Source organism: Mangrovimonas futianensis, from assembly GCF_021245805.1.
In the GTDB taxonomy this organism is placed as follows: Bacteria; Bacteroidota; Bacteroidia; order Flavobacteriales; family Flavobacteriaceae; genus Mangrovimonas; species Mangrovimonas futianensis.
Genome location: NZ_JAJJNF010000004.1, coordinates 1 through 115343 on the forward strand (window position 1 = coordinate 1; position 115343 = coordinate 115343).

General features: G+C 36.5%; 104 protein-coding genes, 2 tRNA genes and 1 CRISPR repeat array (1 of these 107 running past the window's edge). Of the genes, 66 read left to right on the forward strand and 40 right to left on the reverse strand.

What is annotated here, in order from left to right; genetic code table 11:
• Window positions 1–146 precede the first annotated feature (146 nt).
• From LOK78_RS07285 to LOK78_RS07315, 7 genes are all read left to right on the forward strand, one after another.
• Window positions 147–695, forward strand: a complete 549-nt coding sequence (locus tag LOK78_RS07285) for a hypothetical protein (RefSeq protein WP_232634480.1) — start codon at window positions 147–149, stop codon at window positions 693–695.
• Window positions 696–858: 163 nt separating this feature from the next.
• Window positions 859–1623, forward strand: coding sequence for a DUF6090 family protein (locus tag LOK78_RS07290; RefSeq protein ID WP_232634481.1), 765 nt, complete (start codon window positions 859–861; stop codon window positions 1621–1623).
• Between the two features lie 153 nt (window positions 1624–1776).
• The gene (locus LOK78_RS07295) at window positions 1777–2340 is read left to right on the forward strand and encodes a hypothetical protein (protein ID WP_232634482.1); all 564 of its coding nucleotides are present in this window, start codon (window positions 1777–1779) and stop codon (window positions 2338–2340) included.
• A 20-nt stretch (window positions 2341–2360) separates the two neighbouring features.
• Window positions 2361–2573 carry a PLDc N-terminal domain-containing protein gene (locus LOK78_RS07300; protein ID WP_232634649.1) on the forward strand — a complete coding sequence of 71 codons (213 nt, stop codon included), beginning with the start codon at window positions 2361–2363 and terminating at the stop codon, window positions 2571–2573.
• Between the two features lie 114 nt (window positions 2574–2687).
• Window positions 2688–3287 (forward strand): hypothetical protein, encoded by a 600-nt coding sequence (locus LOK78_RS07305; protein WP_232634483.1) that lies wholly within the window; start codon window positions 2688–2690, stop codon window positions 3285–3287.
• Window positions 3288–3375: 88 nt separating this feature from the next.
• Window positions 3376–4206, forward strand: coding sequence for an alpha/beta hydrolase (locus LOK78_RS07310; RefSeq protein ID WP_232634484.1), 831 nt, complete (start codon window positions 3376–3378; stop codon window positions 4204–4206).
• A 47-nt stretch (window positions 4207–4253) separates the two neighbouring features.
• Complete coding sequence (locus tag LOK78_RS07315) at window positions 4254–5246, forward strand: TolB-like translocation protein (protein WP_232634485.1); 993 nt, start codon at window positions 4254–4256, stop codon at window positions 5244–5246.
• 29 nt (window positions 5247–5275) lie between these two features.
• Here LOK78_RS07315 and LOK78_RS07320 read toward each other — a convergent pair whose 3' ends face one another.
• Entirely contained in the window at window positions 5276–6439 is a 1164-nt protein-coding gene (locus LOK78_RS07320) for a sialidase family protein (RefSeq protein ID WP_232634486.1), read from the reverse strand.
• A 240-nt stretch (window positions 6440–6679) separates the two neighbouring features.
• Here LOK78_RS07320 and LOK78_RS07325 point away from each other — a divergent pair, with 240 nt between their 5' ends.
• Together LOK78_RS07325 and LOK78_RS07330 are read left to right on the forward strand one after the other, a co-directional pair.
• The gene (locus LOK78_RS07325) at window positions 6680–7303 is read left to right on the forward strand and encodes a hypothetical protein (RefSeq protein WP_232634487.1); all 624 of its coding nucleotides are present in this window, start codon (window positions 6680–6682) and stop codon (window positions 7301–7303) included.
• Between the two features lie 206 nt (window positions 7304–7509).
• Window positions 7510–8892, forward strand: a complete 1383-nt coding sequence (locus LOK78_RS07330; protein WP_232634488.1) for a high affinity choline transporter 1 — start codon at window positions 7510–7512, stop codon at window positions 8890–8892.
• A gap of 134 nt (window positions 8893–9026) precedes the next feature.
• Here LOK78_RS07330 and LOK78_RS07335 read toward each other — a convergent pair whose 3' ends face one another.
• Window positions 9027–10394: a glycoside hydrolase 5 family protein gene (locus LOK78_RS07335; protein WP_232634489.1), complete on the reverse strand. Its 1368-nt coding sequence runs from the start codon at window positions 10392–10394 to the stop codon at window positions 9027–9029.
• 245 nt (window positions 10395–10639) lie between these two features.
• Here LOK78_RS07335 and LOK78_RS07340 point away from each other — a divergent pair, with 245 nt between their 5' ends.
• The 10 genes from LOK78_RS07340 (at window position 10640) to LOK78_RS07385 (ending at window position 16490) form a co-directional block, all read left to right on the forward strand.
• The gene (locus LOK78_RS07340) at window positions 10640–11032 is read left to right on the forward strand and encodes a DUF1801 domain-containing protein (protein WP_232634490.1); all 393 of its coding nucleotides are present in this window, start codon (window positions 10640–10642) and stop codon (window positions 11030–11032) included.
• A gap of 5 nt (window positions 11033–11037) precedes the next feature.
• Window positions 11038–11454 (forward strand): SRPBCC domain-containing protein, encoded by a 417-nt coding sequence (locus tag LOK78_RS07345; RefSeq protein WP_232634491.1) that lies wholly within the window; start codon window positions 11038–11040, stop codon window positions 11452–11454.
• 72 nt (window positions 11455–11526) lie between these two features.
• Window positions 11527–11952, forward strand: a complete 426-nt coding sequence (locus LOK78_RS07350; RefSeq protein ID WP_166962314.1) for a hypothetical protein — start codon at window positions 11527–11529, stop codon at window positions 11950–11952.
• A 3-nt stretch (window positions 11953–11955) separates the two neighbouring features.
• Window positions 11956–12312, forward strand: a complete 357-nt coding sequence (locus tag LOK78_RS07355; RefSeq protein WP_232395782.1) for a bleomycin resistance protein — start codon at window positions 11956–11958, stop codon at window positions 12310–12312.
• Between the two features lie 69 nt (window positions 12313–12381).
• Window positions 12382–12711 carry an ArsR/SmtB family transcription factor gene (locus LOK78_RS07360; protein ID WP_232395781.1) on the forward strand — a complete coding sequence of 110 codons (330 nt, stop codon included), beginning with the start codon at window positions 12382–12384 and terminating at the stop codon, window positions 12709–12711.
• 48 nt (window positions 12712–12759) lie between these two features.
• Window positions 12760–13233: a DUF6428 family protein gene (locus LOK78_RS07365; RefSeq protein WP_232395780.1), complete on the forward strand. Its 474-nt coding sequence runs from the start codon at window positions 12760–12762 to the stop codon at window positions 13231–13233.
• A 9-nt stretch (window positions 13234–13242) separates the two neighbouring features.
• Complete coding sequence (locus LOK78_RS07370) at window positions 13243–13731, forward strand: GNAT family N-acetyltransferase (RefSeq protein ID WP_232634492.1); 489 nt, start codon at window positions 13243–13245, stop codon at window positions 13729–13731.
• A gap of 10 nt (window positions 13732–13741) precedes the next feature.
• A complete protein-coding gene (locus LOK78_RS07375) occupies window positions 13742–14356 on the forward strand; it encodes an arsenate-mycothiol transferase ArsC (RefSeq protein WP_232395778.1) in 615 nt (204 codons plus the stop codon).
• A complete protein-coding gene (gene arsB / locus LOK78_RS07380; protein WP_232395777.1) occupies window positions 14356–15390 on the forward strand; it encodes an ACR3 family arsenite efflux transporter in 1035 nt (344 codons plus the stop codon). Before LOK78_RS07375 ends, arsB begins: the two co-directional genes overlap by 1 nt.
• 125 nt (window positions 15391–15515) lie before the next feature.
• Window positions 15516–16490 carry a DUF4421 family protein gene (locus LOK78_RS07385; RefSeq protein ID WP_232634493.1) on the forward strand — a complete coding sequence of 325 codons (975 nt, stop codon included), beginning with the start codon at window positions 15516–15518 and terminating at the stop codon, window positions 16488–16490.
• Here LOK78_RS07385 and LOK78_RS07390 read toward each other — a convergent pair.
• Entirely contained in the window at window positions 16487–17344 is an 858-nt protein-coding gene (locus LOK78_RS07390; RefSeq protein ID WP_232395776.1) for an EcsC family protein, read from the reverse strand. The two genes, LOK78_RS07385 and LOK78_RS07390, sit on opposite strands and share 4 nt — an antisense overlap.
• A 230-nt stretch (window positions 17345–17574) precedes the next feature.
• Between LOK78_RS07390 and LOK78_RS07395 the strand changes: the two genes are divergently transcribed.
• The 4 genes from LOK78_RS07395 (at window position 17575) to LOK78_RS07410 (ending at window position 20506) form a co-directional block, all read left to right on the forward strand.
• Entirely contained in the window at window positions 17575–18402 is an 828-nt protein-coding gene (locus LOK78_RS07395) for a PAS domain-containing protein (protein ID WP_232395775.1), read from the forward strand.
• Window positions 18403–18514: 112 nt separating this feature from the next.
• Complete coding sequence (locus LOK78_RS07400) at window positions 18515–18898, forward strand: hypothetical protein (protein ID WP_232395774.1); 384 nt, start codon at window positions 18515–18517, stop codon at window positions 18896–18898.
• A gap of 162 nt (window positions 18899–19060) precedes the next feature.
• Window positions 19061–19477 carry a DsrE family protein gene (locus tag LOK78_RS07405; RefSeq protein ID WP_232395773.1) on the forward strand — a complete coding sequence of 139 codons (417 nt, stop codon included), beginning with the start codon at window positions 19061–19063 and terminating at the stop codon, window positions 19475–19477.
• A gap of 9 nt (window positions 19478–19486) precedes the next feature.
• A complete protein-coding gene (locus LOK78_RS07410) occupies window positions 19487–20506 on the forward strand; it encodes a TQO small subunit DoxD (protein ID WP_232395772.1) in 1020 nt (339 codons plus the stop codon).
• Between the two features lie 72 nt (window positions 20507–20578).
• On the opposite strand, the gene LOK78_RS07415 is transcribed toward LOK78_RS07410, so the two are convergent.
• Together LOK78_RS07415 and LOK78_RS07420 are read right to left on the reverse strand one after the other, a co-directional pair.
• The gene (locus LOK78_RS07415) at window positions 20579–20764 is read right to left on the reverse strand and encodes a CsbD family protein (protein ID WP_232395771.1); all 186 of its coding nucleotides are present in this window, start codon (window positions 20762–20764) and stop codon (window positions 20579–20581) included.
• A gap of 199 nt (window positions 20765–20963) precedes the next feature.
• Window positions 20964–21422, reverse strand: coding sequence for a cupin domain-containing protein (locus tag LOK78_RS07420; protein ID WP_232395770.1), 459 nt, complete (start codon window positions 21420–21422; stop codon window positions 20964–20966).
• A gap of 208 nt (window positions 21423–21630) precedes the next feature.
• Here LOK78_RS07420 and LOK78_RS07425 point away from each other — a divergent pair, with 208 nt between their 5' ends.
• The gene (locus LOK78_RS07425) at window positions 21631–22797 is read left to right on the forward strand and encodes a BamA/TamA family outer membrane protein (RefSeq protein WP_232395769.1); all 1167 of its coding nucleotides are present in this window, start codon (window positions 21631–21633) and stop codon (window positions 22795–22797) included.
• A gap of 92 nt (window positions 22798–22889) precedes the next feature.
• Here the strand turns inward: LOK78_RS07425 and LOK78_RS07430 are convergent, their stop codons facing one another.
• Window positions 22890–24392 carry an aminotransferase class V-fold PLP-dependent enzyme gene (locus LOK78_RS07430; protein WP_232634494.1) on the reverse strand — a complete coding sequence of 501 codons (1503 nt, stop codon included), beginning with the start codon at window positions 24390–24392 and terminating at the stop codon, window positions 22890–22892.
• 345 nt (window positions 24393–24737) lie between these two features.
• Between LOK78_RS07430 and LOK78_RS07435 the strand changes: the two genes are divergently transcribed.
• The 13 genes from LOK78_RS07435 (at window position 24738) to LOK78_RS07495 (ending at window position 34446) form a co-directional block, all read left to right on the forward strand.
• Entirely contained in the window at window positions 24738–25205 is a 468-nt protein-coding gene (locus LOK78_RS07435) for a GNAT family N-acetyltransferase (protein ID WP_232634495.1), read from the forward strand.
• Between the two features lie 189 nt (window positions 25206–25394).
• Window positions 25395–25823 (forward strand): MarR family winged helix-turn-helix transcriptional regulator, encoded by a 429-nt coding sequence (locus LOK78_RS07440; RefSeq protein ID WP_232395766.1) that lies wholly within the window; start codon window positions 25395–25397, stop codon window positions 25821–25823.
• A 2-nt stretch (window positions 25824–25825) separates the two neighbouring features.
• The gene (locus LOK78_RS07445; RefSeq protein ID WP_232634496.1) at window positions 25826–26248 is read left to right on the forward strand and encodes an organic hydroperoxide resistance protein; all 423 of its coding nucleotides are present in this window, start codon (window positions 25826–25828) and stop codon (window positions 26246–26248) included.
• An 11-nt stretch (window positions 26249–26259) separates the two neighbouring features.
• Entirely contained in the window at window positions 26260–26898 is a 639-nt protein-coding gene (locus tag LOK78_RS07450) for a nitroreductase family protein (protein WP_166962269.1), read from the forward strand.
• A gap of 411 nt (window positions 26899–27309) precedes the next feature.
• Window positions 27310–28044, forward strand: a complete 735-nt coding sequence (locus tag LOK78_RS07455) for an ankyrin repeat domain-containing protein (protein ID WP_232634497.1) — start codon at window positions 27310–27312, stop codon at window positions 28042–28044.
• Window positions 28045–28099: 55 nt separating this feature from the next.
• Window positions 28100–28609, forward strand: coding sequence for a hypothetical protein (locus LOK78_RS07460; RefSeq protein ID WP_232634498.1), 510 nt, complete (start codon window positions 28100–28102; stop codon window positions 28607–28609).
• A gap of 99 nt (window positions 28610–28708) precedes the next feature.
• Window positions 28709–29179, forward strand: a complete 471-nt coding sequence (locus tag LOK78_RS07465; RefSeq protein ID WP_232634499.1) for a hypothetical protein — start codon at window positions 28709–28711, stop codon at window positions 29177–29179.
• 50 nt (window positions 29180–29229) lie between these two features.
• Window positions 29230–30066, forward strand: a complete 837-nt coding sequence (locus LOK78_RS07470; protein ID WP_232634500.1) for a hypothetical protein — start codon at window positions 29230–29232, stop codon at window positions 30064–30066.
• 55 nt (window positions 30067–30121) lie between these two features.
• A complete protein-coding gene (locus LOK78_RS07475; RefSeq protein ID WP_232634501.1) occupies window positions 30122–31144 on the forward strand; it encodes a tetratricopeptide repeat protein in 1023 nt (340 codons plus the stop codon).
• Window positions 31145–31264: 120 nt separating this feature from the next.
• Window positions 31265–31705: a VOC family protein gene (locus LOK78_RS07480; protein ID WP_053969765.1), complete on the forward strand. Its 441-nt coding sequence runs from the start codon at window positions 31265–31267 to the stop codon at window positions 31703–31705.
• Window positions 31706–31756: 51 nt separating this feature from the next.
• Window positions 31757–32932, forward strand: a complete 1176-nt coding sequence (locus tag LOK78_RS07485; protein ID WP_232634502.1) for a DmpA family aminopeptidase — start codon at window positions 31757–31759, stop codon at window positions 32930–32932.
• A gap of 117 nt (window positions 32933–33049) precedes the next feature.
• Window positions 33050–33907 (forward strand): alpha/beta hydrolase, encoded by an 858-nt coding sequence (locus tag LOK78_RS07490; RefSeq protein WP_232634503.1) that lies wholly within the window; start codon window positions 33050–33052, stop codon window positions 33905–33907.
• A 161-nt stretch (window positions 33908–34068) separates the two neighbouring features.
• Window positions 34069–34446 (forward strand): hypothetical protein, encoded by a 378-nt coding sequence (locus LOK78_RS07495; protein ID WP_232634504.1) that lies wholly within the window; start codon window positions 34069–34071, stop codon window positions 34444–34446.
• A gap of 120 nt (window positions 34447–34566) precedes the next feature.
• On the opposite strand, the gene LOK78_RS07500 is transcribed toward LOK78_RS07495, so the two are convergent.
• Window positions 34567–36033, reverse strand: a complete 1467-nt coding sequence (locus LOK78_RS07500) for a glutamate synthase subunit beta (RefSeq protein ID WP_232634505.1) — start codon at window positions 36031–36033, stop codon at window positions 34567–34569.
• A gap of 7 nt (window positions 36034–36040) precedes the next feature.
• Window positions 36041–40546 (reverse strand): glutamate synthase large subunit, encoded by a 4506-nt coding sequence (gltB, locus tag LOK78_RS07505; RefSeq protein WP_232634650.1) that lies wholly within the window; start codon window positions 40544–40546, stop codon window positions 36041–36043.
• Between the two features lie 423 nt (window positions 40547–40969).
• Between gltB and LOK78_RS07510 the strand changes: the two genes are divergently transcribed.
• The 3 genes from LOK78_RS07510 to metK all read left to right on the forward strand — a co-directional run bounded on the left by LOK78_RS07510 (window position 40970) and on the right by metK (window position 44039).
• Window positions 40970–41308, forward strand: coding sequence for a P-II family nitrogen regulator (locus tag LOK78_RS07510; RefSeq protein WP_053969768.1), 339 nt, complete (start codon window positions 40970–40972; stop codon window positions 41306–41308).
• 9 nt (window positions 41309–41317) lie between these two features.
• Window positions 41318–42556, forward strand: a complete 1239-nt coding sequence (locus tag LOK78_RS07515) for an ammonium transporter (protein WP_053969769.1) — start codon at window positions 41318–41320, stop codon at window positions 42554–42556.
• A gap of 229 nt (window positions 42557–42785) precedes the next feature.
• Window positions 42786–44039, forward strand: coding sequence for a methionine adenosyltransferase (gene metK, locus LOK78_RS07520; RefSeq protein WP_232634506.1), 1254 nt, complete (start codon window positions 42786–42788; stop codon window positions 44037–44039).
• Window positions 44040–44094: 55 nt separating this feature from the next.
• Here metK and LOK78_RS07525 read toward each other — a convergent pair whose 3' ends face one another.
• From LOK78_RS07525 to LOK78_RS07535, 3 genes are all read right to left on the reverse strand, one after another.
• Window positions 44095–46824, reverse strand: coding sequence for a carboxypeptidase regulatory-like domain-containing protein (locus tag LOK78_RS07525; RefSeq protein ID WP_232395758.1), 2730 nt, complete (start codon window positions 46822–46824; stop codon window positions 44095–44097).
• 32 nt (window positions 46825–46856) lie between these two features.
• Window positions 46857–47732: a GLPGLI family protein gene (locus tag LOK78_RS07530; RefSeq protein WP_232634507.1), complete on the reverse strand. Its 876-nt coding sequence runs from the start codon at window positions 47730–47732 to the stop codon at window positions 46857–46859.
• Window positions 47733–47823: 91 nt separating this feature from the next.
• On the reverse strand, window positions 47824–48666 hold the full coding sequence (locus tag LOK78_RS07535) for a GLPGLI family protein (RefSeq protein WP_232405915.1): 843 nt from the start codon (window positions 48664–48666) through the stop codon (window positions 47824–47826).
• A 127-nt stretch (window positions 48667–48793) separates the two neighbouring features.
• Here LOK78_RS07535 and LOK78_RS07540 point away from each other — a divergent pair, with 127 nt between their 5' ends.
• Genes LOK78_RS07540 through LOK78_RS07555 form a run of 4 tightly spaced genes read left to right on the forward strand, consistent with a single transcriptional unit; the run spans window position 48794 to window position 52387 of the window.
• Complete coding sequence (locus LOK78_RS07540; RefSeq protein ID WP_232634508.1) at window positions 48794–50281, forward strand: sensor histidine kinase; 1488 nt, start codon at window positions 48794–48796, stop codon at window positions 50279–50281.
• On the forward strand, window positions 50274–50957 hold the full coding sequence (locus LOK78_RS07545) for a response regulator transcription factor (RefSeq protein ID WP_232395754.1): 684 nt from the start codon (window positions 50274–50276) through the stop codon (window positions 50955–50957). Before LOK78_RS07540 ends, LOK78_RS07545 begins: the two co-directional genes overlap by 8 nt.
• Before the next feature lie 33 nt (window positions 50958–50990).
• Window positions 50991–51770, forward strand: a complete 780-nt coding sequence (locus LOK78_RS07550) for a hypothetical protein (protein WP_232395753.1) — start codon at window positions 50991–50993, stop codon at window positions 51768–51770.
• A gap of 2 nt (window positions 51771–51772) precedes the next feature.
• A complete protein-coding gene (locus LOK78_RS07555; RefSeq protein WP_053969777.1) occupies window positions 51773–52387 on the forward strand; it encodes a deoxynucleoside kinase in 615 nt (204 codons plus the stop codon).
• Here the strand turns inward: LOK78_RS07555 and LOK78_RS07560 are convergent, their stop codons facing one another.
• From LOK78_RS07560 to LOK78_RS07570, 3 genes are all read right to left on the reverse strand, one after another.
• Window positions 52388–53392: an App1 family protein phosphatidate phosphatase gene (locus tag LOK78_RS07560; protein WP_232634509.1), complete on the reverse strand. Its 1005-nt coding sequence runs from the start codon at window positions 53390–53392 to the stop codon at window positions 52388–52390.
• A gap of 63 nt (window positions 53393–53455) precedes the next feature.
• Window positions 53456–55849, reverse strand: a complete 2394-nt coding sequence (locus LOK78_RS07565; protein ID WP_166962234.1) for a sodium-translocating pyrophosphatase — start codon at window positions 55847–55849, stop codon at window positions 53456–53458.
• Between the two features lie 120 nt (window positions 55850–55969).
• Entirely contained in the window at window positions 55970–56497 is a 528-nt protein-coding gene (locus tag LOK78_RS07570) for an inorganic diphosphatase (protein ID WP_053969780.1), read from the reverse strand.
• A gap of 219 nt (window positions 56498–56716) precedes the next feature.
• Here LOK78_RS07570 and LOK78_RS07575 point away from each other — a divergent pair, with 219 nt between their 5' ends.
• On the forward strand, window positions 56717–58939 hold the full coding sequence (locus LOK78_RS07575; RefSeq protein ID WP_232395750.1) for a M1 family metallopeptidase: 2223 nt from the start codon (window positions 56717–56719) through the stop codon (window positions 58937–58939).
• Window positions 58940–58978: 39 nt separating this feature from the next.
• Here LOK78_RS07575 and LOK78_RS07580 read toward each other — a convergent pair whose 3' ends face one another.
• From LOK78_RS07580 to LOK78_RS07605, 6 genes are all read right to left on the reverse strand, one after another.
• Window positions 58979–59575 carry a DUF6705 family protein gene (locus LOK78_RS07580; protein ID WP_336245962.1) on the reverse strand — a complete coding sequence of 199 codons (597 nt, stop codon included), beginning with the start codon at window positions 59573–59575 and terminating at the stop codon, window positions 58979–58981.
• Between the two features lie 40 nt (window positions 59576–59615).
• Window positions 59616–60224, reverse strand: coding sequence for a DUF6705 family protein (locus LOK78_RS07585; protein WP_232395748.1), 609 nt, complete (start codon window positions 60222–60224; stop codon window positions 59616–59618).
• A gap of 38 nt (window positions 60225–60262) precedes the next feature.
• Entirely contained in the window at window positions 60263–60856 is a 594-nt protein-coding gene (locus LOK78_RS07590) for a DUF6705 family protein (protein WP_232395747.1), read from the reverse strand.
• A 38-nt stretch (window positions 60857–60894) separates the two neighbouring features.
• Window positions 60895–61491 carry a DUF6705 family protein gene (locus LOK78_RS07595; protein WP_232395746.1) on the reverse strand — a complete coding sequence of 199 codons (597 nt, stop codon included), beginning with the start codon at window positions 61489–61491 and terminating at the stop codon, window positions 60895–60897.
• Window positions 61492–61710: 219 nt separating this feature from the next.
• Window positions 61711–64212 (reverse strand): DUF5686 and carboxypeptidase-like regulatory domain-containing protein, encoded by a 2502-nt coding sequence (locus LOK78_RS07600; RefSeq protein WP_166962220.1) that lies wholly within the window; start codon window positions 64210–64212, stop codon window positions 61711–61713.
• Window positions 64213–64283: 71 nt separating this feature from the next.
• Window positions 64284–65291, reverse strand: a complete 1008-nt coding sequence (locus tag LOK78_RS07605) for a pyruvate dehydrogenase complex E1 component subunit beta (protein WP_255349982.1) — start codon at window positions 65289–65291, stop codon at window positions 64284–64286.
• 262 nt (window positions 65292–65553) lie between these two features.
• On the opposite strand from LOK78_RS07605, the gene LOK78_RS07610 reads away from it, so the two are divergent.
• The 5 genes from LOK78_RS07610 to LOK78_RS07630 all read left to right on the forward strand — a co-directional run bounded on the left by LOK78_RS07610 (window position 65554) and on the right by LOK78_RS07630 (window position 70375).
• Window positions 65554–66300 carry an electron transfer flavoprotein subunit beta/FixA family protein gene (locus LOK78_RS07610; protein WP_053969787.1) on the forward strand — a complete coding sequence of 249 codons (747 nt, stop codon included), beginning with the start codon at window positions 65554–65556 and terminating at the stop codon, window positions 66298–66300.
• Window positions 66301–66325: 25 nt separating this feature from the next.
• Window positions 66326–67285, forward strand: coding sequence for an electron transfer flavoprotein subunit alpha/FixB family protein (locus LOK78_RS07615; RefSeq protein ID WP_232395745.1), 960 nt, complete (start codon window positions 66326–66328; stop codon window positions 67283–67285).
• Window positions 67286–67406: 121 nt separating this feature from the next.
• On the forward strand, window positions 67407–68018 hold the full coding sequence (locus LOK78_RS07620) for a bifunctional nuclease family protein (RefSeq protein WP_053969789.1): 612 nt from the start codon (window positions 67407–67409) through the stop codon (window positions 68016–68018).
• Between the two features lie 12 nt (window positions 68019–68030).
• A complete protein-coding gene (locus tag LOK78_RS07625) occupies window positions 68031–69458 on the forward strand; it encodes a NupC/NupG family nucleoside CNT transporter (RefSeq protein ID WP_053969790.1) in 1428 nt (475 codons plus the stop codon).
• 92 nt (window positions 69459–69550) lie between these two features.
• On the forward strand, window positions 69551–70375 hold the full coding sequence (locus LOK78_RS07630) for a thymidylate synthase (protein ID WP_166962211.1): 825 nt from the start codon (window positions 69551–69553) through the stop codon (window positions 70373–70375).
• Between the two features lie 100 nt (window positions 70376–70475).
• Here the strand turns inward: LOK78_RS07630 and LOK78_RS07635 are convergent, their stop codons facing one another.
• A complete protein-coding gene (locus LOK78_RS07635) occupies window positions 70476–70778 on the reverse strand; it encodes an isoamylase early set domain-containing protein (protein WP_166962204.1) in 303 nt (100 codons plus the stop codon).
• A gap of 288 nt (window positions 70779–71066) precedes the next feature.
• Here LOK78_RS07635 and LOK78_RS07640 point away from each other — a divergent pair, with 288 nt between their 5' ends.
• The 4 genes from LOK78_RS07640 to lspA all read left to right on the forward strand — a co-directional run bounded on the left by LOK78_RS07640 (window position 71067) and on the right by lspA (window position 74350).
• Window positions 71067–71990 carry a dihydrofolate reductase gene (locus tag LOK78_RS07640; RefSeq protein WP_232395744.1) on the forward strand — a complete coding sequence of 308 codons (924 nt, stop codon included), beginning with the start codon at window positions 71067–71069 and terminating at the stop codon, window positions 71988–71990.
• Window positions 71991–71994: 4 nt separating this feature from the next.
• Window positions 71995–72897: an alpha/beta fold hydrolase gene (locus LOK78_RS07645; protein ID WP_232395743.1), complete on the forward strand. Its 903-nt coding sequence runs from the start codon at window positions 71995–71997 to the stop codon at window positions 72895–72897.
• A 68-nt stretch (window positions 72898–72965) separates the two neighbouring features.
• Window positions 72966–73859 (forward strand): ACP S-malonyltransferase, encoded by an 894-nt coding sequence (fabD, locus tag LOK78_RS07650; protein WP_232395742.1) that lies wholly within the window; start codon window positions 72966–72968, stop codon window positions 73857–73859.
• Entirely contained in the window at window positions 73859–74350 is a 492-nt protein-coding gene (gene lspA, locus LOK78_RS07655) for a signal peptidase II (protein WP_232395741.1), read from the forward strand. The genes fabD and lspA overlap by 1 nt, the downstream gene beginning before the upstream one ends.
• 34 nt (window positions 74351–74384) lie before the next feature.
• Here the strand turns inward: lspA and LOK78_RS07660 are convergent, their stop codons facing one another.
• From LOK78_RS07660 to LOK78_RS07670, 3 genes are all read right to left on the reverse strand, one after another.
• Window positions 74385–74576, reverse strand: a complete 192-nt coding sequence (locus LOK78_RS07660) for a hypothetical protein (RefSeq protein ID WP_166962192.1) — start codon at window positions 74574–74576, stop codon at window positions 74385–74387.
• Between the two features lie 174 nt (window positions 74577–74750).
• Window positions 74751–75773 carry a UDP-glucose 4-epimerase GalE gene (gene galE, locus LOK78_RS07665; RefSeq protein ID WP_166962189.1) on the reverse strand — a complete coding sequence of 341 codons (1023 nt, stop codon included), beginning with the start codon at window positions 75771–75773 and terminating at the stop codon, window positions 74751–74753.
• A complete protein-coding gene (locus tag LOK78_RS07670; protein WP_232395740.1) occupies window positions 75766–76923 on the reverse strand; it encodes a DegT/DnrJ/EryC1/StrS family aminotransferase in 1158 nt (385 codons plus the stop codon). The genes galE and LOK78_RS07670 overlap by 8 nt, the downstream gene beginning before the upstream one ends.
• Window positions 76924–77012: 89 nt before the next feature.
• Between LOK78_RS07670 and LOK78_RS07675 the strand changes: the two genes are divergently transcribed.
• Both LOK78_RS07675 and LOK78_RS07680 read left to right on the forward strand, forming a co-directional pair.
• Window positions 77013–78245 carry a 3-deoxy-D-manno-octulosonic acid transferase gene (locus tag LOK78_RS07675; protein WP_336246332.1) on the forward strand — a complete coding sequence of 411 codons (1233 nt, stop codon included), beginning with the start codon at window positions 77013–77015 and terminating at the stop codon, window positions 78243–78245.
• Between the two features lie 398 nt (window positions 78246–78643).
• Window positions 78644–78943 carry a hypothetical protein gene (locus tag LOK78_RS07680; RefSeq protein ID WP_232395738.1) on the forward strand — a complete coding sequence of 100 codons (300 nt, stop codon included), beginning with the start codon at window positions 78644–78646 and terminating at the stop codon, window positions 78941–78943.
• Between the two features lie 74 nt (window positions 78944–79017).
• Here LOK78_RS07680 and LOK78_RS07685 read toward each other — a convergent pair whose 3' ends face one another.
• The 9 genes from LOK78_RS07685 to mgrA form a co-directional block, all read right to left on the reverse strand.
• The gene (locus LOK78_RS07685) at window positions 79018–80031 is read right to left on the reverse strand and encodes a LacI family DNA-binding transcriptional regulator (RefSeq protein WP_166962178.1); all 1014 of its coding nucleotides are present in this window, start codon (window positions 80029–80031) and stop codon (window positions 79018–79020) included.
• Window positions 80032–80304: 273 nt separating this feature from the next.
• On the reverse strand, window positions 80305–82626 hold the full coding sequence (gene bglX / locus LOK78_RS07690) for a beta-glucosidase BglX (RefSeq protein ID WP_370465559.1): 2322 nt from the start codon (window positions 82624–82626) through the stop codon (window positions 80305–80307).
• Window positions 82627–82632: 6 nt separating this feature from the next.
• A complete protein-coding gene (locus LOK78_RS07695) occupies window positions 82633–83751 on the reverse strand; it encodes a family 16 glycosylhydrolase (RefSeq protein WP_232634511.1) in 1119 nt (372 codons plus the stop codon).
• Between the two features lie 56 nt (window positions 83752–83807).
• Window positions 83808–84692 (reverse strand): glucan endo-1,3-beta-D-glucosidase, encoded by an 885-nt coding sequence (locus tag LOK78_RS07700; protein ID WP_232395735.1) that lies wholly within the window; start codon window positions 84690–84692, stop codon window positions 83808–83810.
• 11 nt (window positions 84693–84703) lie between these two features.
• A complete protein-coding gene (locus tag LOK78_RS07705; protein ID WP_232634512.1) occupies window positions 84704–86779 on the reverse strand; it encodes a PKD domain-containing protein in 2076 nt (691 codons plus the stop codon).
• 11 nt (window positions 86780–86790) lie between these two features.
• Window positions 86791–88251 (reverse strand): RagB/SusD family nutrient uptake outer membrane protein, encoded by a 1461-nt coding sequence (locus LOK78_RS07710; protein ID WP_053969868.1) that lies wholly within the window; start codon window positions 88249–88251, stop codon window positions 86791–86793.
• A gap of 14 nt (window positions 88252–88265) precedes the next feature.
• Window positions 88266–91343, reverse strand: coding sequence for a SusC/RagA family TonB-linked outer membrane protein (locus tag LOK78_RS07715; RefSeq protein ID WP_232634513.1), 3078 nt, complete (start codon window positions 91341–91343; stop codon window positions 88266–88268).
• 243 nt (window positions 91344–91586) lie between these two features.
• Window positions 91587–94400 carry a helix-turn-helix and ligand-binding sensor domain-containing protein gene (locus tag LOK78_RS07720; protein ID WP_232634514.1) on the reverse strand — a complete coding sequence of 938 codons (2814 nt, stop codon included), beginning with the start codon at window positions 94398–94400 and terminating at the stop codon, window positions 91587–91589.
• A 57-nt stretch (window positions 94401–94457) separates the two neighbouring features.
• Window positions 94458–95456: an L-glyceraldehyde 3-phosphate reductase gene (gene mgrA, locus LOK78_RS07725; protein WP_232634515.1), complete on the reverse strand. Its 999-nt coding sequence runs from the start codon at window positions 95454–95456 to the stop codon at window positions 94458–94460.
• A 240-nt stretch (window positions 95457–95696) separates the two neighbouring features.
• On the opposite strand from mgrA, the gene LOK78_RS07730 reads away from it, so the two are divergent.
• On the forward strand, window positions 95697–96950 hold the full coding sequence (locus LOK78_RS07730; protein ID WP_232395728.1) for a tyrosine-type recombinase/integrase: 1254 nt from the start codon (window positions 95697–95699) through the stop codon (window positions 96948–96950).
• A gap of 74 nt (window positions 96951–97024) precedes the next feature.
• Here the strand turns inward: LOK78_RS07730 and LOK78_RS07735 are convergent, their stop codons facing one another.
• Both LOK78_RS07735 and LOK78_RS07740 read right to left on the reverse strand, forming a co-directional pair.
• Complete coding sequence (locus LOK78_RS07735) at window positions 97025–97807, reverse strand: PoNe immunity protein domain-containing protein (RefSeq protein ID WP_053969819.1); 783 nt, start codon at window positions 97805–97807, stop codon at window positions 97025–97027.
• Window positions 97804–99900 (reverse strand): hypothetical protein, encoded by a 2097-nt coding sequence (locus tag LOK78_RS07740; protein ID WP_232395727.1) that lies wholly within the window; start codon window positions 99898–99900, stop codon window positions 97804–97806. Before LOK78_RS07740 ends, LOK78_RS07735 begins: the two co-directional genes overlap by 4 nt.
• Window positions 99901–100053: 153 nt before the next feature.
• On the opposite strand from LOK78_RS07740, the gene LOK78_RS07745 reads away from it, so the two are divergent.
• From LOK78_RS07745 to LOK78_RS07770, 6 genes are all read left to right on the forward strand, one after another.
• Complete coding sequence (locus LOK78_RS07745; RefSeq protein WP_232395726.1) at window positions 100054–100734, forward strand: hypothetical protein; 681 nt, start codon at window positions 100054–100056, stop codon at window positions 100732–100734.
• A gap of 128 nt (window positions 100735–100862) precedes the next feature.
• Complete coding sequence (locus LOK78_RS07750; protein ID WP_232395725.1) at window positions 100863–101162, forward strand: helix-turn-helix domain-containing protein; 300 nt, start codon at window positions 100863–100865, stop codon at window positions 101160–101162.
• Window positions 101152–101478, forward strand: a complete 327-nt coding sequence (locus tag LOK78_RS07755) for a hypothetical protein (protein WP_232395724.1) — start codon at window positions 101152–101154, stop codon at window positions 101476–101478. Before LOK78_RS07750 ends, LOK78_RS07755 begins: the two co-directional genes overlap by 11 nt.
• A 7-nt stretch (window positions 101479–101485) precedes the next feature.
• Complete coding sequence (locus LOK78_RS07760; protein ID WP_232395723.1) at window positions 101486–102679, forward strand: primase-helicase family protein; 1194 nt, start codon at window positions 101486–101488, stop codon at window positions 102677–102679.
• A 1362-nt stretch (window positions 102680–104041) separates the two neighbouring features.
• Window positions 104042–107404: a type II CRISPR RNA-guided endonuclease Cas9 gene (gene cas9 / locus LOK78_RS07765; protein WP_232395722.1), complete on the forward strand. Its 3363-nt coding sequence runs from the start codon at window positions 104042–104044 to the stop codon at window positions 107402–107404.
• 45 nt (window positions 107405–107449) lie between these two features.
• On the forward strand, window positions 107450–107698 hold the full coding sequence (locus tag LOK78_RS07770) for a GIY-YIG nuclease family protein (protein WP_336245961.1): 249 nt from the start codon (window positions 107450–107452) through the stop codon (window positions 107696–107698).
• Window positions 107699–108149: 451 nt separating this feature from the next.
• A CRISPR array of direct repeats spans window positions 108150–109370; the repeat unit is 36 nt; unit sequence GTTGTGGTTTGATTAGAGATTAGAGAACACGATATT.
• 185 nt (window positions 109371–109555) lie between these two features.
• On the opposite strand, the gene cas2 is transcribed toward LOK78_RS07770, so the two are convergent.
• From cas2 to mutS, 5 genes are all read right to left on the reverse strand, one after another.
• Complete coding sequence (gene cas2 / locus LOK78_RS07775; protein ID WP_232395721.1) at window positions 109556–109861, reverse strand: CRISPR-associated endonuclease Cas2; 306 nt, start codon at window positions 109859–109861, stop codon at window positions 109556–109558.
• A 14-nt stretch (window positions 109862–109875) separates the two neighbouring features.
• Window positions 109876–110760, reverse strand: a complete 885-nt coding sequence (gene cas1, locus LOK78_RS07780; protein ID WP_232395720.1) for a type II CRISPR-associated endonuclease Cas1 — start codon at window positions 110758–110760, stop codon at window positions 109876–109878.
• A 114-nt stretch (window positions 110761–110874) separates the two neighbouring features.
• Window positions 110875–110958: transfer RNA gene (locus tag LOK78_RS07785), tRNA-Leu, on the reverse strand.
• A 23-nt stretch (window positions 110959–110981) separates the two neighbouring features.
• Window positions 110982–111053 (reverse strand) — tRNA-Gly (locus LOK78_RS07790).
• 95 nt (window positions 111054–111148) lie between these two features.
• Window positions 111149–113758: a DNA mismatch repair protein MutS gene (gene mutS, locus LOK78_RS07795; protein WP_232634516.1), complete on the reverse strand. Its 2610-nt coding sequence runs from the start codon at window positions 113756–113758 to the stop codon at window positions 111149–111151.
• 120 nt (window positions 113759–113878) lie between these two features.
• Here mutS and LOK78_RS07800 point away from each other — a divergent pair, with 120 nt between their 5' ends.
• The 3 genes in view from LOK78_RS07800 to LOK78_RS07810 are tightly spaced (at most 38 nt apart) and all read left to right on the forward strand, a layout consistent with a single transcriptional unit that may run on beyond the window.
• Window positions 113879–114409, forward strand: coding sequence for an RNA methyltransferase (locus LOK78_RS07800; RefSeq protein WP_232634517.1), 531 nt, complete (start codon window positions 113879–113881; stop codon window positions 114407–114409).
• Entirely contained in the window at window positions 114409–115062 is a 654-nt protein-coding gene (locus tag LOK78_RS07805) for a class I SAM-dependent methyltransferase (protein ID WP_232634518.1), read from the forward strand. Before LOK78_RS07800 ends, LOK78_RS07805 begins: the two co-directional genes overlap by 1 nt.
• A 38-nt stretch (window positions 115063–115100) precedes the next feature.
• Window positions 115101–115343, forward strand: partial view of a hypothetical protein gene (locus LOK78_RS07810; protein WP_232634519.1) — the 5' end (the start) only. Its footprint extends 417 nt past the window's final position; the window shows 243 of its 660 coding nt (coding positions 1–243); it begins with the start codon at window positions 115101–115103; its stop codon lies off the right edge, out of view.

Consider the following 115343-nt stretch of genomic DNA (forward strand, 5'->3'; position numbering starts at 1 on the left):
TATCAACAATGTATCTAGCCAAAACCCCTCTGTCCCTTCTATTGTTGCCTGTCTGTTATTTAGTAAGAAATTTACTATTTTAACTCTTTAATTAAATAGATTTGTAAACATACGAGCCTAACCGTTGGCTGTAATTAAAAAACTGAATGCAGGAAAAAATTATAGACTTTTTCGAGAATCAAAAATTCGCTCGAATTACACGAAAAATTGTGAAAGGATGGAAGCAAATAAGCCGAGGTTACATCGTTGACTTTTCACATGATTTTGTTGTCATCCAAGAATGTGATGATTTTAGACTTCTAGGTTTTAACATTCTACCAATTAAAGACTTTAAAAAAATCCGGTATAACAACAATGACAAATATTATGACAAAATAATGTTGTTAGAAAACGAAAAGAAAAATATCGGACTTAAAACCAAAGTGGATTTAAAAGATTGGAAAACAATATTCGAATCGTTGTTGGCTAATGAAAAAAATGTAGTAGTTGAGTGTGAAAATCCTAAAATCGGAAGTTTTACAATTGGACCAATTAAAAAAGTTACGAACAAAAGTGTGTTCATTCAATATTTCAATGCTACTGGACTATTAGACGAAAAGCCTACTAAAATTAAATTTAAAAATATAACAAAGGTCATGTTTGACGACAGATATATTGACATTTTTAGCAAGTACATTAGAGAACGTAAAAAATAAAAACTACAGCCAACACAGTGTATAATTCATTGCTTCTGATTTTCCTCACGGAAAATCCTCGCAACTTTATTATCTTAGTTTCTTAACACGAAAATCCTACGGATTTTCACGCAACGAAACTATACACAAACCGTTGTGCTTCATTATCAGAAACCACTAAACAATGATAAAATTCTTTAGAAAAATTAGGCAAAATTTACTGTTAGAAGGCAAAACAGGGAAATACCTAAAATATGCTATTGGAGAAATAGTACTTGTGGTTATTGGGATTTTGATTGCCCTACAAATTAATGATTGGAATGAAAATAGAATTAATCGTAGCAAAGAACAACAAATACTGCTACAACTTAAAAATGAATATAAAGAAAACTTAACGGAAATCGATAATAAAATCCTGATGCGAAATAACATGATTAACGCATCACATCGGATACTTTCCATCAAAGAAGAACTGATTGAAAACATCCCTGCTGACACTATAGCATTAGATTTATTAACTCTTAACAGTACTCCTACTTTTGACCCTGTAACAGGAACAACAAATGAAGTGTTATCATCTGGAAAATTATACATTTTAACCAACGACACTTTGAAAACTATGCTGACCAATTGGTCTGGTCAAGTAAACAGACTAACGGAATATGAACAAGATTTGCGCAATTATAGTATTAATCATTTTTTTCCCTACATAACCAACAATCATAATGTTAAACTATTATTTAACGGATTATGGCAATCAGATAAATTCAATTTTAAACATAAAGACAAGAGTATTGTAGTTAAGGAAATAATTGATGACGATGATATTGACGATTATTTTTTGACTATATCTGAACAATGTGTGATTACTAATGATGAAGCATCAATTGTTAGAAGGAATATAGAATCTATTTTGAACTTGATTGATGCCGAGCTTGATGAAAAATAACGAAAGCACAACAATGTATAACCGCAATTACGGCGGATTCGACTACCCTTCGTCTACGCTCAGGGCAAGCTAGAATCCATTTGGAATTAATAATGAAAGTGCCAAACCTAAAAACAAAGTAAAACAAACCGATAACTGATGGTTATATAAACTGTGGAAGAACTAATAAAATATAAAACAGAATTTCCTAAAAAATGGACTTTCCTTTGGTCTCCAGAAGAAGCAGAACAAATTCCAAATGAGCATAAGGACCAAATTCACTTTCTCAATGAAGAAGGAACTGAATTTGTGAAAAAATATTTGAACTGTTCTAAAATGTTAGGTCCGAATAATGACCCTAAATGGAATCCATTTTATAAAAACTATTTTAAATACATTAAATCAATTCCAATTGGAGGTGACTCAAATAAAGTAATAAAAAAATGGCTGTATGAATTGGAGATACCATTTAAAAAATATGTAATAGTTGACTTAGACAGAAGTGGACACGCAATTTTAATGACTTGGAAAATGGTAATTAAATATTGGGAAGGTCTTTTCTTTGTAGATGATATTGCAGTTTTTGACCAAAGCCTAAACTGGTGTTTGTATTTTTTTCACGAAGATTATCTCTACTTTGGAAAGGACAATACATTCGACAAAGAAGCTGAGTACGAAAAAACACTTTGGATTAATGAATTAAGAAATAAAAAAACGACATCAAAACAACGTAAATAAAATTTCACAATATGGATATAATGATCAATGATTTCTCGATAGGCCTATTTATATGGCAAGCTTTACTTCTATTATCAATAGGACTTTGGATTTATTGTTTGATTGATATTTTAAAAAATAAATTTGCTCAAAATGACAAATTAATTTGGGTTTTAGTAGTCATATTCATTCCATTATTAGGTTCGCTATTGTACCTATTTATTGGAAAAAACAAGAAAATTAAATTGAACTAATAAGAACCGCATTAAGCCAATACCCTTTAAAAATAATTACATGGTTCTAGCCTACTCAGAAAACATCCTGGATTTCAAAAAATAAAACCATAAACGAATCGTTGCCAGAAATAAATGAAAAAATATATCTGCCTTATTTTTTTACTTTTCGTAACGCCATTGTTCCATGGCCAAAACATTCCTGAAAATTTCACTTTTGTCGGCAACGTCCTGGGAGATACGACAGACTTAGGCAATGCCATATTTAAAGGAATATTGCCTCCAATACAAAACTCTAAAAATACCATCGAAATTAGATTTCTCATTGCCCCAGATATGAAAACGGATACACTCATCTCTCTTTATTATGATGAGAAATGGAATACAAAAAAATACATTCTTGATACCAATGAGGCATTAATGATGAAACATAACGATAGTAAGCAAGAGCTTTCTGAAATCTTTAGACAGTTAGTTGAGAATGACATTTTTAATCTACCGGATAACAGTTCTATCAATATTGCTCCCACCTATATAGATCTTGAAACAGGGGAAGTTCAGCAAAGTTTCACAACAGTTCTACACGCGACCACTTATATTGTACAATTTAAGGTGGGTGATAAGTATAGAACCTATGGTTTTAACAGTCCTGAAATTTATGCTAAATCACATCCAGAGATTATAGAATTTAAGAAGTATTTGAATATCTTGAAAATCATTCAAACTATTGAATAAAAACACTTCGATAACACTTGGATTATTCCATCGCTCACTCAAGCGCCGTTAAAAATAATTACCTTTATACTTACTTAAAAATTTAGACATGAACCATACCTTTTTAAGTATGACATTCATACTCTTAACCCATCTCCTTTTTGGGCAAGAGTTACCAGAAAAACTAAGCGAAACAGATTTTTCAATTGGTAAAACCATTACCATCAAATCAAACATATTAGAGGAGACCAGAGCATTAAATATATACTTGCCTTCAAGTTATTCAACAGAAAGTTTAAAAACATATCCCGTAATTTATTTGCTGGACGGCTCAAGAAATGAAGACTTTATACATGTTTCTGGAATTGTTCAATTTGGTTCTTTTTCCTGGATTAATATGGTCCCAGAATCCATTGTTGTTGGTATAGGAAATATAGATAGACAACGGGATTTCACATATCCATCTAAAAATAAACTAGACCAAAAGGAGTTTCCCTCCTCTGGACAATCGGAAAAATTTATAAGCTTTTTGGAACAAGAACTACAGCCCTATATTGATGCTACCTATCGAACTACTACCATGAAAACGATTATTGGTCAGTCATTAGGGGGCTTATTAGCAACCGAAATTCTATTTAAAAAACCATATCTTTTCGACAACTTTATTATTGTTAGCCCCAGTTTATGGTGGGACGACGAGAAGTTATTAGATAGACAACCCAAACCTTTTGATTCCAAAAAATCAATTTTTATTGCAGTAGGAAGAGAAGGAGAAATCATGGAGCGGACAGCAAAAGAACTGTTTGATCTACTTGAGAAGAATAGAAAACAACACACCTCTTTATTCTTTGATTTTTTGGACGACAAAACACATGGAGACGCTTTACATTTAGGAGTCTATCATGCATTTGAAAAAATATTTAAATCTCATAAGGAATAATAAAAGACTACTTTGCAAGTAATTACTGCTTGCTTGCTTAAAAAAATATGAAAACCATCGGCTGCAAAAAAACGACGTATAAAACCTTTATTTTTCTTTGGCTTCTGTTTTTACTAAGCTGTCAATCTCATATTACTACCCAAGAGCCAACTTCTACAATAGATATTCAAAGTGTTTCGGACACTTTGACACTTTTTGGACAAGGTATCATTTCAACTTCCCTTTATGAAAGGGACCTAGCCATAAATCAGCAAGGTGATGAAATTATTTATACCCTAGGCGATTATAAACAAACCAAAAGATGCTTGGTGCTTTTAAAGAAAGAAAATGGAAAGTGGCTGGAACCAAAAATGATGTCTATATCAGGAAAGTACCAAGATATTGAACCTTTTTACACCAATAACGGGAATACCTTGTACTTTGCTTCCAATAGACCCATTTACAATGATAGCACAAGGCATGATTACAACATTTGGTACAGTGATAAAATTGAAGGTTTATGGTCTGAACCGAAAGCCTTGGATTCCATAATCAACACCAGAGGAGATGAATTTTTTCCTTCCTTAAGTGATAAAGGAAATTTATTCTTTACTGCCACTAGAGAAGAAGGTGTAGGTCGTGAAGATATTTTTATGTCAGAATATGAGGCGGGAAATTTCAAAGCTCCCAAACCATTACCACTTGAAATAAACTCAGGCGCTTATGAATTCAATGCCTATATAAGTCCTAAGGAAGATCTTATTATATTTAGCTCCTATGGCAGAGACGATGACTTGGGTGGTGGTGATTTGTATATGAGTCGAAAAAATGAAGGTGGTATTTGGAGTCCATCAGAAAACATGGGGGAACTGATAAACTCTAACAAACTAGATTATTGCCCTTTTATTGATTGGGAAAACGGTAATTTCTATTTTACCAGTGAACGAATGGAAATTAATAACGAGGATCTAAAAAATGTCAAGGCAATAAAAGAACTTTCCCATAGTACCTTAAATGGTTTTGGTAACATTTATAAAATTGGGCTTGACAAAATAGATTAATATTTTTCAGATTCCTTTATCTATTCCAATCAATCTACTATTTCTTTACTAGGTATCAAAGGTATTTTATCATAAGGCCATTCCCCATCCACTATAGGAACCGTAACCAACTCCTCTGGATTAATGACGACATGTTTTATACGCATACGATGCCAAGTATAAACGATATGCACCAATCCATCAGACGTTTGTATCACCGCCGGATAAGCAAAATGTCTCTGTGGTGCATCCAAATAATCTAAAACCAAGGCGGCCTCCCAATGTTGTCCGTCCCTGGTAACAGCCAAGTTCATCACGCCCCGTCCCTTATGTCCCATTTTCTCTTGGTTTTTGGTGCTGTGGTTATAAACAAGTAACTGTCGCCCATCTTGAAGGGACACAGCATCAATACCCGAGTTATTATTGGGTAAACTTGTAGCTCGCATCTCAGACCAGCTAAGACCACCATCGTCACTCCAACTTTCTGCTATCACCGCATCATCCGTTGCGGTGCGTGCCAAAAGTTGAATACGTCCGTTTGGGTAGGTGAGCAAGGTGGGTTGGATTGCTTTGAGGTGTTCCGGATTATTGAGAGGACCTACAAAGTTCCATGTTTGACCGCCATCTAAACTGCGTTCAATATGCACTTGCCATCCCTCCTTTTCATGACTAGAACCTGAAAGAATGGTGCTATCTGCTAATTGTATGGGTTTGTTTTTGACCGGGCCTAATAGGGGCATTTTCAATTTAGTAGCCAAGGACCATGTTTTGCCAGAATCTTTAGATGTTTTGAATTCGCCCCACCATTCTGAAGGAGTTGGGCCTACCTTATAAAAAAGCATCAAAGGTCCGCCTTGAGGCTGAAATAATACAGGATACCAAGTTGGGTAGCGCGTTCCATCAGGTTGCACACCATCGGCCACACTAATTGGTAAGGACCATTCGCCACCTTTCGGTTTTCTAATGATGTAAATCTCAACATCAGAATGCCTTTCATGGGTGCCTCCAAAAAAAGTGGATAACAATGAGCCATCTTGTAATTCCACTAAACTTGCAGAATGACACTGAGGAAATGGAGCCTTCTCATACAAGAACTCCTCTAAAACAACTCCTGGCTTTGAAGCATAACTTTTAGAATCTTGAGCGCTAAGTGCATTGACGCCTATCAAAAATAGAACCAGGAAGACTTTTGGTTTGAATTGCTTCAAATACATGAATGATTATTTGACGGTTAATCCCTTTCGAGAACTTAAATGTACAAAAATAACAGACAGTGACTCTAGGTAGTATATTGTTGAGATGATGCCATCAAGAAACACGGATAAGTAGGGCATTGGTTTATGTGGGAATTATATGTAAATTGGAAGGAAAGAAACCCCTTCAAAAAACAAGCTAACCTAGTACATAACGATTTAATAAATATGAAGCACGTATCAATAGTCATAATACTCACAATGATATCTCATACTTCTTTTGGACAAAATATAAATGGGAAATGGATTTTGAAAGAGATGCACTCTGGCAATGGTCAAAAAGGCAACCCCGGTTTTCAGCTTTTGGACATCAACAATAACAGGGTGGACGTTTACACCGATTTTTCACTTCAGGCAAAAGCTACGACATTGAAAATGGATCAAGGCAATTTGTTGAACCAAGACAATGACAAAACCTCAACATATGAAATCGTCAGTGACAATCATTTAAAATGGTTCGTCCCCGGCAAAGTAAATGGAACCGAGGCTGTTTTTGAATGTGACTTTTACAGACTTGAACCGACCGTCACTACCTTGAAAAAGGAGGAAATAGAGAAACTGACTTTTGTCTTAATGGAAAACGGACGAGCATCAGAATTTATTTTTAATAAAGAACTTTGGGACCAAGAAAGATTGGAACGTTTTGAGAGAACAGAAGGCGAAAAGAAAATGATTGAACAAATAGACTCGACCTTTTTTGTATCCATGTATTATAATGGAAAAAGAAGTGGCTCAATTCCAATTAAAGAGGTTAATACCGAATATTTAAAACTCTATGCCATTCCCACTGGCCCAATGGAATTGACCGCATATCGAAAGGAATAAAATACTTTTCCAAACCCCTTACACTTGAACCTCTCCAGAAATCAACCATAAAACACTCTTTTACAGTATATTCCCAGTTTTATTTATTAAATTAGAAAACCAATCTATATAACCTTCCATATCCTAACCCTTTAAGGTGCTTTTTCTTATCAACACTAACTAATGCTATATTAACAATGGTAAGTTTCTTTATAATATGTTACCTGTTGGCGACACTTGGAATTGGGTTTTGGGCTTCCAGAAAAATAAAAACTTCTGGTGATTTTGCTCTTGCGGGGAAAAGTTTATCAACTTCGCTGGTAGGTGTCACCTTGTTCGCCACCTGGTTTGGAAGTAGTCAAATCATGGGAAATCCCGGTTATTTTATTGTAGATGGCTTTTCATCCTACATCACCCTGACCCTAACTGGAGGTATTTGCCTTTTCTTAGTAGGTACGTTTTATGCCAGGAAGTTGTACCGAATGCAAATTGTAACGATTAACGATTTTTTTAAGGTTAGGTATTCTAAAAATCTTGAAACGGCTTCTTCTCTGATAATGGTTTTTTCTTATCCACATTGGATTGCAGCCCAATTTGTAGCCCTGGCCTATTTGTTTCATGCCGTTATGGACATCCCTTTTAGTTATGGTATTTTATTAGGTGCTTCAATAGTGGTTTTTTATACTTACATAGGAGGTATGTGGGCAGTCGCCTATACCGATATGGTACAAAGCGTCATGATTTTGTTGGGATTGTTTATACTCCTCTTTGAAGTATTGCACAAAACAGAAGGTATCACACCTATTTTTGCAAACCAACCTAGTGCGTTTTTTGATTTATGTCCTCAAAAAGATTTAGATGCTTGGTCTGAATACATTGCTCTGATCCTTGCTTTTACGGCTGGTGCGATTCCCGTTCAAGAAATCTACCAACGTGTCTTTTCGGCTAAAAATGAAAAAGCGGCCCGCAACGGACTCTACCTAGGAGCGCTTCTAATGGTTATCATCCCCAGTATTCCCTTAATCATAGGGCTCGGAGGTGTTTACTTGTATCCTGAATTATCTACTAGCGGAAACAGTCAGGATATCATACCTTCCATGGTAAAACTAATGACAAGTATTCCCGTGCAAATTCTATTTTATGGCGCCATGATATCAGCGATTCTAAGTACCTCTAGCGGAGCCATGTTGGCACCGGCAACCGTAATCGCAGAAAACCTAATCAAACCTTATAAAAAGAACATTGCAGATAAAAAGCTACTACTTTACACCAGACTGAGTGTGATTTTGGTAGCGGCTATTTCCTGTTATTTTGCCTTTGACGATTCTGATATTGTAGGACTTGTGGCTGCTTCTCTCAGTCTTATTTTAGTGTGTCTTTTTGCTCCGCTTACTTTTGGCTTGTTTTGGAAAAAAGCCTCAACCATAGGAGCTTGGGCAGCCATCATCATTGGCGGTCTTACCTGGCTGTTTTGTTTCATTTATGAGACAAGAATAGATGCCACTATTTATGGAACCATATCAAGTTGTGTTAGCATGGTTGTAGTCAGTTTCATCTATCCTGACCAGACAAAATCACCAAAACAGAAAACTAATCAAGAACCTATATAAATGTTCCTATTTTTTAGCTTTTTAAATACTGAGCACTTTAAATTTATAACATTGTAAAGCGGCCCCATTACCAAATAAAAAAACCTTGATAGCCCAAGGTTTTTCTTTATTATTTTATCTCTTCTAAACCATCATTATTTTGGCTGTCTCAATAATTTATTGACGTCCTTAATCATTTTGATGGTAGAATGATCTGTAGCAAACACCGAATTTAATCCTTGAGGCTCTTGTGGTGGATCGGCTAGGAAATCGTCGCCCTTTAACCACTTGCCATTGGGGTTCCCATTGGCTTCGCCATAACCTGCAAATCCCCAAAAATTCAAGCCTGCCAAATGGCCATCTAAGGCTCTATTTTTAACTACTTGCTCTATCATGACTTGGTAATAAACATTCCTGTTGTCAATATTTGCCTCCTTAGAAGTGCTTTCCCCCTCTCTTGGAAAACCAAATTCTGATAGCACTATCGGCTTGTTTAACTTTTGGGCTACAAACATATGCTCATCTATATAATCCAAGGATTGTTTGATGGACTCTTGAGTACTTTCCTTTTCATTACTAACGTCATACCACTCCCAGTTTTTAGGCCACATGTGCATGGTTAAATAATCAATATCCTTGTTTTTGTGAACTCTTGTGTACATATCTATATCTTGCAAATAGCTCGCCTTTCCTTCTGCTCCAGTGGAAATCAAATGAACACTATCCAAAGATTCCATGAGTTCTACAGTAGTATTCACCCAATCTGTATAAGCGTTTTCATACCTTGCACTAACCATCACTCTTGGCTCATTAGCCAATTGCCAGGACATGATGGTATTATCATTGGTATATTTTAAACCAGTATAACTATTGGTTCTCGTCATGATAAACTCTACATGTTTGTAGTAAGCTTGCTTGCAAGGGTCACACTCGTGAAATTTCATGGTATAGGCCATATAATCTTGCCAAGTGTCTCTTGGATTGACTCTGGGATTGGGTATATCTCCATAACCATTCCATTGCAGGTACTCACTCATTCCGCCAGACCATATCCAATTGTTGGTTAGATACAAGACCGCATACATTTCACGCTTTTTCATTTCAGCTAATAAAAAATCTAGGCCATCCAACAGGTCTTCATTATACTTTCCTTGTTCTGGTTGTAAAGAAGGATCTACCCTAAAGTTTGAGCCCACACCTTCGGCTCCAGCCAATATCCTAAGATTATCAATCCCCGCCGATTTCATAAAATCCAATTCTTTAATGAGACGTTCCCTATCACCTGAATGGGCTGCTCCCAACAAAGGCCCATACCAATAATTGGTCCCTAAGAAATAATAGGGATGATCGCCTTTAAAAAAGCGTCCGTCTTTAACAGAAATCAAGGGTACATCTTCTGCTTTTTCAGGTTGTTTATCAGCTTCCTTTTTACAGGAAAATAGCATAAGAGTAAGTGCAGTCGTAGCAAATAATGAATACTTAAAAAATGATTTCAAACCGGTGGTTGTTTTTTTGTTAGTCATGAGGTAAATGTAATTATTTTTACAAAAAGCCAAATGAAGAGAGAATATAAAAAAAGCCTCCATTTGAGGAGACCTACGATATTTCAAATAAAACACATCTGAGTATCAGACGGAAGACATAGTCCTTAATAGACATGGCATTAAATTTAAAACTCAAACTTGTAGAATTTTATTAATCATTGTTTAAATTATGATTCTTTTAAAAATCCTATCTTTCTAGAATAGGACAACTAATTTTTAATAAGATGCATCCAGATATTCATTCTTATAATCAATCCAAATCCAGTCCAGAAAAAGAAATCTGTCAATTGTTAGCTGAAAGGATAGATACTTCTTTAACAGAAGCTAAAAGTAAAATTTGGCATGCACACCCTGTCTGGTTTATCGATGGCAATCCTATTGTAGGTTATAGCCAGTTAAAGGCGGGCATCCGATTGATGTTTTGGAGCGGCGCTAGTTTTGCGGAACCAAGTCTGCCTGACAAAGGCAAAAAATTTAAAGATGCTTCCATCACCTATTCACTGCCTCAGGACATTGTTTGGGAAGATTTCGATCATTGGATTGAGCAATCCAAAATCATTCAGTGGGATTATAAAAACATTGTAAAACGCAAAGGTAAACTTGAACGCCTAAAATAATTCATATGGAAAAAATAACCATTCAAACCGCCATCCCTTCCGATTTAAAAACGGTTTGGGAAGCATATACAAGTCCTGAGCATATTGTCAACTGGAATTTTGCCTCAGATGATTGGTGCTGTCCGGAAGCTAAAAATGACCTAAAAATAGGTGGCACTTATTTCGCAAGAATGGAAGCAAAAGATGGTAGTTTTGGCTTTGACTTTAAGGCCATTTATTCCCATGTCGATCTGCAGTCATCTCTAACTTATAAATTGGAAGATGGTCGTGACGTAAAAACATCGTTTGAAAGAGATTCTCAAGGTGTCATTGTCACCACTGTTTTTGATCCGGAAAGCCAAAATCCTATCGATATGCAACGAGATGGTTGGGAAGCCATTTTAAATCAATTTAAATCTTATGTCTCCAGTTTGAAAGGGTAGCCTGATCAATAATGAACTCAACATTTCATTAAAAACCCTATCTTGCCTTATAGAATAACTAACTAAAAAAAGATGAATCCGAAACTTAGAAATGTATTAGCCGTCATAGCCGGATGGTTTGTAGGAAGCATTGTCAACATGGGACTAGTAAGCACAGGCCACGGTGTTTACCCCATTCCAGGAATTGATCCCAATGATATGGAAGCCTTGGCAGAGATAATGCCTACCCTGGAGTCTAAATATTTTCTATTCCCATTTTTAGCCCATGCTATTGGGACTTTGGTTGGAGCCTTTGTTACTGCCCTAATTGCTCAAGGAAACAAGTTGAGATTGGCCATGATAGTTGGAGCCTTGTTTTTTATTGGTGGTATTCTTGTCAATTTTATGATAATGGGACCTATGTGGTTTACGGCAACCGATTTATTATTAGCTTATTTCCCTATGGCTTGGTTGGGTGGAAAAATAGGTATCGCCATTTCAAGAAAAAAGATCGCTTAAGTTTTGTTAACGCATATTCACCCCAAACTTCCTATGAGGTCTAAGGAAAAAACCAAAACTTTCTATGTGGAAGGTCTAGGTTTTAAACCCATAGGAAAATACGATTATCCAGGTTACTTAATGCTTGAAAAGAATCTCATTGAAATTCATTTCTTTGAATTCGCAACATTGAATCCCAAGGAAAATTATGGACAAGTCTATATTCGCGTTAAAGATATTGATATCTTTTATAATGATCTACTTCAGAAGAATATAAACATTCACCCAAATGGAAACCTGGAAATCAAACCATGGGGGCAAAAGGAGTTTTCCTTATTGGATCCAGATTCCAATTTATTAACCTTCGGAGAAGCCATTTAAATGATTTTTTTTCAAAACTATTTGCCCGTTATTTCATTTAATCGTAATATTGCAATAAAGCAATAACTAATGGGTATTACCAAAACAGAAATATTTACCGAAGAACAAAACACCTTAGCTCAGTTTGCCAAAGCAATTGGGCATCCTGCCCGCGTAGCCATTCTTCAATACCTTTTCAAACTCAACGCTTGTGTTTGTGGCGATTTGGTTGAGGAAATTGGATTGGCTCAACCTACTATTTCCCAACATTTAAAAGAATTGAAAAATGTAGGCCTTATCAAAGGTAATGTAGAAGGCACCAGCGTTTGCTATTGCATAGACATGGATCAATGGCAAAAAATGGCTCATATAATGACACATTTTTTAAACCAAGAGCTACCCAAAACAAATTGTTGCTAAAAAAATTTAATCCCTTTCATCGTATTATTGCAATTAATCTTAAAACAGATGACATTAAATCAAGTAAAAACAGCTTTAGAACATTTAGAAACCCTTGCCTTCCAATTACCAAATGGAGAATTGGTTCCTAGTCATTTTCACGTAACTGAAATAGGAAAAATCGCCAAACACTTTATTGATTGTGGCGGAACCGTGAGAAATGAAACCGTAGTGAATTTCCAACTTTGGAATGCGAACGATTATGATCACCGACTACACCCTGAAAAACTGGTACACATCATTCAATTATCAGAAAAAGCCTTGGGCATAGAGGATTGGGAAGTTGAAGTCGAATATCAAGGAGAAACCATCCAAAAATTCGGATTGGACTTTGATGGGACGCGCTTTTTGTTAACTACCAAGCAAACAGATTGTTTGGCCAAGGACAAATGTGGCATTCCTGCTCCGGCTTCCAAACCCAAAATCAAACTTTCAGAATTACAAAGTAGCTCTTGTTGCGAACCCGGTTCTGGCTGTTGTTAAACCATATTCATGAATTTTCGTTCCATTGACAAGCATAATTATCCGCAGGTAGCAGACATTTACCAAATGGGCATCCTAACAGGAATAGCTACTTTTGAAACAGAAGTTCCATCCTATGAACTTTGGGATAGCAAACACTTGCCATTTTGCAGGCTCACCTTAAATCAAGGAGATCAAGTTATTGGGTGGGCCGCATTATCAGCAGTTTCCTCCCGAGAAGTTTATCGTGGTGTAGCTGAAGTGAGTATTTACGTGCATCCTGATTTCCAAGGAAATCATGCGGGAACCCAATTACTAAACCATATCATTTCTGAAAGCGAAACGCACCATATTTGGACCCTACAATGCGGAATTATGGAAGAGAACAAAGCTAGCATAGCATTGCATAAAAAATGTGGTTTCCGGGAAATAGGTTTCAGAGAGCGCATAGGCTGCCTTCATGGCCAATGGAAAAACAATATCATTTTTGAAAGACGAAGTCCTAAAACAGGCATTTAATTTACCAACAATGAATTTAAAACTCAACCAATACATTGAATCCATAGGTAACCAAGAAATTTTGGAAAACCGTAAACAAATTCTTCAACCTTTAATTGATTACATTCAAGAAAAACTGAACAAGAAGCAACCTGTAAGGCTGAACTTGATTTGCACACACAATTCTAGAAGAAGTCATTTATCACAAGTTTGGGCCCAGACTATGGCTCATTACTTCCAAATTCCAAATGTTTCCTGTTATTCTGGTGGAACAGAGGCTACGGCACTTTTTTCCATGATTGCAAAAACACTTGAAAATACGGGATTTGACATCTTAAAATTATCTGAGGAACCCAATCCTGTTTACAGTATTAAGTTTGATAAAAACGAACCTGCTATTATTGGGTTTTCTAAAAAAATGGACGATCCTTTTAATCCATCTTCCATGTTTGCAGCCATTATGACCTGCTCCCAAGCAGATGAAGGCTGTCCTTTTGTTCCTGGTGCCGAAGCACGAATTCCAGTAACGTTTGAAGATCCCAAGGCATTTGACAACACACCACAACAGGCCGAAAAGTATCAAGAAAGATGCGATCAAATTGCTTCTGAATTTTATTTTGTATTCTCCCAAATAACTAAGAACTAATGGCAATCAAAAAACTTAATTTTCTAGATAAGAATCTGACACTTTGGATCTTTTTAGCCATGGCTGTTGGGGTTGGTTTGGGATATCTCCTACCTTCCATTCCAGATACCATTCAATCCTTCAGTAGTGGGACCACCAATATTCCAATTGCCATCGGACTCATTTTAATGATGTATCCACCTTTGGCTAAGGTTAACTACGCCTTGTTACCTAAGGTTTTTAAAAATGTAAAAATTTTGTCCATATCCCTTATTCTGAATTGGATTATTGGCCCGGTGTTGATGTTTGTTTTGGCTCTTATTTTTTTACAAGACGAACCAGAATATATGGTCGGCCTTATTTTAATCGGTTTAGCTAGGTGTATTGCCATGGTTTTGGTGTGGAATGATTTAGCCGAAGGAAGTAGTGAGTATGGCGCAGGTTTGGTGGCTTTAAACAGCATCTTTCAGGTGTTTGCCTATAGTTTTTATGCTTGGATCTTCATTACCGTTCTCCCACCATACTTTGGATTTGAGGGTGCCATCGTAGACATTTCAATTGGAACTATCGCTGAAAGTGTTGCTATTTATTTGGGTATTCCTTTTGTCATGGGCTTCTTAAGCAGAATCGTCTTGGTAAACATGAAGGGTGAGGATTGGTATCAAAACACCTTTATCCCTACCATTTCGCCAATAACCTTAATTGCGCTTCTATTTACCATCGTGGTTATGTTCTCACTTAAAGGGGAGTTGATTGTTGAAATTCCGTTGGATGTGGTTAAAATTGCCATTCCTCTATTAATCTATTTTGCCATCATGTTTATCATTGGCTTCTTTTTTACTAAAGCGATGGGAGGCACTTATGATAAGACCGCATCAGTAGCCTTTACGGCAGCTGGAAACAATTTTGAATTGGCCATTGCAGTGGCTATTGCCGTTTTCGGACTCAATTCTGGGCAAGCTTTTGCCGGAGTCATCGGCCCCCTAGTTGAAGTTCCAGCTCTCATCTTATTGGTGAAGGTTTCCTTCTGGCTTAAAAGAAAATATTTCGCCTAAGACCTTTACTATTTTTTAAGTATTTCCCTTATCATTAATTAATTTTAATCTGATAAGGGGAATATTTGGCAATCCATAAACGAAATAATACATTTGGGAATCATTATGAAATAAAATTGACCCCTTTGAGACCTTTTTGGATTCTACTTTGCTTTTTAGTATTTCCTACTGTCCTTTTTTCCCAATCAAATGGAAAGAAACGGTACATGAGTCCATGGGAAGTTATTGATTCCTTATTTATAGACCATGATTTGGAGAATTATTCCCTTCGGTTATTTTCAGATTATAAGGTAAAATCCTTTAAACTGACTCATGATGATTTCAAAACCCGCTATGTTCCTAAAAACCGATTCAATTTAGGATTGGGAATTGCAAATAGCAAAGCCATGTTGGATGTTGGTTTTAATATCAGGAACGGAAACAGGGAGGTCACCAAACGCTTTGACCTGCAAGGGTCCTTTATCATCAGAAAACGGCATTACATAAATGGCTACTTTCAAATTTACAATGGCTATAACAACAAAAATGATTTGGGAGAAATCCCCCGTTTTAGAAGAGATGTAAAATCGAGAACTATTGGATTTAATTATCTCTACACATTTTCTGATATTGAATTTTCATATACTCTGTTGAAAGCAGGATTACCAAAGTTCCATAAAAACGTCTATGTTACAGGAGGTGTGGGTACTTTTGCTGTATTTGATTACTTTTCTGCTGATGGGAATATCCTACCTCCAGAAGTCACCAATGAACTTAATGAAGAACTGAAAATAAAAAGATATAATGGTCGTGCGGCAGGATTAATGGTAGGTCTCTTATCTGCTTTTGTTTTGCCAGAAAACATCATTGTGACCTTTACTGCAATGCCCGGAATTGCTCTAATGAATAAAAAAGTAACCTTAGAAGACGACAGCTATCGGCCTAAGGATCCTTGGCTCTACAAACTGGACGCTTCATTAGCCGCTTCTTACAGTTTTAAAAGATACTACGCCACTTTATCTTATGAAACAGGGGTATATTCTACTGATTTTTCAGATTATAGATATACTTTTAACTTATCCACAGCGAAATTAACCTTGGGTTATAAGTTGAAATACTAAAGTTTTTCAAAGGCTTCTTTAACAACCTCTTGACCATATTCACGTTCCAACCTTCTGATGGCAAAATGGGCTTTAGCCATTTTTTGAAAATGATCGATGTAAACATAATTCAAACCACTACCTCCAGCCGCACCAATAACAGGAACAGCTTGTGTGAGGAATTTTTCAGAAAACAATGCGCTCAATCGGCCAGCGATGTTGGATACAAATTTGGAAAGCATATCTGATCCCAAATTTCCCGTGTATGCGATAGCGGTTGCTAAAGTTTTATTAAGTCCAGAATGAGTCAATTGATTGACAGCTGTAGACAACATATACCTAGTGGTATAGTAACTTGCCTCCATATCATCATCCCACTTTTTTTGTCCACCCAAAGCAAAGACCTCCATACATGCCAGTTGACCTTCTAGGGAATAAATATCCTCCCCTTCACTCCTAGCAATATCCATTATGGAACGCATAATAAATTTGGTAGACACTCCTAACTCAGCAAAAAACAAAGCCGTTCCTACTCCTGTAGCAGACCCAAAAAAGCCACTAGCGCCACCAGTCAATGTGACAACTCCCTTATATAAACCTTTTTTGGGCTTCTGAAATTCTTTATCCTTTTGAATAGTTAAGAGATTCGCCTTAATAGTTGTCATCAATATCTTCTCAATACTATTCTGCAATTTAATTTGCACTTTGTTAGGTAGTTTCCTAACCGTAGATTCCAATCCATCCCCCACCATATTCAAAGACTTCATCAACCAAGTAGGGTGTTCCATAGCATGTTTGGCCTCTGCCAGAATTTTGAGATCTGTCTGCTTTAAAGGGGTATCTATGTCATACTCAGTAGGAATATTTTCTTCCATGGTTTGCCTGATTTGGTTAGGTTTTGCATAAAGTTAGCCATTATTTCCAATAACAAATAAAATATCTTCAAATAGCCAATCATATAAAAAGTGTCTAAAAACACTCATTCCCAACTAACTTAAAATCAATCAATTCAAAAACTTATTGTAATTTAGAGATATTCCCATACGCCATTTCAGTTTTGAAGCCTACACTTTTTTCGGATTAACCAACTTAAAAAAAATACATCATGTTAGAAGGCTTTTTAAATATTGTTTACGGCTTAATTGCTTCACTCCTATTGATGAGTGTCGGATTTCTTTATGGACGTTACAAGGAACGGAAGAGGCAAAAAGGGAGTCCGTTGGAGAACTACCCTTTTTATCCATTTAGTCTAGACGATAAAAACATGTTACAATTTGATTTGAAATTGTTTAATCAAGCGGTATCAGAATTAAAGAAACATAAAAATTACCAGGCTGGCGAGCAATTAATTTTAATTGGAGAACAAAATAATGTTAGGCAAATTTTAAAGCATGACGAACTCCATGCTTACAATAAGTTATATAAAATATATGATGGGGATAAGGTGCTAGATGATTCGGTTCATTTTTTAGAAAACTACAAACGAATTGTGCGTCTTATAGGGGACAGCTTTCCAGATTGTGGCATAGAAATTCTGCTTCATAATTTAAGCAATCCATACAAAGCATTGTACTGTATAAAAAATAACGTAACAGGTCGAAATATTGAGGCTCCGGCAACCAACCTCGTAATGGATTTAAAACGTAGAAACTCCATAAATGAGGACAAATTGAATTATGAATTGAATATTGGGTCTCGAAAATTTAAGTGCACCACCATTCCAATTTTCAAAGAAAAAACTGGTCTAGTTGGCGCTATTTGTATCAATGTGGACTATAATTATCTACAAAAAAAGGTTAAAAAAAATCCAGAATTGATCGATCAATTTCTGGACACCATCTGTAAAGTGAATATGGTATTGGATGAGAATATTTTGAGCAAGCATGAATATGAATTGGCTCTAAATGGTAAAAGCCACTTTAGGGATTTTTAAACTGAATCTATGCCTTTCTTCTGCCAATACCCGTCATAAATAGCTCTATTCTTCTTTGATTTTTTAAGAAAATATTAAAACCATCCTCCTATATTTTTTATAGGTTTACAACATGATGAAGCCAAAACAAATAACTCCTTTCCAATATGTATTTTCTATTTGGGGGTTGGTATTGTTACTCATCGTTTCACCTTGTAAAGTCAGAAACTTTATTCAAGAAGAGCTGGGATTTCCTAAAACGGAGGTTTCCAGCAAAAGCCAAACGACTTTAAAAAATGTAAGTTGTCATTCCTTTGACAACCAAACCTTAGACTTTAAATCAAAGAAGTCTGAGTCTACTAAGAAATTGTCCTTTAGCAATTTCGCATACCCGGTGGTTTGGGACATTCAAAAAGCCACAGGGCCACTTTCAAAGATAAAGGAGATAGACTATCAAATCACCCCTCCTAAGCCTTATTACATTTTGTATCAAAACTTCAAGGACTATTTAATTTAGGCACCTTATAAGGGCACCTTATCAGTTTCTATAAAACTGATTCCACTTTAAAATCTATAACAAATAAAACTCAAGGTTAACAGCATAAATGTTGCTACACCTTATTCTTTGCTTAGCTCTTTTCTTAGAGTTAAGCTGTTCAATACTTAAACAAATTTAACAATGAATCGTATTTCATATTACATAATCACTATGGTTTTCATACACTTTGGAAATACCCATATTAAAGCGCAAAACCCTGACAAGCAAAACTATGTAGTTATCTCAAAAAACATCAAACAATTAAATCCCATTTTATTAACTGCAAAGGAACTTCAAACTGAAGATGGGAAAACATTTGGAGATTTCATTGTCATCTTCTGCGGAAAAACAGTCTCAGAAATGGTAAACGACCCAGATTTGAACAAGCTACTAGAACAAGCCAAAGAGCAACATATTCAAATCTTGGCTTGTGGTTTATCCTTGAAAAAATTCCATATAAATCCTGAGGAATTACCAAATTCAATAAAAATTACTAAAAACGGTATTTTAAAAAGTTTTCAATTAATCAAAAAAGGATACTTCACACTAACCATTTAATAAAACAACATGAAACAAATTCATTATAAACAAAACGCTGGATTTCTCACTCTAGCTCTAAGATTGGTGATAGGTTGGACTTATTTTTCAGCTCTTTGGAGACGAACTGTATTAACTGATAAACTGAATCCAGATTTGCCAGGATACATTGGAGAAAAATTCAACCATTTTTTACCTCATGCCTTAGGAATAAAACCCATCATTCAATATTTAGTAGAACACCCCGATGCCTTGTGGATAAACATGTTAATTTTCACGATAATAGAAGGTCTTGTTGGCCTATTTATAATACTAGGATTGGGGACTCGTTTGATGAGTTTTGGAGTCTTTTTCTTGGCTATGGGTATTTTATTAGGTTCAGGCTGGATAGGCACTACCTGTTTGGACGAATGGCAAATAGGCATATTGGGTATAGCCACAGGATTCACTCTTTTCTTAACTGGAAGCAGCCATTACTCCATAGATTTCTGGTTGCTTAAAAAACATCCCTTTTTAAAGACCAAAAAGTGGTTTTCATGGTTGGGGTCTGGAGCATTACCCATTAAAGAAAATCCTTTTAAAAATGTCGTTTTAATAGGCTCTTTCAGTATACTAGCAATCACTTTATTGACCAATCAAGTTTTTCATGGCGGTCTTTGGGGAACACTGCACAATAAATCTGTTAAACCAAATTTTGAACTTACCGAAGGCTCTTTTTCAAATGACGAATTGTCTTTTAACATTTATAGAACTGAGGGTGTGGACGTATATGGTGCTTGGGTTATTGAAGTTTCAGTTTTTGATGCGCATCAAGATCAAGTCATTCAATTTGATTCAAAAGATCTGGCTGCCCTCCTACCAAAGCAAATTGACAATTATTATGTAGCTAAGGCAACCCCATCTCAGCATAGTTTAAAAGTACCTTTAGGTTCGAAAGCCAAAATTCATTTGAACCATCCTGATTTTAAAAACCTTCCTAAAGGAGTTTACACCATAACCATGACAGATATAAGTGGTGCCCAATGGCATCTAGAAATTCCTAAAGACTAGGATACTTTTCAATACATCCTTTTGAGAATAAAAAAATCCGCCCTAAAGCGGATTTTTTTATTTTATAACTACTTACCATTTGGCAATTTCTTCTCTCAATTCTTCCTTGGTCTTTCCAGTTTTTTCTTGGATTCTTCCAAGCATTTCATCAAACTTACCTTCTGTAAAAGTAAGGTCATCATCAGTCAAATCGCCATAGCTTTGTTTAACTTTTCCTTTTATTTGATTCCAGTTTCCTTTTATTTCTTCATTTGTCATAATAAATTGATTTTAAGGTTCATGTATAAAATTAAGGTTTTGATGATCAAATTATCCTAATTAAAACTTAGGATTGTCTTAAAGGAATGTTATTTATTAAAGCAGAGTTCTTTCTTTCCATTTCATTTTTCATTTTGAAAAGAGAAAAGGCAGCCCAATTGGCCACCTTTTCCGATCTTAATTCATTTTCATCCTTTTACTATTTCTGAATAGGTACCGCATCAAACGGATCTACCATGGCGATAAATAACACACAAGGATCACCTTTCAGGCATTTTGCAGTATGGGGTTTTTTAGCTGGTCCGTAGGCATACGAACCTGCTTTGAGCACTTGTGTTTTCTCACCTTCATAAGTAACCTCCATGGTACCAGAAATCAATATCATTCGTTCAGGTGAGGTGTGCGTATGTTTCATAATGAACGTATCAGGCTCAACCTTGAAGAGAAAATCTAAATTTGGCTTTTCTATATCCCCATGTAAAATGGTAAATGTACACCCTGGAAAAAAATCTGGGGCAGGATTCCATTTTAGGGTTGGACTATCAGCTGAAACGGCATAAGACATTTCTGCTGTTTGGGCATATAATTGAATTCCCAAAAGGAACAAAACCACGAACATCATGGTTTTTAAATTGAATTTAAAAACTGCTTTTTTCATATCGGAAGGTTTTAGTTATCTCTATAAGATACGACATTTATCTAATTACCTCACCTTAAATCATTTAAAACTCCCTTGAACAAAATCAAAATTCATAAGAGCAATAAAAATGATGTTACAAATCAAAAATAATTTCTAGGCAAATAATCAACTTTTAATTTTATATTTGATATAAAAACCTGCTTTTCAAGTAATTAAAAGGCTATTCATGACCAACAAAAAAAACAGACAGAATAAATGGTATCACATCACTCTATGTTATGTCATATTATTTTTGGTTCCCTTCACAATAATAGGTCAACAAACAACTGACTCCACATCGATTGAAAAGCCTTCAAAATTTGACAAATTCAACAAAAAAGCTGAATATTTATTCACCTATATACCTGTCCCCATTTATTCCTATTCATCGGAAGCCGGTCACACCTATGGTCTTGCCAAATTCAATGTGTTTAACCTTTATAAAAATGATACACTTACCAAACCATCGCGACTGTCAGAAGTGGTCACTTTCTCCTCGGAAGGAAGAATAAATGCATCTGTTTCGACCGATTTAATGTTTAAAAACAATGACTATTTAATTATTAGCTACATCAACTATAAAAAAACGCCGGAGTACTTTTTAGGTATTGGTAATGATGTCTCCATTGATGATATCGAACAGATTTCAACCAATCGATTTAAATTTGAAGCCTGGGGCCTCAAAAAAATGAAAGTCAAGAACCTCTATGCGGGGATTGGTTTGGACCTCACAGATTATTTCGATATTGAAGCAAATCCCGATAGTTATCTCTACTCTAACAATGTCATTGGTAATGAAGGTGGCTTTGCTTTTGGTCTAAAAGCGATTGCGGCAATTGAGGGTAGAGAAAACCGATACAATGCCCAAGGAGGCCATTTTGCTCAAATATCCTACACTCTTTACCCCTCGTTTCTAGGTAGTGAATTTAAATTCTCGAGTTGGGAGATTGACCTCAGAAAATACTTAAACCCATGGAGCAATCACATCATTGCTTTTCAAGCCACGACCTTTGGAACTAGTGGTGACGTACCTTTCTATGCACTTGCACAATTAGGTGGAGATAAACAAATGAGAGGGTATTATAAAGGTGCTATACGAGATAAAATCTTGGTTGATTCTCAATTAGAATATCGTTTACCCATATGGAACATCTTTGGAATGGTAGGTTGGGTAGGCACCGGTAGAGTAGCATCCAAATATCGCGATTTAAAACTGGATGGATTTTGGCTTAATTATGGCGCGGGGTTGCGAATTATGGTTGACAGCAAGCACCAAACCAATCTAAGATTTGATTGGGGATTTGGCCCAAATGGCATCCATGGTTTCAATATTAGTTTTGCAGAAGCATTTTAACATCCAAAATTTTCAACCATAGAACAATGGTGATTAAAAATAGAAAGGATACTCTAACCCTTGCCCGCAACTTGAAAAATTCAAAATGAATTTTATGTTGTTTTTAAATCAAACCAGTCCTCGGTAATAAGCTGCTCGGTATGGATGTTATCTATATGAGTAAATTCATTCTTGGAGGCGTTGTATGTATAATCCTTGCCCCACTCAGAAAAAGATTTGGATACTGCTTCAATGGCATCACATATGCTTTCTAATTCTTCATTGGTCATAGTTGGATGAATGGACATCCTTACCCAACCTGGACGCTCCATAAGGCAACCCTCTAATATCTTTTGTTCTATGGCTTTTGAAGTCAACTGATCTACATGCAACAGGTAATGTCCATAGGTACCTGCACAAGAACACCCGCCACGGGTTTGAATACCAAAGCGATCATTAAGTAACTTGACAACCAAATTGTAGTGGGCATTTTCAATATAAAAAGAAAATACACCCAATCTGTCGGTGTGCTCTTCTGCTAAGATTGTTAGATTGTCAATTTTTGAAAGTCTATCAAAAACAATTTTATTGAGTTCGTGCTCTCTTTTCAAAATGTTTTCAACACCCATTTCTTCTTTTAACTGAATGGACAATGCGATTCTTATAGCCTGTAAAAAGCCTGGAGTACCCCCGTCTTCACGGGTTTCTATGTCATCAATATAATCATGATCTCCCCATGGGTTTGTATAGGAAACGGTTCCCCCTCCCGGATTATCGGGCACTAGATTTTTATAAAGTTTTTTATTAAAAATCAATACGCCTGAAGACCCAGGTCCACCCAGAAATTTATGTGGTGAAAATGTAATGGCATCCAAATATTGCTCCTCATCCTCAGGATGCATATCAATAGCAACATAAGGTGCTGAACAGGCGAAATCAACAAAGCATAGCCCATTATTCTGATGCATCAATTTGGCAATATCATGATAATTGGTTCTAATACCGGTCACATTAGAACAACCTGTTATAGCAGCTATTTTTAATGGAACCGATTGATGCTTTTTCAACAGTTCATTCAAGTTCTCCAAACAAGGCAACCCTCTTTCATCCGAAGGAATAACTTCTACCTTGGCAATGGTTTCCAGCCAAGAAGTCTGGTTGGAATGATGTTCCATGTGAGAAACAAAAATAACTGGTCTTTTATCTGTTGGAACATTTGTGTGATCTTTCAGGTTCTCATTGAGCTTTATTCCCAAAATACGCTGAAATTTATTGATAGCTCCAGTCATGCCCGTTCCTGTAGTTATCAAAACGTCATCTGCAGAGGCATTGACATGCTTTTTGATAATCGTCCTGGCCTGATGGTAGGCCAAAGTCATGGCCGAACCTGTGATGGATGTCTCGGTATGTGTATTAGCCACAAATGGACCAATGTTATTGAGCAGTTTATCCTCTATAGGTCGATATAAGCGGCCACTGGCTGTCCAATCGGCATACAAGATTTTTTTCTTGCCATAAGGTGATTCAAATTCCTGATCATTGCCTACAATATGTTCCCTAAACTTTGAAAAATAAGCTTCAAGCTCCGTTATTTGTTTAACATCCGAATCCATCATTTTCACTAAGCTAATTAAATTTGTCTGTATTTCTTGTCCTTAAAACCATTCACAAAAGAGCTGCACAACAAGGTTGCCGCCTCATAAATCATCATAATTTCTTAATGGTTTCTATGACTTTGCAAAGGTAGTGAAGAAATTGAATTGAGAATCCAATTTCTTAAATTCCTGCCTTTAAAATTAGCCATATCCTCAACCAAGTAGTAATCTTGAACATCAAACTTTTAGATAATATTCTACAACTTTTGAATTTAATATGTAGCTTTAACTTAATCCTTAAAACATTACATCGCAATGATTTGTTGGACCATACATTTGTTAAGTAACGACCAAAAATAATTTAAAGTGAGATTAAGAGCTCTAGGATTAAAGGAGGACAAATTAAACCCCATTTTTGATTCTCCGGAAAGCCAGCAATTGTTGGGCATTTATGAAAGTTACTATCCAAAAATAGGATTTATCCCTCCTTGGATTGCCTACCTGATCCTAAAGGACGACAAGGTAGTAGGAACTTGCAGTTTCACTGGAAGTCCAAAGGATGGAGCTGTTGAAATTGCCTATTGGACTTTCAAAAAATTTGAAGGACAAGGCGTGGCATCCTTTGCTTGTGCAGCTCTGATATCTATTGTAGAAAAAGAGAACCCTGATTTAAAGGTCATTGCCAAAACTGCTCCAGAACATAATGCTTCCACCAAAATATTGGAAAAAAATGGTTTTATGTTTTCCAAAATTGTTCAAGATGATGATATAGGAGATGCTTGGTTATGGATTCGAAACGCTTCAATAGATAGCCAAAATCATATGAAAACTTAAGAATTATATTTTTTAAAAAGCCAACATATAAGGAGATTTCATAGTTTAAGGAAACAATAGTCCTTTCATTTTTACACTACACTTAAGTTAATTTCATGAAAGTAGTCAGGCCATTTTCACAAATATTTAGCACAATTAAATTGTGCACAATTTAATTGTGCGTTACTTTTGTATTCTATTTTAAAAGTCATGTCAGAAAATTTAAAATTAAGCAATCAAGTGTGCTTTCCTGTTTATACGTTAGCCAAAGAAGTGATTAATCTCTATAGACCTATATTAAAGGATTTAGACCTAACCTACCCTCAATATTTGGTCATGCTTGTTCTGTGGGAAAGTGGTGAGCAGCATGTTTCTGAAATAGGCTGCAAGTTGCATTTAGACAGTGGTACACTAACCCCATTGCTGAAAAGGCTAGAACAAAAAAAGCTAATAGAAAGGAATAGAAACAAGAATGATGAACGCATTGTTCAAATTAGTTTGACGCCTTCGGGTAAAAAAATGTATGAAAAGGCCGAATGTATTCCTGATCAAATGGCGTCATCATTTAATATTCCAATCAATCAATTGCAGGAACTAAAAGAAATCATTGAACAAATTTTAATCCAGATTAATAAATAAGAATGAAAACAATCTATACAACAGCTGCCAAAGTAACTGGTGGAAGAAATGGACATGTAAAAAGCGACAACGGTATACTAGATCTAGAAGTTCGCCTTCCAAAAGCCATGGGAGGAGAATCGGATAATTACCCAAATCCCGAGATGTTATTTGCAGCAGGTTATGCTGCTTGTTTTGACAGTGCCTTAAATCTTATCATAAGCAAAAAGGGAGTCGATGTTGGTACGACCACTGTAAATGCACATGTCAGCATTGGCATGGTAACTAATGGCGGATATGCGCTAGCCGTAACACTCGATATAAACATCCCTGGCGTTTCCATAGAAGAAGCTAAATCTCTATCTGAAAAGGCACATGAGATCTGTCCTTATTCCAATGCCACCAGAAACAACATTGAAGTTACATTAAACACAACAAATCAATAAAATAATAAGAAATGTCATTAATAGAGAATCTTGAATGGAGACATGCGGTAAAGGCATTTGACCCAAACAAAAAAGTAAGTAAAGCCGATATTGAAAAAATAATTGAAGCCGCCAGACTAGCTCCAACTTCTTCTGGTCTGCAACAATTCAGACTTATTTTAGTATCAGATCAAGAAATTAAAGAAAAGTTAGTACCAGGAGCTTTAAATCCAGATTCTATGAGAGATTGTTCCCATATCTTGGTTTTTGCAGCATGGGACAATTACACGGCTGAAAGAATTGATAAAGTTTATGACTACACCACTGATGAACGTGAATTACCTCGTGGAAGATTTAGTAGTTACACTGACAAATTGAAAGAAATCTATTTAGATCTTCCGGCTGAAGTTAATTTTGCCCACACTTCTAGACAGACCTACATTGCATTAGGTCTAGCCCTAGCGCAAGCTGCCGAATTAAAAATTGACACCTGTCCAGCTGAAGGTTTTGACAACCAAGTTGTGGATGAAGTACTTGGATTGCAAGAGATGGGACTTAAAAGTGTATCATTAATCTACATTGGGTATTCTGATGAAGAAAAAGATTGGGTGAAACCTTTGAAAAAAGTAAGAATCCCGAGAGAAGAGTTTGTGATAGATATGCATTCATAACCTCCTATTTCCTTTTAGGAAGTAAAAAGTATTGAAAGACCAGATATTTAAGAGCGATAAGGAGCTTGAAAATGTCTGGTTTTTTTATTTCTTACACAAAAAAATTTTCATTAAGATCTTTACATCGGATAGATTTTCATCATTTCATTTAATGTCTTAGAATCTTAATCGCCATAAAAAACTGGTTTACAAGGCCCTACTATCACTCTTGCTTTTTCATTTTATTCTAAAGAATTTTCTTTCAGAATTTAAAATAATTTTCTAGATTTAGAATCTCTCCTAAGGCCTAAATAATAGCTTGTATTAAAGAAGCTATTTAATAGAATTAACTAAAAATAGCAATAAACATTATTAGCTAGATGCACATGTATTTGGCCAACTTTTATACCCCTTTAAAAACCTAACTTAACCATGAAAAAAACAGTTTTCACGCTACTCCTTGTTAGCTTAACCTCTATTGCCTATACTCAAAAACTTTACAAGGCCATTGAAAAAGGAGATTTCTCCAAGACAGAAACCCTCATTAAGAAAGGAGAAGATGTCAATGAATATAATAAAAATGGTTTATTTCCTTTATGGAGAGCTGCTGCTGATAATAATTATAAAATATCAGAACTTCTCATCAAAAATGGAGCCGATGTAAACCAGATTAGCAAATTGAATTCTGCCAACTCTTCATCAATTGAATATCCTTGTCAAGAAGGCTACTTTGAAATTGTAAAACTACTCGTTGACAATGGTGCCAATGTGAATTTTAGAGGTTATCTTGATTTTACCCCAATAAGAGTAGCAGCAAGAAACGGACACCTAGAAATTGTAAAATATCTTAGTGAAAATGGAGCAGAAATTGACTTTAAAGCGAAAGATCAAGCCACACCTCTAGAGCATGCCGCATCCAAAGGTCATTATGAAATATCTAAATATCTTATTGAAAAAGGAGCCGATGTAAATAACCAAGATAAAGATGGAGATTTCCCATTAGGTGAAGCTGCCAAAAGTGGTTATTTAGAACTTATCCAGCTTTTAATTGATCATGGAGCTGATTTGACATTGAAAAATAAGGATAATAAAAATGCTTATGATTTAGCAAAGGAGAGAGGTCAAAAGAAAGCAGCAGACCTAATAAAAAAGTATATGACGAAATAATTTTATTCAATAATTTGAATGCTACCATAAACAAATAATTAGATTTTAAAACCTTATGGAAAACCCAACCTGCCCTTGTTGTAAAATAGCTATTTTAGAAAGTACGCCTATCTGCAGTAATTGCCAATTCCCCTTTAACGGCACCGAAAAAGAAAAAGCTATTCACATTGGAAGATTTATAAGTAGTAAAGGAGTCCTTACAGATTCTGATGACTCAATTTCAAAAAGCCAAAAGATACTCTCTGTCATAACAGCTCTTAACACCATTTTTTTAATAATTGGTATTACCAAAGGCAATTATATGATTTTAGACATTATTCTAAATGGCTTTATCACTTTGATTTTCCTCTTATGTGCCATCTTCATTAAAAAGATGCCTCTTGTCTTGACTTGCATTCCCTTGTTTCTAGTCATTGGTATTAATATTTTAAATTATTTTATTGACCCAATCTCTATCCTTTCTGGTATTGCAATGAAGCTTGTAATCATCATAAGTCTGGGATACAGTGTCTATCTCATTGTTCAAGCAAAAAAATTCCAAAAACAATTTAAAATAGTCCCATAATAACTTAATCGCATCATCGCGTACTGAAATTACAATTTTCAAATTCTTAACTGACCATTCACTAAGCACCCATTTAAATACTATGTAAACTATTCAATTATGAAAAAATCAATATTAATTACACTTTTTATTCTAGCAGTTAGCTATTCAAATGCTCAAAATTTTGTTGAATTAGCTAACTACGAATTCAAAACTCCTGAAAGTTATCAAACTGAAAAGAGCAAAGTGCTCATGTGTGCAAATTACCTTTTCGACAACCCAGCGAACAAATCAGAATTAAATAGACTTTCAGCCATTCAATATATTATGAAGTGGATGACAGGAACTCCAGATTACTCCTTTGAAATAGGCGAGAAATCAATGGATCTAACTAAAGGAAACTCCGATCTTTTGGGTCTTTATATGGCGGCAATGTCAAAAGTTGTTTTAGAGAATGAAGGCACAATTTTATCCAATGATGAAATTTACAAACAATCTGAAGCGCTTCTCGTAACTTATTGTGCCAATTCTGAAAACCATATGAAACCATCAAAAAAAATCAGAAAAATACTTAAAAATCAAAATGGCTAAAGCATTTGTTTTACAAATAATTTTAACCCTTAACTCCTGAACCATTCCATATGATTCCTAAGCTTCTTTTGTATTTTATATTTATAACAGGTGTATGGGTAAATGCCCAAAACCAAAATCCAGATAATATCTTAAAAGAAGGAAAACTGCTCTATAGACTAGAAAAAGGTTCTTGGTATGGCACTGATCATATGTTAGAAAATTTCCCTAATAAAAATGACTCTATTGGAGGGTACCTATCTTATGAAACACCACAAAATAAAATCAATACTATTTTCTTTAGCCGATTTGATTCGAATAAAATACTTATCCGCTATGAGTTTGACAGTATTCCTAAACCAGAGCCTTCAAAAATTGACAGCTTGAATCGAAATGCAACTCTTTTGGAAAAAAATTTAATTCTAATGAGAAAAGATGCTAGCAGTAGAGTTTATTCAAACAAAGATCAATTTTTTACATTTTATGAAAATACTGCCCTAAACTTTATTCCTGTAATAAGTAAGAAGGAAAGGGCCGTATTTATCATAACAGGGCCTCAAGTCTCTGGTGTGGTTTTGATAGGTAATGATTACAAACTTAATTATGACAATAATAATAAGTTCGTAAATAAGAAAAAGATCCATAATTCTATTTTACAATTCCCTTACCGGTCTGAAAATGATAAAAGCCCAATAACTACAACTTTTCATTCTCATTTGATTACAGAATTTATTTCATCTACTGACATTTGTACATTATTGCTTTACAAGGACTTCTTAGAATGGGAAAAACACTATGTGATTCACAAAAAAGAGGTATCCATTTTTGATTTAAAAAAAGAAACCCTTTTCACAATGAAAAAAAAGGCTTGGGATAAGATTAATAATCACGAAGAAAATAAAAAGTAAACTTTGTATAACGCTCCAACAAATTCTACAACAATAAACCCATAAAGCATTCAAAATGAAATCAAAACACCTCTTTTTAAGCTTTCTTTTTTTACTCTTTTGGTCATTTACCATGAGCGCTCAAGACCAAATTGAAGATCTCGTAGAAGAGGGAATTGCCTACCATGATAAAGGAGAGTTTGCTCAAGCCATAGAAACTTATAAAAAAGCCTTAAGTATTGATCCAAATTCCACCTTGGTGAATTATGAAATAGCTTTTAGTCATTTCTGCAAAGGAGATTATGAAGAGGCTATCAAATATTCGGATAATGTGCTTATTCAGGAAAAAGGAAACATGTTAGAAGCCTATACAACAAAAGGATCAGCTCTTGATATGCTTGGAAAGACAAAAGAATCCATAGAGTTGTTTGAAAAAGCTATTAAAAAGATGAATGGCCACTATTTACTTTTTTACAATTTAGGATTGAATTACTATAAAACAAACGATTTGGACAAGGCCGAAGTGAATGTGATAAACGCCATTGAACATAACCCTAACCACTCCAGTAGCCATCTCATGTTAGCAAATATCCAAAATCAAAAAGGGAATGCTGTACCAACCTTATTAGCTACCCATTATTTCCTTTTCTTGGAACCAGATTCGAAAAGGTCCATTCAAGCTTTAGATATGCTTTACAAGAATTTTTGGGGAAATGTAACCAAAGATCCCAACAAACCAAATACTATTAATATTTTGGTTTCCAATAACGACAACAGTCCTTTTAGCACAGCAGAGCTCATGATTTCCATGCTGGAGGCATCTAAGTCTCTCGAAGAAAATAAAGAAAAAACTGAAGACGAAATGTTTGTGGAAAATACCGAATCTTTCTTTAAGGTTTTAGGCGAAATGAAAAAGAAAAGAAACAAGGAAATTTGGTGGACCTTCTACGTAACCTTCTTTTATGATTTAGCCAAAAGTGACCACATAGAGACATACTGTAAGTACATTACACAAAGTAACAATAAGGACTCACAGAAATGGTTGACGGATCATGAAAGTAAACTTATTGAGTTTGATAGTTGGTTAAAAAGTAATTAATCATCAAAACCATATAGAATTTAGATGAACCACACCTTCTTTGGTGTAACCAAAAAGTATTTTTTGCCATATCAAAAAAAATCAAGACCTTAAACTCTTGAAAACCAACAACAAAAAGATATGGCTCAAATAAATCCTTACATCCATTTTAATGGTAACGCTGAAGAAGCATTTACCTTTTACAAATCTGTTTTTGGTGGTGACTTTGCCATGGTCATCCGTTTTAAAGACCTTCCAAATTCTGAACACCCCATTCCTGAAAGCGAAGCTGAAAAAATCATGCATATTGCTTTACCTATAGGCGAAACAGATTTATTAATGGCCAGTGACACACCTGAATTTATGGGGAAGCATAATGAAAATGAAACGCGAAGTAAAATCTCCATTAGTGCCGATTCCAAAGAGGAAGCAGACCAGTTATTTAATGGTCTTTCAGCTGGAGGCACTATAGAAGTGCCCATTTCAGATAGCCCTTGGGGCTCTTATTTTGGAATGCTTCGGGACAAATATGGTATTGAATGGATGGTGGATTATGATTCAAAATACAGTGGTAATTCTTGATAATCCTTATTTATTAGAAAAAACCAATCATTAATAACTGAATCCATTCCTATGAAAAGAATTTCGATATTCATAATAACCTTATTGCTATGTTTTTATTCCCATGCCCAAAAACCAAGAGCTAGGGATTTAGGAGTTCCTTTTGTTGGAGTGCCAGGATTGAACAATGCCATTACTGACGTTAAAGGTGTTGAAGTAGGTTACAGCACCATCATTTCTGGCGAAGGTGAGAATGTTATTGGCAAAAGACCTATTCGAACTGGTGTCACCGCCATTTTTCCTCGTGGAAAAGCTAAAAAATTCAGTCCAGTTTACGCCAATTGGTATAGTCTAAATGGGAATGGAGAAATGACGGGAACAACTTGGGTAACCGAATCTGGATTTCTAGAAACCCCTATCATGATTACCAATACCAACAGCGTTGGAGAGGTGAGGCAAGCCGTATTGAAATGGTTTGTTGACACCGATTGGTACCGTGGAGAGAATTGGTGGTATACTTACCCCGTTGTAGCCGAAACCTATGATGGTTTTTTAAATGATATTTACGGTTTTCACGTTAAAGAAAATCATGTTTTGGAAGCTATTAAAAATGCTAGTAGCGGCAAAATAGCTGAAGGTAATGTTGGTGGCGGTACTGGCATGATGTGTTTGGGTTTTAAAGGTGGCACTGGTACTTCTTCTAGGGTCTTTGAGATTAATGACACTCAATATACAGTTGGGGCTTTGGTACAATCTAATTTTGGAGCTAAAAGAAATCTTTCTATTGCAGGTGTTCCAGTGGGAATAGAACTAAAAGACACCCTAAATTATGAATATAAGGCACCTCCCAAATCGAGTAGACAAGAAGGTGACGGATCAATCATTGTCATAGTAGCCACAGATGTCCCTCTTCTGCCTCATCAGTTAAAAAGAATTGCACAAAGAATACCATTAGGGGTTGGTATCGTAGGAGGCCGTGGAAGCAACGGTTCGGGCGATATCTTTTTAGCATTTTCAACCGCTAATGAGAAAGCCTTTAATCGAGGAGAAATGACCACGGTTCAAACTATGTCTAATGATCTTCTCATGCCTGTTTTTGAGGCTACCGTTCAAGTTGTTGAAGAAGCTATAATCAATGCCATGGTAGCTGCAGAAACCATGGAGGGTATCAATGGCAATAAAGCACACGCCATTCCACACGATTTACTTATTGAGACCTTGAAAAAATACAACAGAATAGAAGACTAAACAAGTTAGAATTAAATTAAAACAGGATCAATACAATAGGGCAAAAAATCAAATGCAACTCTTAGATTTCTTAAGAAAAGTGCTTACAAGCACCTACCTGTTCCTATCTTTACATACATGAATAAACAAATCCCTCGCCTCCTTCAAATGAATTATTTAAAAATGTTATTCCTATTCGTTTTTTTAGGATGGACACAAATTACCGAGAGCCAAAATATAGAAGGGAGAACAATGACCAACCAATTGGTCATACAGTCCAATATTCTAAATGAAAAAAGGACATGTCTTATTAGTCTTCCCGATTCCTATGAAGAAACATCTTTATTAGACCAAAAATACCCTGTCATTATACTATTAGATGGATACACCTTCTTTAAAACCACTATTGGAGTAGTTCATTTTATGAGTTCAGCAAGAAACCGTAATCATTTGATGCCAGAAAGTATCATTGTGGCCATTGAAAATGTTGACCGCGAACGAGATTTTACAAACACTAAAATCAAAACCAAACGACCAAATACAATGGGAGGAGGCCTAAAGTTTTTAAACTTTATTGAAAAAGAATTAGTGCCATTTCTTGATAAAACCTACCGGACAGAACAAACCAGAACACTTATAGGGCATTCTTTAGGAGGACTTCTAGTTTTAAATTCTTATTTGGATGAAAACAGATTATTTGATAGCTACATCGCCATAGACCCAAGCATATGGTGGGATGAGGAAATAATGAAAAACAGAATTGACTCCACCTCTCTTTCAGGCCTGAATAAAAAACTTTACATCGCATCTGCGAACCAAGGAGAAGCTAATTTTGAAAGAAACAAAAAAAGACATGACGCTTTTTATAGTTTAATAAGTGATAGGTTCGGGCCAGATTTAAAAATTAAAGTTGCGTATTTTGATAAGGAAGACCATAGATCTGTTCCTTTAATAGCTCTATATGAAGGGCTTAAATATTTGAATCAGGAAGATTGAATTATCTCATTAAAAGGCCAGTTAAGGGCTTTTGATTTTATCTACCTGATTTGTCTTCTTAAAAACCTCACAATTTTACTACCTTGTATTAAAAGAAAGTTTCAGTTTGAAACAACCAGTAGGCAAATATTCTAAGCAACCTTACAAATACCGAATAGCGTATGTATAGAATTAGTAAAGGACTTGAAAAACCATTACGCAAAATATTGACATGGCTTCCTTCATTAATCATAACCCTGTTCTACATTCCAAACGCTTTAGATAAACTATTGAACTCCTATCAAACTGATAAAATTGTAGCCAATAGCAATATCATGATTGCTACTGGTGTTTTTCTTTTAATTTCCACCGCCTTATTTCTGTACCGTAAAACTATGCTCATCGGGACCTTTCTTTTGGCTCTTTATATGACCTTTATTGTATTTATTCATATGTACAAAGGAAAGCCTTATGAGGTGACCATTTTGATTGTCATTGCAACCATAATGGCCACCTACATAAGAAATCCGCAATCCTTTCATCACAAAACCTCATTATAAACTAATAACAGCTTGCTTGATAGTATAAAGTTTTTGAAAACATAAAATAACTATAAATAGAAAAAGGACGAATTACAAATCCGTCCTTCCCATTTATATTTAGATACAAAAAAGAAACTTTTACACCCTAGGCAAATCCCCGTCACCCTTTAAAGGCAAATAGGATGTTCCCATTAAAAAGGCATCTACATGGTGAGCAGCTTGTCGGCCTTCGGAAATAGCCCACACAATTAAGGACTGTCCCCTTCTCATATCACCAGCTGCAAACACTTTGGCTACATTGGTTTGGTAGTTGTTTTCACCTGCCTTCACGTTGGTTCTCATATCGGTTTCCAAACCAAACTTATCCACCAAAGTATCTTCTGATCCCACAAACCCTAGTGCCAAAAGCACCATATCACATTCCCATTCCTTTTCGGTATTCGGCACTTCCTGTAATACAGGTCTTTGTCCTGGTTTATTTATCCATTCCACCTCACAGGTAACCAAGCCTGTCAAATTTCCTTTTTTATCCTTTTTGAATCGTTTGGTAGAAATACTAAAAACACGCTCCACCCCCTCTTTATGAGACGAACTGGTTCTTAACCTCATGGGCCAATAAGGCCACGGTTGATCTACCGGTCTCTCAATTGTAGGTTTGTGCATGATTTCAAAATTTGTTACCGATTTTGCTCCATGACGGTTACTCGTTCCGATGCAATCGGATCCTGTATCACCTCCCCCAATCACAATCACTTTTTTACCTTTGGCTAAAAGTGCTTCCTCCTCAAACACTTCTCCTGAAACCCGCTGATTATTTTGTTTTAAGAAATCCATGGCCTGATATATACCCTTAGCATCGGACCCTTCAATTGGAAGCCCGCGACGTTTGGTAGCGCCTCCACACAATACAATGGCATCATACTCTTTCTTCAAATCTTTCACCAGGATGTTTTCGCCCACATGGCTATTGGTTTGAAACTGGATTCCCTCGGCCTCCATCACCTCTACTCTTCTGTCAATGATATGCTTTTCCAATTTAAAATCTGGAATACCATAACGCAAAAGGCCTCCCACTTTTTGATCCCGTTCATACACAGTCACGTGATGACCTGCTCTATTTAATTGTTGTGCGGCTGCCAAACCAGCTGGCCCCGAACCAATAACAGCTACTTTTTTACCCGTTCTTACCTTAGGTGGCCTGGGTTTTACCCAACCATTTTTAAAGGCTTCTTCTACTATATTTTTTTCGATATTTTCAATGGTCACTGGGTCTTCATTAATCCCCAGCACACAAGCCTCTTCGCAAGGAGCCGGACATAATCGTCCCGTAAATTCAGGAAAATTATTGGTAGCATGCAGAATTTCTGCCGCTTCTTTCCACTTTCCTTTATAAACCTTATCATTGAAATCTGGAATAAGGTTTCCTAAGGGACAACCGCTATGACAAAAAGGAATACCACAGTCCATACATCTGGCTCCTTGATGCTTTAAATTTTCTTCTGGTAGTTTTTCTGTAAACTCTTTATAATTCTTGAGACGCTCCTTAACTGGTTGGTAAGGCTCCACTTCTCTTTGATATTCTAAAAATCCTGTTATCTTTCCCATAATGCGTTTATTGCGTTACCATTTTTTCTTCCTCTTCCAACTTAATTAATGCCTGACGGTATTCTTCAGGTAATACCTTAATAAATTGAGGCAAATACGTTTCCCACTCTTCCAATACTTTTTGAGCTAAAGGGCTCAATGTCGCATTGTAATGATTTTCTACCAACTCCTTCAGAAGTAAGACCTCCTGTTCCTCCTCAACGGGCAATAGATTCAAGTGTTCTGAATTGCAATGCGCCTTAAAGGTTTTGGAATCATCTAAAACAAAGGCAATACCGCCACTCATACCAGCACCAAAATTCCTACCTACTTTTCCAAGAATGACAGCTACACCACCTGTCATGTATTCGCAACCATGGTCGCCAATTCCTTCTACAACGGCCTTGGCACCCGAATTTCTAACACAGAAACGCTCTCCAGCTTTTCCATTGATATAAACTTCACCAGAGGTTGCTCCGTAAAGAGTCACATTGCCAGTAATGACATTATCTTGCGGAATAATATCCGATTCTTCGGGAACTTTTATTATTAGTTTAGCTCCTGAAAGACCTTTCCCCAAATAGTCGTTGGTATTTCCGTTAACAATCATGGTAAGTCCTTTGGTTCCAAAAGCACCAAAACTTTGACCTGCCGAACCTGTAAAATTCAAATTCAAGGTGTTTTCGGGTAAACCTTGGGCCCCATATATTTTTGAAATTTCATTGCTTAAAATAGCCCCTACCGCGCGGTCAATATTGGTAATTTTGAAATCGAGATAGGTTTTTTCCTTCCTAAAAATGGCAGGATGAGCCATTTCTAAAATTTTAAAATCAAGGTGCGTTTCTAAATGATGTTCTTGATTCTCAGCATGGTGAATTTTGACATGCTTCGGTGTACGAATTACATGCAGAATGGGTGACAAATCAATTCCTGAAGACTTGAAGTGCTCAATAGCTCGATTGCGATCCAATTTTTGAACTTGCCCGACCATTTCATCAACCGTCTTAAATCCTAACTGGGCCATAATCTCTCGCAATTCCTGAGCCACGAAATACATGTAATTAACAACATGCTCTGGTTTTCCTTCAAACTTTTTACGTAACTCCGGATTTTGGGTTGCGATACCTACAGGACAGGTATTTAAATGACATACCCGCATCATGATACATCCAGATGCCACCAATGGTGCCGTGGCGAATCCGAATTCTTCAGCTCCTAACAAGCAGGCAACCGCTACATCTCTTCCAGTTTTTAATTGTCCGTCACACTCTAAAACCACGCGACTTCTTAAATCATTCATCACCAACGTTTGTTGTGCCTCAGCAACACCCAATTCCCATGGCAACCCGGCATGTTTTAAGGAAGTAAGCGGTGAAGCCCCTGTACCGCCATCATGACCAGAGATTAAAATCACATCTGCCTTGGCTTTGGCCACACCAGCAGCAACCGTACCCACTCCCACCTCGGAGACCAATTTCACATTGATACGGGCCTCTCTATTGGCTGATTTTAAATCGTAAATCAACTGGGATAAATCCTCAATGGAGTAAATATCGTGATGGGGAGGTGGCGAAATCAATCCCACATAAGGGGTCGAGTTTCTCGTTTTGGCAATAAATTTGTTCACTTTAGGACCTGGCAATTGGCCACCCTCTCCCGGTTTGGCTCCTTGAGCCATTTTAATTTGAATTTCTTGAGCGCTAGTCAGGTAATTTGAAGTCACCCCAAAACGACCCGAAGCCACCTGCTTGATAGCACTGTTTCGCCAATCACCATCCGGACTCTTATAAAACCGCTCTTGATCTTCTCCTCCTTCTCCCGAATTGCTTTTTCCTCCAATACGGTTCATGGCAATGGCCAAATTCTCATGCGCCTCTTTACTTATGGAACCATAAGACATGGCGCCCGTTTTAAAGCGTTTAACAATATCTGTCCAAGGTTCTACCTCATCAATAGGGATCGGGTCAAAATTTGTAAACTCAAACATACCTCTGAGTGTCATCAATGCCTTTGACTGGTCATTGACCAACTGCGAATATTCCTTATAGGTTTTCGGGTTGTTTTGACGAACCGCTTCTTGCAATTTGGCAACAGACAAAGGATTGAACATATGTTTTTCTCCATTTCTCCTCCATCTGTATTGTCCCCCAATTTCCAAATCCAAATTAGCCTCAATATCCTTGGCCTTGTAGGCCGCTTTATGTCTTTTCCTTATTTCCTTTTCAATTTCATGCAAACCAATACCTTGAATCCTTGTCACCGTATTTGGAAAATACTTTTCCACTGTTTTGGTGTTGATCCCGATACACTCAAACAACTGGGCACCCCTATAGGAGTTAAGGGTTGAAATCCCAATCTTGTTCATAACCTTTAAAATCCCTTTACCGACTGCCTTGTTGTAATTCTGAATGGCTGTTATAAAATCAACATCTACAATTTCCTTTTCTTTTAATTGCTCTTTGATAATCTCATTAACCATATACGGATTAATGGCACTAGCGCCATAACCAAACAATAGGGCAAAATGATGAACTTCCCTTGGTTCTGCAGATTCTATGATAATACTTATTTTGGAGCGTTTCCCTAAAGCATAAAGTCCGTTGTTCACATAAGAACAAGCCAATAAAGCAGGAATAGGTGCTTTCTTATCATTGACGCCACGATCACTTAAAATAATAATATTTGTACCCGTATCGATAGCCTCCGAAGCTGTTTTAACCAAAGCTTCGAGCCGTTCTTCCAAACCATTAACACCCTTGCCCACTTCATACAACATGGAAATGGATGTTACTTGGTAATTAGGGCTTTTATCATAGTGTTTGATCTTATCTAAATCCTGTTTGGAAATTACTGGATTTTGAATTTTCAGCTTCCTACAATGCTTCTCGTTTATCTTAAAAATATTGGTATCACTACCTAAGGTCAAACTGATATCTGTAATCAACTCCTCCCTAATACCATCCAATGGCGGATTGGTTACTTGAGCAAACAGTTGTTTAAAATAATTGTATAAGAGTTGTGGCCTTTCAGACAATACCGCTATAGGGGTATCACTCCCCATAGAACCGATCGGTTCTTTGCCTCCTTGAGCCATTGGTTTAATAATGGTATTCAAATCTTCCTGGGTATAACCGAAAACAGTTTGTCTTTTATGAAGACCTTCTTCCAGATGAATGATGGGTCCGTCACCATAAGGAATATCCCTAAGATGTATTAAATTATTCTTCAACCATTGCTGATAAGGATGCTTGGAGGCGACTAATTCCTTAATTTCCTCATCGTTCACAATTCGTCCTTCATCCATGTTCACCAAGAACATTTTACCCGGTTCCAATCGGCCATGGAATTTGACATTTTTTGGATCGATTTCTAAAACACCCGTTTCTGAAGACATGATGACATAGTCATCCTTGGTAACCGTATACCTTGATGGTCTCAAGCCATTCCTATCCAATAGCGCACCAATGTATGTACCATCAGTAAAAGGAATAGAGGCCGGACCATCCCATGGCTCCATTAAACAGGAGTTAAATTCATAAAATGCCTTTTTGGTTTCAGACATTTCTGGGTTTTTCTCCCAAGCCTCAGGAACCAACATCATCATGACTTCTGGCAAACTTCTGCCAGTCATCAACAACATTTCAACCACCATATCCATTTGGGCTGAATCTGATTTTCCTTTAAGAACAGTAGGAAGCACCCGCTTCAAATTCTTTCCGAATAAGTCACTTTTCATTAGCTCTTCACGGGAAAACATTCGAGACACATTTCCTCTTAAAGTATTTATCTCTCCATTATGACACATGTATCTAAAGGGCTGAGCCAAATCCCAAGTTGGGAAGGTATTGGTAGAAAATCGTTGATGTACCAAGGCTAATTTGGCATCCAATAAAGGATCTTGTAGATCCTTGTAATAGACACTAATATCCTCTGGCATCAAAAGTCCTTTATATATAATGGTCTTGGTTGACAAACTGGGTAAATAGAAAAAACTGGCCTCAGAAACCCTAGAATTATAAATGGTATGTTCTGCTATTTTTCTAGCTGTGTATAACTTTACTGTAAAGTCAAAATCGGTTTGCTCATCATTTTCTTTACCTATAAAAACTTGTCTTATAGTAGGTTCTGAAACCTTAGCTATTCTACCAATATTTGAGTTGTCAACGGGCACATTTCTCCACCCCAGAAGCTTGAGACCTTGCTCCTTAATGGCCTCTTCAAAAACAGTGACACAATAATCTGTTTGATTAATTTTCTTGGGAAGAAACACATTACTCACAGCATATTGTCCGCGTTCGGGCAATTCAAAGCCACAATTCTTCACAAAAAAGTCATGTGGAATATCAATCAAAATACCAGCACCATCACCAGTTCTTCCATCAGCACTTACGGCTCCTCTATGCTCAAGTTTTACCAAAATTTCGAGCGCCTTGTGAATGATATCATTGGAACGTTTTCCTGTGAGACTACAAATAAAACCGGCACCACAATTATCATGTTCAAATTCGGGTAAATACAATCCTTGTTTCTTCATCATTGTTCTTTCGTTTTTAACTATTAAAATTGGGGGAAAAGGATTTCTAAGTTACGGAATAAAGAAGCCCTATCCTTAAAATCCAATCATTATTACGAATTCCTTAAAATACCCTTATCATTTTTTTAATAAAAAAAATAATCAACCTAATTATTATCGACTTTAAAATAAAAAACAGAAGTTTTACGATGTTAATTTGTTAAAATCATCAACTTTTATCAATTTTAATCAGGAATAAAAGCCCGCAAACCGGCTATAGGCCTACGATTACAGAATTTAAATATATTTTAAGTTCAACCCTATTTTTAAAAGGGGTTGAATGCTATTTTTTATCAATTACTAAGTTTTAACCATCATTTTTTTAGGGTATAATGTCTTTTTTTATAGATTTACACCCGAAAAATTTGTTCTAATTTTTTTGAAATGAAAAAAATCGAAGCCATCATCAGAAAATCAAAATTCAGCGAAGTCAAAGAAGCCTTACACGAGGTTGGGGTCATGTTCTTTTCCTATTGGGATGTCACCGGAGTAGGCAATGAAAAAGAGGGCCATGTTTATCGTGGTGTATCCTATAGTACCAGCGATATTCAAAGACGCCATTTATCTATTGTAGTCAATGATGATTTTGAGGAAATCACCATAAAGACCATTTTAAAATCGGCTGCTACGGGTGACGTTGGTGATGGGAAAATTTTTGTAAGCGATATCAATGAAGTTTACAGAATACGAACAGGAGAAAAAGGAGGAGATACTTTAAAATAATTAATAGCTATGGAATTAACTATCAACAATGTTTGGATGATGATTTGTACCGCCTTGGTTTTTTTTATGCACCTAGGCTTTGGTTTTTTGGAGATCGGTTTAACCAGACAGAAAAACACCATCAACATCCTATTTAAAAATATGTTCATCATCACTTCTGGACTGCTTCTTTACTACATTATTGGTTTCAACCTGATGTATCCTGGAAGTTTTTGTCTTGGAGGTGTTTTACCAGATTACTTCATTGACCTTTTTGGACTCTCCCTTCCTGAAAATGGTTTGACAGCTGAATATGCAGATGGCGGTTACACTTATTGGACCGACTTCCTGTTTCAAGGTATGTTTGCAGCCACAGCAGCAACTATCGTTTCTGGTGCCGTTGCCGAACGTATAAAAATAGGCCCGTTTATGATTTTCACCATCATCTACGTAGGCTTGGTTTATCCTATTGCGGGCTCTTGGAAATGGGGAACGGGGTTTTTGGATCAAATGGATACTCCCTTTTATGATTTTGCAGGATCTACCCTTGTACACTCCGTTGGGGGTTGGGCAGCTTTGGTTGCTGTTTGCCTATTGGGCCCCAGAATTGGGAAATTCAAAAATGGCAAACCACAAGCCATTCCAGGTCATAACATTCCTCTAGCTACAGCTGGGGTCCTAATCTTATGGTTAGGTTGGTTTGGATTCAATGGTGGATCAGTATTATCAGCCGACCCAAGCGCCACTTCAATTACTTTAGTTACCACATGTTTGGCCGCAGCTGCGGGAGGTATGTCTGCCTCTATATTTTCAACTTTGATGTATAAAAACATGGATTTAACCATGTTGCTGAATGGTATTTTAGGCGGTTTAGTTGGTATAACAGCAGGAGCTGACCAAATGAGTCCATCTGACGCCATATTTATTGGGGTTGTTGCCGGAATTATAATCGTTTTAGGTGTTGCTTTGATTGATAAATTAAAACTCGATGACCCTGTGGGTGCTATTGCAGTACATTTAATATGTGGAATCTGGGGAACGCTTGCCGTTGGAATCTTTGGAAACTTGGCAGGAATGGATCAATTCTTAAGTCAGTTAATCGGGATTGCATGCTATGGTATTTTTTGCTCCACCTGTGCTTTTCTCATCATTTTCACCCTCAAAAAAACCATGGGTATTCGCGTATCAGAAAGGGAGGAATTGGAAGGATTGGATGCTCACGAACATGGCATGGATGCCTATCCTGACTTTCGTTTGAACGAACATTAGAAAGCATTTAATATCAGATATTTTAAGGGTCATTTTTTTCAAATGGCCCTTTTTCATTTTAACTTACTTTAGTTTTTCAATACAGATTAAATTCGTAGTTTTGCCCACGATATTAATAACGAGGAAAGATTTGAACTGATTGCAACCTCTATAAAACAATGCTAAAGCAGTACTTGCTACAAGTATTCTCTTGCAATCCCTCTCCTTTTCTCGGAAAAATTAAAGTAATATGTCATATTTATTTACTTCGGAAAGTGTTTCTGAAGGACATCCAGATAAAATTGCAGATCAGATAAGCGATGCATTAATTGATAACTTTTTGGCCTTTGACAAGGATTCCAAAGTTGCCTGCGAAACGCTAGTAACTACAGGACAGGTTATTTTGGCTGGCGAGGTTAAATCACATACTTATTTAGACGTTCAAAAAATTGCCAGGGACGTTATCAATAAAATCGGTTACACCAAAGGCGAGTATATGTTTGACGGAAATTCCTGCGGGGTACTTTCTGCCATCCACGAGCAATCTGACGATATCAATCGTGGAGTTGATAGAGCTAGCAAGGAAGAGCAAGGTGCCGGTGACCAGGGAATGATGTTCGGATACGCCACCAAAGAGACCAATAATTATATGCCTTTAGCATTAGACCTTTCTCATGTTATTTTGAAGGAACTGGCTGTTTTAAGAAGAGAAAATAAAGACATTACCTATTTACGCCCCGATTCAAAAGCACAGGTAACTATTGAATATAGCGACGACAATATTCCACAACGGATTGAAGCAATTGTGGTATCTACGCAACATGATGAGTTTGACGAGGACGAGGCCATGTTAGAAAAAATAAGAACCGACATTAAGAACATCTTGATTCCAAGAGTGGTGGCTCAATTACCTAAACGCAACCAAGAACTTTTTAATGACGATATCAAATACCACATCAATCCTACTGGCAAGTTTGTCATTGGAGGACCTCATGGGGATACTGGTTTAACTGGTAGAAAAATAATCGTGGATACTTACGGGGGTAAAGGTGCACACGGTGGTGGAGCGTTTTCAGGTAAGGACCCAAGTAAGGTTGACCGAAGTGCTGCTTACGCCACAAGACACATTGCTAAAAACTTAGTAGCAGCTGGTGTATGTGACGAGGTATTGGTACAGGTAAGCTATGCTATTGGAGTCGTGGAACCAATGGGAATTTTTGTAGATACCTACGGTACTAAAAATTTGGCCCTGTCTGATGGTGAGATTGCAAAAAAGGTTTCTGAAATTTTTGACATGAGACCAGCAGCTATTGAAGAGCGCCTAAAACTAAGACAACCCATCTATAGTGAAACTGCTGCCTATGGCCATATGGGAAGAGATAACGAAATCGTAACCAAAACCTTTTCACAACCTAACGGGGAAACCGTTACCCTAGATGTGGAATTGTTTACTTGGGAAAAATTGGATTATATAGATCAAGTAAAAGAAGCGTTTGGTTTATAAGCTGAATACCTTTAAGTATAAAAAAAAGCCTTCCAACTTGGAAGGCTTTTTTGTTTTATAAATTATAAACCGCTCTTAACGTAATAAATCGTGGCTGTATGTAGTAATCGTTGATACTTATAGAAAAGTCTGACACATTGGTTTGTGACTGCGACTGGGTATTTAACAAGTTGGTTGCCTTCAACTCAAACTCCCACTTAGCATCTTGATCCTTACGGTAATTTAAACTGGCATCCCAAAAATCAAACACCTGCGCCTCTCGATCTTGAGGACTAACACGCGTATAAGCATACTCTGTCCTAAAGGTAAATCGCTTCCAAATTAAAGCATCAAACTCGACACTTGGCGCATTGGTAAAGGTCTTGTTATAGGTAGTTCCTAAATCGGAATCCTGTATCCCAAAACGGTATCCCACTTCAAAATTAGGAGCCTCCCTAAAATTGGACCCCAATTGCATTCTGTAGTTTTGATTGTAATTCTCATTGATAGAACGAAGTCCATTAATGAACTGGTTAAACTTGGTATAACTAAAATTGGCACTTGCCGTGGCTCTCAACTTTTTAAAAGTACGCTGAAAACGACCATTGGCACTTAAACTTTCATCAGAAAAATTAGAATTAAAAGGGGATGACAAACGAATCACGCTACCATCTTCAAAAATGGATTGATTACGTATTTGATCAATGTTTTTGTTATAATTGATGTTGGCAAACACATTGGTATAGTTGAACATATTAAAGCTGAAATAAGTCAAACTCACATTATGTGACAACGAATTTTCCAAAGCATAATTACCCGTAAAAAAGGAATTGTAATTGTTCATGACTATTCCTTCTGCCAACTGATTGACATCGGTAAATTGTGTTTGCATGCGGTAGTTTATGTTGATATGCTCACTTTTTTTCAATTGGATACGCGTGTCAAAATCGGGTAAAAACTGGAAGAAGTTATTGGTATAATCAATGTTGAATTGTTCATTTTTTGAACTATAGGAATGCACCGAAAAACCAGGGGTAAACGTAAATATACCAGCCTTTAGTTGGTAGTGTAACCCCATATATAAATCAGAAAATGTGTAATTGATATCATTTCCTATGAGTCCGTCGTTTATTGAGGGAGCAGGATCTAATGTTTCATTACTATCCAACAATTGAAATATATTGGAGTTGAATTTTTGATTGCTATAAATGGTTCCTAAGGTCAAGTTCAAATTGCTTTTTTGATTCAAGACATACCAATAGTCCAATTTAGCATCCAACTGATTGGTCTTAACACGTTTTTCTTGATTGATATTATAAACTGATTGATTTAAATCCAGCCCCAAACCATTTGCGGTTGAATAATAGTTATCTGCATCATCAGGTCCATCCATATTCTCCAAGACTGCATTGTAGAAGGGATCCTCATCCTGCAACAAATGCTGTACCTCTAAGGCAAATATATTTTTATCGTTTAGGGTATAGTAATAGTTCAAATTCTGATTGATACTATATGGATCTGAGTTTTCCGATTGATCGGTATTCCCCAAAACAGAGGACACCACATATTGATCCTGAGACTCCTTTGAGGTTCTTGCTAAAATATCGTAATCCAATTGGTTGCTGGAATTCGGTTTGTATTTAGCACTTAACTTGACCATTCCCAAATCACTTTTTTGGTTGGTATTGGTCTGGGTATCTTCATCTGGAATACCCAGATTGCTATTCGTATACTGTATGGAATTGTTTTCCTGCATCCTAGTACGGTTGCTGGTAAAAATGGCAAAACCACTTAAGTCTAACGTCTTTTTAGGAGAATAACTAAAATTAAGAGCTGCGAACTTTGAATTAATCTCCTTGGCTCGGTTATTTTGCATAGTTAAAAAACCAAGATTATTATTCCCTAAGCTTATGTTGGTCCCACTTTGACGACTAGGCATCCGGAATCCTCCAGAAAAATTAAAATAGTCTCTACGCGTAAAAGCGACCTCGCCGATATTATTTAAGTCACCAATGAAGTTAATACTGTATTTCGGGTTATAATAAAATAGCTTAGGCTGAACCAAATACAAACCATCTTCACTAGCCAAACCAGCACCAGCCGTTACTGTTCCAAACCAAAAGTTATCCTTTCCTTCTTTCAGCTTGATGTTGATGGCGATGTTATCCTGATTGTTTTGAACGCCGCTAAGCTGTCCTACCTCAGCAAAGTTTTTTAAAACCTGAACCTTGTCTACAGCATCTGAAGGAATATTTTTGGTTGCCAATTTGGAATCCCCATCAAAAAAATCCTTACCCTCGACCATGACTTTAGAAACCGTCTTTCCTTCCACCTTTATTTGACCATCATCATCAATTTCCACTCCTGGCAACTTTTTGAGAACATCCTCAAGCTTACGTTCGGTACCTGATTTAAAGGAATCGGCATTATAAACAAGCGTATCCCCTTTAACCGTTACTGGCATCTCATAAACCAATTCAACCTCATCCAAAGTATTATCTGATGATAAAGTAAAATCCTTGATGACATTAGACTCTCCCGTGGTCACCTCTTCGTTATAGGTTTTCATTCCTACATAACTCACTTGAATAGAATACATGGAATTGGTTTCCAAATCCAATTTGAATTTTCCTTTGTCATTTGTAATCCCATAAGACTCCAAGGCATTGGTTACTTTGTTTATGGCGATGACATTAGCCAATTCCAACGGGTTTCCAACACTATCCTTTACAACACCCTGAAGGGTAATTTGTGAAAAAGCTTGCCCGCTAATAATAAGGCATAGCACAATTATTATTTGTTTCATTTGATTTTTTTGATTGGTAAGTAATATTAAAATTAGCGTCGATGACCACCTCCGCCACGTCTTCCACCATACATTTCGCGCATTTCTTCCATTTTATCTTTCATGATTTGGTTATACTCTTTGCGAGTCACCTCTTGGCCTTTTGTAGGTTTTTTGATTTCTTCTTTTTCTTCTGGATTTAAAACTATTTTGGAGCAAAGAATGGTAGTTCTATCTGCATTAACCTCTAAAATTAAACCTGGTAGCCCCCAATATTCACCAGGTCCTTGGTTTACTGGTATTTGAGGTGTGTACCAAGCTACTACTTCTATTTCCTTAGGCACTTCAATCTCATCCATAGGATCTTTTACTTTCGTTGAGTCCGATTCCTTTTCTGCCTCTTTCTTTTCATCATTATCACGACGGCGTCTCATACTTCTAAAATCCATTTCATCCACAGGTTTTATGGCAGTAGCCTTAAAACATGTGTATTGACCAATCTGCTTGGTTTCTGAACCCATAGTCCATTTAAGTTGTGGTAAGGAATCGTTGATTAAAAATTTCTTTCCAAAAAACTCCTGTTCTTGCAACAATTGTTGATCTTTTACATTCTTGTATTGCGGGCCGGCAGTAAAACTCCCCATCATTCTGAATCCACCTCCTTGACCAGGTGCATCCAATTTTTCCTGCTCTTTGTAAATGGACTCAAATCTATTAAAGCTTAGTTCATAGGTCTTTTCAAGAAAACTTTTCATGCGCTCTTGCATCATCTTCTTCTGTGCTTCAGACATCTCTCTACCTCCAAAATTACCCATATCCATGGTTGTTTTGGATTCATAAAATGCCTTTCCTTGAAAGTCTTGAGCTTGGATAAAAGTTGAAAAAAATAATAGAATGACCAGAAGTCTCTGAGTAGTACTAGAATTCATCGATGATTGTTTTTAATTAACTTAAGTTAGCTATAGGACTCATTTAAACCCAAATAGTTAAATCCTCAAATGTTAAAAAAAACTTAAAAAATCATCCCCCAATTCTAATTTCTATGTTGTTCCCATCCTTTTTACGATTATAACTATTGCGCTCTTGAAACTCTTTTAATTTCTCTTCAGCGATAGTTTCAAATTCCTTTTGTGTTACTTCTTTCCCGCTTGTGGGCTCAACAATTTGATCTGCCTTTTTACTATTTAATACAATCTTGGAGCATATTGTGGTTTCCTCCCCATCATTCACTTCCAAGATCAAACCTGGCAATCCAAAGTACAATGCAGGACCACTATTTACCGGGATTTGTAGCGTGTACCAAGCTGTAACAGTAATCGTTTCGGTTTCATGATTCTTGATTTCAAAATCAGGATCTTCATTTACCTTCATAGTGTCTTCCCTTTTTTCACGCTCGATTGTTTTGGTAGCCTTAAAACAGGTATAGTCCCCAATATTCTTGGTTTCTTTCTCCAACTTCCAATCGTGAGGTTCTAGGGCATCCTTAATTAAAAATATTTTCCCCATGAGTTCCGATTGATTCACATAACGGCCTTCTTTTGTATTCTTATAAAGCTCACCATCACCTCCATCGGCTCGAACCATCATAACTTGAGCTCCAGTTGGGTTTGGCAATCCCAAACTTTCTTCCTCTTTATAGATAGAAGCCTCTTGATTGAAAGTCAATTTGTAAGTTTTCTCAAATTGTTTTTTGAGCATTTCCATAAGTTGCGTTCTCATTTCCCCATTCACTTTGGTGCTATCCAACTGAATGTTCAGTTTCCTCTTGGTTTTATAGGTAGCCTCTCCAACAAAATTTTGGGCGGATACCCAGGACCCCATTAACAGGAGTCCAAAGACTAAAATTTTACTTATTGATTTCATACTGTTGTTTTTTGATTTGTTATTTGACCATACAAAAATGGGAAAAGCTTAATTTTTAAAAGGTTAACCTGTGTTAACGTGTGTTAACCGATTAGTTTAGTTTCTCATTTCCATCTACTTTTGATTTATGAATCATTCCAAATATCAAATCATTCTTTACGTCATTGTCTTGGTTATAATTAGCACCATAGGCATCCAAGGGTATTGGAATTACAAAAACTACCAAAGCCACAGACGCCAATTGGTAAATGATGTGCAAACGAGTCTAGACAAAGCCGTTGACGATTACTACACCCAACTGGCAGAGAAAACAACTTTTGCTTTCTCCTTTGTAAATGATACCATAAGCTCCGCAGATCATGAACATTCTAAAATTTCCTCAGTTTTAAAACATTTCGATTCCACTAAATCGTTACTGAATTTTTCAAAAGATTCTATCAAGGGAGTGAAAATTTACACGGGGTATAGTGCCGATTCCATTATGGAACTTGCCCAAAGCGATTTGGAAAGAAAAAAGGACTCTTTAATTCAATCTAACATCAAAAACAATGTTCAGTATTTAGACATTAAAAAATTGACTTCCAAGGTGATGATTTCTATCAATTCAGATTCCATTTCGTTAGATAATCTTTCTCATTTGGTAAATAAGGAATTGAACCGAAAGCAATTGGACATCACCTACCAGCTAAGTTTCAAACCAAAGAATCAAGAAACCAAAAAAGCCCATGTTTGGAATCCCAACACCTTAGAACCGCCTTATCTTGAAACTCAATCAAAATCAAATTTTCTGCCCAAGGGCAGCCAATTGACCATTCAATTTTCCAACATTTCCAGCATTTTGCTGAAAAGAATGGTCTTAGGTATCTTGATATCCCTGACCTTGATTTTAGGCGTTATTGCCTGTCTTTTTTATCTATTGAAAGTCATTCGCAACCAAAAGCAATTGGCCGAGGTCAAAAATGACTTGATTAGTAACATGACCCATGAATTCAAAACGCCTATCGCCACAATTGGGGTTGCCTTGGAAAGTTTAAAAGATTTCAATGCACTCAACGACCAAAAACGAACCGAATCGTACCTCAACATTTCCAACCAGCAATTAACTAAATTACATATGATGGTGGAAAAATTGCTGGAAACCGCCACTTTGGACAGTCATGATTTGGAACTCAACCTAGAATCCACCAATATCAATGACCTCCTGTTGCAATTAAAGCAGAAACATCAATTACAAACGAACAAAACCATTCATTTTTCACACCCCGATGAACACATTTTCGCTCTTTTGGATGCTTTCCATTTTGAAAATGCCATAAATAATGTTCTTGATAATGCTATAAAATATGGCGGTGACATCATCAAGATGACCCTCAGTAAAGAAAATAAACGGGTTTTAATTTCCATTTCTGATGATGGCAAAGGCATTTCCAAATTGCATAAAGAACATATTTTTGATAAATTTTACCGAGTTCCACAAGGAAACACCCACGATGTTAAAGGCTTTGGAATTGGTCTCTTTTACACCAAAACCATCATTGAAAAACACCATGGAAGCATCTCTTTAGATTCTAACACCAAACAAACCACTTTTACAATAAGCATTCCCCATGGATAAAGATATTCATATACTTTTGGCCGAAGATGAACCCGCTTTAGGGATGATCATCAAGGAGAGCTTGGAAACCAGAAATTTTAAGGTAACCCACTGCCTTGATGGACAGGCTGCCTGGGAAAACTTTCAAAAACAGGAACCCCATTTATTGGTTTTGGACGTCATGATGCCAAAAAAAGATGGCTTTTCGTTGGCTAAGGATATCAGGACAATGAATGACTCTATCCCCATAATCTTTTTAACCGCCAAATCCCAAACACAAGATGTGGTGGAAGGCTTTACCATAGGAGGTAACGACTATCTCAAGAAACCCTTCAGCATGGAGGAACTCATCGTTAGAATAAATAATCTTTTGAATAGAGTTAACCTGCAAAAAAACTCGGAGGTTTTGAAAATAGGCCACTACAAGTTTGATTTCCCCAAACAGACCTTAACATTCCAACATGAAGAACCTCAGCAATTGACGCATCGCGAATCACATTTATTGTTCCATCTTGTAAAAAATAAAAATCAGGTATTAGATCGCTCTTTAATTCTGAACAAACTTTGGGGCAATGATGATTTTTTCAATGCCCGAAGCATGGATGTGTTTATCACCAAATTGAGAAAAAAATTGATTCAGGATAGTAACATTCAAATTATCAATGTTAGAGGATATGGTTACAAATTAGTTTGCTGATTTCTGCTTCAATTTTTGTAATTTCAATCCCGTATGAAATGGATTCAATTTGCCCTCCTACTTTTTCCCTTGTTCCTGATAGGACAAACTTCCATCCGTGGAGAATTGGTTCAAAAAGTGCCATTGGATGTAGATCGCTTAGAAGGTGTTGATAATTTTGGGACCTTATATTACACCAAGAATAATATATTTTATAAAAAATCGAATACTTCGGAAATTAATTACAGCAACGTTCAATTGGGTAATATGACATCTACCAATACCTTCAACCCATTGAAAATGCTTTTATTCTATAAAGATTTCAATACGGTAATTATATTGGATAATCGTTTGGCAGAAATTTTTAAAATTGATTTTAACACCACCAATCCTTATAAAAATGTGAGTCATATTTCCACTGGAAATGACAATACCCTATGGCTTTTTAATATGGACAACCAAAAATTGGAGCTCTATGATTACAAAACCAAAAAAGTGCGAGCCACAACGGTACCAGTAAGCTCCCAAGTATTGGATATAACAAGTAACTATAATTTTTGTTGGCTCTTGACTCAAAACTTCTTGTACAAATACAACTATTTTGGAAGTATGGTTCAAAAAATACCAAATGACGGTTATTCAAAAATTTCCATGTTCAATGAAACCACCTACCTTCTTAAGGACCAAGCACTGGTTCAATTGGATAAAAATTTTGAAACCTTCACCCCTCTTGTATTGGGCGATTTGTTAATAAATCAGTTTTTTGTAACCAACGAAACCTTGTATATTTACGATTCCAAATTTCTTAACCAAATCCACTTAAAATCTAACTAGAGATGCATATTGCTGTTGCAGGAAACATAGGCGCCGGAAAAACTACCTTAACCAAATTATTAGCCAAACATTTTAAATGGGAAGCCCAACTGGAAGATGTGGTAGACAACCCTTACCTGGATGATTTTTACAATCAAATGGAGCGTTGGAGCTTCAATTTGCAAGTTTACTTTTTGAACAGTCGCTTTAGGCAAGTACTCCAAATTAGAGAAAGTGGTAAAAGCATCATTCAAGACAGAACCATCTATGAGGATGCCTATATTTTTGCGCCCAACCTTCATGCCATGGGATTGATGACCAATAGAGATTTTGAAAACTACCATTCCCTATTTGATTTGATGGAAACGATGGTTCAAGGTCCCGATTTGCTGATCTATTTGAGAAGCACTATCCCCAATTTGGTGGCTCAAATTCATAAACGCGGTAGAGATTATGAAAATTCTATCAGCATTGATTATTTAAGTAGGCTCAATGAGCGTTATGAAGCCTGGATTCATAATTACAACAAGGGTAATCTACTGATTATTGATGTAGACAAGCTAGACTTTGTAGACAACCCAGAAGACTTAGGTAGCATCATCAATAGAATTGACGCCGAAATCAACGGATTATTCTAATCATTTCACAAACCCATTCTCCCTTGCGTGAAAAATAGCTTGTTCACTGTCCTTAACCAGCAGAACGGGCGTTTTGACATAATCCTTTATTAAGCTTTTTACGCGCTGTAATTTCTTTTCGTGTATTACAGATCGCAAATAAATGGCTAGGATTCTGTCTGGATGTGATTCAGCTATTTCAATATAAATATCGGGATCATGTTCGCCGCTATCCCCTATTAAGATAAATTTCAGATCGGGATAGGCTTTTAGAATATTGACAATCTCCTTCTGTTTGTGTGGTTTTTCATCCCGTTTTTTAAATCGGAACAATCTAGGGAATGTCCGCAAAACAATGGGGCCTTTTGGAAAATTGTTCTTCTTTAGAAAATACTCCAAATACCTGTATAAATTCCACGGACTGTGGCTTACATAAAAGATGGGATTACTTTTTTTTCCTGTAGTGCCGCGATGCAATAAATGATAAAACTCGGGAGCCCCCTTTAAAGGAATCCGATTCCCAGCATGCTTTAAAAATGTATTGTATAAAACACGCCACTTGAGTTTAGACGCCACTCCCGTATGAATGATGGTATCATCAATATCTGAAACAATCCCAAAATCGGAATCTAGATCCGGCACCAACAACTCACCTGGAAATCTGTTCTCAGATTGTATGGGATGCTTATGCTGAAAATCGCCGTAAGACACTTCAAATTTCAACCAACATTCCTCATTAGTATAGGCGGTTAAGCCATGAACCCTTTCGTCCAATAGAAAATAACCACCGTCATCTGTTAATACTTCATATACTTTCCCATTTGGCAAACGTATTTTTAACGGTGCTCTTTTAAGCTCATCTGTTTCAAAGCGCTTCCAAGAGTTGACCAACAACGTGAAAAAACTTTGATCTTCCAAGTCAATGGATTCGTCCTCAAGCGCCCTTCCCCGAGCATAAAAATGGGAATCTGTTCCATACGTTTGGAAAACAATAATCTGAAGGGGATCTTTTTTGAACCAAGTCATAATATAAAGTAATAAAAAAACCACATCAAATCAGATGTGGTTCTTATATATTTTAAACTAGGTTTAGTTCACTTCAGTTTCAATTTCAATATTGGAAGCTCCATCCTTCAAGGATTCCAACTTAGCTTGAACTTCTTCTTTTGTACCACTAATAACACGTTCGTCTACCACAACTTGCCCATTTTCAACGGTGGTAGTCTCAACAATAGCCCTGGCCAAATTATCATCCAAAACAGACATTTCAACTTTCACTTCTTTGGTTATTTGTGGCTTATCCATTTGGGCAACACCTTCTTCAGAATGTCCACCCAATATTGGAGCTATCACCAAACCTACCAAGCAAGTCAATTTAATCAAAATATTCATGGAAGGTCCAGAAGTATCTTTAAATGGGTCTCCCACAGTATCACCTGTTACAGCTGCTTTATGAGCATCACTTCCTTTGTATGTCATTTTCCCATCAATTTCTACCCCGGCCTCAAAGGATTTTTTAGCATTATCCCATGCACCTCCTGCATTATTTTGAAAGATGGCCCACATTACACCACTCACACAAACTCCTGCCATGTAACCTCCCAATGGTTCTGCACCAAAGACAAAGCCAACAATAATAGGTGTAATAATGGTAATTAACCCAGGTAAAATCATTTGTCTTAAAGCCGCTTTGGTTGAGATATCCACACATTTGGCATATTCTGGTTTTCCAGTCCCTTCCATAATCCCTGGAATCTCACGAAACTGTCTTCTCACCTCTTTTACCATTTCCATGGCCGCTTTCCCAACGGATTCCATAGCCAAAGCTGAAAATATAACGGGTATCATACCACCTACAAATAACATGGCCAATACATCCGCTTTAAAAATATTGATTCCTTCAATTCCAGTAAAGGTCACATAAGCCGCAAACAATGCCAAAGCCGTCAAAGCCGCTGAAGCGATAGCAAATCCTTTTCCAATGGCAGCTGTAGTATTTCCGACAGAATCCAAAATATCAGTACGTTCTCTTACTTCAGGATCCAACTCACTCATTTCTGCTACTCCACCGGCATTATCAGCGATAGGTCCAAAAGCGTCAATAGCCAATTGCATCGCTGTAGTAGCCATCATGGCTGAAGCTGCAATGGCAACTCCATAAAAACCAGCCAATTCATAAGAACCAAAAATTGCTGCAGCAAATAATATCACCGAAAAGAAAGTAGATTTCATCCCTATGGCAAGTCCGGCAATAATATTGGTTGCCGATCCTGTTGAACTATTCTGTACAATACTAAATACGGGTTTTTTACCCAGAGCGGTATAGTGTTCTGTAACTGTTGCTATCAAAGCACCCACACAAAGTCCGATTAGGGTCGCCCAAAACACATTCATAGAAGAAATTTGAACCGGATTGGCTTCCCCAAAGAACTTCATATCGATTACAGATGGCAGCATCCATTTAATCAGAAAATAACTAGAAATCAAGGTTAAAATAATTGCTGTCCAGTTCCCAACGTCCAATGCACGTTGTACTTGAGGCTCTTTAGCATCATTACTGGAAACTTTTACCAATAGGGTTCCTATAATAGAAGCAACGATTCCAACTCCAGCAATTACGATAGGCAACAAAATAGGCCCCATATTGCTAAAGTTATCTGCAAAAGGAACTCCTGAGATATCAGCAATATCCCGAATCATATAGTTTCCTAACACCATGGATGCTAAAACTGTTGCCACATAGGAACCAAACAAATCAGCACCCATACCAGCAACATCTCCCACATTATCACCCACATTATCTGCAATGGTTGCCGGGTTTCTTGGATCATCTTCCGGGATTCCAGCCTCTACTTTACCAACCAAATCCGCGCCAACATCAGCCGCTTTGGTATATATACCACCTCCAACACGGGCAAATAAGGCAATAGACTCAGCTCCAAGAGAGAAACCAGCCAAAGCTTCCAATGCAACGGTCATTTCTTCATAGAAAACACCTTCACCCGTTATAAACATTTTGACAAAAAGGAAAAAGAACAAGCTAAGACCTAATACAGCCAATCCAGCTACTCCCAATCCCATGACGGTTCCACCTCCAAAAGACACTTTTAATGCCTGTGGTAGACTCGTCTTAGCGGCTTCTGCTGTTCTAGCATTGGCCTCGGTAGCGACACGCATACCTATATTACCTGCCAAAGCAGAAAAAATAGCTCCAAAAATAAAAGCTACAATAATAATCCAGTGGGTTGTTGGAACAAAATACGAAATGGCAAACAAGGCAACCGAAGCAATCAACACAAAGACTGCCAATAATTTATATTCGGCATTTAAAAAGGCGAGAGCACCTTCCTTTATTGAAGTTGAAATCTCCTGCATCCTCTCATTTCCCGGCGCTTGCTTTTTCACCCATGCCATTTTTACAAACATGAAAAGCAGACCAAGAATTGCCAATGCCATTGGCACAAAAATCATATTCTTTTCCATAAAATTGAATTAAAATTAGTAATTGAAATATTGTTGGTTTAAATGTAGGAAAAACAATGATAATAAAAAACCCCTTAATAATATTAAGAGGTTTTTGAGAATTCGTTAATTTAAAATCTTTTAGATTGTGAAATCACCTGTTTCTTTATGGTCACTGTTCTCGTATCTTTCAGAACAATCGTGGTAAATATCCAAAGCTTCTTGGGCATTTCCCCATCCACCAACATCAACTTTCTTTTCTTCCAAATCTTTATAAACTTCAAAGAAGTGTTCGATTTCTTTCAAACGGTGTTGGTTCAATTCACTGATATCACTCTTGCTACTCCAGATAGGGTCTGAAACAGGAACACAAATCAATTTCTCATCTGGCCCTTTTTCATCTGTCATATGGAAAACTCCAATTGGTTTTACCTCCATCACGCACATTGGGAATGTTGGCTGATGCCCCATGATCAATACGTCTAATGGGTCTCCATCTAACGCTAACGTTTCAGGAATGAACCCATAATCTCCTGGGTACATCATTGAAGAAAACAACATACGATCAAATCTAATTTTCTTTAAATCAAAATCGTACTCGTATTTATTTCTACTACCTTTTGGAATTTCTATTAACACATCAAAGGTTAAATCTTTTTTAGCTGTCATTATTTTACTAATTATTGAATGTCGAATTTATAATAATACTGGGCATGCAAAGATATGGAAGCCAAACACTTTGAACAACAAAAAATCAAATACAGTTTGTTAATTAAATATAGTTTTCTTAATAAATCTTAAAATACTCCTAATTAATATTCCAATTCCATACGCTTATTGTACGAAGGAAATTTAGTACCTTAATTGCATCTTTAATTTTTCATCCTCATGAAACGTATCTTTCTTGTACTAAACTTATTAATCCTTCCATTTCTTATTAATGCACAAAAGCAACCATGGCAAGGAAAGTTTGAACCCATTGACAACCTTATCACACCTCCTAGCACCTACAGAACCGCTAGCGGTGCTCCCGGCAGAGATTACTGGCAACAACGCGCCGATTACAACATTAAAGCATCTCTTGACGAAAAAACGAAAGTCTTGTCCGGTGAAGAAACTATTACTTACTACAACAATTCCCCAGACGAATTGACCTATGTATGGATGCAACTTGAGCAGAATGTCAATAAAAAAGAAGGTGAAAGTTTTGGCGATGCTTTTGGTGGTGTTAGGGACTCCATTAGCAGTTTGAACATGCAATACTTAACCCGTGCCATTGAGTTCCCTGCGGGTCACACCATCAAATATGTAAAAAATGCCTCTGGCAAAGACCTTAAAACTTTAGTCAACCAGACTATGATGAAAGTGTTTTTGGATACACCTTTAAAATCTGGGGAAACCACCCAATTCCAAATATCTTGGTCCTACCCGATTACAGACCGAAGCATGTTTATGCTTTCCCGCGAAGGTTACGAATATTTCCCAAAAGATAACAACGCTGTATTTCTAATTGCCCACTGGTTTCCTAGGATGTGCGTATATAATGATACCGAAGGTTGGCAAAATAAACAATTTAGAAGACTGGGTGAATTTGCGCTAGAGTTTGGAAATTACAACGTTGAAATCACGGTTCCCGAAGATCATGTGGTCGCCTCGACCGGTTCCCTTCAAAATGAGGATCAAGTGCTTTCCAAGCAACAACGCAAACGTTTAGACGAGGCGAAAAAGTCTTTTGACGCGCCAGTCTTGATTATTACTCCAGAAGAGGCCTTAAAAAATGAACAGAGCAAATCCAGTAAGATGAAAACCTGGAAATTTAAGGCTGAAAATGTTCGGGATTTTGCTTGGGCCACCTCCAGAAAATTTATTTGGGATGCACAAGCGCATCAGTTTTCAGACCACGTCACCATGGCTATGTCTTTTTATCCCAATGAGGGACTTCCGGTATGGGAAGAAGAATCAACCAAAGCCGTAGTTGCTGCCTTGGAAGTGTATTCGGAAGCCACTTTTGAATACCCTTATCCAGTTGCCATTTCGGTAAACACTTCCAATATTGGTATGGAATTCCCCATGATTAGTTTTAATGGTGGCCGTCCAAAAAATGGAAAAATAAGCGATATGGCCAAAGCTGGAATGATTGGAACTATCATTCATGAAGTGGGTCACAATTGGTTCCCCATGATTGTAAGTTCAGATGAGCGCCAATGGATGTGGATGGATGAAGGTCTTAACACCTTTTTACACCAAAGAACAGTTGCTGAGAAATACCCGCAATTTAGCCATACCACTCCCAAATCCATCGTTCCCTTTATGAATGGGAACCAAGATATCATGAGACCCATCATGACCTCCTCAGACAATGAATTGCTGACACAGTTTGGAGCCAATTTTTATCAAAAACCAACAGTTGGATTGCAAATTTTAAGAAACTCAGTCATCGGAAAAGAACTCTTTGACCAAGCTTTTAAGGAGTATGCCAACCGATGGAAATACAAACATCCCAACCCAGCTGATTTGTTTAGAACCCTAGAAGATGCTACTGCCACCGATTTGGATTGGTTTTGGCGCGGATGGTTTTTTACTACCGACAAAACCGACATGGAATTAAGTCAGGTAAAATGGTTTAGAGTGGAAGAAAAAGACCAAAACATTGAAGACCAACAAAAAAAGACCAAGATACAGGTGGAAGGACAGGATACCAAAACGGTTGCTACCGATTTCTCTGGCGGACCTGAAATGATTACCATGACCGAAACACCAGATAACAATTACGGTGGTTTTTTATCCCGATTAGATGAAACTCAAATACGCAACAACCTATCTGGAAAAAACATTTATGAAGTAACCATTAAAAATGTGGGCGGACTCGTTATGCCAGTAACCATAGAATGGCAATATACTGATGGAAGCAGCGAAACAGACCGTTTGCCTGCTGAAGTATGGCGCTATAATGAATATGAGATTACCAAAACCTTTGTCAAAGATAAGGAAGTAAAACAGGTGATCTTGGATCCTAATTTTGAATTTGCCGATGTGGAAACGGCTAACAACAGCTTCCCTAAAACGGAAGAAGCTTCACAGTTTGACAAGTTTAAGGAGAAAAAGAATTAAAATTAAAGGCAAGGGCAAAAGCTCTTGCCTTTTTTGATTTTACTGTTTAATCAAATAATAATATCCTCCAGGAATGATTCCTTCTAGTGACCCAGGATCTTCTCCCATTTTGGTAATTGTCCCTCCTCTTTTAAAAATTTGAATTGCTTCTTGACCATTTACCTCAGCAGTCCTTAAGTAAAGATTGCTCGATGCTCCATTAGGTTCACTCATGATTAAACTCAGTCTAAAGATATCTGTAGTGAATGCTTCAAATGGACTATGTTGAGTAAAAGGTATGTGATTGCCCTCAATGCTATGTTTATAGGTGTCTGGCAACAGGCTAGTTAATTTATAAAGCGTATTTGCTAATTCTATACCATTCTCCTTATATGCAAATTCACCAATTAAAAGGTCTTCATAGTAATTACCATTATAAATCATCTCTTTTTTTTCAAATACTATTTTTAAATATTGAGAGCCATTATCTAACACCCATGTTCCTACAAATGGATTAAGCAGTTGGCTACCGTCTTTATAGTAGGCATTGTCTATACTTTCTTGCCAATCTTCTAGATTGATGATTGGGTTTTGCGACATACATTGAGTTCCCAATATTACTACACTAAATATTATAATTTGTTTTATGGCTTTCATAAGTTGTAAAAACGAGACTTTTTAGTATGTCCCTTTTGTTTTACTGTTTAATCATCTCATATTCACCGTAAGGCACCCTATGTTCATCTGGAGCACCTTCATAAGGTAGCATCGAGCTACTACTCTCAAAAATAGTAACCTTCATTTTCTCAGGATTAAAGGAGTTTGCATCATAACGTAACACCATTTTAGTTGCTAAATATTCCCTTTCGGGGTCATTAAAATAAAGCATCACCCTACGCTCATTAGACGAGCAATTATTACACTCCGGATAATTTTCATTAGTAAGAATATGGCCACCTCCTATATTTCTTATATCAAAATTATTTGGTGATTGGCTTAAACTGGGTAGTGTATTAATAATTTCAGTTCCATTTTGTGAATAATTATATTCTCCAAAAAGTTCATCAAAATAATATTCCGATCCATCATAAACCATTTCCTTCTTAAGCAACTTTATGGTAAAAGTTGTTCCTCCATTAATATAAACCCAGATGCCAACAAATTTATCAAATTCGTTATTTAGGTCTTTAAAATAAGTACCTTCACTTTTTCCTTGAATTTGAGAATCCCTTGAAACTATGGGAGTTTGCGCACTACATGAAGTTAAACCTATTATGCAGGTTATTAAGCATAGAATATTTTTCATCTTTTTAGAAACCAGACTTTTTAGTCTGGCCTTTGGTTTTACAGTTTTATAAAGACATAATTCCCATCTGGAATATCCAGTCTAACAGAGCCATCACCTAAAATGCTATAATCATAAATACAGGCTTCCAGTTTTTCTACGCCATTATTATTTAGGTAACGTAAAATCAATCGACCTTGGGCATATTCATCTGTTGGATGGTGTATTATTAATTCTATTTTAACCTCAGAGGGGTCACTGTTGTCCAGGCAATAATTGGGTAGTTGATGTACATAAATCCCACCACTAATTTTATGAGTATATCCGGAAATACCTAAATCGTCTAAATCTATTAAGGTATTTACTTTTTCTACTCCATTTTCAACATATTGGTACTCACCCACCAATAAATCTTCATAATTACTACCGCTATTTAATTGATAATGTATTTCCTTTTTTAACTTTAAAACTATAGAAGTATTACCACTTTGATGTTGCCAGGTTCCTTCAAAGTTATCAAATTCATTATCAACATCTTTCAAATAATAGGTTGGACTGTTTTCAAAATGTTCAACATTATCCAATGGAATTATTTGCGCACTACATGAAGTTAAACCTATTATGCATGTTATTAAGCATAGAATATTTTTCATCTTTTTAGAAACCAGACTTTTTAGTCTGGCCTTTGGTTTTACAGTTTTATAAAGACATAATTCCCATCTAGAATATCCAGTCTAACCGAGCCATCACCTAAAATGCTATAATCATAAATACAGGCTTCCAGTTTTTCTACACCATTATCATTTAGGTAACGTAAAATCAACCTACCTTGAGCATATTCATCTGTTGGATGGTGTATTATTAATTCTATTTTAACCTCAGAGGGGTCACTGTTGTCCAGGCAATAATTGGGTAGTTGATGTACAAATACACGACCATTTATTGAATGCTTATAACCCATTATTGCTGGGTCATCAAAATCTAAAAGTGTATTAACTTTTTCCTCACCATTTTCAACATATTGGTACTCACCAACTAAAAGGTCTACATACTTTTTATTATTTGAAATTTGATAATGTTCATTCTCTTTTAGCTTGAAGGTTATGTAAGAATTACCATTTTGGTATTGCCAGGTTCCTACAAATTTTTCAAATTCATTATTTACGTCCTTAATATAATAATCTTGATTATCCTCAAAATCAGCTCCACTACCAATGGGCACAATAATGGTTTGTGCTTTACATGATAAACAGATTAAGATTCCTAAGAACAGAAGCAATACTTTCATAAATAGATTATTCCTCCATTAAATTAAACATCTTTAGTGCTATTAAAAACAGTTCTTGAGGGAATGTGTTCTCTTAACTCGTAAACCATCTAGTTTAGCAAGTGAAAACTATTAGGGAACTTGGCTTTTGATCCAAATGTAAGAAAAACAACATGGAAGAAGTTACGGTTTTACCGTAATTATTTAGAAATAAAATACTTACTATTAAAGTAGCACCCCTTAAAAATTAAACCCAAAAGTACCGGTCACCCCAAAATCTCGAGCGTTGGGCGCATCTTTGTAATTTCCTCTAAAGTTAAAGTCGATACGAAATACCCTAAAAATGTTACCAACCCCAAAACTGTATTCATAATAAATCTTATCGGTTGGCGCTATCAACGGAATGCCGTTGGGCTCATTCAAGTAAATATTGGCATCTGATATGTCTCCCCAAGCGGCTCTAAACCCAACTATTTCACGTAGATTCAATTTTCTCAAAAACGGAATTCTGGAAAAAATGCGTCCATTAAAGTTGTGCTCAGCATGTAAAGACGCATAAGTATCCGTTACAAATTCGTAAAAGTCTAATTGGGAAAACGTATTATAGATAGAAAAATAGGATTGGTTTCCAGGAATAACACTCAACAATCCTAGAGGTACATCGCCAAACGTTTTTCCTGCTTCTAAAGTCGTATTTAACACACCTAGGCCACCAATTCGCCATGGTTGCATATAGGAAAATTGCAGCTTGGTATAGTCAAAATCACTATTGAGCAAACCTTTATCTCCTCTTGCCACCTGCACAAACAAGCGGGCGAAATAATCATTTACCACATAGCGTTCCACGCCGTAACCCGTCATTCGTCGGTTGGGGTAGTAAGACAAAGACACTGTACTTTCATATTGCTTGACCACATCATTCACCCCATTGGGTGCTTCTGGATCACGATAGGCCAAACTAAAGGTAGGTGAAGCCGATTCTAAAACCCGGTAGTTCCCCGTAATTCTGAATTCTAAGTTTTTTATAGGCTCAAAATCTACAGCCAATCCACCCAATTCTATTTTGGTCAATTTATCATTGGGACTGGTGGTTACCAAAGAGGAAGAAGCCAAACTTCGGCCCAATACGTCCTGTGAAGACGTAAGATTCACCCCTATTTGTTCGACATCCTTTCGGTACCCTCCTGAAATAATCAACCGGTTTTTTTTCTCAATCATGGCTTTGAGAGAAATCCCATATTTGAATTTTTGGTCCTTAAAGCCATAGGCCGCAAAACCTTCAATACGCCACGGATCATGAGGTGTGAAATAAGTTCTTCCCCCCGTACGTATTCTCATGCCTTCTACTTCATTAAACCCGAACGTTGAAAAAATTGGTCCGTAATCCATATTGATTTCATCCAATTCAATGTAGCCGGACGCCAATATTTCACCAATGCTGTAAAGCCGTTTAAACTTCTTGACAGTCCGCAAGGTATCCAACATGGTATAGATCCCTTTTTCATCCTTGTTCAATTCCTCTAAACGGTGCTTTTGCCAGAAGGTAGAATCTCTCTCAAAGGCTTGGTCATTGGGGTTATAAACTTCTTCTTTGTAAAAGGATTCGGGCCTTTTAAAATTAAACACATAGTTATCATACAAGGTGGTTCTTTTACCGTAAACCCCTCGTGCCTTTTCCTTTTTCTGAAACGAAAAATCAGACATGAAATAATCGCGCTTAATCAAAAACACCGAATCATTCAATACCTCAAAATCCTGCTCAATATAAATATCCTTGACCCAATTGATATTGGCACTTTTTGAGGCGTGCATGTTGATATTCTTAATGGCAAACGTGGTATCGTTTACCCAAAAATCTCCTTTAAAAGTCAGCTCATTCTTCCGTCTTGGATAATACACGATGTTATAGCACCATTTATTATCTACAAAAGCACTATCAATCAACACATAATTGTAGGTGTTGATTCCTGTCCTAGAAATAGGACTTACAAAACTCTTGTCAAAGAATTTAAGGTAATTGTCGTAAATGTTGTAATCGGAATACAGGTCATCTATAAAATCAATAACAATCTGGTTGTTATCAAATCCAGAGTTTTTATTCCCTTTAAGTTGTTCCTTTACCTTATTGGTAGTGTTATCTCCGTAAACCTTGCTAACAGCCTCGTTTATAAACATAGGGAGATAGGTCTTCCCAGTCACCGAAGATGTGTCTGTTTGTTCAAAAACAAATTCCATGCCTTTGAAAAGTTTACTTTTCATCAAGGCACTATCAATGGTGTTTAGGTCAAATTCAATCTTTTCATACTTATCGTATTCATATTGCTTGAATTGTTTGAGTCCATTGAAACGCTTTCTAGCCCAAATTTTCTTCAATATGGCAATGGCAGGATTCTCTTCTTCCTTTTTGGATTGCTTCCCTGTATATATGACGACCTCGTTAAGAGCTGCCGCCTCCTCAATTAAGGTAAACTTCAGATTGTAGTTGACTTTTTTTTCTAAAGGTAATTCGATGGTTTCATAGCCCACAAAGCTAACTACCAATGTTTCCCAGGTGTTATCGGATTGCAGATAAAACTTCCCATTCTCGTCGGTTATGGTTCCTTCTGATGACGATTTAAAGAACACATTGGCATAAGCAATGGGCTCATCTTTTTCATCCATAACATAACCGCTAACTTTAGATTGGGCAAATCCAAAAGTTATTCCAAGTAGGCATAAAAAAGCAAGTAGATTGTATTTCATGTATTTACAAAAAAAACTTCATCAACAAAAAATGCTAATGAAGTTTAAATAACGTAAAAAATATTGATATGTTACTTATACATCACCTTCTTTACGGCCTTAACCACATCGTTGCTGTTTGGCAACCATGCTTCCAATAGTACTGGCGAGTAAGGAGCTGGTGTATCTGCTGTGTTTAATTTAACGATTGGTGCATCCAAATAATCAAAGGCTTGTGATTGCACTTGATAGGTAATCTCTGTAGCTACGTTACCAAATGGCCAGGCCTCTTCCAAAATAACCAAACGGTTGGTTTTCTTAACAGAATTCAAAATGGTCTCATGGTCCATAGGGCGAACGGTTCTCAAGTCGATAATCTCACAAGAAATCCCTTCTTTTTCTAATTCTTCAGCTGCCTTGAAAGCCTCTTTGATAATCTTACCAAAAGATACGATGGTGACATCGGTTCCTTCACGCTTAATATCGGCAACACCAATTGGAATTAGGTATTCCCCTTCTGGCACTTCCCCTTTATCTCCATACATTTGCTCACTTTCCATAAAGATTACTGGATCATCATCACGAATGGCAGATTTCAATAATCCTTTAGCATCATATGGATTGGAAGGTACAATTACTTTTAATCCTGGCGTGTTCGCATACCAGCTTTCAAACGCTTGGGAGTGAGTTGCTGCTAATTGACCTGCAGAAGCCGTTGGACCACGGAATACAATTGGACATTTAAATTGGCCACCAGACATTTGACGGATTTTAGCCGCGTTGTTTATAATTTGATCAATTCCAACTAAAGAGAAGTTAAAGGTCATAAATTCGATTATCGGCCTACAACCAGTCATAGTCGACCCCACACCTACTCCAGCAAAACCTAACTCGGCAATTGGGGTATCAATAACACGCTTGGGACCAAATTCATCCAACATACCTTTGGAGGCCTTATAGGCTCCGTTATATTCTGCTACTTCCTCACCCATTAGGTAAATGCTTTCGTCACGACGCATTTCCTCGCTCATGGCTTCGCAGACAGCTTCTCTAAATTGAATTGTTTTCATTGATATCTTAACTTTAAAATCGGATAGCAAAAATAATAATAAATCAGAAAATAATAGGCTTAAAAAGGTGATTTGTTCCCTTATCAAGGCAATTCCGATCCTGAAAAATTAAAATGCACCAATACTTAGATTATTCCTAAAAAAACCCTTTTTCAATTCAGTATTCTGTTAAAAAAGGAAGGTTTTTTCTTAAAATCTCAAATTTTGCTATGCATGCATAGCAAATATTCAAATGAAATTATTTAACTTCGTGGCCACTTTAAAGTACAATCAAAACAATTAAACTGAAGATATGAAAATATTAGTATGTATTAGTCACGTTCCTGATACGACCTCTAAAATTAATTTTACGGATGGTGACACCAAGTTTGACACCAATGGGGTTCAATTTGTCATCAATCCAAATGATGAATTTGGTTTAACCAGAGCCATGTGGTTTAAAGAAAAACAAGGTGCTTCTGTTGACGTTGTTAATGTAGGAGGACCAGAAACCGAACCAACTTTAAGAAAAGCTTTGGCTATTGGTGCAGATACGGCTATTAGAGTTAACACAGAAGCTAAAGATGGCTTTCAAGTAGCCAAAAACCTAGCTCAAGTAGTTTCTAATGGCGGATATGATTTAGTCATTGCTGGCCGTGAATCCATTGATTACAATGGAGGGATGGTTCCAGGTATGTTAGCTGCGCTTTTAGATGCCAATTTTGTAAACAATTGTATCAGTTTAGAGATAGATGGAAATGCGGTTAAAGCCGTAAGAGAAATTGACGGTGGAAAAGAATCTGTTAGTACCACTTTACCTTTGGTTATTGGAGGCCAAAAAGGATTGGTAGAAGAAAGTGATTTAAGAATTCCTAATATGAGAGGAATCATGACAGCACGTTCCAAACCATTGAGCGTAGTTGATGCCGTAGATGCTTCAGCTGAAACTGCTTCAGTTTCATTTGAAAAACCAGCTCCTAAAGGACAAGTGAAACTTGTTTCTGCAGATAATGTAGGGGAATTGGTTGAATTACTTCACAACGACGCTAAAGTTATTTAATAACCCAAAAAGAAAAATTCAAAACATGTCAGTTTTAGTATATACCGAATCAGATAAAGGAACCTTTAAGAAAACAGCATTGGAAGTTGCTTCTTATGCCAAAACAGTTGCAGACCAGTTAGGCACTACCGTAACTGCTGTTACCATCAATGCAGATGACACCACTGTTTTAGGAAACTATGGTGTGGATAAGGTTTTACAAGTAACAAATAATTCCCTTGATACATTTAATGCCAAAGCTTATGCTAGTGTCATTGCCCAGGCTGCTGAAAATGAAAACGCCAAAGTAGTGATTGTAAGTTCAAGTGCCGATAGTAAATATTTGGCTCCCATTTTATCCATCAACTTGAATGCGGGTTATGTGCCAAATGTTGTAGCTGCCCCTTCAAGCACAGAACCCTTTACCGTTAAAAGAAACACCTTTACAAACAAAGCATTTGCTAATACGGCTATTGAAACGGAAGTCAAATTGATAGGACTTTCAAAAAATGCCTTTGGTTTAAAAGAAAATTCAGCCAGCGCTACAACCGAAGCGTTTTCTCCGTCTATTCCTGAATTAGGAATCACCGTAGAATCTGTTGATAAAGTAACTGGCAAAGTAACGATTGCCGATGCTGAAATCGTTGTCTCTGGTGGGCGCGGTCTTAAAGGACCTGAGAACTGGGGTATGATTGAAGAACTAGCCGATGTTTTAGGTGCGGCAACTGCCTGTTCCAAGCCCGTTAGTGATTTAGGATGGAGACCACATAGCGAACACGTTGGACAAACCGGAAAACCCGTTGCTGCCAATCTTTACATTGCCGTTGGTATTTCAGGAGCTATTCAGCACTTAGCAGGAATTAATGCCTCTAAAGTGAAGGTGGTTATCAATACAGATCCAGAAGCTCCTTTCTTTAAAGCAGCAGACTATGGGATTGTAGGGGATGCCTTTGAAGTGGTTCCTCAATTAATAGAGAAATTAAAGGAGTTTAAAGCTCAGCAATAAAATATTTTTATTAAATTGTAAAGTCTAAAAGGACTGTTTGAATTTGGTCTAAAATCGAAATCTATTCTTTTGGTTTGGTAAAGTCCTAATTTAAACAGTTCTTTGTGTTTTTGAATGATTTATGAGTTTAGTTAGACTTAACATTAAAGGAATTTCTTACAGCCAGACTCAAAATGGCGCTTACGCACTGATATTAAACGAAGTAGACGGCGATAGAAAGTTACCCATAGTAATTGGGGCTTTTGAGGCTCAATCCATTGCCATTGCCCTAGAAAAAGAAATTCGTCCGCCTAGACCTTTAACTCATGATCTTTTTAAGAATTTTGCTGACCGATTTGATGTGGTAGTCAAACAGGTAATCATTCACAAATTGGTTGATGGTGTTTTCTATTCCAGTCTTATTTGTGAGCGTGATGGCATTGAAGAAATCATCGATGCCAGAACTAGTGATGCTATTGCTTTAGCCTTAAGGTTTGATGCCCCAATCTTCACGTACAAAAATATTTTGGACAAAGCAGGGATCTATCTAAAAATCAATCCAGACTCTCCAGATGAATCTGAAGACAGCGTATTGGTAGACGACATGATTGCCGAAGAAATTGAATCAGATTCACAAACCAACTACAAAAACAAATCCCTAACAGAACTCCACACCTTGTTGGACGAGGCTGTAGCCAATGAAGATTATGAAAAGGCAGCCAAAATAAGGGATGAAATTTCCAAAAGAAACTAAACCACACTACATATGAAGAAACTTTTTGTTCTGTTATTGGTTCTTTTTACAACCGTTGCGTTTTCACAAGATTCTACCACGACCATTGAAAGTATCACCCAGCAGACAACTAGTAACCCCATCATAAGTAGTGCGGGATTTTCCATAAACAGTCTTTTAAGAGGCGCCTTAGGAATGGTGGTTCTTCTAGCCATTGCCTTTCTATTAAGTAAAAACAGAAAAGCTATCAATTGGCGAACTGTAGGCTTTGGACTTTTGGCGCAATTGCTGTTAGCCATTGGCGTTTTAAAAATACCCTTTGTACAATCTGTTTTTGAATGGGTTGGTGGTCTTTTTGTTGCTATTTTAGATTTCACGCTCGCAGGAACTGAATTCCTGTTCAAATCATTTATCACCAATAAAATTGAAGATTCCTTAACCACCTTTGCCGTTTCTATATTACCTACAATTATCTTTTTCTCGGCCCTAACCTCGGTGTTGTTTTATTTGGGCATCATTCAAAAGGTTGTGAAAGGTTTGGCTTGGTTACTCACCAAGGTACTACAAATATCAGGAGCTGAAAGTTTAAGTGTCGCCGGAAATATTTTCTTGGGACAAACAGAATCGCCACTGATGATCAAGGCTTATTTGGAGAAAATGACACGTTCTGAAATATTATTGGTTATGATAGGTGGGATGGCTACCGTAGCCGGTGGTGTTTTAGCTGCCTACATTAGATTCCTTGGAGCTGGTGACCCTGCTATGGAGCTGTTTTATGCGAAACATTTATTAGCCGCGTCCGTCATGGCTGCACCAGGAGCTGTAGTCATTTCAAAAATACTATATCCACAAACCGAAGCTATTGATTCAGAAATCAATGTGACTCACGATCAAATAGGCTCCAATATTTTAGATGCCATTGCCAATGGTACTTCCGAAGGACTCAAATTGGCAGTTAATGTTGGGGCGATGTTATTGGTTTTCTTAGCCTTTATAGCCATGATCAATGGTATTTTAGGTTGGTTTGGAGATGTCACTACCTTAAATACCTTGGTAGCTGATAATACCATCTATGAAAAATTATCCCTTGAATTCCTTCTCGGTTACCTATTGGCGCCCATTATGTGGTTGATTGGGGTAGCACAAGAAGATATGGCTCTTATGGGACAACTTCTGGGGATTAAATTGGTTGCCAGCGAATTTGTTGGCTATATCCAACTGGCAGAATTGAAGGACATCGGGAATTTGCTTCATTTAAAATATGAGAAATCGGTCATCATGGCCACCTACATGCTTTGTGGCTTTGCCAATTTTGCATCCATCGGAATCCAAATTGGGGGTATTGGATCTTTAGCTCCAGGGAAAAGGAAAACCTTATCTGAATTCGGAATTAAAGCCCTAATTGGAGGAACAGTAGCCTCACTCCTTTCAGCTACTATTGCTGGAATGATTATCGGATAATTTCGTTAATAACTTTTCATATCTAATTAGAAATATGCGATGTTTCTACTTGGTCTTTTTTCTATTTTTATCCAGATAGAATTGAGAGACTTATGAAGCAATATTTAGACCTCGTCAAACATGTTTTAGAAAACGGGAACGAAAAGGGAGACCGCACAGGTACTGGCACCAAAAGTGTTTTTGGATATCAAATGCGGTTTGATTTGAATGAAGGGTTCCCCATGGTGACCACCAAAAAACTGCATTTAAAATCCATCATATATGAATTGTTATGGTTTTTAAAAGGCGACACAAATATTCAATACCTTACAGAAAATGGTGTACGAATTTGGAACGAATGGGCTGATGACAATGGTGATTTGGGTCCCGTTTACGGACATCAATGGCGTAATTGGAACAGTGATGAAATTGACCAAATCAAAGAAGTCATCGAGACTCTAAAGACTAATCCAAACAGTCGACGTATGTTGGTTTCGGCATGGAATCCTTCTGTACTGCCAGACACCTCTAAAAGTTTCGCTGAAAATGTGGCTAACGGAAAGGCAGCCTTACCTCCGTGTCATGCCTTTTTTCAATTCTATGTAGCAGACGGCAAATTATCTTGTCAGTTATACCAACGAAGTGCAGACATCTTTCTAGGAGTTCCTTTTAATATAGCATCTTATGCCTTGTTTACATTGATGATGGCACAAGTTTGCGGATACCAACCAGGAGAATTCATTCATACCTTTGGTGATGCTCATATTTATAGCAATCATTACGAACAATTGGAGCTTCAATTATCAAGAGACCCTAGACCATTGCCAAAAATGATTTTAAACCCAGAAATCACAGATATTTTTGATTTCACTTTTGAAGACTTTACCCTAGTGGATTATGATCCACACCCACATATTAAAGGTGTTGTAGCAGTGTAATGCTAACTATTTCCTTCAACAAAAAAAGGGAACAAAAAGAAACAAAAAACGCTCCCAAAACCAATTGAGAGCGTTTTTTCACACAAACTAATTTAACTAATTATAAATTTAAAACACTATTATCAGATCCTGCATAGTCACTCCATGCATAAGCATCCGCTTGATCATCATTCAACCAAGCTTCGCCATCGACAACATATTTAAATTCGTACGTTTTTTCGGTTTCCAAGTCAACGGTTCCTTTAAAAGTCCCGTTTTTTAACTTCTTAAGTTTTACAGCTTTCTTCTCCTTCCAATCGTTAAAAGTTCCTAGAACTTCCACCTTTTTAGCCTCCTCTGCAGGTACTGAAAAAGTTACCTTACAAAGAGGCTTGCTTTTTAAGTATTGTTTTTTAATAGCCATAATTCAAGTGTTTTTCTGGGTCAAAAGAAGCAAATCTATTTTAGGTATGCAACTCCTTTAGGTTGTTTACAGAAAGAATTGTTGTTTTGGCAAAATTTAGCTAACATTAGCATAAACTCCAAAAAAAAACAAGCTTGAAATTACGAGATTGACAACGGCATAAATTCATGTTTACGAGCTGATTTTCAACGATATCGATTTCGTTTTTCACCCCTTTTAGTCAAATTCCATTTACGATAACATTTTCGTAAAAAATGCCGTAAATTTACCCATAGCAAATCAATCATAATGTTCGGAAAAAAGAAAGAAATACCTCAAGTAGATCAAGAACAATTAGCGTTTTTTAAGCATGCCCAAAAACGCATCAAACAGAAAAAAAGATTATACTCCCATTTTATTTTATTCCTTATAGGCGCTATCCTATTAATTGTAGCCAACCTGGTATTGAAAATAGGTGAGAACTTTAAAATTCTCGGTATTGATTGGTTTGTATTTGCCGTTGTTCTTTGGTTTGTCTTATTTCTATATCACTTTATCAACGTATTTGTAACAAACAAGTTTTTGGGAGAGTCATGGGAAAAATCACAGTTAGAAAGATTGGTTTCCCAACAACAAGAACGTATTGAAACTATCAAAGCCAAACTTTACGACGAAGAATTAGCTATAGCCAAAAAGGAAATTCAAGAAGAAACAGAAAAAAACAGGAAATCTGAAAAGCGTTCTAATTTGACCATTATCGCTGCCGCCGGAGAAGATCATGCTTTGGGCAAGGACAACGATTTGATTTGGCATTTAAGTGACGATCTTAAGCGATTTAAAAACCTCACCAATGGTCATCACATCATCATGGGGCGCAAAACATTTGAAAGTTTCCCAAAACCTTTACCCAACCGAACACACATTGTCATTACAAGACAACAGAATTATACCGTCCCATCTGGCGTTATTGTTGTTCATAATTTAAAAGATGCTCTTGATGCTTCTAAAAACGATACCCAACCCTTTATCATTGGTGGAGGTGAAATTTATCGTCAAGCAATGCCATTAGCAGATAAAATTGAGCTAACAAGAGTACACGGTACTTTTGAAAATGCAGACACACATTTCCCTGAAATTAACGAATCCCAATGGCAAGAAACTGCTCGCAGTTATCATAACAAGGACGCGAATCATCCCTACGATTTTTCTTTTATTACTTATGTAAAAAAATAATCAATTGAAGCCTGTTTTCAGAATCATTTTCCTATTTATTTGTTTCCAAATTTCCGGACAAACCTCAGGAAAAATTGGCATAGAAAACGGGCAACTATTTTTTAAGACTTTTGGTAAAGGGACACCGGTTTTGATTATTAATGGAGGTCCGGGAATGAATAGCCAAGGCTTTGAATCATTAGCCAAAAGATTGGCAGAAACCAATCAGACCATCATATATGACCAAAGAGGAACTGGCCAATCCCAACTGCAGGACATATCATCAAAAACAATAACAATGACATTGATGGTAGACGATATTGAAGCCCTCAGAAAACACTTGAAAATTGAATCATGGGTTGTGCTAGGGCATTCTTTTGGCGGTATGCTAGCTTCCTGTTATGCTACATTATTCCCAGATCGAATTCAAGGCTTAATACTTTCCTCCTCTGGCGGATTGGATTTATCACTTTTGGATAACTTAGACATTAGATCCCATCTATCTTCCATTCAAAGAGATTCACTTAATTATTGGAATCAAAGAATCTCACAAGGCGACACTAGCTATCAAGCCAGATTAGGCAGAGGAAGGAATCTTGCTCCAGCGTATTTATACAACAAAGAATTCATTGGCCAAATAGCTCATAGATTAACCCAAAGTAACATGCAAATAAATAGTCTTCTGTGGCGTGATATGCGAGCCATTTCCTTTGATTGTAAACCTGATTTGAAGTCCTTTAAAAAACCTGTGCTCCTCATACAAGGAAAGCAAGACATTTTGGATCCCTCCATTGCTGAGGAAGCTCATCAAATATTCAACAACTCAGAACTAGTTTACATAGCTCATTGTGCCCATTACGGTTGGTTGGAGCAACCCAATATCTATTTTGGCGCACTTGACAGATTTCTCAAACGGTTTAATAACTGATATTATTCCCTTACACTTATTCACTTATATAGAATTCACTATTTTTGCACCAATTAAATATAAAGAGAATGAACGCATACATTTTCCCTGGACAAGGGGCGCAATTTTCTGGAATGGGATTAGACCTATATGAAAACTCCCCTCTAGCACAAGAATTATTTGAAAAGGCAAACGATATTTTAGGATTTGTCATTACTGATATTATGTTTGAAGGTTCTGCTGAAGACCTAAAACAAACCAAGGTAACTCAACCCGCCATCTTTTTACATTCTGTTATTTTGGCAAAAACCCTTGGAGAAAGTTTTAAACCCGATATGGTTGCAGGCCATTCCTTGGGTGAATTTTCTGCTTTGGTTGCCAATGGCACCTTAACTTTTGAAGACGGACTTAAATTAGTTTCTCAAAGAGCTCTGGCAATGCAAAAGGCTTGTGAAATGAATCCAAGCACGATGGCAGCCGTTTTAGGACTGGAAGATAAGTTGGTAGAAGATATTTGCTCTCAAACCGAAGGTATTGTTGTAGCGGCAAACTATAATTGTCCTGGGCAATTAGTGATTTCAGGGGAAGTAGAAGCCATAAATAAAGCCTGTGAGTCCTTGAAAGAAGCAGGTGCAAGAAGAGCCTTAGTGCTTCCAGTTGGTGGTGCTTTCCATTCTCCTCTTATGGAACCTGCAAGAGAAGAATTAGCTGCAGCAATAGAAAATACCCAATTCAACACACCGTCTTGTCCTATTTATCAAAATGTCACAACTTTTGCTGTGACTAATGAAAATGATATCAAGGCTAACTTAATCTCTCAATTAACTGCTCCTGTAAAATGGACACAATCTGTTCAGAACATGATCTCAGATGGTGCTACCTTATTTACAGAAGTGGGACCTGGAAATGTATTGCAAGGGTTAGTTAAAAAAATTAATAGAGAAGCCCAAACAGCTTCTGCAACCTTTGAAACCAACCTTTAATGAAGTTCACTAGAAATGCAGGTATCATTCTATTGGTGATTTTCAATATTGCCTTAGATCAAATTTCGAAATTTATAGTGAGAGCTAAGGTAGATCCTTACAGTGAAACTCCAATTATTGGAGATTATTTCACGTTGCATAATGTAGAAAATAAAGGCGCTTTCTTGGGTATGGGAAGTGAACTGAATGACACCTTGCGCCTGATTCTATTACTTATATTACCTCTAGCCGTTTTGGGATATGTGATGTACTACATTATAAAAAACAAAAACTTGGACAAAGCCTCAGTCATTGGGTTTTCATGTATTGTAGGTGGTGGTATTGCCAATGTCTATGACAGAGTTATGTATGGCTCGGTAACCGACTTTTTTCATATAGATTTGGGAGGCGTCTTTAGAACCGGTATTTTTAATGTTGCAGACATGTCGGTCATGTTGGGCCTCGGTCTGTTGCTTTACAGTAGTTTTAAAAACAAAAAAGCCTCTAATTAAAAGAGGCTTTTTTGTTACTTCAATATTTTTCTATTTATCTCGCCAAATTGCACTGTTCACAATCCTTAATTTTCCCGTAATAGGTTTCTCGGTACTTGTGAATCGTTTTAAACGGAATATTCAAAAATTGCTTTTTAATATACGTTACTTTGGTTGATAGGGCGCCCATTTTTGGGGTATGCCTTTGCTCGTCTTTGGTTTCTCTTTTTATTGTTATCAGTCTCATAATTTCCTTTGCATTATCATACAAAGAAACAAATCATTTAAACCAATCCCAAAAACAAAGCCTTAAAACCTTGTTAATCAAAAAGATATTAAAATATCCACAATCGAACAAGTTATCGACTTAGGATTCCTTAACCAAACGACACTATCATTGCCAATTTGATATTGTTGTTTTTTAAGAATTTGCCAATTTTTGTTCCCATTTCCAGGCAGACAACATGGCATCGTCTAAGGTCAACTCCGATTTCCACCCCAAAACATCGTTTGCCTTATGGGTATCTGCATAAGCAGCCGTAACATCTCCTTCTCTTCTTGGGGCTATCTTATAATTCAATTTTTCACCAGAAACTTTTTCAAAAGATTGAACAACCTCCAAAACAGAACTTCCGGTTCCAGTACCTAAATTAAAGACTTCGTAATTACCTTCATTTTTGGATTCCATCAATCTTTCCAAAGCTACTACGTGAGCTTTGGCCAAATCAACCACATGAATATAATCTCGTACACAAGTCCCATCTTTAGTTGGATAATCATCACCAAAAACAGAAAGCTGTTCTCTAATTCCAATAGCCGTTTGCGTTATAAAAGGCACTAGATTTTGTGGCACTCCTATAGGCAGCTCCCCAATTTCAACCGTCTCATGTGCCCCAATCGGATTAAAATATCTCAAAGCAATGGCTTTCAAATGCTCATTGATTTTACAAACATCCTTAATGATTTCTTCACCAATTTGTTTGGTGTTCCCATATGGTGATTCCGCCGGCTTGACGGGAGCATTTTCATGAATGGGCAATTCATCTGCCTGACCATAAACCGTGCATGACGAACTGAATATAAAATTGGCACTCTCTAATTTTTGCAGTTCCTGCAACACATATACTAGTGTATTGATATTATTCTCATAATATAATAACGGATTTTGGACACTTTCACCTACTGCTTTACTTGCAGCAAAATGGATAATCCCTTGTAAGTCGGAGTGGCGGTTAAAAAAATCCTGGACTTTCTCCTTCTCTCTTAAATCCAACTTTTCAAAAACAGGTTTAATGCCTGTAATCGCTGTGATTCCATCCAAAACGTTGATGGAAGAGTTAGACAAATTATCAATAATTACAACCTCAAAGCCTCGATTTTGAAGTTCTACAACAGTATGGGAGCCAATAAATCCTAAGCCACCCGTCACCAGTACTTTAGCCATTAATATATGCTTTTACTTTTTCGGTTATAAATTCTATTTGTTCGTCGTCTAATTCAGTGTGCATTGGTAAGGAGATTACTTGCTCTACCAAAGCATTAGTCACTTCAAAATCGGCTTCATTATATCTATCATCTAAATAGGCCTTTTGCTTATGTAAAGGAATTGGATAATAAACTCCACAAGGAATACCATTTTCATTTAAATATTTTGCTAAACCATCTCTATCAACACCTGTCAATTTTAAAGTATACTGATGAAACACATGGCAATCACAATTATTACAATTACCAGAACAAGCGTTGCTTTTTCTCACTGGCGTTTGTACTTGTGAAACATTTTTAAATGCTTCATCATATTTAGCTGCTGCCTCTTGTCTCGCCTTGTTATAAGCATCTAGTTTGGGAAGTTTGGCATCCAAAACTGCAGCTTGGATAGAATCCAATCTAGAATTAACCCCTACTACATCATGGTGATATCTCACGTACATCCCATGATTAACTATACCTCTTATGATATGCGCCAAATCATCATCATTAGTAAAGATGGCACCACCGTCTCCATAACAACCTAAATTCTTGGAAGGAAAAAAGGAAGTAGAGGAAACATTACCAATAGTACCGGTTTTGGCCTTGGTTCCATCTTTATAGGTGTAATTCCCTCCAATACCTTGCGCATTATCTTCGATAACATAAAGATTATGTTCTTTGGCAAGTGCCATAATTTCTTCCATAGGCGCAGCTTGCCCAAACAAATGCACAGGAACAATGGCTTTGGTTTTAGGTGTAATTGCTTTTCTAATAGCCTCTACATCAATATTAAAAGTATCAGGATCTACATCTACCAATACTGGAGTTAATTGCAAAAGCGCTATAACCTCAACAGTAGCTGCAAACGTAAAATCGGCTGTAATTACTTCATCACCTGGCTTTAAGCCAAGTCCCATCATGGCAATCTGTAATGCATCTGTACCATTGGCACAAGGAATGACATGTTTGACGCCCAAATAAGATTCTAAATTCTTCTGAAATTCATGAACCTTGGGTCCATTTATAAAAGAAGTCGTATCAATGACTTCTTGTATGGAGGCATTAACCACCTCTTTGATATCGGCATATTGACCTTTAAGGTCAACCATTTGTATTTGTTTCATATGATACAAAGTTACAAAAATAGCTTGCCTACCCCAATGGATTTATTCTAAACAATGTATTTTAGCATAAAAGTTTTTTTATCTTGAAAGTGATCTATAATCTTGGTATTCGTTGGGCTTCATTTCTTTTAAAATTAGCTTCCCGATTCAATCATAAACTGCAATTGGGAGTTCAAGGTCGAGCAGAAACTTTTAAAATTTTAAAAGACAAATTGAAACCAGAAGATCAAACATTATGGTTTCACTGCGCTTCCTTGGGTGAATATGAACAGGGCCTTCCCGTTTTTCAGGAAATAAAAAAAACTTATCCCAACCATAAAGCCGTACTTACCTTTTTTTCGCCATCGGGTTATGAAATCAGGAAAAACTCACCTATTGCTGACGTGGTCGTTTATTTACCTTGGGACACTCCTTTGAATGCCAAAAAATTTATCGATCTAGTAAATCCAGACTTAACCCTCTTTGTTAAGTATGATATCTGGCCAAACTACCTAAAAGAATTAAAAACACGAGGCAAAAGAGCCATTCTAATTTCTGCCTTATTCAGGCCAAACCAGGCATACTTCAAATGGTATGGAAACGTTATAAAAGAGGCATTATTTGCTTTTGAGCACATTTTTACCCAAGATGCCAATTCCAAAGATCTATTAAATAAAATAGGCTATGAGCAGGCCACTATTTCTGGAGATACTCGCTTTGACCGAGTGAGTCAGCAACTAAACATTGACAATCATCTACCCTATATTGAAACATTCAAAAACAATAGGTTATGCGTGGTAGCAGGCAGTACTTGGCCAGAAGGTGAAGCTTTCTTGGCGGAATTTATCAACAGTTATTCCAATGAGTATGTTTCCTATATCATTGCTCCCCACAATATCAAATCTGAGCAAATTCAGAAATTAAAAGCAAGCATCCATAAGCCTACCATGCTGTTTTCGGAGATGGAGGAATCCTCCCTTTCTAACCAACAAGTATTTATTGTAGACACAATTGGAATCCTTTCTAAGATTTACAGTGTTGGGGACATTGCTTATGTTGGAGGAGCCGTGGGAACCACAGGGCTTCACAACACTTTAGAACCAGCTGTATTTGGAATTCCAATTATTATAGGTTCTCATTATGATAAATTTCCAGAAGCCCATGATATGGTTGATTTAGGAGGTATGTTCAGCATTAAAACACAAGAAGAATTTTCGAATCAGCTTAAAAATTTAATCGAAAATGAGTCACTTCGGAATAATTCAGGAGCCATTAATAAGCGCTATATTGAAAAAAACAAAGGTGCCGTAATCCAAATCATGGACTATATACGTAAGTATTAACAACATGGATATTTTACGAATCAAAAAAAATAATTAAAATCATTTGTAATATTCATTAATTAAATGTTAATTTCGTGATGACCAATTTGTTTATTAACTAACACCAATGAAATTATTAATAGCAACTCCTAAATCATATTTTAAAATATGAAGCCTTACCTCAACTTCATGTAAGGAGCAAAAGCAAAAATAAATCAACGATGTTTAGAACTCTTTAAATAAATTGTTCACAAAATTGTAGCTGGCATTCTTTAAACATGTTTAAACCTGGTTTAAAACAGAGACAAAGACTATGAAACTGCAAAAAATTAATGATCCTAAAAAACAATATTTAACATAAAATTACTGAGAGGTAATTCTATATATTAATTTTATTAAACACTAAAAACTTTACACTAATGAAAAGACTATTTTTAAGCGTAGCTCTATTACTAACTTTAGGATTTACAATCTCTTCTTGTAGAGATACCAAAAATGAAGAAAGCGTAGAAGAATCAATGGAAAACACAGGTGATGCTATTGAAGAAGCAGCAGAAGACACTGGTGATGCTATTGAGGGAGCAGCTCAAGACGCTGAAGAAGCAACTGAAGGTGCTTTGGAAGAAGTTGGAGAGGCAATCGATACCGCTGTTGAAGAAACCAAAGAAGCTGGAGAAGCTGTTGGTGATGCTGTTGAAGAAGCTACAGACGGTCACTAAGAAAGATTTACTTTTGATAGATAGAAAAAAGTCTTACCAAACGGTAAGACTTTTTCTTTAATTATTAGAACATATTAATTAAGTTTCTTTGTGGAATTTCGCTCAATAATATGAGTATGGATAACTTCGTGAACAGGATCACTCACCAATTTTCCTTCTAATCTATCAATTAACAATTCGACTGCTTTCTTACCAATATTTTCAGCATGCTGGCTAACAACCGTTAGTGAAGGTATAGAATGTTCAGACATTAATCCATTAGTAAATCCAATAACAGCTATGTCATTTGGAACATCAAACCCATTTAATCGAGCCACATTTATGGTCAAAATAGCGGAGTATTCATCTGCACATACCACTCCATCTATCTTTTGCTCCTTCAAGGTTCTAGTTAAGTCCTTTTCGATTTGATTGTAATGATCTACATCAATTATTAAAGGTTTTAAATTTCTATCTTTCAAAGCCTTTAAATACCCTTCACAACGCAGTTGCCCCACACTAATATTACTAATTGGATTGACAAAGGCAATATGTTTGGAACCATGATCTGCTAAAAAAGCAGTTGCTTCATAAGAACATTCAAAGTCATCTATAGTTACCGTGTCACAAAATACATCTTTTGTCACCCTATCAAACATAACCATGGGTACATTGTACTTTGAAACTTTATCGAGATGCGCGTAACTTTTTAAACGTTGTGTTTCTTCAGCCAAAGACAATATAATACCGTCAACACTTCCATTGATAAAAGTATCTATACTCTCACTTTCCTTTTTCTGCTTTTCATTACTGAGACAGATAATTAGTTTGTAGCCTCTTTTGGTGGCCTCAATCTCAATCCCATAAAGTACTTTACTGAAAAATTCCAACAAAATAGCCGGAATCACAACCCCAATCGTTTTGGTGGATTTTGACTTTAAGCTTCTAGCAATGTTATTGGGTATGTAGTTGCAGGACTCTGCAATTTCTTTAATGCGAACTCTTGTTTTCAGCCCAATTTCAGGACTGTCATTCAATGCTTTAGACACTGTTGAAACAGATACCCCAGCTAAATTCGCTAAATCTTTTAATGTCGTCTTGGATGGCATAATCTATATTCTAAGATAGATATTTTTTACTTTTTATGCAATAAAATTGTTAATACCCTAATGAAAATATTTCCAACTGCGAATATTTTACCTTTTAATTGAATTACCAAATTTATAGGCTTAATGTTTTGTAAATTTTCCAACAACCTTAAAGGAGCTAAAATCTGCAATTCCTAATAAGACCTAAAATCAAAAAAGGTTCTGACAATTCAGAACCTTTTTTAAAAAATCAAGGCAACAAGCATCACCTGAAACTTAACATCAAACCTCAGTTCAACGAAGCTGTTGTGCCAAGTTAAATTCTGACTCTAATACTGTATTTGAGCTACCCCCTACAAATACTTTAAAGTCACCAGGCTCCACTAAAAATTCACCCTGATTATTATAAAATCCCAATTCCTTATCGGTCAAAATAAAGTTTAGGGCTTTAGACTCTCCAGCTTTTAGACTGACCAACTCAAATCCCTTTAACTCCTTAACTGGTCGCGTAATACTCGCAAAAACATCTTGTATGTATACCTGAACCACTTCTTTTCCATCCAAATCTCCAATATTCTTCAATTCGAATGAAACCAATACTTGACTAGGATCAACCTCCACTTTTAAATCTTGATATTCAAATTGGGTATAACTTAAGCCATGTCCAAATGGAAATAAAGGATCGTTATCCATATCTGTATAATGAGACCAAAAAACCTCTCCTGGAGCGGGCTCATTAGGTCTACCTGTACTTTTATGATTATAGTAAATAGGCACTTGACCAACGGCCTTCGGAAAAGTCATCGGTAATTTTCCGCTAGGGTTATAATCTCCATATAACACTTGGGCTATGGCATGTCCACTTTGCATTCCTAACTGCCAAACCTCTAAAATGGAAGGAATATGTTCGGCGGCCCATGGAATAGCTACTGGTCTCCCATTGTGCAGTACTAAAACTACGTTGGGATTCGCCTTATAAACTTCTTCTAGCAATTGCTGCTGTAATTTTGGCAACCCAATATCTACTTGACTTCTACCTTCTCCTGTTTGCATACCATGCTCACCCAAAGCAACAAGCACAATATCTGCTTTTTTGGCAGCGTTCACTGCCTCTATCATACCTGAAGTTTTTGTTTGATTTATTTGCAATTGTTTTGGAAAAGATATCTCGCCATCCACAAAGGCTGGTCCTTTAACATAGGTAATAGTGTTTCCCTGATATTGTTGCAATCCTTCAAGTAATGAAACCGCCGTACCATTCTCGGCCCCAGTTCGCCAATTCCCCAAAGGACTTGTTTTATCACTAGCCAATGCACCAATTACTACAATGTTTTGTCCCGATCTTTTAAGTGGAAGCAGGCTCTTTTCATTTTTTAAAAGCACAATAGACTTCTTAGCCATATCCAAAACGGCATCCTGAATTTCTTGACTTCCCACAACTTCATTTTCGACTGATGGATCACTGTACTGATAAGGATTTTCAAAAAGTCCTAATTCAAATTTCACTCTGAGAATTCTCCTCACGGCATCATTTATTAAGTCTTCACTCACCTTACCTTCTTCTACCAATTCTGCCAAGTAATTAAGATAATGGTAGGATTCCATATCCATATCTGACCCAGCGATTACAGCTCTTTCAGCTGCATATTTTCCGTTTTCAGCTTGTCCATGGGAAATCATTTCATTGATAGACCCCCAATCAGAAACCATAAAACCATTGAAATCCCATTTTCCTTTCAAAATATCTCTTTGCAACCAAGCATTTCCCGTAGCTGGCACACCATTTATTTCATTGAATGAATTCATAAAGGTTCTGACTCCTGCTTCTTTTGCAGCCAAGAATGGTGGAAAAACAATATTGTACAAGGTAGAGGTACCTACATCGACTGTATTGTAATCTCTTCCCGATTCAGCAAAACCATAAGCAGCGAAATGTTTGGCGCATGCAGCAATCGTAAAAGGAGAAGTCAAATCATCCCCTTGAAAACCTGTCACTCTTGCTTTCGCAATGGCACTTCCCAAAAAAGGATCTTCACCGGCCCCTTCCATAACTCTTCCCCATCTGGCATCTCTTGTAATATCAACCATTGGAGCAAAAGTCCAATTGATTCCACTTACAGCGGCTTCTTTAGCAGCCACCTCCGCAGATCTTTTTATAGCTTCCATATCCCAACTGGCCGACTCTGCCAATGGAATAGGACTAACAGTTTTAAACCCATGAACCACGTCAAATCCAATAAGCAATGGAATCCCCAATCGAGTCTCCTCCACTGCTATTTTCTGAACCTCAAGAACTTCTTTGGCCCCAGTAACGTTGAGCATGGAGCCAACTAATCCCTTTCTTAAATCCTCATATTTTTTGGCCTCCGACCCACCTTCAGGTTTAGGTCCAGTGACATCCCAAAAACCGCTATACTGATTCATTTGACCGATTTTCTCCTCCAAAGTCATCAAAGAAAGTAACGAATCTACCTTTCCTTCAATTTCCGAATCAAGTACCGTAGTTCCTGATTTCATTGAAACAGATCCTATTTCTTGACCCTGAGAAAAGTTAGTACAAGAACATAGCGTTCCTAGGAGACAAATTGCCCCTAAATAAATTGATAATCTTTTCATGATAAATTATTGATATACCCTTACATAGTCTACTTCCATAGTTCCCTCCATGAATTCGGGATCTATTGTACCTCCCAGATTGCCTCCAATTGCTACATTCATAATGATAAATTGGTCTAAGTCAAACGGCCAGGTCTGGTCATTTTTATTTGCTGGTTGATAGGTATAATGTACGTTTCCATCCACTGAAAACACCATTTTTTCGGGAGTCCATTCCAACTCATAAACATGAAATTGGCTGGTCACATCCCCTATCGTTTGTCCACCAAGATTAGTGGTGTTACCAAAACTTGATGGTGTATGTATCGCACTTTGAACAAAACCTTCATTATTTCCTACATGCTCCATAATATCGGTTTCACCGCAGGCAGGCCAACTTACTTCATCAATATTGGCCCCTAGCAACCATAATGCAGGCCAAGTACCTCCTCCAGAAGGTAATTTGGCTCTGATTTCAAGTTTGCCATAAGTGAACTCATACTTATCTTTTGTTAACATTCTTGCTGAAGTAAATTCTGAGCCCAAATAGTTCTCACGTTTTGCAGTGATTTTTAACATCCCATTTTCTACTATCGCATTCTCTGGACGGTTGGTATAATACTGAGATTCATTGTTACCCCATCCATTTTGACCTGTTCCAATATTGTACCCCCATTTACTGGAATCTGGAGCCCCATCCACATCAAACTCATCTGACCAAACCAACTCATAAGTATCATCAACATATAGTGTAATGGTTTGCGATGTATTCACACTATGATCTGTGGCAGAGTAAGCATACACATATACTGTATATTCATTGGTTCCAGGAGAGGTATAGGTAAATTCCATGGTGCCATCCAAACTTTCCATCTCGGTTCCATTTCCGAATCGGAAGCCATATTTTACAGCATCATCTGCATAGGCAACACATTGTATCGTCCCTGAACCATCCCCGTTAGGATTTTCTGAATCAGACCCCACCTTACTTATTTGAACCGTTAATCCAGAGGGGAAAATGGGCTCCTCTGTTGGATTTCCATTATTAGAATTATCAGAAGGATCATCTCCACTAGAGCAAGATATACTCCAAACCGTCATTAAACTAATTAGAATATGTGCTATCAATTTGTTACTATTTTTCATTGTTCAATTACATACTTTTTAAAGGGGCAAATGAAATCACTTACCCCCTAACTTATTTAATCTGCGATAAAAATCACAAACCATCCATTACCATCTGAACCAACTGTTTTCATTGTCATTTCATTATCAGATCGAGATAATATTTGATAACTGTGATCACCGCCTACATAGAATCCATGATATCCTAAATTTGAAAAACTTAAAGTTTCCTGTCCTCCTGGAGCACTAAGCGTCCAATTTCCAGAATAGTTTTCCAACGGATAATTTTCATACTCATTATCACCATTGGGCGTTTGCCCTCCAACACCAAAATCAGCATCCAAAGCTCCGGCCTGTCCATAACCAGTACCGTTTGTGATATGGGTAAAAGTACCATCCACATTAAATTCCCAAGTATCATCATAAGCCCCTTTACCGTCTTTATCGTAAGGCGCTGCTGCCCACCAAATAGGACTTGTCTCGTCAGCTGGACCAACACCAAAATGGCCAGCAGTCTCCGCCTTGATTCGCCAAGTTCTAGTACCATCAGCAGTCAACATTGTGATAAGATCTGCTGGTGGATTGTACAATGCCAATACCTCTACATCTATCGTTGCGCTTGATGTCACACCTGCTGTACCTATGGCTAAAACCGTAACCGTATAGGTATGAACTCCTGTTACTCCAAAACTGTAGGACTTTGTCCCATTTGGAGTCATAGATTCCGAGCCGTTGTAAATATACTTGTAGGTGATCGCATTATCTGCCGAGGCATTGAAATGCACTTCACCACTTCCATCTCCATAAGGATTATCGGCATCTTGCCCTACAATCTCAGCTGAGATTGTTAAATTAGAAGGGTTTACTATCTCTCCAAATTCATACTCATCTTTTTCACAACCACTAATAACAATGAGCACAGATAAGAGACATACTTTATAGATATATTTTAAATACTTCATCTTTTCCTTTTTTAAATTTTAATAAGCTTATAAGTCCAGAACACTCCAGATCCTGATTCAATGGATACTGTAATTGTATTATTGTCAATCCATGTGGTCTCATAAGTAATACTATTAGGTACGGGAACACCAGGTAATTCTCCTTCATTATTCACCTTAGGCAATCCTAGATAAGCTCCAGAACCACTTAAAGTCAAGCTTCCTGATGCTTCATCAAAACTGAAACTTGCTGAACCAGATCCATCATGCGGCGCAACAGGAGCTCCACATTGATCAGACTCAACACCTTGCCAAGCTTCTAACCATGTTTCATCTCCTAAAACGTTACTGAAAGATCCATCTGACATAAATACATAAGAATCGTCATAGTAACATGCTCTATCAGAGACAGATTGCTCATCGATAGACCACCACTCACCACTACCAGGAGAAGGACCTACCATCAAGGATCCAGCCTCGGGTGCCAACTGCCATGTTCCAACAATTGGCGATATGTATCTTACCAATTTATAGGTCCAGAAAACTCCGGCACCGGCTTCAACACTTACAATCATGGTATTGTTATTATCCATTAAGGTAACGTTGTATGTGATAGAACTCGGAACAGCGACATTGGGTAACTCCCCTTCATTGTTTGCCTTAGGTAATCCAATATAAGCCCCGGTGCCATTCACTGTTAAAGTACCAGCGCCCTCATCATAAATAAATGTGGCATTTGCTGATCCGTCATGAGGCGCAACAGGCACGCCGCATTGTTCTGCTGCTACACCTTGCCAAGTTTCAAGCCAAGTTTCGCCTTGAAGTTCATTTTGGAAACTACCATCCATATTAAACACATAATAATCATCAAAATAACAAGCTCTATCAGCTACCACCTGGGCATCACTGGTCCACCACTCACCACTACCTGGGCTTGGTCCTACCATAAGTGCACCGGCCTCTGGCGCTAATTGCCATACACCCTCTAATCCTGAAGCAGCAGCTGGTGCTTTCCAGAAATATAAATTATCAATAAAGACCGTTCCAGCTGCCCATGGTTCACCAACAAACTTAAATTGGTGCAAATCTGCCATGGATAAACCTTGATCGGTAAATGCTGAAAGGGGAATATCAAAACTATTCCATTCTCCAGCGGTTAAATCTTGAGTTACCTGTTGCTCACCCGTCGCCAAACTGATTGGGAACACTTGGATTTGATCCACATCTGCCGTCCATACATCTAGGTGCAGATATTCCATGGCTGAAGCATCAACAGTTTCCCCAAATTGAACACCCTGATAACTTAAGTTGATATACTGAAGCATCTCATCGCCATTCAAATTGAACATAGCATAACTACTTCCCTGACCAGATTGCCCCCAGTCTGGATTATAATCCGTTCCAGGCACATCGTTATAAGCGCCGGCAAAAATTGAAATATAATCTGACTCGTACCTTGCAGGTTGGGTAGGAGCAGGATTTATTGGCTGAAGGATTTCAGTCACTTCAAACTCTTCGGTATAAGTTGTAGTCTCAATAGCTGCACCCATAGCTACCACCGTTATGGTATAAATACCTGGCTCTTGGTAGGTATAAGAAACCGTCTCTCCAATGTCTCCAGATACAGGATCATCATTTCCTGCCTCTCCAAAGTACACATCATAAGTAATAGCATACTCTGCTGTAGCAGTTACATTAACTTGTTTTGAAACTGCTTGGTCATTTTCTATGGTTACTTCTAAATTTTGTGGTGCTGTAAAGGAAACCACCAATTGCTGACTAGCTTCTGTAGTTAACCCGGTGATTCCTTTAGCAATGACACTCACGTTATAAGTTCCTTCTTCGTAAATATGTTCTGCAAACTCGCCATTGGGAAGCTCCTCATTTTCTGAAGCATCTCCAAAAACTACATCAAAAGAAACCGCTCCTTCCGCCGTCGGAATAATAGTTACCATTCCACTATTGTCTTGGGTAACATCAAATGTAATCTCCACATTTGAAGGTGCTTTTGCAGTTTGGACAAAATCGGCATTGTCATCGTCTTCAGCACAAGTGAGTGCCAAAGTAGCTATCAAAAACAGTTGGAATATATATTTTAATTGTTTCATTATCATTTGTTTTAGTATTGAGGGTTTTGGTTTAATCCAGATATATCCACTTCTAACTGAGGAACTGGGAATAATTCATGTTTGCCAGTCACAAATCCATCAATAACTGAAGCCGCTTGACCAGTTCTTACCAAATCAAAGAATCTATGACCTTCCATGGAAAGTTCTAAATTTCTCTCATTCCAAATAGCTTGAACTAAGGCTTGTCCTGAAGTGCTGATATTATGGTCACTGTTACCAAAAGCACGTTGGCGTACTTGGTTCAAGTAATTTCTTGCCAAATCCTCATTGATTCCACCACGAGCATTAGCTTCAGCAGCCATTAGTAATACATCGGCATATCTAATAGCTCTGTAATTATTCAAATAATTTAATTCAGTCTGAGCTCCACTTTCTCCGGCTCTTGGGATATATTTTCTATTATAATATCCTGTATGTTCATAACCTTCAGCATAACTTGCACCAGTTTCAGCTGCCCATGCCTCAATATCCAAGATGGAAGCATCTCGACGGGAATCGGCTTCATCAAAAGAATTATAAAGATTAGGAGTTGGCAAATTAAAGCTCCACCCTGTTGCAAATTCAGGACCTGAATAAGCTCTTGGTCCATTATGGATAATTCCAAAATTACCCTCACCACAGGTTGGGCAACCCCAATCCCACCATTCAGATTCATTAGAATATTGAATTTCAAATACAGATTCTGGACCATTCTCACCAGACTTCAAGAATTGACTGCCATAATCGGGCACCAAACTGTAAAGACCAATTACATTTTGTAACATGGACGCAGCTTCAGAAAATTTATCTTGATATAAGTAAACTTTTCCTAGTAAAGCTTGAGCCGCAGACTTGGTTACGCGTCCTGCTTGGTTTTGAGATGCAGGCAACACGTCAATAGCATTTAGCAAATCGGCTTCAATCTGAGCATAAACTTCCTCTTTTGAAGCTCTTTGAAGCGTTCCAGTATCAGAGGCATCTAAACGTCTGTCTGTGATCAATGGAACGCCACCAAAGAATTTGACTAATTCAAAATAATAATATGATCTTAAAAAATAGGCTTCTCCATAAAGTGCTGCTTTGCCATCAAAATCAATTTTGTTTTTGTTTTCTTCCATATAATTAACCCTATTCACGCCTTCAAAACACCATCTCCAGATAGAGGTTAAATTATCATTTTGAGGGTAGTGGGTCATATCGTCAATTTGTTGCAACCCTATAACGTCTGTGGCGCTTTCGCCCCCACAAAAAGAATTGTCAGACGCAATATCTCCTATCAAGGTATTTAAGTACAACCATTGTAATGGATCATAACTTCCTATAAGTGCTGCCTGATAATTGGCTTCGGATTGGAAGTAAGAATCTGCATCAATCTGATACACTTCTGAAGCTTCAAGGTCTACATAATCTGAACAGGCCTGAAAAGTCAGCAGCATACCGCAAATCATTAAAGTGTGTTTAAAATATTTCATAGATCTCATTTTTTTTAAAATTTAACATTGATACCCATCATCCAAATTCTTGGAATTGGATATGCACCTCTATCAATACCAGTATCTACAAAACTTCCAGCTGTAACCTCTGGGTCATAACCAGAATACTTGGTAAAAGTGAAGGCATTTTTAACTTGAGCATAAATTCTAACATTGTTTAAACCTGTTGCATCATAAAGTGATTTTGGCAGGGTATAGCCCAATTGTATGTTCTTGAACCTGAAATAACTTCCGTCCTCAATATATCTATCTGAAGCTCGGGTATTGTTATTGTTGTCCACAAAAGTGACTCTAGGTTCTGAGTTACTAGTTCCTGGACCTGTCCATCTATCTAAAGTTCTGGCTGAACGGTTGGTGAACGCCGAATTTCTCTCATAAGCTCTGTAAATATCATTACCAACTGAAGCAAATGTGGAAACATTGAAATCAAAACTCTTGTAGTTGATACTTAAGTTCCATCCCAAGGTGAAATCTGGAAATGGATTCCCAATTTCGGTTCTGTCCAAATCATCTATAACACCGTCTCCATTAACATCTACAAATCTGATATCTCCTGGTTGCGCTCCGTTTTGGGTAGCGTGACCATCAATCTCTGATTGACTTTGGAAAATACCATCGGTTTTGTACCCATAGAAATACCATGGAGAGTAACCTTCTTCAAAGCGATTGATAACGGTAAAAGGAATTCCGTATCCAGCACCATCTTGTCTTTTACTATCATTATTTACCTCAGTTACCTCGGTATTAACCGTAGTTACATTTAAACTTGTATTGATAGAAAAATCCTCAGAAACCGATTTATTATAAGTTAATGATAAATCAAAACCGTTTGTTTTTGAAGTACCAATATTTGTAGGAGGTGAAGTTACTGTTCCTGCTGAAGGAGGTAATACTGGAGCGAACAATAAATCCTCAGTTGTTTTTTGATAATAGTCTCCTGTAAAAGATAAGGAATTATCAAGCAATCTGATGTCTAGACCAGCATTCATTTGAATTTGACTTTCCCATGACACCGTTTCATCTGGTATGGTTCCAAGTGTAGAACCCGCAATTATATTGCCATCGAAAGTATATTTAGGAAAGGTTGAAATACTTGAAAATTGGTTAGAGATATTGTCATTACCAACATTACCATAACTTCCTCTTAGTTTTAGAAAATCAATGCCATTAACATCAAAGAATTCTTCATTAGAAAGCACCCAACCTAAAGAACCTGAAGGGAAGAAACCATATTTATTATCTGTTCCAAAAACAGTTGAACCATCTACTCTTCCCGTGAATGACAATAAATATCTGTCTTTATAGTCGTAATTAACTCTTCCAAAATAGGAAATGTTCCTTTTCACATCAGACCAAGATCCCGTTTGTTGAGATGCTAAATCTCCAGTTGCTGATGCTATATCTGCATACTCCCAAGAGTTAAAGGGAATATCTTGTGCTGATCCACTTAAGCCTTCTCCCTTATATCTTTGAAGGGACATCCCCGCTACAGTCTGGAAGTTATGAGCTTCATTTATACTGAAATCGTAGTTACCAAATAGTTCATAGGTATAAGTAAAATAAGTTGTTTTAGACTCATTTACCCTGTTATGAGTAGAAGTCTCTTCTCCTGTTTCAGGATCGACTGTCACTATTGGTGAAAGATCTGGATTGGCGTTTGTAGCGGTATGACCTACACCATAAAATACTAATGGAGAGAAACTTTTATTGTACACATCTACATAAGTATAACTGAATCTTGAAGAAATTCTCAAATCCTCAATAGGCTCATATTGAAGCTCCAGCTTACCAAACCATTTGTTGGTATTGTTATTATTATAGGTGTTATCAATTAATGCTAAAGGATTAACGATTTCCTGAGTAATGTTATCACTAATACTATAATTACCATTTTCATCATAAACTGGTAACGTAGGATCAAAGTTCAAGGCATTGGAAAGCACACTTGTAATACTATTTTCTGCCAAGGCTTTACCTTTAATATTAGCATAATTATTGTTGACCAACACTTTAAACTTATCAGATAGGTCAATGTTTAATCTTTCAGCCAAGGTAATTCTATCGAAATAAGACTTATCACCACCACCAACGACACCATCTTGCCCAAGATATCCTCCAGATATAAAATAGGTCATATTATCTGAACCACCTGCTGCACTCACATTATGACTTTGAATTGGTGCATCCTTAAGCACCTCATCCTGCCAATTAGTTCCAACTCCTAAATTGCCTATGTTATCAAAAACAAGACCTTGTCCGGCATTGGAACTAGCTTCATTTAAAATAGCGGCATATTCACTGGCATTAAGAACATCAATAGTGCGAGTAACCTCTTGAATTCCATAACTTGAATCAAAATTAAAAGTAGTTTTCCCACTCTTGTTTCCTGATTTGGTTGTCACTAAAATAACCCCGTTACCACCTTTAACTCCATAAATTGCAGCTGTGGCTGCGTCTTTCAAAACGTTCATGGATTCAACATCTGATGGATTTAAGGCATTCAAATCAGCTATAGATTGTTGAATACCATCGATCACTACTAATGGACTACTTCCAGCATTGGAAACAATTCCACGAATCGCAATAGCAGGAGCCGCACCAGGAGAACCTGTTGAAACAATATTAACCCCTGTAGCTTGACTTTGTAGGGCCTCTTCAACCCTTACAGGTTTAAGCTGCTCCAAAGCTTCACTCTTAACTGTTGAAATGGAACCAGAAACATTAGTTACCTTTTGTTGTCCATATCCAACAATAACAACCTCATCCAATGATTGGCTATCAGGCATAAGCTGAACAGTTATTGGATTTGAATTAACGACCTGGACTTCTTTAGTGACAAAACCTACATAAGAAAATACCAGAGTAGAACTTAGCGGTACACCTTCCAATGAAAAATTTCCATCAAAATCTGTAGCCACCCCTTTTGTGGTGTTTTTAATAATGACATTAACACCAGGTAAAGGCATATCGGAATCTGCATCCAATACTGTACCTGTGATGTTGACTTCCTGTGCGACAGACAACATCGACATTAATAAGAATAATGTAAATGTTAAAATTTTTGAATTCATAATTAGTCTGAACTTTTATTAGTTGTTTAAAATTAGAACAATACATTGCGAATTATTCAAAAACATACACAACAAAAAACATACAATGTATATTTTAGTGTTTTTTTTAAGAATATAACAATACAAACCCTTTAAAACTGCGGTTTGAGAAAAGTTAAAAAAATTAACCTAAAACGTTTTAGTTGGCTTAAAATATGTTAATGTAGTGGTAATGTATGGGTGTTTTTTAAAACTGTTAAGGTCTTAAATTTCAAGAATGTAATTTGTTAAGCTAGCATCATGCGGTAAATCCATCTTTTTTCGCAAACGATAGCGTTTAACTTCCACGCTTTTAGGAGAAATATTCAATAATGGGGCAATCTCTTTTGAAGACAAATTCAGCCTTAAATAGGCACATAATTTCAAATCATTGGGGGTCAAAGCAGGATGTTTGGCTTTCATTTTCCTTAAAAAGTCCTTATCAGCATTGTTAAAGGCTTCTTCAAAGAAGGTCCAGTCATCTGTGTTATTCAAATTGCGATCAATGATTCGAATGACGGATTTCACATTCTTATCCTCCTTAGATTTTTTGAGTTCATTTTTAATAGTGTGTAAGAATTCATTTTTCTTAATCAAACTCATTGTTGAAATAGCCAACTCACGATTCTTGTTATCAACATCCTGCTCCAGTTTTTCATTTTTAAGCTTCATGAACTGTTGCTTACTAGCCATCTCCTTCATTTCCATCTCACGTTCAGTTTCCAAAAGAAGTTTTGCTTGTTGATTCTTATAGTATCTATTATAGATAAAATGAGTAAGTAACGCCAACATAATAAAGCCTATAACATATAATATAATGGCAATTGTGGACAAATACCAAGGACGATTAATTACAAAGGAATATTCTGAAGTATTTGTAGTCAAACTATCTCCCACTCTTCCCCGTACCTTAAATGCATAGGTTCCAAATGGTAAATTTTCAAACAATTCTGATGGTGAATTTGACCAAGCGCTCCACTCATTATTAAAGCCCTCTAAACGATATTGATACTCAGGCTCTTGAAATTTATCAAACTCAGGGATACTGAAGGTGAATTCAAAATTATTGGACTTAGTTTCAAATTCTGCATTATCATGAGAACCAATCAATTTTGGTGATTCATTTAACTTGTAATTTTTGATAGTATTGATAGTAATTTCATATTCCTTTTCTACAATGTTGTTAAGATCAATAATCGTATAACCTGTAGATGAACCAAACAAATACTTTGAATCTCCAAGACTTGAAATACTTTCATATCCGGTCATTCCCTTTCGTAACTCACTAGGAAATGAAATATGGTAAACCTCCAAATCATTAGTTAGTTTACCTTTAGCGACAAAGCTTAAATTCTTCTTTGAGAACCCCCATAACATTTGATCATCAGTAACCACCAACTTACCCGAAGTGTATTTATTATTAGGAAATAGTTGACTTAAAACGCTATCTCTTCTAAAAACATTTGATTGTTTTTCATATGAAAAAACACCCTGCCTGTATGCATATAGTATTTTATCTTGGTATTTAACAATGCTAGAATTTAATCCCTTATTGATTGAATCCTTTTCAACTTGAAGTGCTTTTGTATAATCGTTATCCACTTCAATTCTATACACTCCTTTGTATTCATGACTTACAAATACAGTATGTTCATCCAAAAGTTCAAAATACTTCGAAGAATTTTGAAATCCCTCTATCCTATTTCTGAATCTCCATTCACCCCCACGGTTTTCCAAAACATTCAATCCATTATAATTCCCTTGCAGCAATAAATTTGTTTTTGGAATAGGCTTGATATCCCAAGTTCCATCAATCGAGGAAATTTCTGTAACCTGACTACCACTGACTATAAAAGTCCCGAGATTGTGTCCGCAAAACAGTTGGCTGTTTATTTCCTTTAAACACCAAACCTGTCCTTTGGTACCCTCAATAAATTTAAAGGATTCTTTGGAAAGAAAGGGCTTATAAAATAAGCCTTGATTTGTTCCTATATAGAGGTTTCCTTGGTAGATAATTGAGGCATAAACTGTACCCAGTGTGCCTTTATCATCTGTGTAAATCCTATAAGGAGAGGTGATATTTACAGAATTAATACCGTTATCCAGACCCAACCAAATATTATTCTCTTGATCTTCAAATAAGGCCAAAACCGTATTATTACTCAATCCCTTTGCTTGATTTATTTCGTAATTAGCCTCACCATCTGTAGTTAGATGAATTAGGCCCTTTGAAATAGTCCCCAGAGCAAAACTTCCATCATGAAGCTTAATACTACAATACACCCCTACTTTTGACAACAATTCATTTGCAGGAATTTGCCACTTTTCAATTACTGAACCTTCTAAGACATAAAAACCACTTTCCATGGTTTGCACAAGTAAATTACCTCCTTTGTTGTAAACATTAATAATATTAGCATCCCTTAAGATCAAATGATTGGAAACCAAAACCGCTATACCATTATCAATCTGAAAAAGCCCCTCGCCTATGCTTTGAAAATAGACCTTACCGTCTACCTCGTACATTTTGGTGATACCAATTTTAGAATCAATGATATTAAAAGTTTCATCCTTTAAACTATAAATATAGATACGGTTTAGGGATTGAAATAGGACATACTCATCTATGGAAAAAATCTTCCAGAATTGCTCATCATCAATTAACGCCTTGTTAAGTTGGGCCGATAATGAATCATATTTCAACCTTCCCACGTCATTTCTACGCCACACCCCGAATTCCATGTAACAGCCTGTAAAAATCATATCATCCAAGGAATAAACCGATCTTATAATGGTTTCATTGGGTGAGGGATAAAGATTCCATTGAGCTCCATTGAATTCCAGCAACCCTTTATTATTTCCTACATATATATACTGATTATTGGATTGGGAAATGGACCAATTTTGATTTTCTGCCCCATAATCCTTTGGGGTATATACTTCAATAGGCGGCAATTCTTGGCATACACCCTGAACCATCATAGTTAAAATGACGACTAGAGTTGTGAAGTATATTCGATTAAGAAAAAGTGATTTCATCTGTATAACAATAATACAAACTATCTTCGAATTGAACCGATTAAATGAAGATTGTAGTTATAAATCTGTTGTCAAGATGCTCTCAATAATCTCCAGTTCTTGTTTTGAAAAATTCTTATTAACTAGAGCTCCCAAATTATCCAAGAGTTGCTTTTCACTACTCACCCCAACTAATACGGAAGTAACTCGTTTATCCTTCAGTAACCAGGCTACGGCCATTTGGGCAAGGGATTGATTTCGTTCTTGGGCCATTTTGTTTAATTCCATAGCCTTGGCTATTTTTTCATGAGTCACTTGATCCTTTTGTAAAAACCCAGAAGTTTTTGCAGCACGGGAATCCTCTGGGATACCTTTAAGATATTTGGAAGTCAAAATCCCCTGTTCTAAAGGCGAAAAAGGAATACATCCGATACCTTCATCTTCCAAAACGTCTATTAAACCATTCTCTACCCAGCGATCCATCATATTATATCTAGGTTGATGTATCAAACAAGGAGTACCTAAATCTTTCAATATAGCCACTGCCTTTTTGGTATCTGCGGCATTGTAAGAAGAAATCCCTACATACAAAGCCTTACCTTGTCTTACAATTAAATCTAACGCGGCCATGGTTTCTTCAAGTGGTGTTTGATCATCTGGCCTATGGCTGTAAAAAATATCCACATAATCCAATCCCATCCGTTTTAAACTTTGATCCAAACTAGCAACCAAATATTTTTTGGAACCCCATTCCCCATAAGGTCCGGGCCACATATAATAACCTGCCTTTGTAGAAATCACCATTTCATCCCTATACCCCTGAAAGCTTTGCTTTAGTATCTTACCGAAATTCGCTTCTGCCGAACCCGGGGGCGGTCCATAATTATTAGCCAGATCGAAATGGGTAATGCCATGATCAAAAGCTGTATGCAGAATTCTCTTGGAATTGGATAGATCATCAACATGACCAAAGTTGTGCCAAAGACCCAAAGAAATCTCGGGTAATAGCAAACCGCTGTTCCCACAACGTCTGTAGGTCATGTTTTGGTATCTGGTTTCGGAAGGTGTGTAGGACATAATAGACATATTATATCTCAAATTTAGGCATAAAAAAAGCCTTAATCAAACATGATTAAGGCTTTTGTACAGAAGGCGGGACTTGAACTTTTCAAATATTGAACATCTTAAAACACCCTAAAACAATCAAACTTCTCTTTATTTACATAGCTTTAGAAGATTCATAAGCAATTTAAATCTTGAATGTGTTTGCATGTTTTTGTATTAAACGTATTTTTACCGTACAAAAATCGTACAATTATGGCCTCCATTAATTTCCTCTACAGATCTACAAAAGATTATGCTCCATTAAATTTAAGACTTCTTTTTAGAATTAATAACCAAGATAAAGTGATCGGCACAAAAACTAAACTTGTCGTTTCAAAAAATTACTGGAAGAAACATAATTTAAAAAGATTAAAGGATATAGATATTTTAAATGAAAGAAAAAAAGTTAACGACGAACTTGATAAAATTGAAAGTTTTCTTCTAAAAAAATTCCACAACTCCAACCCAAATCTTATTGACAAAAAGTGGCTCAACAACCAATTAGAAGCCTACTACCAAGAGGAAAATGATTTTATAGAAGAACCTACTGACGGACTAGTAGAATATTTCGAAGATTTTCTAAGAATTAAAGGAAAAGAAATTTCCGATAGCTCCATAAAAAAATATACTACGGTGAAAAACCTAGTCATTAAATTTGATAATTATACACAAAGAAAAACCAAGATAAATGAAGTAAATCTTGCCTTCAAAGATAACTTCGAAGATTTCTGTTTAAACAATCACTATTCGTCCAATACCATTGCAAAGGCACTTAGAACCATCAAAACGGTATGCAATCATGCTAAATTAAACGGGCATTCAATTAGCCACCAAATAGATGCCATCAAACCTAAATACCTCAAACCCGATCATATTTACCTAAATGAAAAGGAAATAACCTCCATAGAATCTATTGATGAAAATAAACTTACCGAAAGCCTTACAAATGCAAGAGACTGGCTATTAATCAGCTGCTACTGCGGTCAAAGAGTTTCCGATTTCATGAGATTTGATAAATCCATGATTAGGTTCGAAAAAAACAAGCCACTAATTGAATTTACGCAAAAGAAAACTGGAAAAATAATGACCATTCCAGTGCACCAAAAAATCATGAAGATTTTAAGCAGAAGAGACGGAAACTTCCCAAGACCAATATCTGACCAGAAATACAATAAATACATAAAAGATTTATGTGCTTTAGCAAAAATCAATCAAATCATTAAAGGAAGTAAAAAACAGGAGACTAAAAAGGACAGTAAAATTTATCGTAAAATTTCTGGGGAATTTCCAAAATACGAATTAGTTTCGTCTCATATTGGCAGGAGATCTTTCGCCACTAATCACTATGGAATTATTCCTACCACATTCCTAATGTATATTACTGGACACAGCACGGAAGCAATGTTTCTTAAATACATTGGGAAGAGCAATAAAGATTTAGCTTTAGAGATATCTAAATTCTTTTGACGATAGAAGAATACGCTTTAAGATAAATTAAGAAAGCCTGCATTACCAAACGCAAGCTTTCCTAAATATAAAAATCAATTTAAATCATCAGGATAATAAATATTTCCACGAAGCGTTTCATCATTCAAATTTTCAATTTTCACGATAGCAGCCGCTAAAAAACACCAATAACCTCGATGAATTTCGTTGCTCTTATGGGTTCCATAATAGCCCGACCCTTTAAGACATTGATACCATTTATTTTCCAAGAAAAATTTAAGTTCACTTAATAAATTTATCTTATCACCTTCTTGAATTACTTTTTTTAAATGGCCAAAGTTCTTATCAATATCAACATAGGCTTTTTCACTTTCTTCAAAGTTGAGATTTACGTTTGGATACACTAAATATTCTAACAACAAATCCTTTACATTATCCCTCTCAAATTGTTCATGAAATAAGATAAAATATTCGTCATTTGGAGGAAGAATTAATCTAGCAATTGACAAAAGCTGAATCAGCGCAACATAAACATTATAAACATATTGCCCATAATACAATGGTTTTCTATCCTTTAGCACATATGCCAAACTTAGGCCACCATGCTTCCTGTGAGATAGGAAATACATTGCAGATTTTTTAAGGATTTTTTTTACCTCATCTTTTGAAAAATCATCCCCTTTAGAATATTTGGCTATTAAAAGATTTCTAAAAAAATCAAAATATAATTTCTCTTGCCTTTGCAAAATCTTCACATCCAAGGAATTTTTATCTTTTTCAAACCTACGTTCAATTTTTTCCAAATCCTTAACTTCTCTGTCCACCAATTCTTTGAAATAACTATAGCTCTTAAAAGGATCTCTTTGCTTTAAATTCATGGGTTATAAACATCAACTACATTGCCTAATTCGTCTAAAATATAAAAAATATTTGTCCCGTCAGGAAATACAACATTTAAAATACTAATATAATTTTGTGATATTTGAGAACTCAATAACAAATCGCCATTTACAGCATTAGTTATTCGATTACTAGATAGAATCCAGGGTTGGCTCATTTGAATTCCATCTGAAGTATCACCTAAAAGTGATTGAGGATTCACGTTGTAATTAGATGTATATTTACTTTCAACAATTAAAAATTGTCCATTTGTAGTATTCTCAAAAATTCCATCAATACCCCCGTTGGTAACCGAAGTATCATCCAAATCTATAGCTCTAGTATGCTTTGCCTCATAACCTCTTTCAAACAGCCTTACATCAGTGGTCATTTCACCAAAATTACCTTTCCTTACAGTTGAATTATTTAAATCAAGTTCAAACCAATCCACGCCATCAAGAACATTATCTATTATTTGTTTTTGTGTCTTAAATGTATTGTCAACATATTTAACTATTAATTCTCCTGCTTGAATAAGTTCATCTCCATACTTTATCAACTTGAGACCTTTTACTAAGGCCGCTCCTGGAATAATATCAACTAAAATAAATCCACCAGCTACCGCTCTACTAGAATCAACACCATAAAAGTCTTCTCCTGTAATTAAAATAATCACATCTTCAGCTGGCAGAAAATATCTCCCTGCAATAACTAAAGAGTTCTCTATTACTGATTCAAAAAATGAGTTTATATCGCAAGACAGACAATCTGGATCAAAACTAGGCAAACCATATTCATACCATTCATTCTCAGAATAGCTATACATGTAATGATATGCTTCATCCAAGGGAATATCAGATGGAGCTATAGTCAACTCGCTGGAAGGATTTATTATTCTTGGTTGCTGAGTTGCAAAAAGAACTAAATCTTCATTGCTCATCAAATAATACATTCCTTCATTATTTGGCAATTGATATGTAGCAACATATGACAATGCTGGATTGCCTGAATAATTACCTGTTTGACTATAATCCCAATTATCATCTGTTGTAGATCTTAACTCCAAAGTCATCAAGGCTTTTTCTAAGGCAATGGCACATTCCTCAGAAATATTGCCCTGATTAACACTTAACACATTACATCCTTCATTGTCTAATATATAATCCAAAATAGCTTGAGCATCTATCCAATTAATTTCATTATTCAACCAATCAACAATTTCAACATCATCATTAGACAAATCCAATAGCGCACTTAAATTAAGATTTAAGTAGATACCCTGATCTATTAAATTGGGACTAACAACAAACGGAAGGATATTACCCCCAGATGAAGAAGAGGCTCCACAAGAGCATCCAGGGTCCGGTGTTGAAGTTGTTGGTGAGGAATCCCCTCCTCCTTGGGTAACCCAAGTACAAGAATTAGATTCCAACTCCCAACTCCCTCCATTTAAGCATCTAGGATCTGTACAGTTTGCTCCATGAACTTGACCATCATGAGGCGTAGTTTGTTCATGCCATTGCCAAGTTTCAACACATACAAACTGAGCACTTACCTTTGAAGATTGTTCTAAATCTAATTCATCAAATATTATTGATGTAAAGGTTGTGTTTAAATTATCCAAACTTTGCAAATCTAAAGTTGAATATTCTTCCCTAGAAAAAGAGAATTCAACCATAAAAACATCATACTTACCATCACCGACATATGAAAAAACCAAATTTTCTACATGGTTATTTGCTGGATTATCACGAAAAACCAAAAAACTAAAAGAATGGTAATCACTATTAGGATCTGTAATCAACTTTACCCAATCTGTGTTTATTGAAAACCCGTATTCTTGGTTATAAATTTCCCTAGAATATTGCTGATTAATATTGGAATTTAAATCTTCCGAAGATAAAGCATCCAGCTTTGCGACTATGTCAGGTTTATCCATCAAATCCTCTAAACTCACTATGGAATGACTATAACCATCCAATGCTTCAAATTTTTCGGTACCAAGATCTGGTTCCTCTATAGTTTGGCAACTATAAAAAGTAACAAAAAACGCAACTAAAATTAAATAAATTGATTTTTTCAAATGCTTCATAATTTTTAAATTAAAGGTTATTCCTCAAAACTATATAAGCAATATAATTCTTACAATACGTAGAAATACGTAATTTTACCAATTCTAGTGCACTTTATGCCGTACTCAAAAACTCAGGTCTTTTAAAATCTAATTTTACTCAAATCATATAAAATGCCCAATCCATTTAAAACCAAAGAGGACATATTCCTGGAATTGGCTCATGGCTACCTAAACAACAAGGATTATTTTCTCGATCATCTTGAGTTCCTCCTAAGAGAAAATAAAGAAAAATATGGCTTTAGCAATCTTCAGTATTTGAAGAATGGAATTGAGATGGTTTTGATTGAGCTTAAGGAACTCAAAAAGAACAATTCTCCAATTAAAACACTTTCGATCGATGTATTTCAAGGAAGTTATTTAAAATCAACAGCCATTTCTAGAAATGAACTAAAAGCTCTTTTAAAGAATTTAGAAGAATTTTTTAACTCTATCAATAACAACCCAAAGTCCAAAAAACGCCCAGTACCCATTGAATCAGAGCTTAAATTAGAAGACGACTACGTTAAAGATGTTTTTAACAGCAAAAAAGCGGAAGAATTGTTTATTCAGTATTTAAATGACCACAAAGATTATAATACTAAACATTCTGCAAATTTTAGTTTTTTATTCTACGCTATGGATAAAACAGGACTAATACACTGCACCCAACCTAGGTTTTTAAAAGAACTCTCTTGCCATAAAATCCATTTAGACCGCATAGACTCAAAACAAGCTCATACAGCAACACATCAAAAATTCATTGTATTTAAATATTTATACAAAAATGTTTTTAACAGAGAACCAGACATTTAAATTATAATAACACAAAACCGATGCTAAAAAAGCACATTTTCTCGCTTTACTAAGCGCAATTTCTCTTCATAGCAATCAACTCGGCTAGAATACTTTTGGCTCATATTAATTTAATAATTATAAATTTTATGAATAGTCAAAAAATTATTTTAAGCCAGCTTTCTTCTGACCAATTAGAAAAATTGGTTGAAGGAGTAGTGAGAAGTCAACTACATGACTTCGGTAAGTCCATTTTCATCCCAAACTCTCAAGATGAACTTCTTACAAGAGAAGAGGCAAGCAAGTTTCTAAAAATCGACCAAAGCACTCTTTATCATTGGACAAACAAAGGCAAGGTAAAAGCCTATGCCATCGGTGCAAGGAGGTATTACAAGAAAGCAGAGTTAATAGAATGTTTAACCCCAATTTATAGCTCTAATGAAAAATAATGCCAAACCACAACCAGACATCATCAAAAACATCCCCAATTTGCTATCAAAGGTATGTTATTCACTAACTGATTTATCTTTTAATCTAGTTGGTACAGGAAATTATTCTCAAATCATTGACAAATGTATTCTGGACATAGACAAAGCTAAACGCATGGTCGAAAGAAGCCCGAAGGCCTACCTTCAAGCAATTCACAATGAAATGGAAAAACTGTACAAGGAAGATAGCTCAATTGACACAGCTTTAATTGAATACAATTTTAAAGAAACAGTAGGAGACAAAAAGATTGCTCATATAAAACTAACAAAAGCCTAATAGAAAAATGAAAAATAATTATACCCGAATAGGTACAGAGTATTACAAAAAAGTCGTTGTTCCCTTACACAGCGGAGACAGCTACAATGCTTTAACTAGATGGAAAAAAAGCGAAATAATAACTGATAAAGGTAAAGACTTCCTAGCAGAAATCCCCAAATTTGATGGATTTTGCTTAATTCCATCGCATAATAATTATCAACAAATAATTGGGAACTTTTATAACCGATATGAAAGGATAGAACATCAATTCAGCGAAGGAAAATTCAATAAAACACTGGAATTTTTAAAACATATTTTTGGAGAACAATTATCCTTAGGCTTGGATTATCTAACAATATTATGGCAAAAGCCCACACATATTTTACCCATACTTTGCTTAGTTAGCTCAGACAGAAAAACAGGTAAAACAACCTTCCTAAACTATGTAAAGCTCATATTTCAAAACAACATGACAATCAACAAAAATGAAGATTTTCGCAGCAAATTTAACTCTGATTGGGCCAATAAATTAGTTATAGCAGTGGATGAAGTCCTTCTAGACAAAAAGGAAGACAGTGAAAGACTTAAAAACCTCTCAACATCAACTACCTTTAAAATGGAATCCAAGGGGATTGACAAGGCTGAAAACCCTTTTTTCGGAAAATTTATCCTATGCTCAAATAATGAAGAAAATTTTATACGAATTGATGAATCCGAAATAAGATACTGGGTAAGAAAGATACCGTCCCTAACTGACGATAACGAGAATCCTGATTTATTAGAAGACTTAAAAAAGGAACTCCCCTACTTTGTAAACCATTTAAACAATCGTAAAATAACGTCCAAAAGAAGAACTCGAATGTGGTTCACAAAGGAGGAAATTTATACAGAAGCGCTATCAACTTTAGTTCATGGCAATAGATCACAATTGGATAAAGAAATCAAGGAACTGATTTTGGATGATTTTGTCAAATTCGAGCAAGATGAAATGAAATACTCATTGTCTGATTTAGTTGAAAAACTGACCAAAAACAATATCAGAGTTTCAACTTCAAAAGTTTCAGAGGTTGTAAAGAAAATTTTCAAAGTTGAAAGCAAAAATGGCTCTTACCCAAAATACCACTTAACGATTAACCCAATAAATAATTCCTATTTCGTAGAGTGTACAAATATCAAGGGAAGATACTATACGTTTAACAGAAAAGACTTTTTCATCTAACTCCTGTTGATTTGTTGACAAAACCACATCAATTACCACTCACCAAAAGCGCTTGTGTGCTACACTTTTTCAACAATACATCAACATGAGCCAATTTCAACACCAATTAACAGCCAATCTTAAATTATAACTTTTACATTAGGCTAGCCCTTGTGAGATTATAGAGCCACAAACAACCGACGTTACTTTTCTTTGCTGCAATGGTTATCTATAAGCCCTGTGGCATAACAACCACCCAGCCACGGTTCCAAACCGAAAACCAACCAAAAACACAACCATATAGTCGTGGTTCCTAATCGAAAACCAACCAAAGCAACAGATTTTTTTTACGTTGCTGCAATGGTTACCCATAATTTACAGGGTAAAAGAACCATTTAGTTGCGATTACAAACCGAAAAACCAACCAAAGCAACCGAAATTATTATTCGTTGCGGCAATGCTTTCCTATTAACCACATGGCACAACAACCATATAGCCAAGGTCCCGAACCGAAAACCAACCAAAAAGGCAACGGTTTTTTACGTTGCTGCAATGCTTACCTATTTGCCCATGCCATTACAAACATATAGCTGTGGTTCCTAACAGAAAACCAACCAAAGTAACAGGATTTTTTACGTTGTTGCAATGGTTACCTATAAATGAAGGTTAAATTAACCATATAGCTCAATTCACAACCCTAAAAACCAACATAAGCAACGAAAATCATTTTTCGTTTCTGTAATGCTCATCCATAATTTCTAGGATAAAAGAACCATATTGTTGCAGTTACAAACCAAAAAAACCAATCAAAGCAACGGATTTTTTTTCGTTGCTTACTTAATTAGATTCAAATCTTGCTACCCAATACCACCATTAATTAGTAGCTCTTAGTTAGGAAAGATCACTATAGGCAATTCAATGAATTTATAACTAATTATGAATTGAACCCCGCTCTTTAAATTCTTCAAAAAATTTAATACACTGCCTTAGGCATCCATTTATAATAACCTTAACTAAAAGATAATTTATCGTCGATCCGATGTTGAATACACACACAAGCATAACACATTGAATTGCAAATATCTAACCTAAATATCAACAATCAACACGAAATAATGCAACCTTAAAATTAAACAAGAAAAATCAATTAAATAAGAGTTTACAATCAATACAATTTGACCATGTAAAAGATTAGTTATTGTTTATTTATTATAAACAATTATATTTAAGGTCTCTCCTAAGAAAAAATGAAAATAAAAAAGTCCTACCGAAGCAGGACTAAAGATTTTCATCTACGGCATATAGCCTTATTGTGATAAGATTAGAGATTAGAAATTCTTTTCACATCTCAAATATATAAAAACTAAACGAACTGACTATAACATGACAAAAATTTTAGGCTTAGACTTGGGTACCAATAGTATTGGTTGGGCACTCATTGAGAATAACAAAATATTAGGATTAGGTAGCCGCATTTTTCCTATTGGCGTAGTGAACCCAGGTGAGGGAGACAATGAAATGTCTAAAAATGCGAGCCGTACTGATGCTAGAGGCACAAGACGACAATTTTTTAGAAGACGGCTCAGAAAGAAAATGCTGTTAAAGATTCTTTCAGACCATGATATGTGTCCGCTATCAAAAACGGACTTTGAGCACTGGAAGGAAACGAAACGCTTTCCTGAAGGGAAATTGGCAGAATGGTTTGCTATGAATCCTTATGAGATACGTCATAAGGGGCTCTCTGAGAAATTAGAACTAGAAGAATTAGGTCGTTTGTTATATCATTTGATTCAGAGGCGAGGGTTTTTAAGTAATAGTAGAAAAAGCGGTAAAGATGACGGTACAATCTTTAAAGGAAAACCTAAAGAAGGAAAGATAGGTATAGATGAAACAAGAGAAAGTATTCAAGACAAAACATTGGGCTCTTATTTGTATGAAATCGCACCTAGAGAAAATGAACCATACCAAGACGGCTTAGAGCGCATTCGAAACAGATACACTACCAGACAGATGTACGTAGATGAGTTTGAACAGATTTGGGATAAACAAGCCTCTTATCACCCAGAATTAACAAACGATCTTAAGGCCAAGGTTGGTGGAAGAAAATTAGACGGTTATAATGTCGACGGGATACTTTTTCATCAAAGACCTTTAAAATCCCAAAAACATTTGGTAGGCAATTGTACATTTGAACCAAGTAAAACCAAATGCCCTATTAGTGCCATCCCTTTTGAACTGTTTCGCATTTACCAATGGGTAAATACCGTTGAATGCAATGGGCAGAAAATAAGTCAAGAGGAAAGAACGGAAATGATTCAAGTATTGCTCAAAAAAGAAAAGCCCGCATTCAAGGAACTTCAAAAGGCAATAGGTAAGAGTGAAGCCCATTACAAATTCAATTACAAAGCAGAGGACAAAATAGTAGGCACTCATACCATTTCCAACTTGTCCCATAAAAAGTTTTTCGGCTCATCATGGTTTGAAAAGACCGAAAAGGAGCAAGAAGAAATTTGGCACATACTTTATTTTTTTGATAACAAAGACTTATTACAAAAGTATGCCATGGAGCATTGGGGCTTTGACAATAACAAAGCAATGGCCATAGCAAACTTCAACCTTAAAGACGGGTACAGTAGTTTAAGCAGGAAAGCCATTTCCAACATATTACCATTTCTTGAAAGAGGTTTTAACTATGATGTAGCAGTTGTTTTAGGTGGTATTAAGAATGCCATTGGTAAAGATTGGCAAGAACTCCCAGAAGAAGATAAGCAGTTTTTACGGGACAATGTTCCAGACATCGTTAGATCTGGAATAAAAGGAGGCTTTATAGAAGACCTAAAGAAACTATTAAAGAAGGAATTTGGATTGTCAGAGAAGCAATTAAAAAAACTGTACCACCATTCAACAAATATCCAATCAAATGATAAAGTTGCCAAACTACCAATTGGAGCCGAAGCAGACAAACAAATACAGCAGTTACGAAATCCTATTGTGGTTACAGCATTATTTGAGTTAAGAAAGTTGGTGAATGAACTCATCGATACCTATGGCACCATTAATGAAATAAAAGTAGAAATGGCAAGAGACCTTAAGGTATCAAAAAGCAAACGCAATAAAATTCGATTAGAGCAACAAAGGCTGGAAAGAGAAAACGATAGGGTAAAAGCAGAAGTAGAAAAATACACAAAAATAACACATGAAAATATTCTAAAATACAAATTGTGGGAAGAGTGTAAAAATACTTGCCCTTATACAGGGAGGCAAATACCTATAGCAGAGCTCTTTACAGGGCAATGGCAAATAGAACACATCCATCCATGGAGTAGATCCCTAAACGATAGTTTTATGAATAAAACACTTTGTGAGGCCAACGAGAACAGAAACAAAGGAAATAAAACACCGTTTGAATATTATGGAAATGATGAGGCAAACTGGGCTGCAATAAAAGAACGAGCTCTCAAACTCTTTGCAGATACAAAACAATACCCTAATGCATACCAAAAGTTCAAGAGGTTTGTGCAACAAAAATTTGAAGATGATTTCACCACCCGTCAGCTCAATGATACGCGCTATATAAGTCGAGAAGCAAAAGAGTATTTAAAACAAATCTGTGATAAAGTTACAGTAGCTCCAGGACAGATGACCTCAAACCTAAGACATTATTGGGGGCTTAATAGCGTACTAAATGATGAAAACCAAAAAACAAGAGAAGACCACAGGCATCATGCCATTGATGCTTTGGTGATGGCCTGTAGTAAAATAAGCTACCTTCAAGAGCTTAGCCGGTGGAATCGTTATGATAGGCAAGGAGAGTTAAGAAACTTTCCACTTCCTTGGGCTGGTTTCCGTTATCATACAGAACAAGCCGTTGAGCAAATTTTGGTGTCCCACAAAAAGCAAAAAAACGTCATCACCAAAAGATACTTCAAGACAGAAAAAAACGGAGAGACTTTTAAAAACTTGGGTGTAGCAGCAAGAGGCCAGCTGCATAAAGAAACTGTGTTTGGTAAGCGGTCGGCGCCTTATAGTGAAGAAGCCTTCCATATACGCAAACCCATAGACAGTCTATCCACAGAAAAACAATTGGAAAAAGTAGTGGATGAAAAAATAAAGGAATTGATTTTTAAAAGAATACACCATTTAGGTGGTTTCGTAAAAGGAAAAATACCAGAAGGAACCTTCTTTATTGTTGATGAGGAAGGAGTCAAGCAACCACAAATTTTCCTCCCTAATAAAAATGGAAAACCTGTACCAGTCAAAAAAGTGCGAATGAAAGAAAACATTGGTGGTGCGGAACAGCTTAAAGATAATATAAATCAATGGGTAAACCCTAGGAATAACCATCATGTTTTAATTTATCTAGATAATAAGGGCAACCTAAAAGAAGAGGTGATTACTTTTTGGACAGCGGTAGAGCTAAAAAGAACGGGACAATCTGTTTACCAATTACCAAGTGATGGCAAAGAAATAGTAACCACCTTACAGATCAATGATATGTTTCTATTGGGACTACAGGAAGATGAGATTAATTGGGAACAACCAGATTATTCCTATCTAAATGAACATCTTTATAGAGTCCAAAAGTTAACGTCTGGAGATTATTTTTTCCGAAAACATACGTCTTCAACGGTTACAGACAGTCAATACAAGCAAATACGTGGTTTTGGTTCTGGTAAAACAGGGTGGTTTACATTCACCCCTATCAAAGTTAAGGTGACAGCGTCTGGAAAAATAGAAAAAGTCTAGTTTGTCATTTCGACCAAAGGGAGAAATCACATAAAAGCATTCAATATGATAAACTATAATGAAGATCAAGGGTTTCACACCTATTATGTGTACATTATGACCAATGATTATAGGTCTACCTTTTATACAGGAATGACAAATAACCCAAGTGTCAGGTTACAACAACATACAGAAAGCATAGAACAAAAGGAAAACACCTTTGTAGCCAAATATAATTTAAAACACTTGGTGTATTATGAAAAGTTTACTTGGGTTCAAAATGCCATAGCAAGAGAGAAAGAATTGAAAAAATGACGTAGGGAAAAGAAACTGGATTTGATACGTTCGTTTAATAGTGATTTTGAGTTTTTGGAAGACAGATTTTTAAAGAACATTTAGATTTGTCATTTCGAGCGGAGCGAGAAATCACATAAAGAAAACGTTTTGTTGTTATGAGATTTCTCCTCGGACCTCGTTCGATCGGACCTCGTTTGAAATGACAAAGCCAAGGTTCATTGACATTTTATGAATCATCAAATACAGATACCTATCAAGCTGATTAGGAAGTAAATAAAAAAGGGTGAATAAAATTCTCCCTCTCCTTGTAAACGTAATTCTTGAATTTTAAATCGCGAAGCGTTTATGTATCAAAAATAAGGATTCTAACTCAAATGATTATAGCAATGATCTAATTAGAGATAAGAAATCGCAGATTCGGCGTACCCAATAAGATATTCACTTAAATTGCAGTACAACGGTCAAGATAGTTGTGGTTTGATTAGAGATTAGAGAACACGATATTATTTTACTTGCATACTCTTTCACTTCTTTCGTTGTGGCTTGATTAGAGATTAGAGAACACGATATTATTTTTGTGCCGGTAAACATGCAACCGCTTGTTGTGGTTTGATTAGAGATTAGAGAACACGATATTACATGGTACTTTTTAACGACCTGGTAAAAGTTGTGGTTTGATTAGAGATTAGAGAACACGATATTCGTTAATAATGCATGGAAAGGTAGGAGGTAGTTGTGGTTTGATTAGAGATTAGAGAACACGATATTAAATCATGACAACACAAGATACAACCACAGTTGTGGTTTGATTAGAGATTAGAGAACACGATATTTGATATAGACGATGTAGAATTAAATATTCCGTTGTGGTTTGATTAGAGATTAGAGAACACGATATTCTCACAACTATTTCACCAATTAGAAAATTAGTTGTGGTTTGATTAGAGATTAGAGAACACGATATTTTCTTGCAGAAGTTGTAGGCAACGTTCCTGGTTGTGGTTTGATTAGAGATTAGAGAACACGATATTAAGTAAAGGATGCCAAAATAGCATCCCTAGTTGTGGTTTGATTAGAGATTAGAGAACACGATATTAGAAGGTTTTATTTTAGAGGCTTCAAGTGAGTTGTGGTTTGATTAGAGATTAGAGAACACGATATTTAGTGTGATATAATTGCATAGGTGAATGCTGTTGTGGTTTGATTAGAGATTAGAGAACACGATATTTCAAGACAATAATTTGATTTCTGTTTTATGGTTGTGGTTTGATTAGAGATTAGAGAACACGATATTGACTTAGTAGAGGCTTATGGATTAGATGTAGTTGTGGTTTGATTAGAGATTAGAGAACACGATATTCGTAACCTGCAAATGGCTGGCGTACCTTTGGTTGTGGTTTGATTAGAGATTAGAGAACACGATATTTAGGTATATTATCGATAGCTTATGATCTAAGTTGTGGTTTGATTAGAGATTAGAGAACACGATATTATTAATCCGCTCTTTCTAAGCGTATGCTTTGTTGTGGTTTGATTAGAGATTAGAGAACACGATATTAAAAGGTACGTACTAGATGTATATATCATAGTTGTGGTTTGATTAGAGATTAGAGAACACGATATTAATGAAAAGAATTTGTTTTGCATTGAAACCGTTGTGGTTTGATTAGAGATTAGAGAACACGATATTAGTAGGCCTGTCGCCTTCTAGTAATCAGTGGAATAACCCTAAATATCGTGATAAAAAATGCTTCTTTTTTACTGGATTAAGGTAAGATTGAAGCATTTTCTTATTTATAAAAAGTGTGTCATTTTGAACCTAGTGAAAAATCTCATAACACAACTTGACGCTTCCCCGTTCTCAAAACCACATAGTCAGAAAAGCTCAAGCTGTGTTGGTTGAGGCTCTTTGGGTACTTCGGCCTTACCCCAAAAGTTCATGATGTTACCAAATTGTTTGTCTGTAATACGTAGTACACTTACCTTACCCAACGGTGGCAACAACCGTCTCACGCGCTTTTCATGTACATCGGCACTTTCACTACTAGCACAATGCCTGATATAAACCGAATACTGCATCATGGCAAAACCATCCTTAATCAGGCTCTTCCTAAACCCGGCTGCATTTCTCCTGTCCTTAGCTGTTTCGGTTGGCAAATCAAAAAATACAAAGAGCCACATAATTCTATAACCATTTAGTTCCACAGGGCGGGATATTTAATCTTCTTTCGGTTACCAGTAAAACATTGCTGTAAAGAACTAGCGGTCTTTTGCAGTCCAACCATCAAAGGGCTTTTTTCTTCCTTAAAGTAAACCGTTCGGGTTAGGATATGTAACAATTCGGCCTTAATGGTTGTGTTAAGTTCCTGTTCTTCATAATGGGCCATGATATAATGAACCTGTTCATCAACAAGCGGGCGAAAAGGTTCCATAATGTCATCGGCAAGGGCAAAGGAATTGTACTTATTTCTATGGTGAATACCTATAGTGTTCAAAAGGCCACTACTACTTAATGCCCTAGCTGTTGCAGCTCTAAGTATCGCATAGCCATAATTTAGAAAATTATTGGGGTAGTGGCCAAATCGTTCCCTTTTGAAGGTGCTTTCAAAAAAAGACTTCCAGTAGTAACTAGCAGCTACGGCTTCCATATTGCTACTATCACCACTTAATACCTTGTTTCTTAAAAAATCAAAGTGATTATCTTCCTTGGTAATATACTGTAATAACAACCCTTGGTTTTTTATTTTTTCCTTAATAGTCTGTTGCCAAAGTTGCTTTTTTAAAGGCAGACTAGCGGCCAGTTGTGCCTTAAACAATTCTTGTTGTATGTGGTGGCTGTTTAGATTAAGAAACATACCATTGGGTAGATGTGACCGGTCGCAAACAATAACAGAGGCATTATTGTCTATCAACATGTTCATAGCTGTGATACTAAGATAAACCTCAGGATGATCTATAACTATAAATCCAATATCCTCAATAGGTATACTGGCTTCTCTTAGGTCATTTTTTAAAATTAATTGATTAAGCTTACAGTTGATTTGCGTTTTTCTCTCTACGAGAATAGACTTTTTTAACATATTTAAAAATATGATAAATTCCTTTAATCATCGCAACTATACAAAAACCGTACAAAAACAAAAACAAAAAATCCGCAACTACTTGTCAATCAAGCCTGTTACGGATCTTTTTAGTACAGAAGGCGGGACTTGAACCCGCACGAACTAATGTTCATTGGATTTTAAGTCCAACGTGTCTACCAATTCCACCACTTCTGCATCGTATTTTGTGGTAAACCCAGAGCGAAAGACGGGATTTGAACCCGCGACCCTCACCTTGGCAAGGTGATGCTCTACCCCTGAGCTACTTTCGCAGTATTTTATGAACGTGCATTTATCTAAATGCGGATGCAAATTTAAAATTTTTAAATGAAAAGCAAAGCCTTTTTTAAAAAATAATACAAATTATTTAAGCCTGCTTTTTTTTCACGAGCATTCTTTTGATTTCATTGAGCTTCATTAAAGCCTCAACTGGTGTCAACGTATCAATATCTGTGTGCAAAATCTCCTCCTTAATTTGTTCTAATAAAGGATCATCCAAATTAAAGAAACTCAATTGTAAATCATCTGTTAAAGTCTTTACTTTGTCGGTCAACTCTTCACTGGAATGGGACTTTTCAAGTTTTTCCAAGATTTTATTTGCCCTACGAATGACCTGTTGTGGCATCCCTGCCATTTTCGCAACATGGATTCCAAAACTATGCTCACTACCTCCTTCTACCAGCTTTCTTAAAAACAGCACATTATCTTTCAACTCTTTGACAGATACATTGAAATTCTTGATACGACCAAACGTTTCACTCATCTCATTCAACTCGTGATAATGGGTCGCAAACAACGTTTTTGGTTTGGCTGGATGCTCATGTAAATACTCGGTGATGGCCCATGCAATGGAAATTCCATCATAGGTGCTTGTTCCACGACCTATTTCATCCAATAACACCAAACTCCTATCCGAGATGTTATTCAAAATAGACGCCGTTTCATTCATCTCAACCATGAAAGTAGACTCGCCCATAGAAATATTATCACTGGCTCCTACCCTAGTAAAAATCTTGTCAACCAATCCCAATTTGGCCGATTCGGCTGGAACAAAACTTCCTATTTGCGCCATCAAAACAATTAAAGCCGTTTGACGTAAGATGGCCGATTTACCAGACATATTAGGACCTGTAATCATTATGATTTGCTGGTCATCTCTTGTTAAGAGTACATCATTGGCAATATAAGCCTCACTAGGCGGCAATTGTTTTTCAATAACCGGATGTCTACCATTTTTGATATCCAAATCATGCGATTCATCAATAATGGGATAGGTATAATTATTTTCTTGAGCCAATTGGGTAAACCCTGAAAGACAATCTAACTGTCCTATTAAAAAGGCGTTTTGCTGCACGGGTTTGATATATTGACTCATCCAGGAAACCAGTTCTCCAAACAATTGTTGCTCGATCGTCAAAATACGTTCTTCGGCACCTAGTATCTTGGATTCATATTCTTTAAGCTCTTCGGTTATATAGCGTTCTGCATTTACCAATGTTTGCTTTCTGATCCATTCTTGAGGCACCTTATCCTTATGAGTATTTCTGACTTCAATGTAATATCCAAATACATTGTTGGAAGCAATTTTAAGCGACGGAATCCCCGTGCGTTCACTTTCACGATCCAGCATCTCATCCAAATACTGCTTCCCAGAACTGGAAAGCTTTCTTAAATCATCCAACTCTGCCGAATAGCCTTCTGCAATGGTATGCCCTTTTAACACATTGACCGGAGCATCCTCATTGAGCATCTCCTTGATTTTCTGCCTTAGGGCATCACAACTCTGCAACATATCGCCAATGGCACGAAGCGATTCATTTTCACTATTAGAAGCCATAGCCTTTATAGGCACGATGGCTTCCAAGGAATTTTTGAGTTGAATCACCTCTCGCGGACTTACCTTAGCCGTAGCCACCTTTGAAATCAAACGTTCAATATCGCCTATATGCTTTATCTGGCCCTGTAACTTCTGCAAGACCGTTTGATTGTCCTTTAAATACTGAACAACTTGGTGTCGCTGGTTGATTTTTTCTATGTTTTTTAAGGGAAGTGCCAACCATCTTTTAAGCATACGTCCTCCCATGGGTGTTATCGTTCTATCGATAATATTCAGTAAGGTCACCGCCGCATGGTTATTGGAATGGTACAACTCTAAATTTCTAATCGTAAAGCGATCCATCCAAACGTATTCATCCTCTGCAATTCTACTTATCGAAGTAATATGCTCTAGTTTATGATGCTGCGTCTCCCCTAAATAATGCAGGACTGCTCCTGAAGCAATAATCCCTTCATACAAATTATCAATTCCAAAGCCTTTGAGAGATTTGGTGTCAAAATGCCTTGTTAGGGTTTCATTGGCATAATCAGGCTGATATACCCAATCTTCCATATAAAATGTATGGTGATCATCACCAAAAGCCTCTGCAAACTCTCTTCTTTTTTGTTTGGAAACCAAAACTTCACTTGGCCCAAAATTCTGAAGCAGCTTATCGATATACTCTTCGTCTCCCTGAGAGGTTAAAAACTCACCAGTAGAAATATCCAAAAAGCTAATTCCGATATACTTTTTATCAAAATGTACAGCGCAGAGAAAGTTATTGGATTTGGACCTTAGTACCTCATCATTCAAAGCCACACCTGGAGTTACCAGCTCTGTCACCCCTCTTTTGACAATGGTCTTAGTTTGTTTGGGGTCTTCCAATTGATCACAAATGGCTACCCGTTCACCAGCCTTTACCAATTTAGGCAAATAAGTGTTTAGAGAATGATGCGGGAAACCAGCCAATTCGGTTCTTTCTCCACCATTATTTCTATTGGTCAAAACAATATCCAAAATCTTGGCTGCCTTAACGGCGTCTTCTCCAAACGTCTCATAAAAATCCCCAACCCGGAAAAGCAATAACGCATCAGGATACTTTGCCTTAATGGTATTGTATTGTTGCATTAACGGGGTTACTTTTTTTGCTTTTTTAGCCAATGGTTAAATGATTTTATTCTATTATTTTTGCCAATAAGTATAGCTGCTAAAGTAACTATATTTTCAAGGTTTTTGAAACTGATAACCTATAAGTTATCTACATTTATCCACAAAGGTCGCATGCGTAAATTAAAAAACAGTGAGTTAGAACGATTAAGCATTGAAGAATTCAAATCTTCTGAAAAGACACCCATTATTGTCATTCTGGACAACATTAGAAGTTTGAATAATATCGGTTCGGTTTTTAGGACAAGTGACGCTTTTTTAATAGAAAAAATATACTTGTGCGGTATCACTGCCAAACCACCACACAAAGATATTCACAAAACAGCTTTGGGCAGCACAGAGACTGTGGCTTGGGAATATGTAGAAAACACCCTGGATTTGGTCAAAAAACTACAAGAGGAGGGCGTTCAAATAGCTTCCATAGAACAAGCTGAAAACGCTACCATGCTAAATGATTTTCAACCAGACCCAGGAACTACCTATGCTCTGGTATTTGGAAATGAAGTAAAAGGGGTATCACAGGAAGTGGTTAGTCATAGTGATTTGGTGTTGGAAATTCCACAATTTGGAACCAAACACTCCTTAAATATCTCTGTAAGTTGCGGCGTGGTGATATGGGATCTATTCAGTAAAATAAACCATTAGTGTCCAATAGACCCAAACAACCTTGGCCTACTAAGGCGGCCATGGAACAAATTTATGACCAACACCTTTGGGGCGGACACCCACATGATTTCTATTCGGGCGAAGGGTCTCACGACCCAAAAATAGTCGAGCCTTATGTCGATTCTGTTTCGGCTTTTCTAAAAAACTTTGACCCCTCATTGATTGTTTGTGATTTAGGCTGTGGCGATTTTAATATAGGCAGGCAATTAGCTCAATTTACTCAAAAATATATTGGCATTGATATTGTAGCATCCTTGATTGAAAGAAACAAAACGCTATTCACGGAAAAAGACCAGGAATTTTACACATTGGATATTTCCAAAGACTACCTCCCTCCCGCTGATTGCGTTATTCTGCGTCAAGTTCTCCAGCACCTTTCCAACGCAGAAATACAGCGCATTCTAAACAAAATAGTTTCATATAAATACATCATACTCACGGAGCACCTTCCTACGGGAGATTTTACTCCAAACAAGGATATAATCTCGGGTCAAGGCATTAGATTGAAACAAAAAAGCGGGGTGGATCTTTTACAACCACCATTTAATTTCACCCCTAAAACCCAGCAAATCTTAAATGAAATAACGCTGGACAATCAGAAAGGGCGGATTGTGACGACACTTTACTCATAAATAATTTAACTGCTATTTTTTAAAAAATCTTCATCATAATGAAACAAATCTCAATACTAATTCTCATTTCAATTTTACATTCAAGTTGTAATCCAAATAGATTATCTTCTGAGGAGAAAAAATTGAAAGAGGAGATTCAACAAAAAGATCAACTGATTTTGGAATTAAAAAAACAAGTTGAAAATTTAGAGAATAGTCAAAACTCAAATTACTATAGATTCCTGAAGACTTCTCAAACTGAAATCAACGTTCCCGAAAAATTAAATAAGGGAGAACAAATA

Coding starts and splice junctions, on each gene's coding strand:
- LOK78_RS07285 (WP_232634480.1), top strand. CDS start 147: ATGCAGGAAAAAATTATAGACTTTTTCGAGAATCAAAAATTCGCTCGA.
- LOK78_RS07290 (WP_232634481.1), top strand. CDS start 859: ATGATAAAATTCTTTAGAAAAATTAGGCAAAATTTACTGTTAGAAGGC.
- LOK78_RS07300 (WP_232634649.1), top strand. CDS start 2,361: ATGATCAATGATTTCTCGATAGGCCTATTTATATGGCAAGCTTTACTT.
- LOK78_RS07305 (WP_232634483.1), top strand. CDS start 2,688: ATGAAAAAATATATCTGCCTTATTTTTTTACTTTTCGTAACGCCATTG.
- LOK78_RS07310 (WP_232634484.1), top strand. CDS start 3,376: ATGAACCATACCTTTTTAAGTATGACATTCATACTCTTAACCCATCTC.
- LOK78_RS07315 (WP_232634485.1), top strand. CDS start 4,254: ATGAAAACCATCGGCTGCAAAAAAACGACGTATAAAACCTTTATTTTT.
- LOK78_RS07320 (WP_232634486.1), bottom strand. CDS start 6,439: ATGTATTTGAAGCAATTCAAACCAAAAGTCTTCCTGGTTCTATTTTTG.
- LOK78_RS07325 (WP_232634487.1), top strand. CDS start 6,680: ATGATATCTCATACTTCTTTTGGACAAAATATAAATGGGAAATGGATT.
- LOK78_RS07335 (WP_232634489.1), bottom strand. CDS start 10,394: ATGACTAACAAAAAAACAACCACCGGTTTGAAATCATTTTTTAAGTAT.
- LOK78_RS07340 (WP_232634490.1), top strand. CDS start 10,640: ATGCATCCAGATATTCATTCTTATAATCAATCCAAATCCAGTCCAGAA.
- LOK78_RS07345 (WP_232634491.1), top strand. CDS start 11,038: ATGGAAAAAATAACCATTCAAACCGCCATCCCTTCCGATTTAAAAACG.
- LOK78_RS07350 (WP_166962314.1), top strand. CDS start 11,527: ATGAATCCGAAACTTAGAAATGTATTAGCCGTCATAGCCGGATGGTTT.
- LOK78_RS07360 (WP_232395781.1), top strand. CDS start 12,382: ATGGGTATTACCAAAACAGAAATATTTACCGAAGAACAAAACACCTTA.
- LOK78_RS07365 (WP_232395780.1), top strand. CDS start 12,760: ATGACATTAAATCAAGTAAAAACAGCTTTAGAACATTTAGAAACCCTT.
- LOK78_RS07370 (WP_232634492.1), top strand. CDS start 13,243: ATGAATTTTCGTTCCATTGACAAGCATAATTATCCGCAGGTAGCAGAC.
- LOK78_RS07375 (WP_232395778.1), top strand. CDS start 13,742: ATGAATTTAAAACTCAACCAATACATTGAATCCATAGGTAACCAAGAA.
- arsB (WP_232395777.1), top strand. CDS start 14,356: ATGGCAATCAAAAAACTTAATTTTCTAGATAAGAATCTGACACTTTGG.
- LOK78_RS07390 (WP_232395776.1), bottom strand. CDS start 17,344: ATGGAAGAAAATATTCCTACTGAGTATGACATAGATACCCCTTTAAAG.
- LOK78_RS07395 (WP_232395775.1), top strand. CDS start 17,575: ATGTTAGAAGGCTTTTTAAATATTGTTTACGGCTTAATTGCTTCACTC.
- LOK78_RS07400 (WP_232395774.1), top strand. CDS start 18,515: ATGATGAAGCCAAAACAAATAACTCCTTTCCAATATGTATTTTCTATT.
- LOK78_RS07405 (WP_232395773.1), top strand. CDS start 19,061: ATGAATCGTATTTCATATTACATAATCACTATGGTTTTCATACACTTT.
- LOK78_RS07410 (WP_232395772.1), top strand. CDS start 19,487: ATGAAACAAATTCATTATAAACAAAACGCTGGATTTCTCACTCTAGCT.
- LOK78_RS07415 (WP_232395771.1), bottom strand. CDS start 20,764: ATGACAAATGAAGAAATAAAAGGAAACTGGAATCAAATAAAAGGAAAA.
- LOK78_RS07420 (WP_232395770.1), bottom strand. CDS start 21,422: ATGAAAAAAGCAGTTTTTAAATTCAATTTAAAAACCATGATGTTCGTG.
- LOK78_RS07425 (WP_232395769.1), top strand. CDS start 21,631: ATGACCAACAAAAAAAACAGACAGAATAAATGGTATCACATCACTCTA.
- LOK78_RS07430 (WP_232634494.1), bottom strand. CDS start 24,392: ATGATGGATTCGGATGTTAAACAAATAACGGAGCTTGAAGCTTATTTT.
- LOK78_RS07440 (WP_232395766.1), top strand. CDS start 25,395: ATGTCAGAAAATTTAAAATTAAGCAATCAAGTGTGCTTTCCTGTTTAT.
- LOK78_RS07445 (WP_232634496.1), top strand. CDS start 25,826: ATGAAAACAATCTATACAACAGCTGCCAAAGTAACTGGTGGAAGAAAT.
- LOK78_RS07450 (WP_166962269.1), top strand. CDS start 26,260: ATGTCATTAATAGAGAATCTTGAATGGAGACATGCGGTAAAGGCATTT.
- LOK78_RS07455 (WP_232634497.1), top strand. CDS start 27,310: ATGAAAAAAACAGTTTTCACGCTACTCCTTGTTAGCTTAACCTCTATT.
- LOK78_RS07460 (WP_232634498.1), top strand. CDS start 28,100: ATGGAAAACCCAACCTGCCCTTGTTGTAAAATAGCTATTTTAGAAAGT.
- LOK78_RS07465 (WP_232634499.1), top strand. CDS start 28,709: ATGAAAAAATCAATATTAATTACACTTTTTATTCTAGCAGTTAGCTAT.
- LOK78_RS07470 (WP_232634500.1), top strand. CDS start 29,230: ATGATTCCTAAGCTTCTTTTGTATTTTATATTTATAACAGGTGTATGG.
- LOK78_RS07475 (WP_232634501.1), top strand. CDS start 30,122: ATGAAATCAAAACACCTCTTTTTAAGCTTTCTTTTTTTACTCTTTTGG.
- LOK78_RS07480 (WP_053969765.1), top strand. CDS start 31,265: ATGGCTCAAATAAATCCTTACATCCATTTTAATGGTAACGCTGAAGAA.
- LOK78_RS07485 (WP_232634502.1), top strand. CDS start 31,757: ATGAAAAGAATTTCGATATTCATAATAACCTTATTGCTATGTTTTTAT.
- LOK78_RS07490 (WP_232634503.1), top strand. CDS start 33,050: ATGAATAAACAAATCCCTCGCCTCCTTCAAATGAATTATTTAAAAATG.
- LOK78_RS07495 (WP_232634504.1), top strand. CDS start 34,069: ATGTATAGAATTAGTAAAGGACTTGAAAAACCATTACGCAAAATATTG.
- LOK78_RS07500 (WP_232634505.1), bottom strand. CDS start 36,033: ATGGGAAAGATAACAGGATTTTTAGAATATCAAAGAGAAGTGGAGCCT.
- gltB (WP_232634650.1), bottom strand. CDS start 40,546: ATGAAGAAACAAGGATTGTATTTACCCGAATTTGAACATGATAATTGT.
- LOK78_RS07510 (WP_053969768.1), top strand. CDS start 40,970: ATGAAAAAAATCGAAGCCATCATCAGAAAATCAAAATTCAGCGAAGTC.
- LOK78_RS07515 (WP_053969769.1), top strand. CDS start 41,318: ATGGAATTAACTATCAACAATGTTTGGATGATGATTTGTACCGCCTTG.
- metK (WP_232634506.1), top strand. CDS start 42,786: ATGTCATATTTATTTACTTCGGAAAGTGTTTCTGAAGGACATCCAGAT.
- LOK78_RS07525 (WP_232395758.1), bottom strand. CDS start 46,824: ATGAAACAAATAATAATTGTGCTATGCCTTATTATTAGCGGGCAAGCT.
- LOK78_RS07530 (WP_232634507.1), bottom strand. CDS start 47,732: ATGAATTCTAGTACTACTCAGAGACTTCTGGTCATTCTATTATTTTTT.
- LOK78_RS07535 (WP_232405915.1), bottom strand. CDS start 48,666: ATGAAATCAATAAGTAAAATTTTAGTCTTTGGACTCCTGTTAATGGGG.
- LOK78_RS07540 (WP_232634508.1), top strand. CDS start 48,794: ATGAATCATTCCAAATATCAAATCATTCTTTACGTCATTGTCTTGGTT.
- LOK78_RS07545 (WP_232395754.1), top strand. CDS start 50,274: ATGGATAAAGATATTCATATACTTTTGGCCGAAGATGAACCCGCTTTA.
- LOK78_RS07550 (WP_232395753.1), top strand. CDS start 50,991: ATGAAATGGATTCAATTTGCCCTCCTACTTTTTCCCTTGTTCCTGATA.
- LOK78_RS07555 (WP_053969777.1), top strand. CDS start 51,773: ATGCATATTGCTGTTGCAGGAAACATAGGCGCCGGAAAAACTACCTTA.
- LOK78_RS07560 (WP_232634509.1), bottom strand. CDS start 53,392: ATGACTTGGTTCAAAAAAGATCCCCTTCAGATTATTGTTTTCCAAACG.
- LOK78_RS07565 (WP_166962234.1), bottom strand. CDS start 55,849: ATGGAAAAGAATATGATTTTTGTGCCAATGGCATTGGCAATTCTTGGT.
- LOK78_RS07570 (WP_053969780.1), bottom strand. CDS start 56,497: ATGACAGCTAAAAAAGATTTAACCTTTGATGTGTTAATAGAAATTCCA.
- LOK78_RS07575 (WP_232395750.1), top strand. CDS start 56,717: ATGAAACGTATCTTTCTTGTACTAAACTTATTAATCCTTCCATTTCTT.
- LOK78_RS07580 (WP_336245962.1), bottom strand. CDS start 59,575: ATGAAAGCCATAAAACAAATTATAATATTTAGTGTAGTAATATTGGGA.
- LOK78_RS07585 (WP_232395748.1), bottom strand. CDS start 60,224: ATGAAAAATATTCTATGCTTAATAACCTGCATAATAGGTTTAACTTCA.
- LOK78_RS07590 (WP_232395747.1), bottom strand. CDS start 60,856: ATGAAAAATATTCTATGCTTAATAACATGCATAATAGGTTTAACTTCA.
- LOK78_RS07595 (WP_232395746.1), bottom strand. CDS start 61,491: ATGAAAGTATTGCTTCTGTTCTTAGGAATCTTAATCTGTTTATCATGT.
- LOK78_RS07600 (WP_166962220.1), bottom strand. CDS start 64,212: ATGAAATACAATCTACTTGCTTTTTTATGCCTACTTGGAATAACTTTT.
- LOK78_RS07610 (WP_053969787.1), top strand. CDS start 65,554: ATGAAAATATTAGTATGTATTAGTCACGTTCCTGATACGACCTCTAAA.
- LOK78_RS07615 (WP_232395745.1), top strand. CDS start 66,326: ATGTCAGTTTTAGTATATACCGAATCAGATAAAGGAACCTTTAAGAAA.
- LOK78_RS07620 (WP_053969789.1), top strand. CDS start 67,407: ATGAGTTTAGTTAGACTTAACATTAAAGGAATTTCTTACAGCCAGACT.
- LOK78_RS07625 (WP_053969790.1), top strand. CDS start 68,031: ATGAAGAAACTTTTTGTTCTGTTATTGGTTCTTTTTACAACCGTTGCG.
- LOK78_RS07630 (WP_166962211.1), top strand. CDS start 69,551: ATGAAGCAATATTTAGACCTCGTCAAACATGTTTTAGAAAACGGGAAC.
- LOK78_RS07635 (WP_166962204.1), bottom strand. CDS start 70,778: ATGGCTATTAAAAAACAATACTTAAAAAGCAAGCCTCTTTGTAAGGTA.
- LOK78_RS07640 (WP_232395744.1), top strand. CDS start 71,067: ATGTTCGGAAAAAAGAAAGAAATACCTCAAGTAGATCAAGAACAATTA.
- fabD (WP_232395742.1), top strand. CDS start 72,966: ATGAACGCATACATTTTCCCTGGACAAGGGGCGCAATTTTCTGGAATG.
- lspA (WP_232395741.1), top strand. CDS start 73,859: ATGAAGTTCACTAGAAATGCAGGTATCATTCTATTGGTGATTTTCAAT.
- LOK78_RS07660 (WP_166962192.1), bottom strand. CDS start 74,576: ATGAGACTGATAACAATAAAAAGAGAAACCAAAGACGAGCAAAGGCAT.
- galE (WP_166962189.1), bottom strand. CDS start 75,773: ATGGCTAAAGTACTGGTGACGGGTGGCTTAGGATTTATTGGCTCCCAT.
- LOK78_RS07670 (WP_232395740.1), bottom strand. CDS start 76,923: ATGAAACAAATACAAATGGTTGACCTTAAAGGTCAATATGCCGATATC.
- LOK78_RS07680 (WP_232395738.1), top strand. CDS start 78,644: ATGAAAAGACTATTTTTAAGCGTAGCTCTATTACTAACTTTAGGATTT.
- LOK78_RS07685 (WP_166962178.1), bottom strand. CDS start 80,031: ATGCCATCCAAGACGACATTAAAAGATTTAGCGAATTTAGCTGGGGTA.
- bglX (WP_370465559.1), bottom strand. CDS start 82,626: ATGAAAAGATTATCAATTTATTTAGGGGCAATTTGTCTCCTAGGAACG.
- LOK78_RS07695 (WP_232634511.1), bottom strand. CDS start 83,751: ATGAAAAATAGTAACAAATTGATAGCACATATTCTAATTAGTTTAATG.
- LOK78_RS07700 (WP_232395735.1), bottom strand. CDS start 84,692: ATGAAGTATTTAAAATATATCTATAAAGTATGTCTCTTATCTGTGCTC.
- LOK78_RS07705 (WP_232634512.1), bottom strand. CDS start 86,779: ATGAAACAATTAAAATATATATTCCAACTGTTTTTGATAGCTACTTTG.
- LOK78_RS07710 (WP_053969868.1), bottom strand. CDS start 88,251: ATGAAATATTTTAAACACACTTTAATGATTTGCGGTATGCTGCTGACT.
- LOK78_RS07715 (WP_232634513.1), bottom strand. CDS start 91,343: ATGAATTCAAAAATTTTAACATTTACATTATTCTTATTAATGTCGATG.
- LOK78_RS07720 (WP_232634514.1), bottom strand. CDS start 94,400: ATGAAATCACTTTTTCTTAATCGAATATACTTCACAACTCTAGTCGTC.
- mgrA (WP_232634515.1), bottom strand. CDS start 95,456: ATGTCCTACACACCTTCCGAAACCAGATACCAAAACATGACCTACAGA.
- LOK78_RS07730 (WP_232395728.1), top strand. CDS start 95,697: ATGGCCTCCATTAATTTCCTCTACAGATCTACAAAAGATTATGCTCCA.
- LOK78_RS07735 (WP_053969819.1), bottom strand. CDS start 97,807: ATGAATTTAAAGCAAAGAGATCCTTTTAAGAGCTATAGTTATTTCAAA.
- LOK78_RS07740 (WP_232395727.1), bottom strand. CDS start 99,900: ATGAAGCATTTGAAAAAATCAATTTATTTAATTTTAGTTGCGTTTTTT.
- LOK78_RS07745 (WP_232395726.1), top strand. CDS start 100,054: ATGCCCAATCCATTTAAAACCAAAGAGGACATATTCCTGGAATTGGCT.
- LOK78_RS07750 (WP_232395725.1), top strand. CDS start 100,863: ATGAATAGTCAAAAAATTATTTTAAGCCAGCTTTCTTCTGACCAATTA.
- LOK78_RS07755 (WP_232395724.1), top strand. CDS start 101,152: ATGAAAAATAATGCCAAACCACAACCAGACATCATCAAAAACATCCCC.
- LOK78_RS07760 (WP_232395723.1), top strand. CDS start 101,486: ATGAAAAATAATTATACCCGAATAGGTACAGAGTATTACAAAAAAGTC.
- cas9 (WP_232395722.1), top strand. CDS start 104,042: ATGACAAAAATTTTAGGCTTAGACTTGGGTACCAATAGTATTGGTTGG.
- LOK78_RS07770 (WP_336245961.1), top strand. CDS start 107,450: ATGATAAACTATAATGAAGATCAAGGGTTTCACACCTATTATGTGTAC.
- cas2 (WP_232395721.1), bottom strand. CDS start 109,861: ATGTGGCTCTTTGTATTTTTTGATTTGCCAACCGAAACAGCTAAGGAC.
- cas1 (WP_232395720.1), bottom strand. CDS start 110,760: ATGTTAAAAAAGTCTATTCTCGTAGAGAGAAAAACGCAAATCAACTGT.
- LOK78_RS07800 (WP_232634517.1), top strand. CDS start 113,879: ATGCGTAAATTAAAAAACAGTGAGTTAGAACGATTAAGCATTGAAGAA.